At 66.8% G+C, this 114,982-nt stretch carries 100 protein-coding genes (2 of these 100 only partly in view); 39 read left to right on the plus strand and 61 right to left on the minus strand.

Going from position 1 to position 114,982, the window contains the following annotated elements:
- Window positions 1-243, minus strand: partial view of an AMP-binding protein gene (locus ACFWO8_RS16790; protein WP_378951163.1) — the 5' portion only. The gene continues 1,413 nt to the left of window position 1, outside the view; 243 of the gene's 1,656 nt are visible here — the first part of the coding sequence; it begins with the start codon at window positions 241-243; the stop codon falls past the left edge of the window.
- Between the two features lie 303 nt (window positions 244-546).
- On the opposite strand from ACFWO8_RS16790, the gene ACFWO8_RS16795 reads away from it, so the two are divergent.
- Together ACFWO8_RS16795 and ACFWO8_RS16800 are read left to right on the plus strand one after the other, a co-directional pair.
- Window positions 547-1,365, plus strand: coding sequence for an enoyl-CoA hydratase/isomerase family protein (locus ACFWO8_RS16795; RefSeq protein WP_378951166.1), 819 nt, complete (start codon window positions 547-549; stop codon window positions 1,363-1,365).
- A 50-nt stretch (window positions 1,366-1,415) separates the two neighbouring features.
- Complete coding sequence (locus tag ACFWO8_RS16800; protein ID WP_378951169.1) at window positions 1,416-2,543, plus strand: NDMA-dependent alcohol dehydrogenase; 1,128 nt, start codon at window positions 1,416-1,418, stop codon at window positions 2,541-2,543.
- Between the two features lie 65 nt (window positions 2,544-2,608).
- Here the strand turns inward: ACFWO8_RS16800 and ACFWO8_RS16805 are convergent, their stop codons facing one another.
- Window positions 2,609-4,105 carry an acyl-CoA carboxylase subunit beta gene (locus ACFWO8_RS16805; protein ID WP_378952024.1) on the minus strand — a complete coding sequence of 499 codons (1,497 nt, stop codon included), beginning with the start codon at window positions 4,103-4,105 and terminating at the stop codon, window positions 2,609-2,611.
- A 473-nt stretch (window positions 4,106-4,578) separates the two neighbouring features.
- Between ACFWO8_RS16805 and ACFWO8_RS16810 the strand changes: the two genes are divergently transcribed.
- Both ACFWO8_RS16810 and ACFWO8_RS16815 read left to right on the plus strand, forming a co-directional pair.
- The gene (locus ACFWO8_RS16810; protein WP_378951172.1) at window positions 4,579-5,799 is read left to right on the plus strand and encodes a cytochrome P450; all 1,221 of its coding nucleotides are present in this window, start codon (window positions 4,579-4,581) and stop codon (window positions 5,797-5,799) included.
- The gene (locus tag ACFWO8_RS16815; protein ID WP_378951175.1) at window positions 5,796-6,560 is read left to right on the plus strand and encodes an SDR family NAD(P)-dependent oxidoreductase; all 765 of its coding nucleotides are present in this window, start codon (window positions 5,796-5,798) and stop codon (window positions 6,558-6,560) included. The genes ACFWO8_RS16810 and ACFWO8_RS16815 overlap by 4 nt, the downstream gene beginning before the upstream one ends.
- 122 nt (window positions 6,561-6,682) lie before the next feature.
- On the opposite strand, the gene ACFWO8_RS16820 is transcribed toward ACFWO8_RS16815, so the two are convergent.
- Both ACFWO8_RS16820 and ACFWO8_RS16825 read right to left on the minus strand, forming a co-directional pair.
- Window positions 6,683-7,582, minus strand: coding sequence for an enoyl-CoA hydratase/isomerase family protein (locus ACFWO8_RS16820; protein WP_378951178.1), 900 nt, complete (start codon window positions 7,580-7,582; stop codon window positions 6,683-6,685).
- A gap of 73 nt (window positions 7,583-7,655) precedes the next feature.
- Window positions 7,656-8,906 carry a CaiB/BaiF CoA transferase family protein gene (locus ACFWO8_RS16825; RefSeq protein ID WP_378951181.1) on the minus strand — a complete coding sequence of 417 codons (1,251 nt, stop codon included), beginning with the start codon at window positions 8,904-8,906 and terminating at the stop codon, window positions 7,656-7,658.
- A 109-nt stretch (window positions 8,907-9,015) separates the two neighbouring features.
- Between ACFWO8_RS16825 and ACFWO8_RS16830 the strand changes: the two genes are divergently transcribed.
- The 4 genes from ACFWO8_RS16830 to ACFWO8_RS16845 are packed head-to-tail and all read left to right on the plus strand — an operon-like array spanning window position 9,016 to window position 12,543.
- Entirely contained in the window at window positions 9,016-9,819 is an 804-nt protein-coding gene (locus ACFWO8_RS16830) for an enoyl-CoA hydratase/isomerase family protein (protein ID WP_378951184.1), read from the plus strand.
- Window positions 9,816-10,619 carry an enoyl-CoA hydratase/isomerase family protein gene (locus tag ACFWO8_RS16835; protein ID WP_378951187.1) on the plus strand — a complete coding sequence of 268 codons (804 nt, stop codon included), beginning with the start codon at window positions 9,816-9,818 and terminating at the stop codon, window positions 10,617-10,619. The genes ACFWO8_RS16830 and ACFWO8_RS16835 overlap by 4 nt, the downstream gene beginning before the upstream one ends.
- Window positions 10,619-12,124 carry an AMP-binding protein gene (locus tag ACFWO8_RS16840; protein WP_378951190.1) on the plus strand — a complete coding sequence of 502 codons (1,506 nt, stop codon included), beginning with the start codon at window positions 10,619-10,621 and terminating at the stop codon, window positions 12,122-12,124. Before ACFWO8_RS16835 ends, ACFWO8_RS16840 begins: the two co-directional genes overlap by 1 nt.
- Entirely contained in the window at window positions 12,121-12,543 is a 423-nt protein-coding gene (locus ACFWO8_RS16845; RefSeq protein WP_378951193.1) for a PaaI family thioesterase, read from the plus strand. Before ACFWO8_RS16840 ends, ACFWO8_RS16845 begins: the two co-directional genes overlap by 4 nt.
- Before the next feature lie 205 nt (window positions 12,544-12,748).
- Here ACFWO8_RS16845 and ACFWO8_RS16850 read toward each other — a convergent pair whose 3' ends face one another.
- Window positions 12,749-13,258 (minus strand): DoxX family protein, encoded by a 510-nt coding sequence (locus ACFWO8_RS16850; protein ID WP_378951196.1) that lies wholly within the window; start codon window positions 13,256-13,258, stop codon window positions 12,749-12,751.
- Between the two features lie 198 nt (window positions 13,259-13,456).
- Between ACFWO8_RS16850 and ACFWO8_RS16855 the strand changes: the two genes are divergently transcribed.
- Entirely contained in the window at window positions 13,457-14,644 is a 1,188-nt protein-coding gene (locus ACFWO8_RS16855; protein ID WP_378951199.1) for an acyl-CoA dehydrogenase family protein, read from the plus strand.
- A gap of 54 nt (window positions 14,645-14,698) precedes the next feature.
- Here the strand turns inward: ACFWO8_RS16855 and ACFWO8_RS16860 are convergent, their stop codons facing one another.
- Window positions 14,699-15,508 (minus strand): NAD(P)-dependent oxidoreductase, encoded by an 810-nt coding sequence (locus tag ACFWO8_RS16860; protein ID WP_378951202.1) that lies wholly within the window; start codon window positions 15,506-15,508, stop codon window positions 14,699-14,701.
- Between the two features lie 285 nt (window positions 15,509-15,793).
- Here ACFWO8_RS16860 and ACFWO8_RS16865 point away from each other — a divergent pair, with 285 nt between their 5' ends.
- From ACFWO8_RS16865 to ACFWO8_RS16890, 6 genes are all read left to right on the plus strand, one after another.
- Window positions 15,794-16,615 (plus strand): mycofactocin-coupled SDR family oxidoreductase, encoded by an 822-nt coding sequence (locus ACFWO8_RS16865; protein ID WP_378951205.1) that lies wholly within the window; start codon window positions 15,794-15,796, stop codon window positions 16,613-16,615.
- A 29-nt stretch (window positions 16,616-16,644) separates the two neighbouring features.
- Window positions 16,645-17,373, plus strand: coding sequence for a 3-oxoacyl-ACP reductase FabG (gene fabG, locus ACFWO8_RS16870; RefSeq protein ID WP_378951208.1), 729 nt, complete (start codon window positions 16,645-16,647; stop codon window positions 17,371-17,373).
- A complete protein-coding gene (locus ACFWO8_RS16875; RefSeq protein ID WP_378951211.1) occupies window positions 17,370-18,263 on the plus strand; it encodes a hypothetical protein in 894 nt (297 codons plus the stop codon). The genes fabG and ACFWO8_RS16875 overlap by 4 nt, the downstream gene beginning before the upstream one ends.
- The gene (locus ACFWO8_RS16880; RefSeq protein WP_378951214.1) at window positions 18,256-19,467 is read left to right on the plus strand and encodes an acetyl-CoA C-acetyltransferase; all 1,212 of its coding nucleotides are present in this window, start codon (window positions 18,256-18,258) and stop codon (window positions 19,465-19,467) included. The genes ACFWO8_RS16875 and ACFWO8_RS16880 overlap by 8 nt, the downstream gene beginning before the upstream one ends.
- Window positions 19,468-19,469: 2 nt before the next feature.
- Window positions 19,470-19,928 (plus strand): MaoC family dehydratase, encoded by a 459-nt coding sequence (locus tag ACFWO8_RS16885; protein WP_378951217.1) that lies wholly within the window; start codon window positions 19,470-19,472, stop codon window positions 19,926-19,928.
- Window positions 19,929-19,998: 70 nt separating this feature from the next.
- Entirely contained in the window at window positions 19,999-21,189 is a 1,191-nt protein-coding gene (locus ACFWO8_RS16890; protein WP_378951220.1) for an acyl-CoA dehydrogenase family protein, read from the plus strand.
- A 59-nt stretch (window positions 21,190-21,248) separates the two neighbouring features.
- On the opposite strand, the gene ACFWO8_RS16895 is transcribed toward ACFWO8_RS16890, so the two are convergent.
- Both ACFWO8_RS16895 and ACFWO8_RS16900 read right to left on the minus strand, forming a co-directional pair.
- The gene (locus tag ACFWO8_RS16895; protein ID WP_378951224.1) at window positions 21,249-22,046 is read right to left on the minus strand and encodes an SDR family NAD(P)-dependent oxidoreductase; all 798 of its coding nucleotides are present in this window, start codon (window positions 22,044-22,046) and stop codon (window positions 21,249-21,251) included.
- Window positions 22,047-22,184: 138 nt separating this feature from the next.
- On the minus strand, window positions 22,185-23,240 hold the full coding sequence (locus ACFWO8_RS16900) for an enoyl-CoA hydratase/isomerase family protein (RefSeq protein WP_378951227.1): 1,056 nt from the start codon (window positions 23,238-23,240) through the stop codon (window positions 22,185-22,187).
- Between the two features lie 166 nt (window positions 23,241-23,406).
- Between ACFWO8_RS16900 and ACFWO8_RS16905 the strand changes: the two genes are divergently transcribed.
- Both ACFWO8_RS16905 and ACFWO8_RS16910 read left to right on the plus strand, forming a co-directional pair.
- A complete protein-coding gene (locus ACFWO8_RS16905) occupies window positions 23,407-24,555 on the plus strand; it encodes a CoA transferase (RefSeq protein WP_378952027.1) in 1,149 nt (382 codons plus the stop codon).
- Window positions 24,552-25,982: an amidohydrolase family protein gene (locus tag ACFWO8_RS16910; protein ID WP_378951230.1), complete on the plus strand. Its 1,431-nt coding sequence runs from the start codon at window positions 24,552-24,554 to the stop codon at window positions 25,980-25,982. The genes ACFWO8_RS16905 and ACFWO8_RS16910 overlap by 4 nt, the downstream gene beginning before the upstream one ends.
- A 7-nt stretch (window positions 25,983-25,989) precedes the next feature.
- On the opposite strand, the gene ACFWO8_RS16915 is transcribed toward ACFWO8_RS16910, so the two are convergent.
- Window positions 25,990-26,304: a hypothetical protein gene (locus ACFWO8_RS16915; protein WP_378951233.1), complete on the minus strand. Its 315-nt coding sequence runs from the start codon at window positions 26,302-26,304 to the stop codon at window positions 25,990-25,992.
- 133 nt (window positions 26,305-26,437) lie between these two features.
- On the opposite strand from ACFWO8_RS16915, the gene ACFWO8_RS16920 reads away from it, so the two are divergent.
- Window positions 26,438-27,289 (plus strand): acyl-CoA thioesterase, encoded by an 852-nt coding sequence (locus tag ACFWO8_RS16920; protein WP_378951236.1) that lies wholly within the window; start codon window positions 26,438-26,440, stop codon window positions 27,287-27,289.
- A 60-nt stretch (window positions 27,290-27,349) separates the two neighbouring features.
- The gene (locus ACFWO8_RS16925; protein WP_378951239.1) at window positions 27,350-28,606 is read left to right on the plus strand and encodes an amidohydrolase family protein; all 1,257 of its coding nucleotides are present in this window, start codon (window positions 27,350-27,352) and stop codon (window positions 28,604-28,606) included.
- A gap of 67 nt (window positions 28,607-28,673) precedes the next feature.
- Here ACFWO8_RS16925 and ACFWO8_RS16930 read toward each other — a convergent pair whose 3' ends face one another.
- The 11 genes from ACFWO8_RS16930 to ACFWO8_RS16980 all read right to left on the minus strand — a co-directional run bounded on the left by ACFWO8_RS16930 (window position 28,674) and on the right by ACFWO8_RS16980 (window position 39,985).
- On the minus strand, window positions 28,674-29,822 hold the full coding sequence (locus ACFWO8_RS16930; RefSeq protein ID WP_378951243.1) for a phosphotransferase: 1,149 nt from the start codon (window positions 29,820-29,822) through the stop codon (window positions 28,674-28,676).
- The gene (locus ACFWO8_RS16935) at window positions 29,822-30,247 is read right to left on the minus strand and encodes a hypothetical protein (protein ID WP_378951246.1); all 426 of its coding nucleotides are present in this window, start codon (window positions 30,245-30,247) and stop codon (window positions 29,822-29,824) included. The genes ACFWO8_RS16930 and ACFWO8_RS16935 overlap by 1 nt, the downstream gene beginning before the upstream one ends.
- 42 nt (window positions 30,248-30,289) lie before the next feature.
- Window positions 30,290-31,027 carry a hypothetical protein gene (locus ACFWO8_RS16940; protein ID WP_378951249.1) on the minus strand — a complete coding sequence of 246 codons (738 nt, stop codon included), beginning with the start codon at window positions 31,025-31,027 and terminating at the stop codon, window positions 30,290-30,292.
- A 151-nt stretch (window positions 31,028-31,178) separates the two neighbouring features.
- Window positions 31,179-31,973, minus strand: a complete 795-nt coding sequence (locus ACFWO8_RS16945; RefSeq protein WP_378951252.1) for a CbbQ/NirQ/NorQ/GpvN family protein — start codon at window positions 31,971-31,973, stop codon at window positions 31,179-31,181.
- Window positions 31,970-33,493 carry a nitric oxide reductase activation protein NorD gene (locus ACFWO8_RS16950; protein ID WP_378951255.1) on the minus strand — a complete coding sequence of 508 codons (1,524 nt, stop codon included), beginning with the start codon at window positions 33,491-33,493 and terminating at the stop codon, window positions 31,970-31,972. The genes ACFWO8_RS16945 and ACFWO8_RS16950 overlap by 4 nt, the downstream gene beginning before the upstream one ends.
- Before the next feature lie 190 nt (window positions 33,494-33,683).
- Entirely contained in the window at window positions 33,684-34,292 is a 609-nt protein-coding gene (locus tag ACFWO8_RS16955) for a TetR/AcrR family transcriptional regulator (protein WP_378951258.1), read from the minus strand.
- Between the two features lie 334 nt (window positions 34,293-34,626).
- Window positions 34,627-35,622, minus strand: a complete 996-nt coding sequence (locus tag ACFWO8_RS16960; protein ID WP_378951261.1) for a DUF3068 domain-containing protein — start codon at window positions 35,620-35,622, stop codon at window positions 34,627-34,629.
- 260 nt (window positions 35,623-35,882) lie between these two features.
- The gene (locus ACFWO8_RS16965; protein ID WP_378951264.1) at window positions 35,883-36,653 is read right to left on the minus strand and encodes an SDR family oxidoreductase; all 771 of its coding nucleotides are present in this window, start codon (window positions 36,651-36,653) and stop codon (window positions 35,883-35,885) included.
- Between the two features lie 48 nt (window positions 36,654-36,701).
- On the minus strand, window positions 36,702-37,463 hold the full coding sequence (locus ACFWO8_RS16970; RefSeq protein ID WP_378951267.1) for a crotonase/enoyl-CoA hydratase family protein: 762 nt from the start codon (window positions 37,461-37,463) through the stop codon (window positions 36,702-36,704).
- 29 nt (window positions 37,464-37,492) lie between these two features.
- Window positions 37,493-38,674 (minus strand): thiolase family protein, encoded by a 1,182-nt coding sequence (locus tag ACFWO8_RS16975; RefSeq protein ID WP_378951270.1) that lies wholly within the window; start codon window positions 38,672-38,674, stop codon window positions 37,493-37,495.
- A gap of 81 nt (window positions 38,675-38,755) precedes the next feature.
- Entirely contained in the window at window positions 38,756-39,985 is a 1,230-nt protein-coding gene (locus tag ACFWO8_RS16980; protein ID WP_378951274.1) for a cytochrome P450, read from the minus strand.
- A gap of 167 nt (window positions 39,986-40,152) precedes the next feature.
- On the opposite strand from ACFWO8_RS16980, the gene ACFWO8_RS16985 reads away from it, so the two are divergent.
- Window positions 40,153-40,938, plus strand: coding sequence for an SDR family oxidoreductase (locus tag ACFWO8_RS16985; protein WP_378951277.1), 786 nt, complete (start codon window positions 40,153-40,155; stop codon window positions 40,936-40,938).
- A gap of 125 nt (window positions 40,939-41,063) precedes the next feature.
- On the opposite strand, the gene ACFWO8_RS16990 is transcribed toward ACFWO8_RS16985, so the two are convergent.
- The 12 genes from ACFWO8_RS16990 to ACFWO8_RS17045 form a co-directional block, all read right to left on the minus strand.
- Window positions 41,064-42,734, minus strand: coding sequence for an acyl-CoA synthetase (locus ACFWO8_RS16990; RefSeq protein ID WP_378951280.1), 1,671 nt, complete (start codon window positions 42,732-42,734; stop codon window positions 41,064-41,066).
- 81 nt (window positions 42,735-42,815) lie between these two features.
- On the minus strand, window positions 42,816-44,327 hold the full coding sequence (locus ACFWO8_RS16995; RefSeq protein WP_378951283.1) for a coniferyl aldehyde dehydrogenase: 1,512 nt from the start codon (window positions 44,325-44,327) through the stop codon (window positions 42,816-42,818).
- Window positions 44,328-44,471: 144 nt separating this feature from the next.
- Window positions 44,472-45,146 carry a hypothetical protein gene (locus ACFWO8_RS17000; protein ID WP_378951286.1) on the minus strand — a complete coding sequence of 225 codons (675 nt, stop codon included), beginning with the start codon at window positions 45,144-45,146 and terminating at the stop codon, window positions 44,472-44,474.
- Window positions 45,147-45,156: 10 nt separating this feature from the next.
- Window positions 45,157-46,464, minus strand: coding sequence for an MlaD family protein (locus ACFWO8_RS17005; RefSeq protein WP_378951289.1), 1,308 nt, complete (start codon window positions 46,462-46,464; stop codon window positions 45,157-45,159).
- Entirely contained in the window at window positions 46,461-47,570 is a 1,110-nt protein-coding gene (locus ACFWO8_RS17010; RefSeq protein ID WP_378951292.1) for an MlaD family protein, read from the minus strand. Before ACFWO8_RS17010 ends, ACFWO8_RS17005 begins: the two co-directional genes overlap by 4 nt.
- Window positions 47,567-48,673: an MCE family protein gene (locus ACFWO8_RS17015; RefSeq protein WP_378951295.1), complete on the minus strand. Its 1,107-nt coding sequence runs from the start codon at window positions 48,671-48,673 to the stop codon at window positions 47,567-47,569. The genes ACFWO8_RS17010 and ACFWO8_RS17015 overlap by 4 nt, the downstream gene beginning before the upstream one ends.
- On the minus strand, window positions 48,670-49,725 hold the full coding sequence (locus tag ACFWO8_RS17020; protein WP_378951298.1) for an MCE family protein: 1,056 nt from the start codon (window positions 49,723-49,725) through the stop codon (window positions 48,670-48,672). Before ACFWO8_RS17020 ends, ACFWO8_RS17015 begins: the two co-directional genes overlap by 4 nt.
- Window positions 49,726-49,733: 8 nt before the next feature.
- Window positions 49,734-50,774: an MCE family protein gene (locus ACFWO8_RS17025; RefSeq protein WP_378951301.1), complete on the minus strand. Its 1,041-nt coding sequence runs from the start codon at window positions 50,772-50,774 to the stop codon at window positions 49,734-49,736.
- Entirely contained in the window at window positions 50,771-52,036 is a 1,266-nt protein-coding gene (locus tag ACFWO8_RS17030; RefSeq protein ID WP_378951304.1) for an MlaD family protein, read from the minus strand. The genes ACFWO8_RS17025 and ACFWO8_RS17030 overlap by 4 nt, the downstream gene beginning before the upstream one ends.
- 1 nt (window position 52,037) lies before the next feature.
- Window positions 52,038-52,892 carry an ABC transporter permease gene (locus tag ACFWO8_RS17035; protein WP_378951307.1) on the minus strand — a complete coding sequence of 285 codons (855 nt, stop codon included), beginning with the start codon at window positions 52,890-52,892 and terminating at the stop codon, window positions 52,038-52,040.
- Window positions 52,892-53,719 (minus strand): MlaE family ABC transporter permease, encoded by an 828-nt coding sequence (locus ACFWO8_RS17040; RefSeq protein ID WP_378952032.1) that lies wholly within the window; start codon window positions 53,717-53,719, stop codon window positions 52,892-52,894. The genes ACFWO8_RS17035 and ACFWO8_RS17040 overlap by 1 nt, the downstream gene beginning before the upstream one ends.
- 772 nt (window positions 53,720-54,491) lie before the next feature.
- The gene (locus ACFWO8_RS17045; RefSeq protein WP_378952035.1) at window positions 54,492-56,591 is read right to left on the minus strand and encodes an MMPL family transporter; all 2,100 of its coding nucleotides are present in this window, start codon (window positions 56,589-56,591) and stop codon (window positions 54,492-54,494) included.
- 93 nt (window positions 56,592-56,684) lie between these two features.
- Between ACFWO8_RS17045 and ACFWO8_RS17050 the strand changes: the two genes are divergently transcribed.
- Both ACFWO8_RS17050 and ACFWO8_RS17055 read left to right on the plus strand, forming a co-directional pair.
- On the plus strand, window positions 56,685-57,200 hold the full coding sequence (locus ACFWO8_RS17050) for a MarR family winged helix-turn-helix transcriptional regulator (protein ID WP_378951310.1): 516 nt from the start codon (window positions 56,685-56,687) through the stop codon (window positions 57,198-57,200).
- A 207-nt stretch (window positions 57,201-57,407) separates the two neighbouring features.
- Window positions 57,408-57,692: a GlsB/YeaQ/YmgE family stress response membrane protein gene (locus ACFWO8_RS17055; RefSeq protein ID WP_378951313.1), complete on the plus strand. Its 285-nt coding sequence runs from the start codon at window positions 57,408-57,410 to the stop codon at window positions 57,690-57,692.
- 383 nt (window positions 57,693-58,075) lie between these two features.
- Here the strand turns inward: ACFWO8_RS17055 and ACFWO8_RS17060 are convergent, their stop codons facing one another.
- Window positions 58,076-58,615 carry a hypothetical protein gene (locus tag ACFWO8_RS17060; RefSeq protein ID WP_378951316.1) on the minus strand — a complete coding sequence of 180 codons (540 nt, stop codon included), beginning with the start codon at window positions 58,613-58,615 and terminating at the stop codon, window positions 58,076-58,078.
- A 141-nt stretch (window positions 58,616-58,756) separates the two neighbouring features.
- Here ACFWO8_RS17060 and ACFWO8_RS17065 point away from each other — a divergent pair, with 141 nt between their 5' ends.
- Window positions 58,757-60,037: a cytochrome P450 gene (locus ACFWO8_RS17065; protein ID WP_378951319.1), complete on the plus strand. Its 1,281-nt coding sequence runs from the start codon at window positions 58,757-58,759 to the stop codon at window positions 60,035-60,037.
- 128 nt (window positions 60,038-60,165) lie between these two features.
- Here the strand turns inward: ACFWO8_RS17065 and ACFWO8_RS17070 are convergent, their stop codons facing one another.
- The 8 genes from ACFWO8_RS17070 to ACFWO8_RS17105 all read right to left on the minus strand — a co-directional run bounded on the left by ACFWO8_RS17070 (window position 60,166) and on the right by ACFWO8_RS17105 (window position 70,864).
- Window positions 60,166-60,528 carry a hypothetical protein gene (locus ACFWO8_RS17070; protein WP_378951322.1) on the minus strand — a complete coding sequence of 121 codons (363 nt, stop codon included), beginning with the start codon at window positions 60,526-60,528 and terminating at the stop codon, window positions 60,166-60,168.
- An 18-nt stretch (window positions 60,529-60,546) separates the two neighbouring features.
- Entirely contained in the window at window positions 60,547-62,466 is a 1,920-nt protein-coding gene (locus ACFWO8_RS17075) for a TOMM precursor leader peptide-binding protein (protein WP_378951325.1), read from the minus strand.
- Window positions 62,463-64,244 carry a YcaO-like family protein gene (locus ACFWO8_RS17080; protein WP_378951329.1) on the minus strand — a complete coding sequence of 594 codons (1,782 nt, stop codon included), beginning with the start codon at window positions 64,242-64,244 and terminating at the stop codon, window positions 62,463-62,465. Before ACFWO8_RS17080 ends, ACFWO8_RS17075 begins: the two co-directional genes overlap by 4 nt.
- A complete protein-coding gene (locus ACFWO8_RS17085) occupies window positions 64,241-65,674 on the minus strand; it encodes a SagB family peptide dehydrogenase (RefSeq protein ID WP_378951332.1) in 1,434 nt (477 codons plus the stop codon). The genes ACFWO8_RS17080 and ACFWO8_RS17085 overlap by 4 nt, the downstream gene beginning before the upstream one ends.
- Window positions 65,671-66,780: a thiopeptide maturation pyridine synthase gene (locus ACFWO8_RS17090; protein WP_378951335.1), complete on the minus strand. Its 1,110-nt coding sequence runs from the start codon at window positions 66,778-66,780 to the stop codon at window positions 65,671-65,673. Before ACFWO8_RS17090 ends, ACFWO8_RS17085 begins: the two co-directional genes overlap by 4 nt.
- Window positions 66,777-67,778, minus strand: a complete 1,002-nt coding sequence (locus ACFWO8_RS17095; RefSeq protein ID WP_378951338.1) for a thiopeptide-type bacteriocin biosynthesis protein — start codon at window positions 67,776-67,778, stop codon at window positions 66,777-66,779. Before ACFWO8_RS17095 ends, ACFWO8_RS17090 begins: the two co-directional genes overlap by 4 nt.
- Complete coding sequence (locus ACFWO8_RS17100) at window positions 67,775-70,417, minus strand: lantibiotic dehydratase (RefSeq protein ID WP_378951343.1); 2,643 nt, start codon at window positions 70,415-70,417, stop codon at window positions 67,775-67,777. The genes ACFWO8_RS17095 and ACFWO8_RS17100 overlap by 4 nt, the downstream gene beginning before the upstream one ends.
- Before the next feature lie 171 nt (window positions 70,418-70,588).
- The gene (locus ACFWO8_RS17105) at window positions 70,589-70,864 is read right to left on the minus strand and encodes a thiomuracin/GE37468 family thiazolyl RiPP peptide (RefSeq protein WP_378951346.1); all 276 of its coding nucleotides are present in this window, start codon (window positions 70,862-70,864) and stop codon (window positions 70,589-70,591) included.
- 331 nt (window positions 70,865-71,195) lie between these two features.
- Between ACFWO8_RS17105 and ACFWO8_RS17110 the strand changes: the two genes are divergently transcribed.
- Window positions 71,196-72,704 carry an FAD-dependent oxidoreductase gene (locus ACFWO8_RS17110; protein WP_378951350.1) on the plus strand — a complete coding sequence of 503 codons (1,509 nt, stop codon included), beginning with the start codon at window positions 71,196-71,198 and terminating at the stop codon, window positions 72,702-72,704.
- Between the two features lie 53 nt (window positions 72,705-72,757).
- Here the strand turns inward: ACFWO8_RS17110 and ACFWO8_RS17115 are convergent, their stop codons facing one another.
- Window positions 72,758-73,867, minus strand: coding sequence for a glutamate--cysteine ligase (locus ACFWO8_RS17115; RefSeq protein ID WP_378951354.1), 1,110 nt, complete (start codon window positions 73,865-73,867; stop codon window positions 72,758-72,760).
- A 150-nt stretch (window positions 73,868-74,017) separates the two neighbouring features.
- Between ACFWO8_RS17115 and ACFWO8_RS17120 the strand changes: the two genes are divergently transcribed.
- Window positions 74,018-74,629 carry a flavodoxin family protein gene (locus tag ACFWO8_RS17120; protein ID WP_378951359.1) on the plus strand — a complete coding sequence of 204 codons (612 nt, stop codon included), beginning with the start codon at window positions 74,018-74,020 and terminating at the stop codon, window positions 74,627-74,629.
- Between the two features lie 28 nt (window positions 74,630-74,657).
- Here ACFWO8_RS17120 and ACFWO8_RS17125 read toward each other — a convergent pair whose 3' ends face one another.
- From ACFWO8_RS17125 to ACFWO8_RS17140, 4 genes are read right to left on the minus strand one after another with little or no spacing between them, the layout of a single operon-like run.
- Window positions 74,658-75,452, minus strand: a complete 795-nt coding sequence (locus tag ACFWO8_RS17125; RefSeq protein ID WP_378951362.1) for an MBL fold metallo-hydrolase — start codon at window positions 75,450-75,452, stop codon at window positions 74,658-74,660.
- On the minus strand, window positions 75,449-77,044 hold the full coding sequence (locus tag ACFWO8_RS17130; RefSeq protein ID WP_378951365.1) for a zinc-binding dehydrogenase: 1,596 nt from the start codon (window positions 77,042-77,044) through the stop codon (window positions 75,449-75,451). Before ACFWO8_RS17130 ends, ACFWO8_RS17125 begins: the two co-directional genes overlap by 4 nt.
- Window positions 77,045-77,066: 22 nt before the next feature.
- A complete protein-coding gene (locus ACFWO8_RS17135) occupies window positions 77,067-77,627 on the minus strand; it encodes an ester cyclase (RefSeq protein WP_378951368.1) in 561 nt (186 codons plus the stop codon).
- Between the two features lie 12 nt (window positions 77,628-77,639).
- On the minus strand, window positions 77,640-78,740 hold the full coding sequence (locus tag ACFWO8_RS17140) for a hypothetical protein (RefSeq protein ID WP_378951371.1): 1,101 nt from the start codon (window positions 78,738-78,740) through the stop codon (window positions 77,640-77,642).
- A 92-nt stretch (window positions 78,741-78,832) separates the two neighbouring features.
- On the opposite strand from ACFWO8_RS17140, the gene ACFWO8_RS17145 reads away from it, so the two are divergent.
- The 3 genes from ACFWO8_RS17145 (at window position 78,833) to ACFWO8_RS17155 (ending at window position 83,353) form a co-directional block, all read left to right on the plus strand.
- Window positions 78,833-79,504 (plus strand): TetR/AcrR family transcriptional regulator, encoded by a 672-nt coding sequence (locus ACFWO8_RS17145; protein WP_378951374.1) that lies wholly within the window; start codon window positions 78,833-78,835, stop codon window positions 79,502-79,504.
- A gap of 114 nt (window positions 79,505-79,618) precedes the next feature.
- Window positions 79,619-80,362, plus strand: coding sequence for a Crp/Fnr family transcriptional regulator (locus ACFWO8_RS17150; protein ID WP_378951377.1), 744 nt, complete (start codon window positions 79,619-79,621; stop codon window positions 80,360-80,362).
- 87 nt (window positions 80,363-80,449) lie between these two features.
- On the plus strand, window positions 80,450-83,353 hold the full coding sequence (locus ACFWO8_RS17155; protein ID WP_378951380.1) for a UPF0182 family protein: 2,904 nt from the start codon (window positions 80,450-80,452) through the stop codon (window positions 83,351-83,353).
- A 77-nt stretch (window positions 83,354-83,430) separates the two neighbouring features.
- Here ACFWO8_RS17155 and ACFWO8_RS17160 read toward each other — a convergent pair whose 3' ends face one another.
- The 3 genes from ACFWO8_RS17160 to ACFWO8_RS17170 are packed head-to-tail and all read right to left on the minus strand — an operon-like array spanning window position 83,431 to window position 85,109.
- Window positions 83,431-84,042 carry a methyltransferase family protein gene (locus ACFWO8_RS17160; RefSeq protein ID WP_378951383.1) on the minus strand — a complete coding sequence of 204 codons (612 nt, stop codon included), beginning with the start codon at window positions 84,040-84,042 and terminating at the stop codon, window positions 83,431-83,433.
- A gap of 15 nt (window positions 84,043-84,057) precedes the next feature.
- Window positions 84,058-84,774: a cation transporter gene (locus ACFWO8_RS17165; protein ID WP_378951386.1), complete on the minus strand. Its 717-nt coding sequence runs from the start codon at window positions 84,772-84,774 to the stop codon at window positions 84,058-84,060.
- Window positions 84,774-85,109: an ArsR/SmtB family transcription factor gene (locus ACFWO8_RS17170; protein WP_378951389.1), complete on the minus strand. Its 336-nt coding sequence runs from the start codon at window positions 85,107-85,109 to the stop codon at window positions 84,774-84,776. The genes ACFWO8_RS17165 and ACFWO8_RS17170 overlap by 1 nt, the downstream gene beginning before the upstream one ends.
- A gap of 109 nt (window positions 85,110-85,218) precedes the next feature.
- Here ACFWO8_RS17170 and ACFWO8_RS17175 point away from each other — a divergent pair, with 109 nt between their 5' ends.
- Complete coding sequence (locus tag ACFWO8_RS17175) at window positions 85,219-85,551, plus strand: YnfA family protein (protein WP_378951392.1); 333 nt, start codon at window positions 85,219-85,221, stop codon at window positions 85,549-85,551.
- A gap of 111 nt (window positions 85,552-85,662) precedes the next feature.
- Window positions 85,663-86,700 (plus strand): crotonase/enoyl-CoA hydratase family protein, encoded by a 1,038-nt coding sequence (locus ACFWO8_RS17180; RefSeq protein ID WP_378951396.1) that lies wholly within the window; start codon window positions 85,663-85,665, stop codon window positions 86,698-86,700.
- A gap of 101 nt (window positions 86,701-86,801) precedes the next feature.
- On the opposite strand, the gene ACFWO8_RS17185 is transcribed toward ACFWO8_RS17180, so the two are convergent.
- A complete protein-coding gene (locus ACFWO8_RS17185; protein WP_378951399.1) occupies window positions 86,802-87,416 on the minus strand; it encodes a TetR/AcrR family transcriptional regulator in 615 nt (204 codons plus the stop codon).
- Window positions 87,417-87,684: 268 nt separating this feature from the next.
- Window positions 87,685-88,953 (minus strand): PucR family transcriptional regulator, encoded by a 1,269-nt coding sequence (locus ACFWO8_RS17190; protein ID WP_378951402.1) that lies wholly within the window; start codon window positions 88,951-88,953, stop codon window positions 87,685-87,687.
- A 457-nt stretch (window positions 88,954-89,410) separates the two neighbouring features.
- On the opposite strand from ACFWO8_RS17190, the gene ACFWO8_RS17195 reads away from it, so the two are divergent.
- The gene (locus ACFWO8_RS17195) at window positions 89,411-90,211 is read left to right on the plus strand and encodes an adenylate/guanylate cyclase domain-containing protein (protein WP_378952038.1); all 801 of its coding nucleotides are present in this window, start codon (window positions 89,411-89,413) and stop codon (window positions 90,209-90,211) included.
- A 5-nt stretch (window positions 90,212-90,216) separates the two neighbouring features.
- Here ACFWO8_RS17195 and ACFWO8_RS17200 read toward each other — a convergent pair whose 3' ends face one another.
- Entirely contained in the window at window positions 90,217-91,101 is an 885-nt protein-coding gene (locus ACFWO8_RS17200) for a PucR family transcriptional regulator (RefSeq protein ID WP_378951405.1), read from the minus strand.
- 274 nt (window positions 91,102-91,375) lie between these two features.
- On the opposite strand from ACFWO8_RS17200, the gene ACFWO8_RS17205 reads away from it, so the two are divergent.
- Complete coding sequence (locus tag ACFWO8_RS17205; protein WP_378951408.1) at window positions 91,376-92,293, plus strand: LLM class F420-dependent oxidoreductase; 918 nt, start codon at window positions 91,376-91,378, stop codon at window positions 92,291-92,293.
- Window positions 92,294-92,344: 51 nt separating this feature from the next.
- Here the strand turns inward: ACFWO8_RS17205 and ACFWO8_RS17210 are convergent, their stop codons facing one another.
- Together ACFWO8_RS17210 and ACFWO8_RS17215 are read right to left on the minus strand one after the other, a co-directional pair.
- Window positions 92,345-92,722, minus strand: a complete 378-nt coding sequence (locus tag ACFWO8_RS17210; RefSeq protein WP_378951413.1) for a VOC family protein — start codon at window positions 92,720-92,722, stop codon at window positions 92,345-92,347.
- A 271-nt stretch (window positions 92,723-92,993) separates the two neighbouring features.
- Window positions 92,994-94,337 carry an oxygenase MpaB family protein gene (locus ACFWO8_RS17215; RefSeq protein WP_378951416.1) on the minus strand — a complete coding sequence of 448 codons (1,344 nt, stop codon included), beginning with the start codon at window positions 94,335-94,337 and terminating at the stop codon, window positions 92,994-92,996.
- Window positions 94,338-94,464: 127 nt separating this feature from the next.
- Here ACFWO8_RS17215 and ACFWO8_RS17220 point away from each other — a divergent pair, with 127 nt between their 5' ends.
- Window positions 94,465-95,088 carry a TetR/AcrR family transcriptional regulator gene (locus tag ACFWO8_RS17220; protein ID WP_378951419.1) on the plus strand — a complete coding sequence of 208 codons (624 nt, stop codon included), beginning with the start codon at window positions 94,465-94,467 and terminating at the stop codon, window positions 95,086-95,088.
- A 16-nt stretch (window positions 95,089-95,104) separates the two neighbouring features.
- On the opposite strand, the gene ACFWO8_RS17225 is transcribed toward ACFWO8_RS17220, so the two are convergent.
- The 3 genes from ACFWO8_RS17225 to ACFWO8_RS17235 are packed head-to-tail and all read right to left on the minus strand — an operon-like array spanning window position 95,105 to window position 98,529.
- Window positions 95,105-96,754: a LuxR C-terminal-related transcriptional regulator gene (locus ACFWO8_RS17225; RefSeq protein ID WP_378951422.1), complete on the minus strand. Its 1,650-nt coding sequence runs from the start codon at window positions 96,752-96,754 to the stop codon at window positions 95,105-95,107.
- Window positions 96,755-96,799: 45 nt separating this feature from the next.
- Window positions 96,800-97,423: a hypothetical protein gene (locus ACFWO8_RS17230; RefSeq protein ID WP_378951425.1), complete on the minus strand. Its 624-nt coding sequence runs from the start codon at window positions 97,421-97,423 to the stop codon at window positions 96,800-96,802.
- Entirely contained in the window at window positions 97,420-98,529 is a 1,110-nt protein-coding gene (locus ACFWO8_RS17235) for a flavin-containing monooxygenase (RefSeq protein ID WP_378951428.1), read from the minus strand. Before ACFWO8_RS17235 ends, ACFWO8_RS17230 begins: the two co-directional genes overlap by 4 nt.
- Before the next feature lie 910 nt (window positions 98,530-99,439).
- Between ACFWO8_RS17235 and ACFWO8_RS17240 the strand changes: the two genes are divergently transcribed.
- Entirely contained in the window at window positions 99,440-100,066 is a 627-nt protein-coding gene (locus tag ACFWO8_RS17240) for a TetR/AcrR family transcriptional regulator (RefSeq protein WP_378951431.1), read from the plus strand.
- A gap of 65 nt (window positions 100,067-100,131) precedes the next feature.
- Here ACFWO8_RS17240 and ACFWO8_RS17245 read toward each other — a convergent pair whose 3' ends face one another.
- The 3 genes from ACFWO8_RS17245 to ACFWO8_RS17255 form a co-directional block, all read right to left on the minus strand.
- Window positions 100,132-101,196, minus strand: a complete 1,065-nt coding sequence (locus ACFWO8_RS17245) for a lipocalin-like domain-containing protein (protein WP_378951434.1) — start codon at window positions 101,194-101,196, stop codon at window positions 100,132-100,134.
- Between the two features lie 17 nt (window positions 101,197-101,213).
- Complete coding sequence (locus ACFWO8_RS17250) at window positions 101,214-102,503, minus strand: oxygenase MpaB family protein (RefSeq protein ID WP_378951437.1); 1,290 nt, start codon at window positions 102,501-102,503, stop codon at window positions 101,214-101,216.
- 93 nt (window positions 102,504-102,596) lie between these two features.
- Window positions 102,597-104,408, minus strand: coding sequence for a multicopper oxidase family protein (locus tag ACFWO8_RS17255; protein ID WP_378951440.1), 1,812 nt, complete (start codon window positions 104,406-104,408; stop codon window positions 102,597-102,599).
- A gap of 238 nt (window positions 104,409-104,646) precedes the next feature.
- Here ACFWO8_RS17255 and ACFWO8_RS17260 point away from each other — a divergent pair, with 238 nt between their 5' ends.
- The 5 genes from ACFWO8_RS17260 (at window position 104,647) to ACFWO8_RS17280 (ending at window position 114,286) form a co-directional block, all read left to right on the plus strand.
- Window positions 104,647-106,296: an FAD-dependent monooxygenase gene (locus tag ACFWO8_RS17260; protein WP_378951443.1), complete on the plus strand. Its 1,650-nt coding sequence runs from the start codon at window positions 104,647-104,649 to the stop codon at window positions 106,294-106,296.
- A gap of 84 nt (window positions 106,297-106,380) precedes the next feature.
- Window positions 106,381-107,091, plus strand: a complete 711-nt coding sequence (locus ACFWO8_RS17265) for a cutinase family protein (protein WP_378951446.1) — start codon at window positions 106,381-106,383, stop codon at window positions 107,089-107,091.
- 157 nt (window positions 107,092-107,248) lie between these two features.
- Entirely contained in the window at window positions 107,249-109,363 is a 2,115-nt protein-coding gene (locus ACFWO8_RS17270) for an acyltransferase family protein (RefSeq protein WP_378951449.1), read from the plus strand.
- Window positions 109,364-109,442: 79 nt separating this feature from the next.
- Window positions 109,443-110,354, plus strand: a complete 912-nt coding sequence (locus ACFWO8_RS17275; RefSeq protein WP_378951452.1) for an alpha/beta hydrolase family protein — start codon at window positions 109,443-109,445, stop codon at window positions 110,352-110,354.
- Window positions 110,355-110,488: 134 nt separating this feature from the next.
- The gene (locus tag ACFWO8_RS17280; protein WP_378951455.1) at window positions 110,489-114,286 is read left to right on the plus strand and encodes a hypothetical protein; all 3,798 of its coding nucleotides are present in this window, start codon (window positions 110,489-110,491) and stop codon (window positions 114,284-114,286) included.
- A 369-nt stretch (window positions 114,287-114,655) separates the two neighbouring features.
- Here ACFWO8_RS17280 and ACFWO8_RS17285 read toward each other — a convergent pair whose 3' ends face one another.
- Window positions 114,656-114,982, minus strand: partial view of a MerR family transcriptional regulator gene (locus ACFWO8_RS17285; RefSeq protein ID WP_378951458.1) — the 3' portion only. The gene runs 72 nt beyond the window's last position; the window shows 327 of its 399 coding nt (coding positions 73-399); its start codon lies off the right edge, out of view; its stop codon occupies window positions 114,656-114,658.

Consider the following 114,982-nt stretch of genomic DNA (forward strand, 5'->3'; position numbering starts at 1 on the left):
ATCGAGGTACTGGTCGTTGCGCATCACCAGCGCGATCCGGTCCTGACCGCATTCCCAGCGGTCGAGTTCCGCGCGCGGGGTGTGCGCACCGAATCCGCGCTCAGCGAGGAAGTTCGCGAACTTCCGCGTCCGCAGTGCCGTCTCACCGAAGGTGCGGCGGCGTTCGCCACACACCGTCACGGTCCGATCCGGTACCGCCGCCGCGACCTCGTCGAACACGGCGCTGATCGTCCATTCGGTCAACAGAGCGCTCCGATGTCAGCGCGGGGATTCGATTGTTCTGTCTGCATGGTTCGGTCCTCGATGTCCTAACGGGAGGTGGCGGGAAAGCTTGCCGCAAACCGAATAGATATGACTACTGTATACGTAACAGTAGCGGTCTGCGCAAGACATCGGGCCAGGATTACCGCCGACCCGTTGAACGAGGAACGCGAGTACGAGCCCGCCGAATCGGCCGTCGACTCAGATACCCGACGGTACTCTTTACTGTATATCTAACGGTATGAATCACCGATACCGATCGACCTGGAAGAATCGGGGACGACAGTGACCACCGAGAACCCGTCCGTCGACAGCGCCGGGACCGTGGGCGTCGAGCACGACGGACCGATTCTGCGCCTCACCATCGACCGTGCGAGCCGACGCAACGCACTGTCCCCCAGCATGATCGACACCCTCGTCGCCACGCTCACCGCCGCCGCGACCGACGCCGAGCTGCGCGTCGTGCACATCACCGGCGCCGGCGCGGATTTCTGCTCCGGTGTCGACTGGGTCGCGACCAACAGTGCGGGCGAGCGCCCACCGACCGGCGATCTGGTCCGGCGCATCCCGCACACCGCCCACCGCGTCATCGAACTGGTGCACACTCTGCATCTGCCGGTGGTGTGCACCGTCCGAGGCTGGGCCGCCGGGCTCGGGTGCAATCTCGCGATCGCCGCCGATTTCACCCTCGCCGACACCGACGCGGTGTTCTGGGAGCCGTTCCTGCCGCGCGGATTCAGTCCCGACTCCGGCTCCACCTGGCTGCTCCCTCGCTTGATCGGGCTGGCCAGGGCCAAGCGGATGCTGCTGCTCGGCGAGAAGGTCGGGGCGACCGACGCCGCCGACTGGGGGCTGATCCACGAAGCCACCGCTCCCACCGATCTCGACCGGGCCACCGAGGAACTGCTCACCCGTTTGGCCACCGCGCCGACCGTCGCCCTCGGCCTGGCCAAACAGTCCATCCACCGCAATCTCGTCACCGGACTCACCGAGTCGATGGACAACGAGCTCTACGCACTCGAACTCGCCTGCCGTACCACTGATTTCAAGGAGGGGCTGGCCGCGTTCCGGCAACGCCGCGCTCCCGAGTTCCACGGCCGGTGACACCACCGGGCCGACCGACACCACTGCCCGAGAGTATGAAGAGGTAACCGATGAAGACCAGAGGCGCGTTGATCTGGGACCGCAATCAGCCGTGGTCGATCGAGGACATCGAGATCGGCGAGCCGCGAACGGGCGAGGTCAAGGTCAGGATGGAGACGGCGGGGCTGTGCGATGCCGACCACCATCTCGTCACCGGCGATATCGCCATGGCCGGCTTCCCGATCCTCGGTGGCCACGAGGGCGCGGGGGTGGTGGTCGAAGTCGGCGCGGGCGTGCACGATCTCGCTGTCGGCGACCATGTGGTGATGTCGTTCGTGCCGTCCTGTGGCACGTGCCCGCCGTGCCGTGCCGGACTGTGCAATCTGTGCGACCTGGGCGCCGGTCTGCTCGGCGGCGCGGCTGTCGCGGACGGCACCTTCCGGGTCACCGCGCGGGGACGCGGAGTGCATCCGATGGCGCTGGTCGGCGCGTTCGCGCCCTACGCGGTCGTCCATCGGGCGTCGGTGGTGAAGATCGACCCGTCGATCCCATTCGAGATCGCCTGCCTCGTCGGCTGCGATATCACCACCGGCTACGGTTCGGCCGTGCACACCGCACGGATCCAGCCGGGCGAGGATGTCGCGATCATCGGGCTCGGCGGCGTCGGCGCGTCCACGCTCCAGGGCGCGGTGCTCTCGGGCGCGTCGCGGATCTTCGTCGTCGATCCGGTCGAGTGGCAGCGCAAGCAAGCCGAGAAACTCGGAGCCACCGACGTCTATCCCGACCTCGCCACCGCCACCGCAGGCATCGCCGCCGCGACCGGGGGACGCATGTGTCACAAGGTGATCGCCTCGATGGGGCGGCGAGACGGTGACGACCTCGAAGCGTGGATGGACCTCACGGCCAGAGCGGGCACCTGCGTACTCACCGCCATGGGCACCACGCTGGCCGCCGAGGTGCCGCTCAAACTGTCGATGCGGACACTGTTGCAGAAGAACCTGCAGGGCAGCCTGTTCGGCGGCGGGAATCCGCACGAGGACATCCTCGAGGTGCTGGCCCTGCACAAACTCGGCGACCTCGACCTGGATGGCACCCGCACCAAGGAGTACCGGCTCGACCAGATCAACGAGGGCTACGACGAGATCCACCGCACCCACGATCTGCGCGGCATCATCCGCTTCACCGACGCCGACCGTTAGCCCACACGAAAACGGGGGCCGGACGATTCGTCCGGCCCCCGTTCTGTCGGCGGTTCAGGGGTGGTTCAGGGAATGATGACGGTGCGCTGCACCGGCGCCGCGGGGGTCTGGCGCCCGTAGAGGCCCCGCTGCAGCGATCGAAGCAGGACGTTGCGTGTCTCCTCGGGCCGGATCAGTTCGTCGAAACCCATGTGCTCGGCGGAATGGTAGGACGCCTTCAGCTCCATGTCGCGCAGTTCGGCGGCCAGATCGGCTTCGGCGTGGGAGGCGTTGCTCAACGCGGCGGCGCCCATGGCGCCCATCGTGGCGCCCGGGTAGGCGAACGTGCCCGCCTGACCGTCGAATCCGATCAGCGACATCACCATCGAGCCGAATCCGTAGGCCTTGCGCAGTGTCACATGCAGTTTCAGCGTCGTCGCCGCGGTCTGTGCGACGAACATCCGCGCGCCGCTGCGCAGCACACCTTCCCGCTCGGACTCGCTGCCGGGCAACATGCCCGGGTTGTCGGCGAGGAAGATGATCGGCAGGTGGAAGGAATCGGCGACCATGATGAAGTGGGCCGCCTTGTCCGCGGCCTCGGCGTCGATCGAGCCGGCCAGGACCTGCGGCTGATTGGCCACCACCGCGACCGGGTGCCCGCCCAGATGTGCCAGCGCGCAGATGATCGGCGTACCGCGTTCGGGCTGCACCTCGAACCAATCGGTGCCGTCGAATACGACATCGAGCACGGCCCGCATGTCGTAACTCTGCACGTTGTCCCGGGAGACGATGTCGAGCAACTCCGGTGTCGCGCGCGGCCCCGTCGTCTCGTCGGCGAGGTACACCGGCGGATAGGACCACGCGCTCGGCGGGAAATAGGACAGGTAGCGGCGGATTTCGTCGAGGACGTCCTCGTCGGTCTCGGCGACGTTGTGGACCACACCGCTGGGCAGCGCGACGTCGGGCCCACCGAGGTCTTCTTTCGAGATGTCCTCGCCGGTCGAGACTTTCACGACCGGCGGTCCCGCGGTGAAGATACAGCCCTGCCTGCTCATGATGGAGAAGTCGGCGACAGGGGCGACCAGCGCGCCGTGGCCCGCCGAGGGCCCGAGCACGCCGGTGACCATCGGCACCTTGCCCGAGCATTGTGCCTGGGCGAGCAGGTCGGTGGGCGTTCGGCCGTAGTGGTCGCCGGTCGGCCGGAACCCGGCCCCCTCCAGCAGCATCACCAGCGGAACCTTGTCGCGCACCGCCAATTCGGCCAGCCGATACCGCTTGGAGTTGCTGCCGGGTGCGATCGAGCCTGCCAATGTAGTGAAGTCCTCGGCACCGACCATCACGGGGACACCGTTGATCAGGCCGGAACCGGTCACGATGGCGTCGGCGGCCACCTCGCCGCCGACGAGGGTGCCGAACTCCTGGAACGTCCCGGGGTCGAGCAGCCGTTCGATGCGCGCTCTGGCGTCCAGTTTTCCCTTCCCCCGATGTTTGGCGACCCGGTCGGGGCCGCCCATCTCCAGCACACGCGCGCGGCGACGGCCGAGATCATCGAGGGTCTCGTTCCAGGTGTTGGCAGTTGTCATGTCGGGCCTGTCTTCCGTGATCGGGTACGCCGGAAACGGCGCGGGAATTCGGGAAAGCGGGACTGTTCGCTCAGTCGACGGCTGATCCACCCGCAACGCGGTCAACGCCGCATGCAACCTCGCCTCGTCGGCATAGGCGGCCGGATCCGCCAGAACGTTCGCAGCCTCATCAACGATCGGCATCCCTATCAGCACCTTTTCGCGTTCCGAGTCGGCAACCCCGCAATCCACCACCTCGCACGCACCCGTACCGATGGCGTTGTCTCGGTCACAAGACTGATTTATAGTTGCCCTTACTGTCAAGCTTTCCATAACATCGGCGACCGGTCGCCCCACAGCGACCCCGGGCCGCCCGCTCGCGCCCCTCGCCTCGACAGTCGCATTGCCGACCCAGACGTCGCTCATATACTGTATGGCTTACAGTAAGTATTACTCCGAATAGTCGTACGGTGTGACGAAGCCAGAGGTGAGCTGTGAACAGCCCAGTTGAGGACCAATCAGAGACGATCGGGGAAGTTCCCGATCCCCACGATCCCTACCCCTTCTTCGCCGCGCGGCGGCGAGCGGGCGGCGTGTTCCACGGGACGGTGATGGACTACTCCAGAACCCCGAAGGAGCTGCGCCCCACCGACACCTACGCCGCCATGTCCTGGACCGCGGTGAACAAGGTCTTGCGCAACAACACGGTGTTCAGCACGAAGCTCTACGACACGACGATCGGCGTGTTCATGGGGCCCACCATCCTGGCGATGGACGGGTCCCCCCACCGCGCGCACCGTAACCTCGTGTCCGCGGCCTTCAAGCCGCAGTCGCTGGCCGTGTGGGAACCCGAGGTCGTGCGCCCGATCTGCGAGGAACTCATCGACGAATTCATCGACGAGGGTCGCGCGGATCTGGTCCGCGACTTCACTTTCGAGTTCCCCACCCGGGTCATCGCCCGCCTGCTCGGACTGCCCGCCGAGGACCTACCGTTCTTCCGCGACGCCGCGGTGGCCATCATCAGCTACGCGGGCAATGTGCCGAGGGCGCTGCAAGCCTCCAGGGAACTGAAGGAATACTTCCTCGGTCATATCGACAAGCGGCGGAACGCACCCAGCGACGACATCATCAGCAACCTTGTTACCGCCGACATCGACGGTGAGAAGCTCAGCGATCGCGCGATCTATTCCTTCCTGCGCCTGCTGTTGCCCGCCGGTCTCGAAACGACCTACCGCTCCTCGGGAAACCTGCTGTACCAGTTACTCAGTCACCCTGAGCAATTCGCCGCGGTCCAGCGAGATCCCAGCCTGCTCCCGCAGGCGATCGAAGAGGGTTTGCGATTCGAGACGCCGCTGACTTTGGTGCAGCGATACGTCACCGAGGACACCGAATTGGAGGGCGTCGCCATCCCCGCGGGCGCTGTCGTCGATGTCTGCCTCGGCTCGGCGAACCGCGACGAGAGCCGATGGGAACGTTCGGAGGAGTTCGACATCTTTCGTCCCCATATCCCGCACATCAGCTTCACCGCGGGCGCCCACACCTGCCTCGGCCTGCACCTCGCCCGCCTGGAGACTCGCGTCGCCATGGAGTCACTGCTCGCGCGCCTGACCGACATCACCCTGCTGCCCGACGGCGACCCGCACATCTTCGGCCAGCCGTTCCGTTCGCCGAGCGCGCTGCCGGTGACCTTCGATGCCGTCCGAGGAGCCTTGTGACCACCCGTAACATCTTCGATCTCACCGGCCGTTCGGCGCTGGTCACCGGTGCGGCGGGCGGTATCGGCGCGGCGGTCGCCGCGGCCCTGGCCGCCCAGGGCGCCGCGGTGCTCGTCACCGATATCGACGGAGCCGCCGCGGCAGTCACCACCGAGAAGATCCTCGCCGACGGTGGCCGAGCCGCCGCGGTCGCTCTCGATGTCCGCGACCGGGCCGCCGCCGACGCGGCGGCGAGTGCCGCCGCGGCGCTGGCCGGCGGGACACTGCACATCGTGGTGAATAACGCCGGAGCCACCGAGCCCGCGATGTTCGGCGCCACCACCGAGGAATCGGTGCTGCGGATGCTCGACATCCATCTACTCGGCGCGTTTCGCTGCACACAGGCCGCGTTGGCGTATCTGCCGACCGACGGCACCGGTCGCGTCATCAACGTGACCTCGTCGGCGGGGTTGGTCGGCACGCTCGGGCAGGTGAACTACTCGGCGGCCAAATCCGGCATCGTCGGCATGACCAAGTCGCTGGCGCGTGAACTGGCGCGCAAGCAGATCACCGTCAACGCGCTCGCGCCGGCGGCGGCGACACCGATGACTGAAACGATCCGTACCGATCCCAAGTTCGCCGAACAGATGCTGAATCGAATTCCCCTGCGCCGCTGGGCCGAACCGCAGGAGGTGGCGGGCGCTTTCGTCTTCCTCGCCTCCGACGCGGCATCGTTCGTCACCGGTCAGGTACTGCCGGTCGACGGTGGTCTGGTGATGTGACCGCACCGAATTCTCAGGCCCGGGCCGTTCGGCCCGGGCCTGAAGTCGTTGTATGGACGGCAGATCGCGACACGCCTTGTTGGGCCGACACGATCGTGTCGGCCCAACAAGTGGATGTCGCGCTAGCCCAGATCCGGTTCCGGCACATGGAAGTGCGCGTCCCGCAGCCGGAATGCCTCCTTGGTGCCGTGTTCGGCTCTGGTCTTCACGAAATTGAATTCCCCCGGCGAGAATTGCAGATTGGTGCCGTAGGCGTGGAACAGATAGCTGGCCACTTCCTCGCCCTGATAGGCCTGGCTCTGCTCCACCATCCGGAACGCCTCCTTCGCGATGACGACACCGTCAGCCGGCATCTTCGCCGCCTTCTCGGCCCAGTACCGCGCACGGGCGGTGACGGCGTCCGGGTCGCAGGTCTCGGTGAAGACGCCGAGATGTTCCAGCGTTGCCGCCTCGATGATGTCGCCGGTCAACAGCATTCGGCGCGCGAGAACCGGGCCGAGCCGATGGAAGAACATGTGCAGGCTACCCAGCGCCGGACCCAGGAACCGCGCCGCGGGCATGCCGATCTTCGCGTCCCGCGCGATGACCGAGATATCGGTCATCAAGGCCATCTCGAACCCGCCACCCAGCGCATAGCCGCTGATCTCGCCGACGGTGACCTTCGGGAAGCCCATGAAATTGTGGTAGAAGCCGAAAGACTTGCGATCCACCGTAAGTCGCCTGCGCTGACTCGGTCTGCTCTTGGCGGGCCGGTCACCGGTGGCCGCCGGTCGCTCGCCGTACCAGCCGTAGGCGTTGTTCATATCGGCACCGGTGCTGAACACCCGCTCGGCACCGCGCAGCAACACGACGGTGATGTCGTCGTCCTCGGCCACTTCGTCGAGGTAGCGCGCGATCCCATCGCGCATGGCCGCGTCGTAGGAATTGCGCTGCTTCGGATTGTTCAGGGTGATGGTGGCGATCCTGCGGTCCGGATCCACCTCGTAGAGCACACGGCCCTCGGCGGTGCTGGAACTGGTCATCGGATGTCTCTTCCTTCTCGTTCGAGGGGGATGTGCGCGCGCTGCCCGTAGCGCGCCGTGGTCGGTGTGGCCATCAGACGACCTGCCGCTCGCGCAGGTCGGCCACCTCGTCGGGGCTGTAACCGAGATCGGCCAGGATCTGCCCGGTGTGCTCGCCGAGCAGCGGCGCGCGCCGACGAATCCGCCCCGGCGTGCGCGACAACCGGAACGGCGTTGCGACGATCGGCACCGGCTTCGACGCTCCCGGATAGTCGATCCGCTCGAGGTAGCCCAGCTTCTCGACGTGCGGGTCCTCGAGCACGTCGTGGGTGCTGTGCATCGGCGCCGCGGGCAGTTTGAACTGCTCGAGCGCCGCGAGCACCTCGGCCTTGGTGCGACCCCGGCACCAGTCCTGCATGAGGTCGTTGAGGAAGTCGCTGTGCTGCCAGCGCAGGTCGTCACCGGCGAAGCGCGGATCGTCCATGAGGTCCTCCCGACCGATCAACCGGCACCACCGGCGGAACATCGGCTGCCCGGCCACCTGGAGCAGCACCCAGCCGTCGGTGACCTCGTAGAGATCACACGGCGCGACCGAGGTCCCCCGATTGCCCATGCGCGGTTTGTCGACGCCGAGCAGGTCGCGCTCGATCAGGAACGCGTTGCTCATCATCAGCGCGGTCGGCAGCAGCGCGCCCTCGACGTGCTGGCCCTCGCCGGTGGCGCGGTGGTGGAACAGGGCCATCATGACCCCGATGGCCAGCGTCATCGCGGTGCCGAAGTCGGTGTAGGGGACCGTGGTGCGGATCGGCTGCTCGGGCAGGCCCTGGCGGTGGGTGGCGCCCGACATGACCTGGCCCGCACCGTCGAAACCGATCCGGTCGCTGTAGGGACCGCCCTCGCCGTAGGCCGTGGCGCTGGCCAGGATGATGTCGGCCTTGACCGAGCGCAGGGTGTCGTAGTCGAGTCCGCTGGCCCGCATTCCGGCCAACGGCATGTTGGCGACGACGATGTCGGCGCCTGCCACGAGGCGCCGGGTGATCTCGGCTCCGTCGGGTGTGGTCGAGTCGAGGGTCAGCGACCGCTTGTTGCGGTTGCACTGCAGGAACGTGCCGCCCTCGCCGCCCTCGGTCACCGCCTGCACCCAACGGTCCTCACCGCCCTCGCGCTTCTCGACCCGGACGACATCGGCGCCCATGTCGGCCAGGATCGCGCTGCACCACGGGGCGGCGATGAACCGGCCGTAGTCGAGTACCCGCACACCGTCGAGAACGCCCCTGGTCGTACTCCCCCCGGCGGGCCGGTCGGCTCCCGTGCCGTCCGAAGGTGTGCTCCCGTTCTCGGCCATCGCCACTCTTTCCTCGTCGGTACTTCACGTCACCTTGGCAGAACCATAACGGTATTGTCTACTGTATATCTAACAGTATGGGCCACGCCCTGTCCCCCAGGAGGAATGCATGCCGTTCGATACCATCGGCTACGAGGTAGACGGGCACACGGCCACCATCACACTGAACCGGCCCGAGGCCCTCAACGCGCTGAGCCCGCACATGATCACCGAACTGCGCGCCGCCTACGACGAGGCCGAGAACGACGACAAGGTCTGGCTGCTCATCGTCACCGCGAACGGTCGCGCCTTCTGCACCGGCGCCGATGTCAAGGCGATCCCCGGCGACGGCAAGGTCCTCAACGAGAAGCCGTACCTGTCGACCTACGAACAGTGGGAGGCTCCGCAGGAGGGCACCCCACCCTTCCGGACCATGACCAAACCGATTCTCGTCGCGATCAACGGAATCTGTTGCGGAGCGGGTTTGGACTGGGTGACCACCGGCGACATCATCATCGCCTCGGATCGAGCGACCTTCTTCGATCCCCATGTGAGCATCGGGCTCGTCGCGGGCCGAGAGGTGGTCCGTCTGGCCCGGGTGCTCCCGCGCACCGTGGCCCTGCGGATGGCGATGATGGGCAAGCACGAGCGGATGAGCGCCCAGCGCGCCTACGAGCTGGGCATGATCACCGAGGTCGTCGAGCACGACCGCCTGCTCGAGCGGGCAAACGAGATCGCCGATATCCTCAATTCCAATGCGCCGCTGGCGGTTCGCGGCACCAGACTGGCGATCGTCAAGGGCCTTGATGTGCCGATGCACGAGGCCGAGATGCTGGCCGAGTCGTTCCGCGAGCGGGTCACCCGCACCGAGGACGCGCTCGAGGGACCGCGCGCGTTCGTCGAGAAGCGCGCCCCGGAATGGCAGTGCCGATGAGCGCCGACTACAGCACGATCACGCTCGACGTCGACGCCGACGACCGGGTCGCCACCCTCACCCTGAACCGCCCCGAACGGCTCAACGCCTTCGACCGCACCATGTGCGAGGAGGTCCGCGACGCGTGGCGCCGGATCAGGCTCGACGACTCGGTCAACGCGGTCGTCCTGCGCGCGGCGGGCACTCGCGCCTTCAGCGCGGGACTCGACATCAAGTCCGCCTACGGCCAACCCGACGGGATCTGGCATCACGAGGACCCCGGCGAGCTGTTGAGCCCCAAGTGGCAGAAGATGTGGAAACCGGTGGTGTGCGCGGTCAACGGCCTGTGCACCGCCGGCGCGTTCTACTTCGTCAACGAGTCCGACGTGGTGATCTGTTCCGACGAAGCCACCTTCTTCGACTCCCATGTGTCGGCGGGGTTGGTCTGCGCACTGGAACCGATCGGACTCATGCGCCGGGTCGGGCTCGGCGAGACCCTGCGCATCGCGTTGATGGGCAACGACGAACGAGTTTGCGCCGAGACCGCGCTGCGCATCGGCCTGGTGACGGAAATCGTGACCCGCGACCAACTTTGGGAACGCGCGCACGCCATCGCCGCCGGCATCGCGGCCAAGCCGCCGACGGCGACCCAGGGCACGGTCAAGGCGATCTGGGAATCGCTGGACAAGCCCTATCGGGCCGCACTCGATCAGGGCCTCATCTACACCCGCCTCGGCAATCCGATCGCCAAGGCGGAACTCGCCGCGGCCGCGGAAGATCAACAACGCCGCGGCATTTCGACCGAACCGAGGATTCGTTGATGACCGACACCCATGACCATCCGCTGAGCGGGCGCATCGCCGGAGTCCTAGAGCTGGCGCCGAGTTCACGGGCCCTCGAATTCGACGGGGCCTGGCACAGCTGGGGCGAACTCGCCGAGACCGCGCGGCGCGTCAGCGTGCTGATCACCACACCGTGCCAAGTCGGCATTCTGTTGCGCAACCGCCCCGAACACGTGGCCGCGTTCCTCGGCGTTCTGCTCAGCGGCGGCACCGTGGTCGTGATCAACCCCGCGCGTGGCGACGACCGCACCCGGTCCGATATCGCCGCGCTCGACCTGCCACTGGTGATCGGCGGGCAGGCGGACCTGGCCGGCCTCGTCGGGCCAGGGGCCGCGACCGTGACCATCGCCGACCTCGACAGCACGCCGATCCCCAGCGAGTCGGTCGGCGAGCACGACGCGGGCACTCCGCTGCCGGGGATCGCCGTCCGCATGCTCACCAGCGGGACCACCGGGCCGCCCAAGCGCGTCGAGATCACCTACGACATGCTCGCGCGCAGTGTCATCGGCACCGACTTCGAGCAGGCCGCCGCACCGACCGCGCCGCGCGGTGGCGTCGCGATCGTCAATGCTCCGCTGGTGCACATCGGCGGTATCTTCCGCATTCTGCAGTGCGTCGTCGATGCCAGGCCGTTCGTCTTCCTGCCGCGCTTCGATCTCGACCGCTGGACGGCGGCGGTGCGAGCGCACCGGCCGGGCGCGGTGTCACTGGTACCCGCCGCCCTGCGGATGGTGCTGCACTCGGGCCTCGGCCCCGCGGATCTGGAGGGCGTCCGGGTGGTCACCTCGGGCACCGCGCCGCTGTCGGCCGCCGACGCCGACGCCTTCCAGGACAAGTTCGGCATTCCGGTCCTGACGTCGTACGCCGCCACCGAATTCGGTGGCGGCGTCGCCGGCTGGACGCTTCCCGACCACCGGCAGTTCTGGAATACCAAGCGCGGCAGCGTCGGTCGTGCCAGTGGCGGCGCCCGCCTGCGGGTGGTCGACGAGGACGGCACCGCGCTCGGGCCGGATGTGCCCGGCCTGCTCGAGGTCGCGCCCGGCCAGCTCGGTCCCACCGCCGGCTGGGTCCGTACCACCGATATCGCCCGCATCGACGCCGATGGGTTCCTCTGGATTCTGGGACGTGCCGATCAGGCCATCATCCGAGGTGGATTCAAGATCATGCCCGATGATGTCCGCGCCGCGCTGGAGGAACATCCTGCTGTCGGTGGTGCCGCGGTCGTCGCCAGGGCCGACGACCGGCTCGGCGAGACCCCGGTCGCCATGGTCGAGCTGCGCGCGGGTCGCCACACCGAGGTCGATGAGTTGGCGGCCTACCTGAGCACTCGATTGGCCCGCTACGAGATCCCCACCGATATCGCTGTCGTCGACGCGATTCCGCGCACCCCGTCGGGCAAGGCAGACCTGTCCGCGGTCCGTGAACACTTCACCGCAACCCCCATCGGCCGACGGCCACATTCCGAAAGTGGTGATCCGACATGATGTCGACCATCCGAGAGATCAGCGGGCTACTCGACCATATCGGCTTCCGCAAGGCGACAGACGCCGACGGCTCGCTCGTCTGGGAGCTGCCCGTCGCGCCACACGTGGTCAACACCTCCGGTGGGCTACAGGGCGGTCTGATCGCGACACTCGCCGACATCGCGGCAGGCACGCTCGCTCTGGAGTCCCGTCCACCGAACACCGGCGTGGTCACCTCGGATCTCAGTGTGCGGTACTTCCGCCCGATCACCGACGGCACGGCGCGCGCGGTGAGCAAGGTCGTGCACGCGGGTAAACGGTCGATCGTCGTCCAGGTCGAGGTATTCGACGTCGTAGACGGCGCGCTGGCCGCTCTGGCGACCGTCAATTTCGCCACGGTGAGCTTCGCGACCGACCGATCAGCGGCAACGAACAGCTAGAACCGCAGCCGGTGCACGACATTCCGGCGTCGGTCACACGATGCGGAGGCCAGCAGTCGGCGGCGGCCGGTTGGTCGGCGGCGGCCGGATCGGAATTGCCCCGATCCGGCCTCATCGAATCCGGTTGGCGCAGAGATGCTCTGGTGGTCGGATACCGCTGACGTCACGCTGTGGTCCGGTACCGCCATCCGTCGTCCTCGTTCACTCAGGACTCGCTGGGCGCCGGTGGCCGGTAGAACAGCGCGAGCTGGCCGAGGCCCGCGGCCAGACCGAGGCAGACGGCGATGCCGAAACCCCACCAGCCGTCCAGCTGATCCGAGCCGAAGATCAGCTGATCGAGACTGATCCGGCCGGGGCCGATAATGGCCACGCTCACCGCGCCGACCGCGAGCACCAGGTTGTATTCCCAGCCTTCGCCGACGATGAAGAAGCCGTTGGACCGGTGCACGGTCCAGGCGGCCACGAGCATGAGCGCGACGAACCCCGCGGCGGCAGCCGGCGTGAGCAGCCCGAGGGCCAGCGCGATGCCGACGCCGACCTCGCTACCCGCGGCGAGGCGCGCGTGCACGATGCCCGGTTTCATCCCGATGCTGTCGAACCATCGGGCGGTACCGGGAATCCGGCCACCCCCGAAGAATTTGTTGTACCCGTGCGCGGCCATGGTGAGGCCGAGGCACACCCGCAGAATCAGTACACCCGCGTCGTACGCTGCCATCTCCACACCACTCCGTCAATCGAGGTCAACGCCGTGAGCGTAACGCTCGAAGCGATTCCCGTATCCCATACCGCTAGTATTACAGTAATGTTAGACATTGCGAGCGCGTGGTCAAGACGAGACATCGCCGGACACGCTCGCCCACACCACGCAACGAGCACGACGGCGCCAGGTCGCCGCGAACGAGGAGGCCCTGCCATGACGAGCGCACCCACCGGAGTCGGCGCTGTCAGCGCGGAGGACTTCCGCGAAATACTCGCGCAGACCAAGGATTTCGTGCGAAACGTGGTCATGAAGCGGGAGCGGGAGATCGCCGAGCAGAACCGGATGCCCGACGAGATCGTCCAACAGGCCAAAGCCATGGGTCTGTTCGGTTATGCCATCCCGCAGCAGTGGGGTGGGCTCGGGCTCGACCTCGCGCAGGATGTCGAGCTGGCCATGGAGCTCGGCTACACCACGCTCGCGCTGCGATCGCTGTTCGGCACCAACAACGGCATCGCCGGACAGGTCTTGGTCGGATTCGGCACCGACGAGCAGAAATCCCAGTGGCTCGAACAGATCGCCTCCGGCGCCGTCGTCGCGTCGTTCGCACTCACCGAATCCGGTGCGGGGTCCGATCCCGCCGCGCTGCGCACCACCGCGGCCCGGTCCGGGACGGACTGGATCATCAACGGCGAGAAGCGATTCATCACCAACGCACCGGTTGCCGATCTGTTCGTCGTCTTCGCGCGCACCCGCCCGGCCGACGAGCACGGCGCGGGAATCTCGGTCTTCCTGATCCCCGCCGGCACACCCGGCGTCGAGGTCGGCCCGAAGGACCGCAAGATGGGGCAGGAGGGCGCATGGACCGCGGAGGTCTACTTCCGCGATGTCCGCGTCGGCGACGAGGCACTCGTCGGCGGCAACGAGGACATCGGCTATCGGGCCGCGATGACTTCGCTGGCGCGCGGCCGCGTGCACATCGCGGCACTCGCGGTCGGCACCGCGCAGCGGGCACTCGACGAATCTGTCGCCTACGCCGCGACCGCCACGCAAGGCGGCACACCCATCGGGCGGTTCCAATTGGTCCAGGCGCACCTGGCCGACATGCAGACCGGAGTAATGGCGGGCCGCGCGCTGGTTCGCGATGCCGCGCGAGCATGGGTGGCCGAACAGGACCGCCGGATCGCGCCGTCGGTAGCCAAGCTGTACTGCACCGAAATGGCTGGGCGGGTAGCCGATTCGGCGGTGCAGGTGCACGGCGGCACGGGGTACATGCGCGATGTGGCAGTGGAACGGATCTACCGTGATGTCCGGCTGCTGCGGCTGTATGAGGGCACCAGTGAGATCCAGCGCCTGATCATCGGCGGCGGGCTGATCAGGAATGCCGAGCGAGCCGCGAAGTAGCGGACCGGCCGGGTCGGCCACCGCATGGAGAGCGGCCGACCCGGTCGCCGGACGTCAGCTCAAGTCGAGCGGACCGTCTGCGATCGCGGCCCCCAGGCCGCTCAGATCGATACCGAGGTCGGCGGTCGCGGTCAAGCACGCCGCGACGTCCTTCCGCAGGAACGGCGCGGCGCGTTTCTCGAACTTCGCCAAACCACCGGTGCGCCGAATCGAATCGGCCGCGTAGCTGTTGCCGCTGGCCACCGACAGCGCCGCCAGCAACTGCCCTTCCTCGATTCCCAGCTGTCGGCCGACGTCGGCGGCCACGGCCACCAGTTGCGCGTTGGCGGCGAACAGCGCGTTGTTGACCAGTTTCACACCGAGCGCACTACCGAGCGCACCGGTGGCCAAAACCGTACTCGCGTAGGCGGACAGCACCGACCGGACGGCCTCGACCGCGACGGACGGACCACCGAGCAATACCGTGAGACGCCCCGCGGCGATATCGTCGGCCGATCCACTGACTGGCCCGTCGAGCAGGACCGGACCGTCGGGTCGCTCGGCGGCCAGCTCGGTGATCGTCGAGACCGCGCCGGTCGTGTGCGAAACCACGACCGCGTCGGCCGGCGCCGTCGCCAGCACCCCGTCCGGACCCGACAGCACCTCGCGTAACTGGTGATCCGAGAACAGGCACGCGATGATCACCTCGCTGGATACCGCGGCCTCCCGCACCGAGTCGACGACCTCGGCTCCGGCCGCCCGCAGCCGCTCCCGTACCGCATCCTGCCGCGCATACACCACGGCCCGATGACCTGCCGCCACCAGTCGAACCACCATCGGCTCGCCCATCTGGCCTGCTCCGATGAACCCGACAACCTTCGACATCCGCCCCGCTCCTCACTCGCGATGAACCCGTTCGCTACCGAGAACGATGCGACGAGCCGCGAATCGATAATAATCCAGTAATACCAACCGTAACAGTGCCATCGGGCGCGTTGCAGCAGCTTCTTGCGCCGCGAACGACCGGGCCATAAGGTTGCCTGACACAGTACCGTTGCCTTTACGATATGACATACGATAATGACTTCTGGTGCGCTGGTCCGCCGACACGGGATCGCGATCCCTGTCCCACACGACCCAGCGATCACCCGACAGCCCCGAGGAGAGCACGTGACCGGCCGACACAGCGACAAAGTCGCCTTCATCACCGGCGCAGCGCGCGGACAGGGCCGTGCGCACGCGGTACGCCTGGCGCGCGAGGGCGCCGATATCATCGCTGTCGACCTCGCGGGCCCACTGCCTGCTGCGGTTCCCTACGATTCGGCGACGCCGCAGGACTTCGAGGAAACGGTTCAGCTGGTCGAGGCGACCGGCCGCCGGATCGTCGCCGCGACCGTCGACACCCGGGACCTGGATGGGCTGCGCAAGGCCGTCGACGACGGAGTGGCCACCCTGGGACGACTCGACATCATCGTCGCCAACGCAGGCATCTGCATCCCGCAGCGGTGGAACGAGATCACCCCCGAGTCGTTCCGCGACGTCATCGACATCAATATCACCGGCACCTGGAACACCGCGATCGCCGGGGCCGACCACATCATCGACGGTGGGCGCGGCGGCTCGATCATCCTGATCAGCTCCGCCGCCGGGCTGAAGATGCAGCCGTTCATGGTGCACTACACCGCCAGCAAGCACGCGGTGACCGGCATCGCCAGGGGGTTGGCCGCCGAACTCGGCAAACATCGGATCCGGGTCAACAGTGTGCATCCGGGCGCCGTATTGACACCCATGGGCAGCGGGGACATGGTCGCCGCGCTCGGCCGTTCGCTCGAGTCCAATCCTCAACTCGGCCACATGACGACACCGTTCCTGCCCGACTGGGTGGCCCAGCCCGAAGATGTGGCCGCCACCGTCAGCTGGCTCGCCGACGATGAATCCCGTTACATCACCGCCGCCCAGATCGCGGTCGACCTGGGCTCGACTCAGTACTGAATGCCCGTCACGCCGAAAGGATTTACACCATGTCACTTCTCGAGGGCCGCATCGCAGTTGTCACCGGCGGTGCGCAGGGCATCGGCCTCGCCATCGCGTCGACCTTCCTGCGTGCGGGCGCGCGGGTGGTCGTGGGTGACCTGAATCCCGATGCGGCCCGGGAAGCGCTGGGCCCGGACGGTGTTCGCGCGGTCCGCTGCGATGTGACCAGCGCCGAGGACGTCTCGGCGCTGCTCGCCACCGCGCACACCGAATTCGGTTCGGTCGACGTCATGGTCAACAACGCGGGCATCACCAGGGACGCCTCCATGCGCACGATGAGCGAAGACGATTTCGACCAGGTCGTGGCGGTGCATCTGAAGGGCAGCTGGCACGGCACAAGGCTCGCCTCGGCGATCATGCGGGAGCAGCGCCGCGGCAGCATCGTCAACATCTCGTCGCTGTCGGGCAAAGTGGGAATGGCGGGCCAGACCAACTATTCGGCCGCTAAGGCGGGCATCATCGGTCTGACCAAGGCCGCGGCCAAGGAGACAGCCCGCTTCGGCGTGCGGGTCAACGCGATCCAGCCCGGCCTGATCCGCTCCCCGATGACCACGGCGATGCCCACCGATATCTGGGACAAGAAGATGGCGGAGATCCCGATGTCGCGAGCGGGTGAACCGGAGGAGGTCGCCGGTGTCGCGCTGTTCCTCGCCTCGGACCTGTCCTCGTACATGACGGGGACCACGCTGGAAGTGACGGGCGGGCGGTTCATGTGACCGGCTGGCAGGCACACACCGTCGTCACCGACGAATACGTCGACCCCGCACCGGTCGCGGCGCTGAGCGCGGTCCTCGACTCGGGTGCGCCGCCGATCGGTGTCGGCGATCCCCTACCGCCGCTGTGGCATTGGGCGGCGCTGGCGCGCTGGCCCGTGTCGTCGGAGATCGGAGCCGACGGGCACCCGGCCCGTGGTTCCTTCCTGCCTCCGGTGGATCTGCCGCGCCGCATGTTCGCCGGCGGTGACGTGGTGCTGCACGAAGCGGTGACCATCGGGTCGACGGTGCGGCGCGTGACGCGGGTCGTCGCCGTGACGCCCAAGAGCGGGCGAACGGGTCCGCTGGTGGTGGTCGATGTCGAGATCCGGCTCTACACCGGCGCGGACACCCTCGCCGTGGTGGAACGTCAGAATCTGATCTACCGCGAGGCCGTGGCGCCCGGATCGATCGGTCCCGCGACGCCGTCCGCGCCCGAGCCCGCGGGCACTCCCCTGCGCCGCGTGGCCGAATGGGACTGGGAATTGCGCACTGATCCCATCGTCTTGATGCGGTTCAGCGCCGCGACGGCCAACCCCCACCGCATCCACTACGACTGGCCGTACGCGACCGGCGTCGAGGGATACCCGGCGCTGGTGGTGCACGGACCGCTCATGACCCTGGCCATGGCCGAGACCGTTCGACGGGAACGGCCCGATCCGGCACCGATCCGGTTCCGGCACCGCAACCTCGCGCCGCTGTTCTGCGCCGAACCGGCCCGCATCCAGCGTCGCGACACCGCCGACACCGACCTCGAACTCGCCGTCCGCACCGGTGGCGGCACCGACCGAACCGTCGAACACACCGTTCTGACCGCCGATTTCGACCATGACGGAGACCGAACCCATGCGTGAAGCAGTGATCTGCGAACCTGTCCGTACCCCCATCGGACGCTACGGCGGGGTGTTCTCCTCGCTCACCGCGGTCGATCTCGGTGTCACCGCCCTGCGCGGGCTGCTGGAACGGACCGGGATCGACCCCAAGGTCGTGGACGACGTAATCCTCGGTCACTGCTACCCCAGCAGCGAGGCTCCCGCCATCGGCCGGGTCGTCGCCCTCGACGCCGGACTACCGGTGACCGTCGGCGGCATGCAGATCGACCGGCGCTGCGGATCCGGATTGCAGGCGGTCATCCAGGCCGTCATGCAGGTCGCCTGCGGCGCCAGCGAAGTGGTGGTCGCCGGCGGTGTGGAGAGCATGACCAACACCCCGTTCTACTCGCTCGACATGCGCTGGGGCGGTGCGCGAGGTGGGGTCCGCGTCCACGACGCGCTGGCTCGCGGACGCGAGACCGCCGGTGGCAAGACCTATCCGGTGCCGGGCGGCATGCTCGCGACCGCCGAGAACCTGCGCCGGACCTATTCGATCCCCCGAGAGGAACAGGATCGGCTCGCGGTGACCTCCCATCAGCGTGCCGTCGAGGCCGCGCGCAGCGGTGCCAGCGCCGAGCAGATCATTCCGGTCACGGTGTCCTCGCGCCGGGGAGATTCGGTGGTCGACACCGACGAGCATCCCCGCGCCGACACCACCCTCGAATCCCTCGCCGCGCTGAAACCGATTCGGGCGCAGATCGATCCGGACTCGACGGTGACCGCGGGCAATGCCAGCGGGCAGAACGACGCGGCGTCGATGTGCCTGGTGACCACCCGGGACAACGCCGAACAGCTCGGCCTCACCCCCCTGATCACCCTGAAGTCGTGGGCCGTGGCGGGGGTGCGACCCGATGTCATGGGTATCGGACCCGTCCCCGCCACCGATGCCGCCCTCGGCCAGGCGGGGCTCGCGCTCGCCGACATCGACCTCATCGAACTCAACGAAGCGTTCGCGGCGCAGGCACTCGCGGTCATGCGGGAATGGAAGTTCGGCGAACGGGATCTCGACCGCACCAATGTGCACGGCTCCGGCATCTCCCTCGGACATCCGGTGGGCGCCACCGGCGGCCGGATGCTGGCCACTCTCGCCAGGGAACTGCACCGGCGCGAGCTGCGCTACGGGCTGGAGACGATGTGCATCGGCGGCGGCCAGGGCCTGGCCGCTGTCTTCGAGCGGGTGGTGTGAGCATGGCCGCGCGCGCCTTCACCTCACTCGATGATCTCTCGGCCGCGATCGGCGACACCGTCGGTCCCGGGCCGTGGTGCACGATCGACCAGGAACGAGTCGACGCGTTCGCCGAGTGCACCGGCGACGATCAGTGGATCCACGTGGACCCCACCCGCGCCGCCGACGGCCCCTACGGCGCCACCATCGCGCACGGCTACCTCACCCTGTCGATGCTGCCGTTCCTCGGCCGCGACCTCTACACCATCGAATTCGGCTCGGCGCGAATCAACTACGGCAGCAACAAGGTTCGGTATCCCTCCGCCGTGCGTGTCGGCACCCGGGTGCGTGCCTCGGCCACTCCTGTCGACTTGTCGGTCGAGACGTCGCGGTGCCTGCTCACCGTGCGCTGGGTCATCGAGAACGAGGGACAGGACAAACCGGTGCTGGTGGCCGAAACCCTCACGGTGGTGGTGTTGTGACCCGCACCGAGCCTCTCGCATCCGCCGACCCACGCCGCGAAGGCGCCGATTCCACCGAACGGATATCCCGATGAAACTCGGACAAACCCACGGCCTCACCGAGGTGCAGACCGAAATCCTCACCACTGTGCGCACGTTCGTGGACAAGGAGATCATCCCGGTCGCGCAGGAACTCGAACACGCCGACACCTATCCGCAAGCCATCGTCGATCGGATGGCGGAGATGGGTCTGTTCGGGCTGATGATTCCCGAGGAATACGGGGGCCTCGGCGAATCCCTGCTGACCTACGCGTTGTGTGTCGAGGAACTGGCGCGCGGTTGGATGAGCATCTCCGGTGTCATCAACACCCATTTCATCGTCGCCTACCTGCTCGCCCAGCACGGCACCGTGCACCAGCGGCGACATTTCCTGCCGCGCATGGCCACCGGTGCGGTGCGCGGGGCGTTCTCGATGTCCGAACCCGAACTCGGCTCGGATGTGGCCGCCATCCGCACCAGGGCCGTCCGCGCGGAGTCGGGCGACTACACGCTCAACGGCCGAAAGATGTGGCTGACCAACGGATCCACGGCCACAGTGGTCGCCACCCTGGTACGCACCGATGAGGGTCACGAACGCCCGCACGACAATCTCACCGCCTTCCTGCTCGAGAAGCCCGCCGGCTTCGGTGAGGTCGCACCCGGACTGACGATTCCCGGCAAGATCCACAAAATGGGTTACAAGGGCATCGACACCACCGAGATGCTCCTCGATAACCATGTCGTGCCTGCGGATGCCGTCCTCGGCGGCGAGCCCGGTCACGGCTTCAAACAGATGATGGACGGCATCGAGGTCGGCCGGGTCAATGTCGCGGCTCGCGCCTGCGGCATCGCGCTGCGCGCGTTCGAACTCGGCGCGCGCTACGCCCAACAGCGCTCAGCCTTCGGCAAACCCATCGTCGAACACCAGGCCATCGGGTTCTCGCTGGCCGAGATGGCTACCAAGGTCGAGGCGGCCCATCTCATGATGGTCAACGCGGCGCGTCTCAAGGATTCCGGTCTGCGCAACGATGTCGCGGCGGGCATGGCCAAGTATCTGGCCAGCGAGTTCTGCAACGAGGTCACCCAGGCCAGTTTCCGGATCCACGGTGGCTACGGCTATTCCACCGAGTACGAGATCGAACGTCTCATGCGCGAGGCGCCGTTCATGCTGATCGGCGAGGGCACCAGCGAGATCCAGAAACGGATCATCGGCAAGGGTGTGCTGCGCGACTATCGGCTCTGAGATCGTCGTGGGCGGGTGACGGCCGGACCAGTCGATGGTCCGGCCGAAACCATTGCGGCTCAGACGAAATCGGAGCCACCGTCGACGTTCACATTCGCACCGGTCATATAGGAATTGCGGCGCGAGGCCAGGAATGCGGCGACCGGGCCGATCTCCTCGGGCAGCCCGGCCCTCGGCATCTGCGCGGGGTGCCCGTAGTGGGTGCCGATCGCCTCCATGAGGCGGTAGGGATCGTCGTCCTCGATGCCCACCGAGCGGGCCCAGTCGGTCAGAGCAGGGGTGACGAAGGTGCCCGGAGACACCACGTTGACCAGGATCTCCTCCTTGGCCAGCAACAGCGACAGGTTCTTCGAGATGCTGGTCACCATCGCCTTCGCCGCGGTGTAGGCGACCAGGGACACGGTCTGGCGCTGGGTCGAATGCGCGGAGAAGTTCACGATCCGTCCCCACTCGGCCTGGCGCAACAACGGCAGCGCCGCGTTGACGCAGTGCACGATGGCGAGCGCCCCGTGATCGACCGCCTCGTGCCACTGCTCGTCGGACAGTTCCTCCACGGTCCCCTGGACATTCGGGCCGACGGTGGTGATCAGCGAGTTGAGTTCACCGCCCCACCGTTGCCCCAATCGGGTGAAGACCGATTCCACCTGCGCGAGGTCGCGCGCATCGGCGACGAGACCGACCGCGTCCGGACTTCCCCGATCCACCAGACTCGCGACCGCGCGCTCGACATCCTCGGCGGACCGGCCGACGACCGCGACTTTTGCCCCCTCCTCCGCCAGGCACTGCGCCGTGGCCAGTCCCATGCCACGACTTCCACCGACCACGACGGTCGCCGCGTCCCGCAATCCCAGATCCATACCGCTTTCCGCCTCACCTCGAGAGAACCGCCGTTCCGGGTCGGACCGCTGCGGACTGTCATCGGCCCACGGCACGACCGGACGGCTCGAGCCACTACTGTAATACATTCAGTATTGCTTACGGTAGTTCGGTGGGGACTACCCGACGGCGTTCTCCTCGATGCCGTCGATCAGCTTCCACCGCAACGCGGTTGCGGTGTCGACGCGATCGCCGGTCAGCATCATCCATGCCGCGCGCCAGCGCCCGATCCGGCGCGGGACGCTGACGGTACCGCCTGCCCCCGGCACCAACCCCATCTCGATTTCGGGCAGTCGGAAGTAGGTTTCCGGCGCCGCGATCAGCAGTCCCGCGAAGGCCGTCATCTCGATGCCCGCCCCGATGCACGCCCCGTGTACCCGGGCGCGGACATGGTCGCGCAGTCGGTCGATGATCCGCCACGGCGCGCGTTCGAGTCGCACCTGATACGCGGCAACCACATCGACGGCGGTGCCGAACTCGTCGAGATCGCCACCGCTACAGAACACCGGACCCGCTCCGCGCAGGAGCACCCGGGCGATGCTGTCGTCGAGTTCGGCGAGACGAAGCGCCTCCAGAAGTTGTTCGCGCAGCGGCGAACTCAGCGCGTTTCGACGCTCCGGATGGTCGAGGGTCACCGACAGCAGGTCGGCGTCGCGGTCCAGCCGCACCAGTGGCCGATCGGGAACGCTCACCGATTTCGGCCCGCCTCGTTCGGCCAGCCACCGCTCGAACTCGCGGCCCGCCAGCAGCATCGAGTAAACCGCGGCCTCCGCCGCGAGTCCCGCGGTCGTATCCGGCACCGTCGTCTGACGCAGCAGCTGCCCCAGGGCCACGCTCGCCTGTGGATTGCGCCGCACCGCCGCCGACAGGTACTCCACCGCGACATCGGGGTCGGGATGGTCGACGATCATCGGCGAGGTTCCGGCATCCTCGGCCAGCGTCAGGGTGAGCGCGCGCAGCAGCGGCACCAGGCTCGGCGAGGCCGGTCCCCGCAACACCCCGATCGACAGCCGCAGCGAACCGGCCAGCGCGTCGGCGAACCGTGCGATCCGCTCCGTCGATTCCCCCGCCCACACGTCCAGTGGGACGACCAGGATCGGGTTTCTCGGCGTGCCCTCCGGGCCGATATCCAGTTCGAGGGCATCCAGGGCCAGATCGGTAGCGTCACGGCTCACCGCGCAATAGTGACACGGTGTCGGCCCTGTAGTGACCGAGACCGCGCGGGCCCCCTCGACCTAGTATCGAGCCGTGCAACCTAGGACAGCGTCGGTTCCCGGTCCGCCCGCGGCGGACTGGGCGGCGAGCGGGGTGGTCGCCCTCTCCGGTCGCCCCGACGGACCGATGCTGGTGCCACCGGGGCGCGCGGCCACCAGGGCCCGCGAGCTGACCTCGACGCTGGCCGCCGTCTCAGGCCAAATGATCACCGTCGACGGTGCCCACCTACTGGGCGAACGCGCCGCACTCGCCGACCTGCGGCGCCGGGGAGCGGTGTCGGCGGGCGGCCGTTGCCGCTTGCTGCCCACCGCCGACGGGTGGGCCGCGATCTCCTGCGCCCGGCCCGATGATCCGCTCCTGCTCGGCGCGCTGATCGGGGACGAACTCGACGCGGTGAATCCGTGGCCCGCGCTTGCCGACTGGGTGCGCGCGCATCGCGGCGCCGAACTCCTCGAACGCGCCGAACTCCTCGGCGTGGCGGCCGGGCCGGTGCGGCATCACGAACGCGTGCACTGCCCGGCACCGATGACGCCGAGGCCGGTCGAAGGGCTGCTCGTCGTCGACTTCAGCGCCTTGTGGGCGGGTCCGCTGTGCGCCCACCTCCTCGGGCTGGCAGGTGCGCGCGTGGTCAAGGTCGAGACCCCGGGACGGCCCGACGGCGCCCGACGCGGAAACCCGGAGTTCTACGCGCTACTGCACCATGGGCACGAATCGGTGGTGCTCGATCCTGCCGACAGTGCCGGAAGGTCGGCGCTGTCGGCCCTCGTCGACGCCGCCGACATCGTCATCGAGGCGTCCAGACCCCGCGCGCTGGCCGGGTTCGGACTCGACGCCGAGGCGGCTGTCGGGCGCGGGGCGAGTTGGGTGTCCATCACCGCCGCGGGTCGCGCGTCGCACCGCATCGGTTTCGGCGACGACGTCGCCGCGGCCGCCGGACTGGTCGCCCACGAGCCCGGTTCGGGCACACCGGCTTTCGTCGGCGACGCCATCGCCGATCCACTCACCGGTTTGACCGCCGCCGTGCTCGCGATGTCCTCGCCCGCCGACGGTCGCGGAGTGCTGTGGGACATCTCGATGACCGATGTCGTCGCCGGCACGCTGACAACCGATCCGGTCCCGAGCACGTCGCAGCGCGGCGACAGCTGGTTCATCGAGTCCGACGCTGGACCGATTCCGGTCGCACAGCCACTGTCTCGCACCCCGATCGGCCCGGCCGCCGATTCCGGTGCCGATACCGCGCGAGTACTCGAATCGCTCCGGATCCCAGCGCCGTGACCGATACCCACCTGTCCGCGGTCGGCCGGGCCATCATCGTGCGCAACGCGGAAATCGACGGCATTCCAGGTCTCGATCTGCGGGTGCGGGACGGCAGGATCGACGACATCGGGCCGTCGCTGTCCACGGACGGGGCCACGGAGGTGATCGACGCGCGCGGCGGTGCCGTCATCCCCGGACTGCACGATCACCACCTGCACCTGCACGCCACGGCCGCCGACGCGGCGTCGGTGCACTGCGGCCCACCGGCAGTCCTCGACCGTCGCGCGCTGGGCACGGCCCTCGCCGAGGCACCGGGAGACGACCATGGCTGGGTCCGCGGCGTCGGCTACGTCGACACCATCGCGGGCGATCTCGACGCCGTCGCCCTCGATGCCCTGCACGCGACCCGACCGGTGCGAGTACAGCACCGCAGTGGCGCGATGTGGATCCTCAACTCCGCCGCTCTCGCCGCGGCGGGCATCACCGACGCGGCGCATCCCGGCGTCGAGTGCGCTGCCGATAGCGTCCCGACCGGCCGGATCTGGCGCGCGGACACCTGGTTACGCACCCGACTGCCACCCGCGAGGCCACCGCATCTCGGCTCGCTCGGCTCCACCCTCGCCGAGTACGGCATCACCGGTGTCACCGACGCGACCCCTGATCTGTCGACCGGGTCGCAGGCCGCGCTGGTCGCCGCCGTGACCGAGGGCGACCTGCCGCAACGGTTACACCTGCTCGGAGCCCCCTTGGGCAGCGCGCCTGCGCTGCCGGAGCGGATCGGTGTCGGACCGTACAAGATCGTCATCGCCGACTCCGGACTCCCCCTGTTCGACGCGCTGGTGGAGCAGATCAGCGCGGTCCACCGCGACGGACGGGCCGTGGCCGTCCATTGCGTCAGCCGCGAAGCACTGCTCCTGCTGCTCGCGGCCCTGGATGTGGCGGGCGATTTCCCCGGCGACCGCGTCGAACACGCGGCGTTGGTGCCCGCCGACAGCATCGGCGATCTCCACCGCCACGGCCTGCGGGTGGTGACCCAACCAGGCTTTCTGTCCCGGCGCGGCGACTACTACCTCGACCATGTCGAACCCGACGACCTCGACGATCTGTACCGCTGCCGAAGTCTGCTCGCGGGAGGTATCCCCCTCGCTATGTCCAGCGACTCCCCCTACGGCCCGCTCGACCCGTGGGCGGTGATCGCCGCGGCCAGTCGCCGATCCACCGAAACCGGCGCGACCATCAATACCGGCGAATGCCTCACGCCCGCACAGGCGCTCGCGGGATACCTCACCCCAGCCGATGACCCGGGTGGGCGCCCGCGCCGGATCCGACGTGGGGCTCGCACCGATCTCGTCCTGTTGCGCGCGCCGTTGGAGCGGGTACTGCGCGACCCGTCGGCCGATGTCGTCGCTCGCACCCTGTTCACGCGAGCGCCGGCGCATCCGTGATCGGCAGCTATGTGGCGGGTAGCGCCGAAACCGTATCGGCGACCTCGAAAGTCGAATCGTGCCAACCACACGGCAACCCACACGTGCGATACAGCCTGCGCTCGACCAACCCGCTGGAATAGGCGCGGACCGTCTCCGACGCCTGCGCCGCGTAGCCGCATCGTGGACATTTCGCGAAGTAGTCGAGCAGGTCATAGCTGGTGGTACGAACCACCTCGCCGGGGATCCGCGCACCGTGCTCGTAGGCCGTGCCGGGTGGCGCGGCCGATCGCGGGTGCGCGATTGTCGGCGCCCTGCGTCGCGGGTCCTTGTATTTCGTCATCGACCGATCACCTCGACACTCGCGGAAATCCCAGAGGGAATTACTGTTGCTACGACAGTATCCGAGAATATTCGAGCCAGAGTGCTGATCAGGGATATACTGTAAACCTTCCCGTATGGCTTATGATCGGCATGTGCCGGATACATGGAACGACCTCATGGCTTGCCTCGACCTCCGCTCGCTGCCCACCGATGCCACGTCGCCGAGTCCGGCCGATCCCCTTCTCGCCTTCGAGGGATCGAATCAACAGCTGCCCCATCGGCGCCTCTTCGGCGGGCAGCTACTCGGCCAGTTCGTGCGCACGGCGAATGCGGCGAACCCGGACAAGGCAGTCAAGTCGCTCCATGCGTCGCTCTTCCGAGAAGGCACCTCCGACACTCCCGTTCACTACATCGCCGACCCACTCCACGACGGACGCTCGTTCGGCGCGCTGACCGTGACCGCGACGCAGAGCTGCCGCCCGATCGCCACCTGCGCAGTCTCGCTGCATGCCACCGAAGCGGGCCCGACACACCAGCCGGTCCGCCCCGCCGCCGCACCGCCGGGTCCCGAGAACCGCGTCCGGTTCGACCTGCTCCCGTGGGACACCCGGTCGGTCACCGATCTCGACGCCCACGACGACGGGCGAGCCGACTACGACCTCTGGATGCGAATTCCCGACACGGAGGACGCCGGAACCGCCGCCGCGCTGCTCGCCTATTCCACGGACCTGAACGTCATCGGCACCGCGCTGCGCCCGTTCGACGGCATCGATCAGCGCGGCAACGGCACCGCGTTCACCTCGGCGACGACCTCGCACACGGTCTGGTTCCATCGCCCGTTCGCCACCGGCGACTGGCTGCTCCTGCGCCATTACGGCGCGATGGTCGCGCACGGGCGCTGCTTCGGACGTGGGGATGTCTTCACCACGGACGGCACGCTGGTCGCCTCGTTCGCCCAGGAGGCCCTGCTCAGGTTTCATGTCGACGCCATCCCGACAGCATGAACCACACCTCATACTGTATGCATTACAGTAGATAAGACTGCAGTGATGGAAGGGAACCAGATGACGAACACCGCCGACCCGGCCGCAAGCCGGACCGAGGGACAATTTCGCGATGCGCCGATCTTCGACGCCGACCAGCACATGTATGAGACCCCGGACTCGCTGACGAAGTACCTGCCGGAGAAGTACGCACGTGCGGTGCAGTTCGCGCAGATCGGGCGGCAGACCCGGATCGTGATCAACAACAAGGTCACCGACTTCATCCCCAACCCGACCTTCGAGCGGGTCGCCGCGCCCGGCGCGCACGAGAAGTTCTTCGCGGGCGAGAACTCCGACGGGCTCACACTGCGAGAGATGCAGGGACCCGCGATCGAGGCACCCGCGGCCACCCGTAATCCGGTGGACCGGATCACCGAGCTCGACCGGCAGGGTGTCGTCGAGGCACTCAACTACCCGACGCTGGCCAGCCTGGTCGAGCATTCGGCGGCCGACGATCCACAGCTCACCCTGGCGATCATCCACGCACTCAACCAGTGGATGGCCGAGCATTGGTCCTACAACTACGCCGACCGCATCTACTCGACCCCGATCATCAATCTCTCCGAGGTCGACGCCGCCCAGCGCGAACTGGAATACATCCTCGACAACGGCGCGAAGGTCGCCTTGATCAAGCCGGGCCCGGTGAACGGCCTGCACGGCTGGCGCTCGCCCGCGCTGCCCGAATTCGATCCGTTCTGGCGTGATGTCGAAGCCGCCGGCCTGCCGATCGTGCTGCACGCCAGCTACCCGCCGCTGGACGGCTACATTGCCTCCTGGGAACCGCCGCACACCGCGAACTTCATGGCGCAGAGCCCATTTCGCTGGATGGCACTGGGGCATCGCGAGATCTCCGACATGATCACCAGTCTCATCTGTCACGGCACCCTGACCCGGTTCCCGAAGCTGCGCGTGGCCAGCGTCGAGAACGGCAGTTCGTGGATCTACCCGCTGTTCCACGACTTCGAAGACCTGTATAAGAAAATGCCGCAGAACTTCCCCGAGCATCCGCACGAGGTGTTCCGCCGCAACATCTGGGTCAGCCCGTTCTGGGAAGGGTGCGTGGCCGATGTCGTCGACACGGTCGGCTGGGACAAGGTCCTCTTCGGCTCGGACTACCCGCACCCGGAGGGTCTGGCCGAGCCGAAGGGCTTCTGGAAGTACGCCGAGGGCATGGACGTCGGGCGCACCTATGACTTCATGGGCGACAACACCCGCCGCTTCCTCGGACTGCCCATCGCCAACCCTGATCCGAGCGTCGCTCCCACAACAACCGCCTGATCCAGGCGACTTCAGCCGCCGCCGAATCGGATTCGGCGGCGGCTGTTCTCCTCGGGTCGCCTGATGCTCAGACGCGCATGTCGTCGAGAAGCGCGGCCAGCAGTGCCAGGCTGTCGTGTGCCTCGACGCCCGCGACAGCCCGCGCCACGCCACAGCGGGTCACCGCCAGTGACTGCATTCGTTCGCCCGCCTCGGCTGTGCAGACGATGGCGAGCAGCAACTCGGCGATGCCGACCTTGTACAACGTCCACAGCTGCTCCGGGTCGGCCTCGATGCCCGCGGCGTCGAGCCGGGCGGCGTAGCGCTCGACGAGTCCTCGTTCGATCTCGCGCAGCAACTCCGGTTCCACCGACGAGTTCGCGAAGTAGGCGACATCGCGCATGCCGCAACCCGTTGTCGAGATCTGCCAGTCCAGGAAGCCCGGCGTCGAGCCTTCGAAGAACAAGTTTCCCAGATGCGGGTCCCCGTGGATCAGGGTCTGCGGTCGGCTCGCCCAGAAGGCATCGATCTCCCTGCCACGCTGATAGAAGATCCGGATCTGCTCCCGGACCGTCGCCGGGACCAGGTCCGCGGCGTGCCCGGTGAGTGTGCCGAGCAGCCGGCGCCGGATCAGGATCCCGAGTTGGGTTTCCACCTCCGACCGTGCGTTCCCCGCCGCGCCTGCTCGGTCCTGCCAGAAGGCGGCGTGCAGATCCGCCATGGCGTCGACGACGGCCTCCGCTTCGCTTCGGTCGAGAGGGTCGCCGACCGTGCGAAACCGCGCGGTCGGCGACAGATCCTCCAAGACCAGTACCGCGCGTCCCCGCACCGGGTCGAACCGCGTCGCGTAGCAGCGCGGCACCCGGATCGGCGGTTCATCGCCCAGAGCGCGATAGGCATCGATCTCTCGCGCCCCGAGGCTGAACAGGTTCATCAGCACATGCTGAAAGTAGTTGCGCGGCGGCATTTTCAGGAACAGGGAGGCCGGAATATCGGCATCCGAGGTCACTTCGATGCGCGCCCGCGCCGCCGTGCCGGAATGGGCGTCCACGACCCGTATGTGGTGGATCGTCTCCGGTGCCACGCCGAAGACTTCGGCGAGCCAGGCCGCGGTCACGTCCTCCACGCGCAGCGGTGCGCGCGCACCACCCGTCGGCACAGAGCGATCGAACGCGACCCGCAATGCCTGCCCGGCCACCGAACCGATGGCTCGGGCAGTGCGGACCGAAGCCCGCACTATCTCCCTCCGCCTTCTCGGGCGATCCGCTCGTCGTGGCGACGGACCAGTTCCCGGAACCCGATGGGTTCCCAGCCGGGTTTGGGTTGGACGCTCCATTCGTCACGTGCGGTGGTCTGCCCGGCCGCTTCGGCCTGCCCGCCGAGCGGTGGTGCGTTGAAGTCGGCGGGATACTGGCATTCCAGGGTGTCGTCGGAGTAGCGGACCTTTATCATCTCGTGGCAGATCTCCTGCAGTGACAAGGTCGGCCAGCCGTACCAGATCGCGAGCGCGGGTACGGTGAACGCCCCTTCGACCACCAGCGCCACCAGGCAGATCATGATCCCCCGCTTGAGCCAGCGATGCATGCGCGCGAAAGGTGGCGTGGTGCCCAACGGAAGTTCTTCCGGCGGAACCGATCCCGATTCGGACGACGGTGTACTCATCGCGAAATTCTCCTTCAGCAGATAAATCGAGTCGAACCGCGGTCAGTCGGCGAATATCTCGCGATTGACCGTATGCAGATAGGGGATTGCCAGGAATGGCGTGATGTAGAAGATGTCGTAGAGCCACCAGCCGAACACCGGCAGCACGACACCGTCGAAGCGGATATCGGCGTACACGGTCATATTCACGATGTAGCCGACCCAGATGACCACACCGAACCAGCAGGTGACCGTCAGCCACTGATGACCCCACCGCTTCATCTGCAGGAAGGCGATCGCGGCGGCGATCCGCATCGGGAAGACGACGAGCACACAGGCGATTTCCCAGCCCTTCTCGCCAGGCGCACCCGACCCGCCGATCCACAGCTCGTTGTAGTGCCACCAGTAGCCACCGTCGAAGAAATTGCCCCAGGCGGTGAAGAAGACCCGCGTGACCAAGGTGTGGCTGGCGAAAACGTCGAGCACCCAGCCGACACTGTTGAGGAAGGCGTCGAGAATGACGAGATACCCGATCAGCGTGACGATGAGCGGGCGCACGGATAATCCTTCTCGCTGCGCTCGGCGCTGCAGCCACACGCCGCGCAGAAAGACCGGCAGACCCACCAGGCCCAAGATGTAGGTGCCCATCAGTGCCGTACCCGCGGTGAGCCAGATATCGGCGCGTCGCTGACTCGCCCGGCTTTCCGCTTCGTGCTCGTCATAGCTTCCGGCGGTCCGGATATCCGCGCTCGGTGGATTCGCCGATCCGGTGCGGCGCTTGACAAATGTCGGCAAATTCACGATTTTCTCCTACCAGTCACTGTTCATCAACATCTGCACCTGGATGAGGAACATCAGCAGCAGAAACCCATAGATGGTGATTTGGAAGACGATCAGCGCACGCTTACGTCTACGGTCTTGCTCGTTCATGAGAGCGTTCTCCTCGAGGTGATCACACGGGTTCTTCGTCGGCGAGCAAGCCGGCGGTGGCGATCTGGCGCAGGCCGTCTCCGATGGCGGCGTCGGTGCTCAGCGGCGCCAGCACACAGGCCTGCACCGCGTCGATTTCGCGCGCGCCTGCGACGATGAGCCGGGCCGCCGCCACCAGCACGCGTGTCGACGGTGGCTCGAAGTGGAATATCTCGTCCGCGCCGCGAATAGTGTTCGCGCAGTGGACCAGTCGCGTCGCAACGGCCGGATCGACGCCAGATTCCGTCACCACCACCTCGGCTTCCCGATCGGGCGGCAGGTAGTCCATGGTGATGGTGACGAACCGCTGTCGAAATGACGGTTTCAGAACCTTGAGTGAACTGCGGTAGGCCGGGTTGTAGGAACAGACGAGCATGAACGATTCGGGAGCCTCCACGACTTCGCCCGCGCGGTCGAGGAACAGTGCGCGCCGATGGTCAGCGAGCGAATGCAGCACGGCCAGTGAATCGTGGCGCGCCTCGATCACCTCGTCCAGATAGCAGATGGCGCCGTCCTTCACGGCCCTGGTGAGTGGTCCGTCGTTCCAGACCACGTCACCGCCGGTGACGAGCAGCCGCCCGACCAGGTCCGAGCTGGTGATGTCGTCATGGCAGCTGATGGTGACCACCGGGCGACCGAGCAGCGAGCCCATGTGCTCGACGAATCGCGTTTTGCCACACCCGGTCGGCCCGGTGAGCATGACCGGAAGGCGCTGCTGGAACGCTCGTTCGAACAGTTCGACCTCGCCGCCGCCGGCGAAATAGGAATCAGATGTCATAGGTCGACCAACTCTCGGTGAATATGTGCGAGAACGCGGGGAAGTTCCTCCACCCGCCGAATGCGTTGCGAGCGTGTGGGTCCGAATACCTCGGGCAGTGGATCGACGCGAACCGGGCCGATGCCGATGTAGTAGACGGCGATCCCGGCCGCGACGGCCTCCTCGACGGCATGTGCCACATCGGCCCACGCGTAGCGGCCCTCGTACCCTTCGTCGGAGATTAGGCCGTCGCCGATGATGATGAGCTGGCGACGCTGCGCGGGTTGTTCGAGCAGCCGACCGGTCAGGTGCCGCAGGGGCGCGCCGAGGCGGGTGTAGCCACCGGCCATCAGCCCGAGACCGCCGACATCGACGAAGGTCCGGTCGTCGAAGTCCTTCAGGCACCGGACTTCCACGCGGTGGCGGGTATTGCCGGTGAACACGAAGATCCCGTGCCGTTCCCTGGCGACCGTCATGGCCCGGGAGAGGGCGTCGGCGCAGGCCAGTTCCAACCGGAAGGTCGCGCCGCCGTTGATGCCGAGCGAGGAGCTGCCGTCGAGCAGCACAGCGGTCGTGACATCGCGGGTGCTGGGCAGCAGTTCACGAAACACCCGCGGCTGCGGCGTCGCGCCGACCTGCGTGTCGACGTAATGACTGATGTAGCGGTCGATGTCGATGTCGGACCCGTCCACCAGGCCGCCGCGCATGGAACGGTGGGTGAGTTCCTCGAACCAGCGACGCACCTCGGGCGAGGCAGGCGCGATCGGGCTCGACGAGGTGGGTTGGCGGCGTTCCATGACCGCGACGTGGTCGCGCAGAAAACTCATCGTCCACTGGTTCCACTCCGGGTACGGAATCCCCGCGCGTTGATCGGCGCGGATCTCGATGTCCTCGTTCTCGGGTCGGCTCGGTGGTGGCATGTTCGAGGCCCGGCTGCCGCCTTCACCACCGACCGGTACCGACCAGACGCGGTAGCTGTCGCTGCGATTGGATGTCCATGGCATACGGCCGTATATCCGCCGCGCCGCCATAGCCATGCGACTGCGCGGCGGCGCGGCCAGTGGCAGACTCCCGAGCAACGGATACTCCCCCAGCGCCCGCGGCGACCGTGCGAGGGCGACGGCGCGCTCGATGATGTCGTCGCCGGGCAGGTCGGGATCGGTGAACTCGAGTGCCGGCAGCCACCGGCGCAGTTCGGGCACCAGTCCGGGAAACCGATCGGCCACCCAGGTCGCAGCGACGTCACCCTCGACGATCGAGAGCGCACCGCGCTCACGCGGTGACAACTCGTGCAGCAGATACTGCGCTATCCGGTCTTTGGAAGGCGAACACTGCAGTGCGACACCGCAGGTCATGGCGATGCGGTTCCAGTCGGCCGATGGCGGATACGGCACGTGCACGAAGTTGAGCCCAGGGCTCAGGCCGAAGCCGCGTCGCTCGCCGGTCACCAGGCGGACGCCTTGGCGGCGTCGGCCCGACAGCGCAACCGCCGTCACCGCGTAGCTGCGCTCGATCGACGCCGCGGGCCCGGTCGCGGTCATCCTGGATCTCCGCGGGTATACGCGGACGCACGAACAGCACCCATGATCAGAATGTCCCGATATTGCTCAGGATCCAGTACCAGAACGCGATGATGAGCAGCACCGCGCCCCAGGCGAGGGCAAGTCGGACGATGTCGAGCAGCATGATCGGGATTCCCTATCTGTCGGCGAATGGTGGGTTGCGTCATGGTCATCGGGGCTCCAGGCTCCGCAGGGTCGCCGTCACGTAGTCGGCCAGCGCCGCTGTGCGGACGGCTTTCGAGCCGCTCGTGGTGGTGAGCAGGGCGTAGAGACCGAGTAGGAAGAACACGGCGCTGTGGTAGGACTGGACGACGAGTTGGGCTTGCCCGCGCGCGGCGGCCTGTTCGATCTCCACGGCGACCAGTCCGATCACGGAATGTTCCCGCCAGGTCTCGTCCAATGGCCGCGTCGGCGAGAAGTGCACGGCGAGTAGATCTTTGAACAACTTGCTGCCAAGGCGCCGTTCCATCGCCGAGACCAACCGGACGACTTTCGCCAGTACGTCCGCCAGATCGTGCGGCGTACGGAGGTACCGTTCGAGCTCTCCGGCGATGCGCGCCTCCTCGCGCTGCTCGAGTTCGAGGAGCACGTGTTCCTTGGTCGGGAAGTGGAAGTAGAAGGTCCCGCGTGCCACGCCCGCGTCCTCGACGATCGTCGCGATGTCGGCCTCGGCCGCGCCGGCTCTACCGAATTCCGCAACCGCCGCATCGAGCACTCGCTTCCGTGTGAGTAGACGCTGCGCCTGTCGTCCCTGGGGCTTGTCCTGAATTTCGCTCATGCCGCGAGCTAACTCCCGTCATTGACTCGCGTCAATCAGGCGCGCAATGAGGCACGGCGAGATTCGCCAGAGCCCTTGTCCTGCTTGCTGATCGAGTCAGCTCGGGTGAATCCCGGCTGGTCATCGACCGCATGACCCAATACTGACACATGTCATTGAAATCCGTCAATAGATTTGGGGATCGCGAACCGGCGGTGCACGAACACCCGGCCACACCCACCGAAAGCACCCCAGGGCGACATACCGGAAGGCATACTGCATTCATGCGAATGCGGCTCCCCGGCGGAGACAGTGCCGGGGAGCGCATGTGCGGCAGGGATGTTGCCGGACGCGGCTATCCGGCGCGGTGACGAACCCTCGTGAGGACGGCGGTACCGACGAGCAGCAGCCCCACCACAGCCAGACCGATCGGCAGCCACACGAAGAGCCACCGGATCAGCTGACGACCGTCCTTCGCATCACCGAGCAGGGCGTCGAGGGTGGGCTGGTCGAATCGGAGCTCCCCGGCGAACGCGGTCACCTGGTGCGGATTGTCCGCGGTCTGCGCGTAGTAGATCCGCGGGCTGGTCACCAGGTCGACGGTCGCACCGGTAGTCGGCTCCACCCACATATCGCGGACATTGGCGTAGTACTGGTTCATCGTCACCATGTCCATGCCGCCCGGCAGGCCCCATTTCGCCGCGGGCAAGGTCAGTTGGGTCTGCTGCGTGATGCCCACAGTCTTGGTCATATCCACCGGCGGCAATTCGGAGCGGAAGTGATACAGCCGCATCCCGTCGATGCTGCGGTCGTCGTCGATGTAGCGCGCCGTAGTCGGCGCGTGCGCCATCAGTTCGTAGAATCGGTGATCCGATTTCTGTACATCAGGGGTGAACGAGAACAGCGTCCCGATGCGGGCAGGCTCCTCCGCCGGCGGAGCGGGCGGGCCCGTCCACGTCGGTACCGGTTCGGCCCCGACCAGATAATTCTGCCGGTCGACCTGCACGACATCGGTCGAGTTGATGAATACCGCGGAGTCTCCGGCGACGTCGCTGCGTGCCCCGAGGAGACTGCCATGGATCACGGCCGACGAATTGTCGGCCGATTCGGCCAGCGTCGTTCGCGCGGTAATGGATACCGGGACATCCCTCGATGTCCGCACCGGTGTCGCCGAGAGGAAACTCGACCGATCGATCAACTCACCCCTACCGACAACAACGGTGGTCTGGTCCAGCTCGTCCGGTAGACCGATGACCGAATCCCGTACGAATGTCGGTAGCAATGCGGCGGCAACGAGAAAGGAAACTCCCGTAACGCCTGCCGCGATCCCGGTAAATGACCTCTTTGTCATGAAATCCTCTATCCCTGGCGGAGATGTCGTGGCACCCGATTTTTTCGTTCATGGATGACCACTGTGATCCAACACACTGAAGATAGTTCAACAGTTGGCCTCACGGGATAGATTGCGATAAGTATTCCGATATCGATTCGAACGCGGCCGCGCGGGCCGTGTCCGAGTCGAAACCCACTCGAACAGCCGACGACCGCCGCCCCGTAATTCGGAGCGGCGGTCATCGACGGCTATCCGTCACGACGAGAAAAGCGCCGGAACTACTTCGGCTGAAAACGCTGCCCGCCGTCGATACGAATGACTTCACCGTTGATATACGGATTCTCGAGCAGATGCTGAGCCAGCAACGCGTATTCGGCCGGTGCGCCCAGCCGCTTCGGGAACGGCACCGCCGCAGCGAATTTCGCGAGCTTCTCCTCACCGAGGAAATCCATGATCGGGGTGTGCATCGTTCCCGGAGCGATGCTGTTCACCCGGATGCCGACAGCGCTGAGGTCGCGGGCGCCGGTCAGGGTCAACGAGATCACGCCACCCTTGGCCGCCGCGTAGGCCGACTGACCGATCTGGCCCTCGTACCCGGCGATGGAGCTGGTCATGACAATCGCGCCACGCTCGCCGCTGTCCTTCGGCTCGAGCTTCGCGATCTTCGCCGCCGCGAGCCGAAGCACGTTGTAGGTGCCCGTCAGATACAGCGCGATGGTGTCGGTGAAGCCCTTCAACGTGTGCGGTGTGCCGTCCCGGTTGACGACCTTCTCCAGCACACCGAACCCACCGTGGGCGATCACCGCGTAGCGCAGCGTGCCGAGTTCGTCGGCCGCCGCGAACGCTTCCTCGATCGTCGAATCGTCCAGCACGTCGGTGCGCACATAGACGGCCTTGTTGCCCAGCTCCTCGGCCAGTGCCTTGCCCTTGTCGTCGTTGACATCGGCGATCACCACGGCCGCGCCTTCGGCGTGCAGCCTGCGCACCGCCGCGTCACCCAGCCCACCGGCACCACCGGTCACCAGTACTACTTCACCTTCGAACGACACTGCGTCTCCTCACTTGATGGGTTGATGGTGGACGGGCAGCTCACTGCCTCACTTGCCCGTCCAGTTGGGGGTTCGCTTCTCGGCGAACGCTTTCGCGCCTTCCTGCGCGTCCTGCGTGCCGAAAACCGGGGCGATGAGCTCGAGCTGCTTGCGCCACATCTCGCCGGTGCTCCACTCGGCCGCCTTGACGATGACCTCCTTGGTCACCGCGACCGCGATCGGTCCGTTGGCCGTGATCCGTTCGGCCAGAGCCAATGCCCGGTCCAGCGCTTCCCCCGGTTCGGCTACTTCGTTGACGAAGCCCCACGCGGCGGCGTCCTCTGCCGTGAAACTGTCACCGGTCAGGGCCAATTCGAGTGCTTTCTGGTACGGAATGCGCTGCGGCAGCCGCAACAGCGCACCGCCGCCCGCCACCAGACCGCGTTTGACCTCGGGAACCCCGAACCGCGCGGTCTTGGAGGCGACGACCAGATCTGTAGCCAGGACCAGTTCGGTGCCGCCGGCCAGCGCGTAGCCTTCGACGGCGGCGATGATCGGCTTGGCCGGTGGCTTCTCGGTGAATCCGAGGCCTTTACCGGCGACATACGGGTACTCCCCTGCCGCGAAGGCCTTCAGATCCATTCCGGCGCTGAAGTTTCCGCCGCTGCCGGTCAGGACCGCGACGGACAGCTCGGGACTTTCGTCGAGCTCGTCGACGGCGTCGGCGAGTCCCTGACTGACCGCGAGATTGATCGCGTTGCGCGCGTCCGGCCGGTTGATCGTGATCACCAGCGTTCGCCCGCGCCGTTCCACTAGCACTGCGTCCGACACAGATATCTCCATTCTCTCGGTGAAAGCACTCAGACTTCGATGACGAGGGCGCCGCCCATACCGCCACCCGCGCACATCGCCGCGACGCCGATACCGCCGCCGCGACGCCGGAGCTCGTAGATCAGGGTCGCCACCTGGCGGGCACCCGAGGCCGAGATCGGATGGCCGAGGCTGCATCCGCTGCCGGAGAAGTTCACCCGCTCCTCGTCGATGCCGTGCGCGCGGCACGCGGCGATCGGCACCGAGGCGAAGGCTTCGTTGATCTCCCACAGCGCCACGTCATCGACGGTCAGTCCCGCACGGTCGAGCACCTTGCCGATCACGTTCACCGCGGCGATGCCGTTATCCGCGGGCGTCACACCCACGTTCGCCCAAGCTCGCACTGTCGCGAGAACATCCAGGCCCGCACTCGCCGCATAGTCGTCCGCGGTCACCGTCACCGCGGCGGCGGCGTCGTTGATGCCGCTGCTGTTACCCGCGGTGATCGAGAACCCCTCGATCTCGGGATGCAGAACGGGCAGCGCCGCCAACCGCTCGGCGGTCGTCTCCCGGCGCGGATGCTCGTCGACTGCGAAATCGAGCACCGAGCCGTCGGGCTGGGCGACCTTCAACGGCAGGATCTCGTCGGTGAACTTGCCCTCGTCGATCGCCGCGACAGCCCGCTGATGCGACCGCAATGCCCAGTCGTCCATTTCCTGACGGCTGATCCCGACCTTCTTGGCGGTGTTCCAGCCGACCGTGATCGCCATATCCATCGTGGGCGCGTCCGGGGTCTCCGGGTGTGACGGCGGGATCCACGGTTCCTTGAATTCGAGCTCGGGCCCGGACCCGGGCACCCGCCACTTCATCAGCGGAGCCGTCGACAGCGATTGCACACCGCCGGCCACGATCACCCGCTCCATTCCGACGCCGATGTGCGCGGCCGCGTTGGCGATGGAGGTGAGGCTGCCCGCGCAATGGCGATTCACCGCTTGGCCGGGCACATTCAGCATTCCCGCGGCCACGGCCGCGTGCCGCGCGAGGTCGCCGCCGCCGTAGTTCAGTTCGGCGAAGATGACATCGTCGACGTGGGTCGGGTCGATGCCCGAGCGGCGAACGGCCTCGGTGAGGATCTCGATGGCGAGTGTCTCCGACGCCACGTTCACGAGCGCACCCTTGAACGATCGCGCGATCGCGGTGCGGACCGCACTGACAATGACTGGTGTGGGCATGTCTCTCAACCTCTGAGTTCCGGCTGCACCCATCGATGCGGCCTGGTGTGTAGTGCGATGAATTACAGGTCGTGTATTCGGTCAGTCGATGGTGAAGCGGATCGGCAAATGCTTCAAACCACCCACGAAAGTCGTTGCCGTCAACTCCGGCTCGCCCGCCAACTCGATCGACTTCAAGCGCGGCAACAACTCTCCCAGGAACTTGCCGATCTCCATCCGAGCCAAGCCCGCACCGAGACAGAAGTGCACGCCGTAACCGAACGCCACATGCTTGTTCGGCTCACGCCCGATGTCGAAGCGGAACGGATCTTCGAAAACGTCCTCGTCACGATTCGCCGACGCGTACGACAACAACAACGAATCACCCGCCGGAATAGACACCCCGTTGACGACCGAATCCTCAGCGGCAGTTCGCATGAACGCCTTCACCGGTGTCACCCACCGAATGATCTCTTCGACTGCGCCCGGCATCAGACCCGGATCAGAACGCAAACGATCGAGCTGGTCAGGGTGCTCGATCAACGCCCGCAGACCACCCGAGATACTGCTACTCGTCGTATCGTGGCCCGCCGTGGCGATGATGGCGTAGTACGAAACAATGTCCACATCCGACAGTGGCTCACCGTCGATCTTCGCGTTCGCGATCATCGACGCCAGATCATCGGTCGGATTCGCCCGCCGCGATTCCGTCAATGCCTGGAAGAACGTGAACATCTCCACCAACGCGTTCATCGCCTCATCCGGTGGCGTCGACCGCTTCAACTCGTCATCATCAGAACCCACGAGTTCCTGGGTCAGCTTCAGCATCAGCGGAAAATCCGACTCCGGTACCCCGAGCAGCGACATGATCACGTACAGCGGGAAATTCACCGCGATCTCGGACACGAAATCGCACTCACCCCCCGTATCCCGCATCCGATCCACGTACCGCTTGGCGAGCTCCTCGATCCGGACCCCCATCGCCTTCATCGCCTTGGGCCCGAACCAATCCGCCGCGATCGCACGCACCACCCGATGCTGCGGATCATCCATGTGAATCAGCGTCCGGATCCCCACCGCGGCCTGCATCTCGTCCGACTTCGCGGTCATCAACACCGGACGCGGCCAGTTCGTGAACCGGCGATTCGCCCGCTCCACCGCCATCACATCGGCGTGCTTGGTAATCGCCCAGAACGGTTCGTAACCGGCGACTTCCGCCCGCGCGACCGGCTTCTCCGCTCGCAACGCGGCCAACGCGGCATGCAACCGCGGCTCATCGGCATAGGCGGCCGGATCCGCCAGAACGTTCGCGGCCTCATCAACGATCGGCATCCCTATCAGCACCTTTTCCCGTTCCGAGCTGGTAACCCAGCAATCCACCACACCGCACGCACCCGCGCAGATGGCGTTGTCTCGACCTCAAGACTGATTTATAGTTACCCTTACTGTCAAGCTTTCTGTAACAGATGCCGTATTGGGCATCGGAACGGTGGAAACCCATGGTCGCCCAGCAACGCAGGATCGTCGTCGTCGGAGCAGGGTCCGGCATCGGAGCGGCGACGGCGACGCACTTCCACGAGCAGGGGGACCACGTACTCGCGGTCGATCTGCACGCGAACGACACACCGGCCACCCAGCACGAACAGTGCGACCTGCGCGACGCGAGCGACATCGCGGCCCTGCTGGACCGCATCGGTGCCGACTGGGATGCGCTGGCCTACGTCGCGGGCGTGCCGGGCACCGCATCGGCGGCCGATGTCCTCGGGGTGAACTACCTCGGCATGCGGCTGTTCACCACCGGAATGCTGCCGCTGCTGCGTCAGGGCGGCGCGATCGTCACCGTGGCCTCGGTCGCCGCTCTCGGCTGGCAGCAACGGATCGACGATCTCGCGGGCTTGCTGGCCGCGACCGACGCCGATGCCGTGGCGCAGTGGCAGGCGACGCAGGACCCGGCCTATCCCGTCTACAGCACCTCGAAGCAGGCGTCGATCATCTTCGCCAAGCGCCTGGCGCCGACCGCTTGGCAGAAGTACGGCATCCGGGTCAACTCCGTGAGTCCCGGTCCCACCGAGACACCGATTCTCACCGATTTCGAAGCGTCGATGGGCAAGGAAGTCCTCGACTCGGTCAAGGCCACCGTCGGCAGGCACGCGAGGGTCGCCGACATCGTGCCGGTGATCGCGTTCCTCGCCGGCCCTGACTCCCGCTGGGTCAACGCCCAGGACATTCACGTCGATGGTGGATTCGTGGCCCCGTTGACCGTCGGCCCGGCCATCGGACTCTGAACCGTTCCCACTCGCCCGTACGGCGCCACAACTCATAGCGCCGTACGGGCGGCACGTTCGGAAACAGGCGTCATGCCGAAACCCCGGACGCCACATCGAGATCGGTGCCGCCCGAGGTCGTTCGATCAGAGTTCGGCGACAGCCTGTTCACGAGCCCAGCGATAGTCCGCTTTCCCCGCGGGACTGCGACTGATCGTGGAGCGGAAGACCACCGCCTTGGGCAGCTTGTAGCGGGCGAGCGACTGCGCGGCATGGCCGACCAGCTCATCGAAATCCACGGTCGCGTCTTCCACCAGTTCCACGACCGCCACGACCTCCTGACCCCACCGCTCGTTCGGACGCCCGACAACCAACACATCAGCGACCGCGGGATGAGAAACGATCGCCGACTCGACCTCTTCCGCGAAGATCTTCTCGCCGCCGGAGTTGATGGTGACGGCGTCGCGACCGAGCAGCTCGATCGTCCCGTTCTCGAGGTGGCGCGCACGATCACCGGGCAGCACGAAGCGCACGCCGTCGATGACGGGGAAGGTCGCCGCGGTCTTGGCCGCGTCACCCTTGTAGCCCAGCGGGGTGAACTGACGTTTCGCGAGCCAACCGAGACCGGCGTGGCCGGCTTGGAGGACAGTGCTGAGATCCTCGGCGACGACCCTGGTGTCCAGACCCGCGGAGAACGTTCCGGTCGAGACGAAGCCCGCCGCCGAGACATGGTGCAGCTGGGTTCCGGTTTCCGAAGATCCGACACCATCGAGCACCACCAAACCCGGCACCGCTTCGATCCATTGCTGCTTGACCTGCGGCGTGAGTACCGCTCCACCATTGGCGAGCGCGGCCAGCGACGACACATCGGCGATCTTCGACTCCACCGCGGCGAGCAACGGTCTGGCCATGGCGTCACCCACCACGATGGCGATCGCGACTCGTTCGCGCTCGATCGTCCGCACGATCTCGGGCCCGTCGATCCGATCCACCACCGGGGAGAACACAATGGATTGACCGGTGGTCATGGCGGTGAGCACCGCCCACTGCGCCGCGCCGTGGATCAGCGGCGGCAACAGCATGAGTTTGACGCCGGGGTTCGCGGCGGCCCGCGCACCGATCTCTTCGTAGGAGTTCACCTGCGTGCCGGTGTTGATGTCACGCCCGCCGCACGCTGCCATGTAGATGTCGTGCTGGCGCCACAGCACGCCCTTCGGCATCCCGGTGGTGCCGCCGGTGTAGAGCACATAGAGATCGTCCGGTGAGGCTGTCACCGGCAGCACCACAGGTTCCGTTGTGGCGATGATCGTTTCGTAGTCGACGGCACCGTCGAGCAGATCGTTTCCGGAGTCGTCGGCGATCTGGATGAGGACCCGCAGATGCGGCAACTCGGACCGAATCTCGGCCACCCGCGGCGCGAAGGTCGCGTGGTAGACCAGTGCTGTGGCGCCTGCGTCGGCCAGCAGATGCTGGAGTTCGCTCTTGACGTAGCGGTAGTTCACGTTGAAAGGCGCGACGCGCGCGCGAAACGCCCCGATCAAACTCTCGACATACTCGTTGCCGTTGTAGGCGTAGATGCCGAGCAGGTCCTGGCCGACCTCATGCGGTTCGAGCTCGGAACGTTCGGTGTGACAACCCAGCCCCTGCGCATGCAGGTAGGCAGCGAGCCGCCGGGACCGTTCGGCCACCTGCGCATAGGTGTGGCGGCGGTCGCCCTGGATGATGATGTCGCGATCCGGGAGCGCCGCGGCGGCGGCGTCGGCAGCGCCGACGAGAGTCAATTGCGTCGAGTCGGACCCGGTCGCGGAAGGGGACAACGTAACTCCTCAGTGATCGTTCGCAAGCGCTCACGCGCCCGAAAATTGTGGTGGAAGAAGTGGATTGAACGGCTTCTGTGGCTAGCGTCGCGGCAGGCGTCCGCGCACCCGGCGCTGAGAGCGCCAGCGCGCGGCCCGCAACGCGAGATCGATGAATTTCGCCGTCCGGAGATCGAAGGGCGGCGCCGCTATCCCGGTGATCGCGAACGGGAGATCGGTCCCCGCCACCGTGCGCAGGTGACTGAACGTGTCGAACCCGGTCTTCCCGTGATAGGCACCCATCCCGCTGTGCCCGACACCACCGAACGGCGCGTTCTCGGAGAACATGTGGATCGCGAACTCATTGCGCGCGATCCCGCCGCTGCGGGTGCCCTCGACGAACCTGCGGAAGTCCTTGCGGTCCGGGCCGAACCAGTAGGCGACCAACGGCGAAGGCCGCGCGTTGACGTAGTCGATGACATCGGCGAGGTCCGCGTAGGGCCTGATCAATAGGACCGGACCGAAGATCTCCTCGGTCGCGATACGCATGTCGTCGCCGACGTCACGGATGAGCGTGGGCGCGATCTTTCGCGCAACCGGATCGGGCAGTTCCTCACCCGCCGGTGCGAGCGATTCCACCCTGGCACCGCGAGCTCTGGCATCGGCTACGAGGGCTAGCACGCGGTCGTAGTTGGCGGCGTCGACCGAGGCCGTGTAGTCGTCGTTGTCCAGGATCGTGGGGAACATCGCGCGCAGTTCGGCACGCAGGCGGTCGACAAAGCGGTCGATCTCGGCTTCCGGAACGAATACGTAATCGGGACAGACGCAGACCTGTCCACCGTTGACCATTCTGGCGCGGGCAACCCGGTTCGCGGCACGGTCGATGTCGGCGTCGGGCGCGACCACGACGGGATTCTTTCCGCCGAGTTCGAGGGTCACCGGGACCAGGTTCTCGGCCGCGGCTCGCTGCACGAGACGCCCGACTCCGGTCGAACCGGTGAAGAAGAGGTGGTCCAGCGGCAGCCGGGTGAAGGCGGCACCGATGTCGGGTCCGCCGGTCACCACCGCGAGTTCGTCCTGGTGGAAATATCGCGCGGCCAGCGAACGGGTCAATTCGGCGGTGTGCGAGGTGATCTCCGACATCTTGATCATCACGCGGTTGCCCGCGGCGAAGGCCGACGCCGCGGGCACCACGACCAGCTGCAGCGGGAAGTTCCACGGGCCGATGATGCCGACGACCCCGAGGGGTGCGGGATGGACTTCGGTGCGGATGCCGTACAGGCGTGCGAGCCGGTTCGGGCGCACCGGTCGCATCCAGCGCTCGGTGTGTGAGCGGGTGTGCTCGAATGCGGTGAGCATCCCCATGATCTCGGCGAATAGCGTCCCGGTCCGCGAGCGGGTGCCGAAATCGCGTGACATCGCATCGACGAAGTCGTCGATATTGTCCAGGACCATGGCCAGCAGCCGGTCGATCCGATCGCGCCGGACTGCCGCCGACGCCGGACCCTCGCGCAGGAAGGCCTGCCGTTGCCGGGCCAGAATCGCGACCAGCTCGTCCGGATCTGTTGTTTCGCCGGTTCGACCGGCCTCACTGAACCCGACAACCTGTGACATCCGCGCCCTCCGCACTCACATCGAACCCGCCGCCGCCTTCGCCAGGGAGGTCAACAACCGATATCGTTCCAGTAATACCAACTGTAACAGTGTCAGCTCTGCCCGAACAGTGTTTGTGCAGCGTTCGATGTGACCCGCACAGGGTCAGGGCAGCGACACCCGACTCGCGAGCCAGCGACCATCGACGAGTTCCATCGTCATCATCACCCGGCTGCGGTCCACCCGGGGATCGGGCGAGGCTGTGTTGGTCACCGTCTGGTCGACGAACAGGATGGCCTCGACCTTCGTCGCGGTCGCCGACTTCACCGCCGCGTCGAGCACCGTGCCCTTGCCGGTCGCCTTGTTCTCCAGCAGCAGCTGACGCAACTGCCCGCTGGAGCGCGTGTAGGTGTCCTTGAACTCCCCGGTCGACCCGTCGAGCACTGCGGTGAAGTCACGATCGAGATTGCCGGAGTCGACGCTGGTCAATGTGACCGCATACGCTCTGGCCGCCTCGAGTCCGGCCGCGGCCGCGGCGTCGGTGTCGTTCTCCTGCTTCAGTTTCCATCCGAGAATCGCCGCGGTGACGACGGCCACCACGGCTACCAGCGCCAGCAGTGGAATGCGGATCTTCTTCCAGATCAACGCCGCGATCATCCGACGGATCGCCCATTTGGACGGCATCACGAATTCGGGCTCAGCCGCCGGGGTCGCCGAATCATCGACGGACGGGTCCACGGGCTCGCCCGAGCTCTTCTCCACCGAGACAGCTGCCACAGTGGCTGTTTCGACGGGCTCGTCGGTGGTCGTGGTATCGGTGGGGTCGGTCTTGGGATTCATCACAGATTCCTCATCGGGGTGGTGCGGGGACCGTCTGGCCGGAGTCGACCAACGGCAACGGCAGGGGCAATGACCAGGGCCCGATCGGGGTGGGGCCGGCCGTTCGATCGGCGGGTTCGCCCGCGGGTGGCCGACCGGGCAGGCGTTCCCCCGGCGGTCGCGGCGCATTGTCGGCGCCGCGGACCAGGACCGCCGGGTTGTCGTCCGAGCAGTGGGTATAGAGATACGGTTCGGAATAGTCACCGAGCGACGGTGGTTTCCGCGGCAGGTCGTACACGCACGTGTAGCGCGGATACATGCTGACCAGCCCCCAGAATCCGCCGTCGTGCATCACCGTCGCCAACGCGTCGAGGGCCGATCCGGCGCGCTGGGTCGGGAAGAAGAACTCCTGCATGGCCGGTACCCGGGTATTCGTCACCTGGGCGACCGTCGACAAGCTGGTCAACAGCCCGACCACCGCGGCGGAATTGTCGGCCAGCACGGTGTCCAAGGCGGTGAGGGTCCCTGGGGTCGCATCGAGGAATTCCGCGAAACCGCCGGTTTTCGCTTCGACGCCGCGCATGAAATGCGCGGTGTCGGCGGAGAACCGTTGCAGCCCTGCTGATCCCGTTCCCAGAGTCGCGAGAACTGTTTTGCTGTCGTGCACCAGCGCGACGGTCTGCGGAAGCACCGCATCCAGCGTCGACACCAGGAAGACCCCGCCGTCGAGGATGTCGATCAGCTTCTGTGGCCCCTCCGGTCCGACCCCGAGCTCGTCGACCACCGAGGCGAGTTGGGCCGGATCCACCTGCGCCAAGCTCGAATCGAGGGTGCCGAGCATCTGCCACAGCGGTGTGGGCGTGGAGGTTTTGTCCGAGGAGATCTCGGCCCCGTCGCTCAGATACGGGCCGGTCGATCGGGTCGGCCGGAAGTCCAGGAACTGCTCGCCCGCCGTGGACAGGCTGGTCACGTCGACCGTTCCGTCGTCGGGCACCCAGATTTTCGCGTCGATGCTCGCGATGGCGACCACGCCGTCCGGTGCGAACTCGACCGACCGGACTTCACCGATCGGCACACCGCGCAAGGTGACATCCTGGCCGGGCAGCAGCCCACCGGACTGGGTGAGATGCACCCGCACCGCGATGGTCGAAGCCGACGGATCGAAGCCGAGCGCACCGAACACCAGATATGTCGACCCGGCCACCGCCACCATCGCCAGCGCCACCGCCGAGAGCGCGAGCCGATACGGATGCCCGCCGCGCACTCCCCCGACCAGCAGCCGGGCGGGCAGATCCGCCACCGCCGACCCGAAGGAAGCGAGTCCACCGACGGCGCTCATCGGCCCGGTCCCAGGACCCGCTCACGCAGGGTGAGCAGGGTGTAGGTGAGCGAACCGACGAGCGCGTGCCAATCGCTCGCATCCGGTATCCGGCTGCCGGGATCCGCCTGGTGACCGGGGTCGGCGAGCGCCCCGATCGCGAAATCCTCCAGGTCGACGTTGCCGTGCGCCGAGGTACCGCTGGAGAGCCTGATGACGGTGGGCAGCATGGCATTCATCGCGGCCAGGCTCGCGTTCGGATTCAAGATGGCGTCATTGAGCCCCGCGGAGATCTGGTCGAGATTCGCGATCAGCCCGCCGATCTCACCACCACGAAGCACCGGGAACTGCGCGAGCTGAGCGCTGACATCGTCGACCTGCCTGACGAGCTCGAGCGCCTGCTGCGCATTCGCCTCGATGACCGTGGCGGCGGGACCGGCGGCGCTGATGAAATCAGCGATCACGGTGCGGTTCGCGGCCAAATCGCTGACCAGCCGATTGGTTTCGGCCAGCGCGAGCCGGATGTCATCGGACCGGGCGGCCAGGGCCGTGACCAGCTGGGTGGACTGATCCAGTAGCCCGCCGAGGTTGTCGCCGCGATCGCCGACCGCGCGCCCGAGACCGTTGACAACGGTGGTCAGATTGCGGATGGCACCGCCGTTGACCAGCAGCGAGGCCGTAGTCAGCAATTCCTCGACGGTCGCCGCCGCCGACGTCTCCGGCAACGCGATGGTGTCTCCGTCGCGCAGGGCGGCGGTCGAGGCGGTGGCGTCGACCGGCGCGTCGAGCGCTACGTAGACGTCGCCGAGCGGGGTCGCGGTGCGCAGCTGTGCCCGAGTGCCGACCGGAAGCTCGACATCGGCCCGGATACGCAGCGACACCTTGGCTTTGTAGTCCGCGACCGACATCTCGGTCACCTCACCGACGTCGGCACCCGCCAGCCGAACCTTCGCCTTCGCAGGCAGATTCAGCGCGTTCGCGAACGTCGCGTCGATCGTGTATCCGGACTCGCCCGATCCGGGTGCCGACAGCGGCAGGTCGTCGAGCCCCACGCCACATCCGGCGGTGGTCGTGAGCACGGCGACCGCCAGCGCCGCGGTCGTCAGCACGGAATTCTTGGCTCTCATCGAGGCAACCTACTCATCGCTTCCAACATGTCGGTGATACCGAAATTCGGCCCGAAATCCTGCAGCGTCCCTGTGCTGCAGCCCAGTTGGCGGAGGCCGAGGATATTGCACACCTCTTTGACCATCTGCCCGTCGAAGGCGACCCGGTCCAAAAGCGCGTGAATGCGCGCACCGCCTGCCTCCTGGTCGACCGCGTTGTAGCCGTTCGCCAGCAACATCGGCGACAGGTCGAGGAATTCGGCCAGCTGGTCGCGATAGTCGGCGAGGGCCTTGGTGACGGTTGCCGTGTCGGCGACCGCGCTGCGCAACGGCTCCCGGTTGGCCATCAGCAGGGCGTCGGCCTCCCGCATCACCGTGGTGATCTGCGCGCCGGTGGCCCCCGATCCGATCTCGAGCTGGGTCAACATGTCACCCAATTGCCCTGCAGCAGCACCGAATTCGCGGATGACCTGGTCACCGTCGGCGGCCGCGGCGACCAGCACCGACAGCTCCTGCATGATCTGGGTGACGGCGTCGCGCGTCCCCGCTCCCGCGTCGTCACCCAGGCGCAGGGCCCGCGACAACTCATCCATCGTCGCGCGCAATTCCTGCCCGTTGCCACTGGTGGCCGACGAGGCGACGGCGAGCATCCGCGCGATCGGTCCCTCACCGGGTTGTTCGCCGCCGAGCTCACCGGACATGTCATCGGCCATCGAGATCAACCGATCCACACCGACCGGCGTCCTGGTGCGTTCCAATCCGAGTGTCGTGCCGTCGCGCAAGGCGTCCCCGCCCCGGTACACGGGGGTGAACTCGACGTGCCGGTCGGTGAGCACCGACGTCGATACCGTCACCGCCGTGGCATCCGCCGGGATCTTCGCCTCGCCGTCCACCCGCATAGTCACCTCGACAAAGGCTCCCCGCGGCACGATCCCGGTGACTTTCCCGACCGGCATGCCGAGGATCGCGACCGTGTTGTCGACATACAGTCCGGCGGCACTGTCGAAATGGGCCACCACGGTGATGTCGTCCGGGCCGCGTTCCAGCGAACCGCTCGCACACCCGACGAACCCGAGGACCGCGAGCACCGTGGCGACCCGCACCAGCTTCAGCACTGTTCTCATCGACAATCTCCGAAATACTGTGGCAACTGGGCCAACTCGGCGTGTCCGCTCAGAGCGCACATCCACGAGTCGACCAGCACACCGCCGGGCGCGTTGAAGTCCACCGAGTTCCCGTTGCCCGAGGCATTGGTCAGGTTGCGGACCGCGACCGGCAAGATCTCCAAGGTGTTGCGCAGCAGGTCGTCGTGGCGGGCGAGGCTGCCGAGTAGACCGTTCAGCCCGGTGAGCAGCTGGTCGATATTCGCCCGGTCATCGACGATGATGCCGCGGACCTGCTCGACCAATCGGGTAGTCGCCGACATCAGCAACTCGATCGCCTGTCGCCGGGAAGCTATGTCGGTCAACAGGTCTCGCCCCACCCCGACGATCACCTCGACATCGGACCGCTGGCTGGTGACCACGGCGGTCAGGTCACGCACCCCGGTCAGCAATGAGCCCAGTTCGTCGCGGCGGCTACCCAGAATGCCCGACAGCGTCCTGATATTGGTCAGCACACCGGGCAGGACCGCGGGCACGCCGTCGAGTTGCGCGGCCAGGGTATCCAGGGAGCGGCTGATCTGCGCGGCGTCGACCTGCTCGAAGGTGGTGGTGGCGTTCTCCAGCGACTGCTGCAAGTCGTACGGAACGGCGGTGTGCGACAGCATGATCCGTCGATCGGGGAGCTCACCTACTCCGGCCGGGCGCAGTTCCACATAGCGGGCGCCGAGCAGTGTGGTCAGTTTGATCGCCGCCGTGGTCTCGACACCGAGCGGTACGTCGTCGGCGATACGCATCGTCACCACGACGCGGTCATCCACCAACTGCTGGCCGGTCACCGCACCGACCTGGACGCCGGCGACCGTGACGCTGTCACCGACGCGGAGCCCCGCGGCCTGGGCGAATTCGGCGTCGTAGCTGCGCTCGCCGACGCCGAGAGTGTTCCAGCCCAGCGCGGTGATCAGTAGCGCGACCAGCACGGCCAGCGCGACGATCCCCAGCATGCGCGGGTTCTGTTCTTCGATCGGCCGGGAGAGCGAGGAGCTCAGCCGCCGGATCCGGGTCGATAGTGTCATGAATTGCCTCACCTACAGATCGGCGATTGCTGAACGGTTCCGGCCGGGGTGGCCATGCTGACGATCGCCGGGATCAATTCCGAGAGCGCGGGGATCGCCGTGAAGCCGAGATTGCAGAGGTAGACATTGAGGTTCGCGCCTTCCTGGCTGACCCGGGCGATCCCCTTCAACAGCGCGGGCAGGTTGAAGCCCAGATAGGCGAACTGGTCCTTGTTCTGCTCGAAATGCCGGGTGAATCCCGGCTCTCGGCTCAGCAGCCGATCGAGTGCGGGCCGGTCCTGCGCGACCACGGTCGCCATCCGGTTCGCGACCGCCGACACGTCGGTCAGTGTTGTCATGATTTCGTCGCGGTGACGGGCCAGCCCGTCGACGATGGTCCGGGTTCGGCTCAGTAACGTGCCGAGTTCGGTCCGTCGGCCCGCCAGGTTCTGCACGACCTGGTTGAGATTGGTGATGACCGCACCGAGCACCTGGTCCGGACCGGCCAGAGACTGTGCCAGCGTGGACATCTGCTCGATCAATCTCGTCAACGAGCCCGCATCCCCCTGCAGAGCTTGAACGAGCGCGGCGGTGACATTGTCGACCTGCTGCGGATCGAGGCCACTGAACAGCGGTTCGAATCCGTTCAGCAGCGCCGAGAGATCGAAGGAAGGCTCGGTGCGCTCCACCGGGATCTCCCCATTACCAGGGAGTTCGGTGTCGGAACTGATTTCGTCACGGGACAGACCGAGATAGCGCTGTCCGATGACATTCTGATAGGTGATGGCGGCCATGGTGTCGCCGTAGAGGCGCTGGGCATCTTGCACGCGAAAGCGCACCCGGGCGCGCGTGCCGTCGAGTTCTACCGCGTCGACACGTCCGACGCGCACCCCGGCCATCCGCACGTCGTCGCCGACCCGCAAACCGGTGGCGTCGGTGAAGATCGCCGAATACGGCTTCGTCGAGCCGTCGATGCCGCGATTCAAGGTCACGAAGGTCATCGAGATGAGGGCGAACGCGACGACGAGAAAGGCGCTGAGCCCGGCCACCGAGCGATGATGCTGGGTCATCGTGGTGCACCTCCTGTTCCAGGGACTCCGGTGGTGAGTAGTTGGGCCAGAACCTGTTCGGCGCTGTTGGCGCCGCCGCCGAGTACCCGGCCGATGAGGTCTTGCATCTCCGGGGTCAGGACGGGTTTCGGAACGGAGCGCGGGTCCAGCGAGGCGGGCAGCGGCTCAGCCGAGGTCGTGAGCGGCGCCGTCGCGCAGCTCGGCCCGGCGAGGTCGCCGTATCGGGGGCAGTCCGCGCGCGTGTACGGAGTGTCGGGTGTCAGCCTGATCTGGAATTTGCCGGTCCCGTTCTGGGTCTCCTCGTTCCAGAATTCGGCGAACCACACGTCCGACAGATTCTTGATGCTGCCCACGATGGGGCCGAAACTCGAACTGCCCGCGGCGAACACGTCCAGGACCGGCGTCAGCTGATCGGTGATCGTCACCATCTCGTCGACGTGACGGTCCAATCCACCGTCGACGGTCGACAATGTCGCGGTGCCTGCCGTCAGCAGGTCGTGCAGCTCGGCTTCCTGCTCCACAACAGCTCGCATCGGGACTACCGCGGCATGCAGGACATCGAGCAGATCCGGTGCCGCCGAGGCCAAGCCCCGCACCGATTCGGTCAGCGCGGTGATCGTCGACGGCTCACCCGGCGGCGCGATCTGGGCAGCGAGTTCCCTGGTGATGTGGTCGAGCTGAGCACCGGCTCGAACGAGGTCGGCGCCGCGCCGGTCGGTGGCCTTGGCGACCGCGGCGAGCACTCCCACCGTGTCACTCGTGCTGATCCTCGCCGTCGCCGCCACGATCGTTCGCAGCTTGGTCAGGGCGGTTTGCAATTGCACCGTCGACAAACTGGTGTCCTGCTGGATCTGGGCACCTGCCCGCAGCGGTCGCCCCGGACCGTTGTCGACCAACTGCACCGACGACACCGCGAAGATGTTGCTGGGGACCACCCGAGCGGTCACCGAGGCCGGAATGCTCACCAGCAGACGCGGTTCGAGCTCGAGTCTGGCCCGATTGCGGCCGCCGTCGATCGATGGCGTCACTTCGGCGACGGTCCCCACCAGCACACCACGGAACTTCACGTCCGAGTTGGGCGGCAGGCCGTCACCCACCTGCTCGAGCAGGGCGGTGATCTCGGCCTTCTCTTCGAAGGACCCGGTCGATTTCAGGTAGACGACCGTGAGACCACCGACGATCAGCGCGAACGCGACCAGCCCTCGCAAGAGCAGTGACCATTTCGACGGTCCGCGTCCGTCTGTGTCGAACAATATCGACATCTCACCCTCCCAGCCGCGCGCTGGCCCCGATGCCCCAAATGGCAATGGTCAGCATGAGATTGACGACGATCATCACCGAGATCGCCGCACGCATGGCGCGGCCTGCCGCGATGCCGACGCCCTGTGGTCCGCCCGCGGCGTAGTAGCCGTAGTAACACTGGATCGTGGTGGTGATCAGTACGAAGACGATCGCTTTGCCCAGTGAGTAGATGATGTCGGGGCCGTTCAAGACGAGCTGGAAGTAGTGGCGATAGGTCCCGATCGACAGCCCGCCCGACATGCCGACCACCATTTCGACAGCCACGTAGTTGGCCGCCAGGCAGAGTAGATAGAGCGGAACGATCGCGACCACCGACGCCAGCAACTTGGTGCTGACCAGATAGGGAATGGACCGGATCGCCATCGACTCCATCGCGTCGATCTCCTCCGAGATCCCCATCGAGCCCAGTTGTGCGGTGAACCGGCAGCCCGCCTGCGCCGCGAAGGCCAGTGATGCCATGATCGGCGCCAGCTCGCGCGTCGAGGCCGTCGAGGCGACCAGTCCGATGGCGGGCTCCATACCGAGCAGATGCAAGGCGTTATAGCCTTCCAATCCGATAATCGCACCACCGGCCGCGCCCAGGATGATAATGACGCCCGCCGTGCCACCGCCGACGACAATAGATCCGTTTCCCCACGCGATGTCGGACAGGGTCCGCATGAACTCGACTCGATAATTGCGGAGCATCACGGGAATCGATGCGGCGGCGCGCACGAAGAAGGTGAGCATATGCCCGAGTCGCATGAATACAACGCCGAGCTTTTTCGAATACGTCGTCACCAGCCTGGTGCCGAACGGATGATAGCTGGATGCCATTACAAGCCCTGCCTGGGAAACAGCATCATGAACAGCTGGGTGAACAATACATTGACGATCATGAGCAACAGGATCGACGAGACAACGGTTGAATTCACCGAGTTCGCGACACCTGCGGATCCACCCTTGGTCGTCAACCCCTTATGGCAGGCGACCACCGCCACGATCGCGCCGTAGACCACCGCCTTCACCATGGTCAAGACCAGATCCCCGACCGTGGCGAACGAGGCGAACGTCGCCACGAAACTCCCGGGCGCACCGTCCTGAGCGAAGACATTGAAGGCATAGCCCGCCACGAAACCGACGAAGCACACCACCCCGGTCAGCGAGACACCGATGACGATCGCTGCCAGAAACCGGGGAACCACCATCCGCCGGATCACCGAGACGCCCATGATCTCCATGGCGTCCAATTCCTCCCGGATCTTCCGTGATCCCAGGTCGGCGCAGATAGCCGACCCGACCGCGGCGGCCATCAGCAGCGCCGCCACCATCGGGGCGCCTTGCCGGATGACCGCCAGGCCACTGGCGGCCCCCGCCAACGAGGTGGCACCGACCTGCCCGGCCAGCAGCCCGAACTGAATGGAGAGCGTGACCCCGATCGGCAGCGCGACAAAGATTGTCGGCAGCACTGCCGCCGAAGCCATGAAAGCCCCCTGCGCGAGGGTTTCCCGCACGGCCAACTTCCCGGTAAAGAGATCGACAATCAGATATTGCACCGTACGAACACCGAGGACGAACTGGCCACCGACCGTATCGATGGCAACACCGGGATGCCGGCCGAGATAACCGCGAAACCATGCGGCGACTTCTCTGCTCGCCGGCATCGCAGACCGCTCCGAGCCCACCGCTCGCCTTTCGCGGCGCTTGTCAGCTGCCGGATCGTTAACCATCGGTTCGCGCGTCTCCATTCAGGTAACACCGCCTATTTTCCATCCCGAGTGTGCGTGACATCACAGGGTCTAGTCAACAGAATTCTGAAACTATTTTGCGGGCCAATTCAGACCATCGATATAATTGCATGACAATATGCCCGCCCAGAAAATGGGCGAGCTTTTATTACCGCGTCGGCGCGTATTTCCGACCGGCAAATAATGTGCAGGGAATTCAGGTTTTATGGACTGCCCGATAAGTCGGACACCCCTCCGATCGCGGCGCCGCAGGGATATCCGTGTCGTGACCACCGGTGCGCGGACGGGGTCCATCCGCGATATGAACTCAGGCGAACCATCCCACTTCTCCCGACTGCCACGCTACGACCAACATTTGCCCACCGGCTCTCACAGTTGAGGCTCGACATCACCTGCCGCGCCGGCCCCGGACCGACGGGCGGCGTAGGTCGTTCGCAGCCGCCCGATGCGACGTGAGCAAGCATACTGTATTGCTTACAGTTAGTCACGCAAGAGAGTGCGGCAAGCGGTGACCTCGAGCGCCGTCGCAAGGGAGTTCGACACCGCCGTGTGGAGCGGCTCGGTCAGCACGACGGCGACGCCGTGTTTGCGCACCGGAACCCGGCCGAGCGAAGGGCGACAACCGGTCAGCGTCGGCACGTGTTCGGCCGCTGCCCTCCGAGAGGTACGTGCCGCGGCGCCGCAACGATCAATCCGTGACCGCGTTTTCGGCCGTAGCAGGCTGCGCCGCTACAGCTTTCGTGGGCGTTGCCGGCCACCACACCTTGTCGCCGAGCAGTGCGAACAGCGCGGGGACAACCAACGTCCGCACCACGAACGTATCGAGCAGGATGCCGATCCCGACCACGATGCCCAGCTGGGTCAGGGTGATCAACGGCAGCACGCCGAGAACACAGAACACCGCGGCGAGGACGACACCGGCGCTGGTGATGACGGCGCCGGTCGAGGCGACGGCACGCACCATCCCCTGGGTGGTGCCGTGCGTACCCGCCTCCTCGCGCGCCCTGGTGACCAGGAAGATCGTGTAATCCACACCCAGTGCGACCAGGAACAGGAAGCCGAACAACGGCACGTTCGTGTCCAGTGCGGGGAAGCCGAAAACCGTGCCGCTGATCCAGCTGCCCGCACCGAGCGCGGCGAGCGCGCTGAGTACCGTGACGCCGACGAGCAATACGGCGGCAGGCACCGCGCGCAGTAATGCCAGCAGCACCAGCAGCACGACGGCGAGGATCAGCGGAATGACCAGCGCCTGGTCTCGGCGAGCAGCGTCTCGGATGTCGAGCGCTTCGGCGTCGGAACCGCCTACGAGGGCCTCGGCGCCGGGGACCGCGCCGACCGCCGACCTGATCGCCGCGATGGTGGTGAACGCTTCCGGCGAGCCCGGCGCCGCGTCCAGAACGACCGACCACCGTGTCGAACCGTCCTCGGATGTGCCGGTGATGGTCGCGCGCGAAATGCCCTGCACGCCATCGAATGCCGACTGCGTCTGACCTGCGGTCGCGCTCCGCGCGATCACCACGGCCGGATCCGAAGAGCCGGACGGGAAGTGTTCGGCCATCGTCTCCAGCCCGTCGACCGACTCCGCCTCGACCCGGAACTGCTCGGTTTGCGAGAGCCCGATGTCGGTGGCCGCGAGCCCGGTCGCGAAGACGATCAGAACCGCCGAAGCCGCACCGGCGACGATGGCGGGACGTCGCACCACCCGCTTCGCGACGACCGCCCAGATGCCCTGCTCGGCCGCGTCGCGACCGTCCGCGCGGGGCACGAACGGCCAGAAGACCCGCCGCCCGCACAGCGCCAGCGCGGGCGGCAACGCGGCGAGCACGAAGACCAGCGCCACCAGGAGTCCGGCTGCGGCGAACGCGCCGAGGCTGCGGGTGTTGGGCAGCAGGGCGAGCAACAGTGTCAGCAGGGCGAGGACAACGGTGACATTGCTGGCGACGATAGCGGGCGCGGCATGACGCACCGCGGCACGCAACGCCACTCGATGGTCGGCGTGGCGATGCAGTTCGTCGCGGTAGCGCGACACCAGCAGCAGCGCGTAATTCGTGCCCGCCCCGAAGACCAGAACGCTGGTGATGCCCGAAGTCGAACCGTCGAAAGCGAGTCCGGTGAGCTCGGCCAACAGCGTGCCGACGCTGGTGGCGACACGGTCGGCGAGGCCGACCACGGTCAACGGCACCAGCCACAACACCGGCGAGCGATAGGTGACGATGAGCAAGGCCATCACCACGAGCGCGGTGACGATCAGCAACAGCGCGTTCGCGCCGGAGAAGGAGTCGGCGATGTCGGCGCCGAAAGCCGGGCCGCCGGTGATCTGTACGCGCAGCGGATCGGGTAGATCGGTGGTGACCGCCGTGCGCAGTTCGCCGATCCGGTCGGTGAGCGCGAAGCCGTTGAGCTGCGCGGACACCGGAATCTGGGCGAGCGCGGCGCGCCCGTCGGGAGCGAGGATCACCCGGGTGCCGCCGGTCGACGGCACACCGGCGCGGGTGAGCGCCGCGTCCACCGCCGTGAGATCGCCTGGTGTCAGCGTGTCGTCGTCGATGCGCGTCGCCACCATGATGGCGGCGGCCGTCTCGGCATCGGGAAACCGTGCGGCGAGCTCGGCAGCCGAGGCGGACTCCGCCGACCGCGGCAACGACACCGGCGCCTGACCCGCGCTGTCGTTGCTGCCCGCCAGCGCCATGACGGCCATGGCGGCCGCGACGACAACCAGCAGCACCGCCCACGATCGCCGACCGGTGACCAGCCCGGCGAAGCGGTCCCATCCGCTGTTCACTCGCATCACGCGGAAAACTATTTCAGAAACTTAAGCATTCGGCAATGACGGCGGCTTCGGCGGCTAAGCTCTCCGTCGGGCAAAGAGAGGAGATCGCGCGTGGGTGACGACACCGCCGACACCGAGCCAGCCGACGGCCGGTCGGAGTTGGAGACCGATATAGCTCGGGATCTGCGTGCGTTGACCGCGATCTCCGAACAGATCGGTCATGTCTTCGCGCAATCGAACGACCTGCGCCCGAACGATTTCCGGGCCCTGATGCATGTCGCGACAGCCGACGCCGAGGGCTCGCCGATGAGTTCGGGCCAGTTGAGCAAGTTGATGGGCGTCTCCGCACCCGCCATCACCTACCTGGTCGAGCGCATGATCGAATCCGGGCACCTCGAACGCGTGCCAGACCCTACGGATCGACGGCGGGTCAATCTGAGCTATACCGACCAGGGCATGTCGGTCGCCTCCGGATTCTTCGGACCGCTCAGTTCGCGCACCCGCGCCGCACTGGCCGCCCTGCCCGATGCCGACCTGACCGCCGCCCACCGCGTGCTCGTCGGCGTCACGGCCGCCCTGCGCGAGTTCTACGCCGAGCTACCTGCGTCGGGGCACTCCGCCGAATAGGTGTGTCAGGGACCGGCGCCATGATGTCGACACAGGGTACTGAGCCGGACTCACCTGCGGCGGCCATCACCGATGGATGATCTGGCGTCGGCGCGGACACGCTTCGACAACGCCGAGGACACGACACTGGTTCTCCAGGCGATTGGGGGAAATGATCGAACATAACCGGCACTCCCCGGCCATCGGCACAACGTGGAGGTTCGAGCGATGTGGAACGCGATTGTTCAGATCTGTGGATTCTTGATCATCGGCGCGGTGGTCGGCGTGCTCGCCAGAGTGCTGAAGCCGGGCAAGGAGAACCTGAGCATGGGCATGACACTCGTGCTCGGCATGGCCGCGGCTCTGATCGCAGGCGTGATCGCCAGCCTGATCGGCGTCGGCTCCATCACCGAACTCAACTTCTGGGGCTTCGTACTCGCGGTCATCGCCGCGGTGGCGCTGCTGTTCGCGGTCGAATCGATGGGCGCCCGTAAACACCCGCCTGTCGCCTGAGCCGAATACCTCATTGGTCGTTCGTCGACGTTCCGTTCAACCTATCCAACAGGCATAATGCTTGTTCGCAACAAGTCACCCGTGACCACTCCCAGCAGCAGATCGTGATCTTGCTTCACCACCGGCCTCGTCGACCGACTGACCCCACGTCGGAGGGTCCACGACGGTAGGTGGTGTATCGGTCGGCGGCCACGTCGTCCATGCGGCAGCAGTCGCTTGTTCTGCGACGGATCTTCCCCAGTTCCACATCGTTTCGCTCCTCCCCAGAGCTCATCCGCAGGTCGCACCAGGCTATCCGGCAGCGTTGATCGTGCGCGAGCGATTTTTCGGTGCACTGGGGAGAGCACGCCATGCGCGCAGCCCGCTGACCGACAGCGGCCGAATCAGTAGATGGCGCCCCAGTATTCGTTCACCGTCCAGGTCACCGCACGGAATTCGGGGTGTTTCGGATCGTCGGTGACGGTGATCGTCGCGCGCGCCAGGTCGATCTTCATACCATCGGCCACGAACTGCTGACTATTGGCGGTGAAAGTGAAGAAGGCTCCGTCGAAGGGCTCCGGCCGGAGCGCCGGCGCTACGGCCCGCATGATCCGGGTGCCAGTCTGGCCCTCGCACACCACGAATCGCTGATCGCCGCCCACTTGGCTGCCCTGAAAGGTGGTCACCGGGCGCCCGGTGGTCTGACTGACCAGCAGTACCAGCCGTTCGGTGTCCTGACATCGGGCGAACGAGTTGCGGTAGCCGTGCGTGTCGGCGCCGTCGGGCAACGTGCCATCGGTCTGCGTCGGTCTGGCCGTCGTGGTGGTGGGCGGCGCGGATGTGCGCAGCGAAGCCGCGGCGGTGTTCTCGCCGGAACACGCCACCACCGAACAGATCAACGCGGCCCCCGCCAGCGCCGGAAAGCCCTGCCGTGCTGAAATCATCTACGGAGACTAACAATTCAGACAGAATGCCATTCTGACGCGCTGCCCGCACGGCAGCGAACACGTGGATTTCCAGAGCGACGCCCGGCCTGAGCAACCGGGGCTACCGTGGAGTGCGGTGTCTACGAGAGGACCGTCGCCATGTATCCGCCCGGCCCCCGACTACCCGCGATCGCGCAGACGATTCGGTATCTGCAAGCGCGGGAGCGGTTCATGACCGCCACCGCTCGCCGTTACGGCGACACCTTCACCCTGCGCATGGTGCCGCCGTACGCCCGGCATCTGGTCGTGTTCACCCGCCCCGAACACGTCCGCGAGATCTTCGCCGCCTCCCCCACCGACCTGCACGCCGGCGAGAGCAACGGCATCCTGCGCCCGCTGCTCGGCGATCATTCGGTGCTCATCACCGACGAGGCCGAGCACGCTCGGGCCCGCCGCCTGCTGATGCCCGCCTTCACCGCGCCCGCTCTGACCGGTTATCGCAAGATGATCGAGCAGATCGCCGCCACCCACGTGGAGACCTGGCGGGCTGGGTCGACGGTCCGCAGCCTGGACGCGATGACCGGAATCACCCTCGATGTCATCGGCGAGGTGGTCCTCGGTGTCGCCGATCCGCGCCGCCGCGACCTACTCGGTCCACCCATGCGCCGCGTTACCGACATCGCCCCGCTCACCCTGCTCGGTTCCCGCTACCCGGCCCTACAAAACCGCGGACCCTGGAAGCGGTTCCACCACGACCGGGCCCGTCTGGACGCCCACCTCTACGCCGAGATCGAGCAGCGCCGCACTGGCAGCGACGCCCCGGGCGCTGATGTGCTGTCGCGACTGATGTCAGCGGGCAGCGGCGACGACACCCCGCTCACCGCTGACGAACTCCGCGATCAGTTGGTCACCCTGCTCGCCGCCGGGCACGAGACGACCTCGGCCGCACTGTCGTGGGCGCTACGCGAACTGGCCGCCGACCCCGCCGAGCAGGACCTCGCCCGCCGAGCCGCGCTCGACGGCGACACCGTTTACCTCGAAGCGGTGATGAAGGAAGCACTGCGCTACCACTGGGTCATCGGAGGGGTCGTGCGAAAGCTCACCCGCGACATGATGATCGGTGGCCACGACCTGCCCGCTGAAACCGTCGTCGCGACCTCGATCCTGCTCGCACACAAGCGGCCCGAGGCCTTCCCGGACGCGGTGTTCCGGCCCGGCCGCTTCCTCGACGGCAGCGTGGCGCCGAATACCTGGCTGCCGTTCGGCGGTGGGGTGCGCCGGTGCATCGGAGCGGGTTTCGCGCTGATGGAGGGTGCGACGGTGCTCCAAGAGATCCTGCGCCGCCACGTCCTGTCACTGCCCGCGGCCGCGACGACGCGGGGCCGGGTCCGCAATATCACGCATGTGCCGTCCGACGGGGCACCGATTCTGGTCAGCTGACACGCGCACCACCCACAACGAAACGCAAACTGGCTGTGACGACCAGAGGCGCCCCGAGTTCCGGGAGGCCTGCTCGAGCAGCGAGCTTCGGGACAGGCTCGACGCGGCGAGTTCGGCGCACGCCGTCGTCAGGTCCCGTTCGGGTCGTGCACCCGGCCGAGTAGCGGCAATTCCCAGGGATCCGCCGGGCCGAAGACGCTCGCTTCTACGTCGAACCAGTCGACTACGTGCGGGGGTGTGCCGACCGGTCCGGTGCGGCCGTCGGGCAGCCGGGGCAGTTTGTCCAGCCTCAGGTCGGACGGGGAGTCGACTAGATAGACCGCGCCCCAGATTGCCCGCCGCTCATCGGAGAACCAGGTCTTGAGCCGGACGCCGGGCAGCGCGGCGTAGTCCGCAGCTGCTTTGGTTCGCACCCATTCACGAAGCTCCGCGAAGGTCACCTCGCGGTCCGTCAGCTGACGGAGCTTCCACGCGACTATCGCCACATGCATCGGAACTCCTCGCGTGACTTACGGAAACGGATGGGGGTGCGGGTTGAGGTCGTCATAGGTCGATCGGTGACGCGTGTAGCCGAGCTTGTAGGGAACGTCGAGAAGTCGGTCGAGGCCGTCGATGCGGCGATGCGAGTACCCGAATGTCATCGGGATCGCGCCGGGCACCAGGACTTTCACGCAGGCGAGCCCGGCCGCGCGGTGTTCCAGCGTGGTCTGGTCCACGACGATGACTTCCAGTCCGGCCCGCGTGAAACGGTCGAGCACGCACCGCAGATCATCGACGAGATCATCGTGTCGAAAGGCAGGGTCGATCAGCGACGGCACCGCCCGCGTTTCGGTAGCTCCGGTCAGGAAGGCGAATCGCTCCAACGCTGCTGGATGGGCGTAGAGCAACGAATGGTCGTCCATCGTGATGACCATCGTCGGGTCGTCGACCATCCGCGCGGCCCGCTGCTCGTCCGCCGGGGGGCGGGCGAGGTGCTGTTCCACGGTCGGACCGAGTTCCCGCAGTGCGTTGAGAACGGCGCGTTGCGGATCCAGGCTCGATCCGGCGGCGCACGTCGCCGCGGGCCACACTCCGGCCGGGTTGAGCGCGAGCGCCCACACACTCGGGATTCCGGCCTCCATGGTCGTATCGAAAGCGGATACCCGGAATCCGGTCTGTGCCTCGATCGCCGCGGCGGTCAGGCGCACCTCGGTGTCGCGCGCGCTGTCGAGATCGAACCGCGCGACCGGGACGCGGGCATACCAGGTGAGCAGAAACGCGTCGCGCTCGACGACCTCGAGCACACCGTGCAGGATTGCCTCCGCCAGGCCGGAGCCGAGCGCACAGCCGTTGGAGATCTCGTAACAGAAGCCGCGGCCGGTGGGCGTTCGCTGGTCCAGACGGTAGTAGACAAGGGTCTCGGGAACCAGAACCGGCGATTCGCGGGTGAGCGAATAGCCCCACACCCAATGGCAGACCTCGCGTTCGGTGAAGCGCCGGAAGAGGAATCCCGCAGTGGCATAACTCGATTCGGGGTGTAGGCCGACGGTGCGCGGATCGAGGGCAGCTTGACCACGCAGGTCAGCCAGGCTGGCCCGCACGGTCGTCCGCTTGCCGCCGGGCCGGGCACCGCCGAGCCGCTCGAGCGCTTCCAGGATCGCCACGAGCTCGCTGGCACGATAGCTGCGGCTGCGTCCGCCGCCGATCTCGACGAGGTTGCCGTCCGGAACCCGGAACGGCGCCGACACCACGATCAATCCGCCCAGGGTGCCACGGTCGATGTGGGGGATGAACCCCATTTCGGGGTCGATGAAGGTGTCCTCCAACATATCGAGGTCGTCTTCGATCGATCGGATGCGCGCGACATCGGGGGCGAGCTTGCGCTGTGGTGTGAACACGATCCGGGCCGCCTCGGCGGTGTCGTCCGGCAGCTGCCCGCAGGCGGGACACCGTGGGTCGGGCAGATACCGGTGCCTGGAGACGGTGAGGTCGGCGAGGTCGACGAGCAGAATCGCGCCGTCGGTGCGCGGCGGCGCGCCGCGGCCGAGCCTGCGCACTTCGTCGGCCGTGATCGCGCCGACAGTCGCCGCGGCGAGCGCGGTGAGCCAGGCCGAGGGGCGGGCGGCGAGCAGGTCGCGGTTGTTCTCGACTATCTGATCGAACTGCCGCGGTGCCTGCCGCGCGTGCCCTCGGCGCCACCGCACACACTGGGCGCAGCCGGGTATACCGGGCCGCTCGTACGGTCCGATGACAACGCGGCCGAGTTCGGTGTGCACATCGATGCGTGGGCGGACCGGTGGTTCGGCCGGAACCGGCCATGCGTCCGACACCGTGATCTCCAGCTGTGTCGACCGGTCGTCGACGAGCTCCACGGACACGCGCACCGCGTCGGCCAATCGGCCCGCGCCGGTGACGGCGACACCGGTGTCGGTCGTCGACGAGGAGGTCATCGGGTCACGCTCACCTGGACGACCGGTAGCACGTCGTGCACCTGCGAGTCGTGGTCGAGCACCGCGACGACCACGGCGTACCCACCGATCATCAAGGCGTCCACCAGATTTCGGCGCTGCAGTGGATCACGATCGGCCATCGGCTCGGCGTCGCCGCGTACTCCCCCAGGCAATTCGGCGACGGTGGCGAGCGCGTACTCGGGTTGGCCGGCATGCCGACTCTGCCACGCGGCCAGAGCCGCCAGCATGCCGTCGCGCAGCGCGGCGGCATTGTCCGTGCCGCACCCGTAGGCGACCGTCGCACCGTCGAGCAGGACCGCGTAGGTGGGTACGCCGAGCGAGCCGGTCACGTCGAAGACCTCGACCCGGCAGCCGATGGCGGCGAGCATGGTGCGGCAATAGCCGACGACGTCGTCGCGGCTGTCGGCCGGATCGATGCGCGGAAAAGGGTGTGTCGCCGTCCTCGATTCCGTGACTGTTCGCCGTCGGCAGTGGTCGATCAGTCCCGCGTCGATCGCGTCGGTCAGGTCCAGTGCGGCGGCGAGACCGGTCGGCGCGCGATACCGGTCCGTGCCGTCCGCGGAGGCGAACGCGAGGGTTGCTCGCAGCAGTGTCGGGCGCTCGGTAACCAGATCGAACGCGCGGACCATCGAACCTCGGACGAGCCTGCGTGAGTCGACCACCAGGCTGCTGTAGCACCGGATCGCTTCCGTAGCGGCTGCGTACCTGGCCTGGGCCGCGTCGATACTGACACCGCAGACTCGTTGCCGTCGCCCGGGCAGCGTGACGGTCGTCTGCGCGACGCGCAGCGGGGACTGCACCAAATCGCCCTCCTCGACCTTGTCGAACACGCCGATGTACCCATCGGTCAGCACTGCCGCGGCGCGCGAAAACTGCTCGGCGGACCGAGGTTCCGCACCGATCAGCGTCCGGAAGCGCCGGTCGAACTCGCCCTCCGATTCGACCCGCGCGGGCGCGCTGAGCGGGGCGGGCACGCAACGGTGGGTGCTGAAAGCCAGGTCGGGCGCGTCGAAGCGAGTGAGCTGAACGGGGTGTCGATCGGTCCGGTCGTAGTGCAGCAGCAGCTGCGTGACGTGGTTGGCCAAGACCGTCTCGGCTGGTTCGGCCGGGTCGACAGCCGGTTGCGATCGCGCCCATATTCTCGGACGCGCCGAGCTGAACGGCAGCGCGGGCGGTGCGATCCACGCGACCGAACCGTCCAGCACAATCTGCAGCAACGGCAGACCCCGGACAGTGCAACCACTTTCGACCAGCTGGAGGGAATCGACGTCGGACGACGCCGCCACCTGCACCACCTGGCCGGTGTCCGGGATCGCCTCGGGTGCGCGCACGACATCACACATCCCGGCCCGGCCACAGGCAGTGGCGATCGCATCGGCGAGGCGCCGGCGGCCGACGACGGTGGTGCGGCGGCGCCGCCAGGTGTCGACAATGGTTGCGGCGTCGGGCCGGAAGTAGCCGATCAGACTCACCTCGGGTGTGTCGGCAAGTGGGTGCGCGTCGAGCGCCCCGACCAGACCTCGATCGATCAGCTTGCGGAGCAACCGCTCGATGAATTCCCGCGCGTCCTCGGGGGCCGAGGCGAGAAACTCGTTCATCGAATGCTGCCCGTCGAGGTAGGGGGCGAGACGCTCGAGCCATCGGTCCGCACCCGACATCGTCAGGGTGGAGAACCCGCGATGCGTCAACGCGGTGATACCGGTGTCGTCGGCGACCCAATAGGCATCCTCGCGCAGACGCAGAATGGGATCGTTCATGACGATCGGTCGACCGGGGCGGTGGGCGCGTTCGGTCTCGGATACCGGTTGGCCAGTTCGCGGCCGCGCGGTGAGCTGGAGCCGACCACGAAGTCACCCACACTGCATTCCTCCAGGTCATCGGTGCCGGTCGCTTCGGTGAAGGCCACGGAATCCCCCGCCCCGAGGGCGACCGCGCCGAGCCCCATGGCTGTCGCGACGAGATACAGGGTCTGCGTGCAGGTGCCGACGTGTTTCAGGATGAGCGAGTACGGGATCTGCTCGTACCGCCACATCAGCCTGCCGACGCGGGCTGCGATCACGATGAGTACCTGTGGTTCTTGCTCGTCGACCTGGGTGCGTGACGCGGCGAAGAGCAGGCGTTTCACCGCAGGACTGTCGACATCGGCGACCTTGCGCAGGACATGGTCGACCGTGTCGTAGTGGTACATGGCCGATTCCAGCCCGTCCACTCGACGCACCACCGGATAGAACTCGAGCTCGTACATACTCCCGCCGGACGGGTACGGTCGCGATTGGATTTCCCGGCCCTCGGCCTCGATCACCCGCCTGGTGCGCACGCAGCGGTACAGCAGCTCGGCGAGCTGATCGACGGTCATCGGCTTCGCGTCGTCGAAATACCGGCACGAGTAGCGGTCTTCGATGGCGACGGTGAGCGGAATGTCGGTCTCGCGCAGGCAGTCGAGATCGGGCACGAACAGGGCGATGGGTTCGCTGGGATACGGATCGTGCCGGGCCGGCAGCGGCGCGAAAATGCCTTTCGCCCAGTCGGTTCCGGCGTAGCCCTCCCAGGTCCAGCCGCGATCGGTCAGCCGCGTCCGGTGGTGAAACCACAGCTCGTGGGCGCTCCATTGGCGCTCGGCGAGCCGCTCGTTCTCGACCTCCGGACCGGGGATCAGGCATCCGGACCATTGCAGGTCGGCGAGTACGCGCTCGACCACGACCGGGGGATATTCCGTCGAGGACGGCGTCAGCAGCCCGCTCACCATGGCGAGTATCGGATGGGCGTGCACGCGGATGTCGCACCACGACCGCGGATTCTCCAGCACCAGATCACCGTGGTGACGGCGCATTATCGTGAACTTCGACAGCACCGGCGTGTTCGATATCGAGGTCGGTCGCTCCGGCGGCGCGCCGAATGGCGCAATCGTGTACAGCGGCCGCCCTTCCCAATACAGCGTCGTCGACAGCCAGCCGTTTCGGCCCAGTGTTCGCACCAACTCACGCACGTCGTCGTCGGCGCTCAGATCGACCAGGCGGCGCGGCTCTTCGGCGAGCAGGCGCAGCACGTCGCGCTGTGCGGGAGTGAGCGCGCCGAGGTATTCAGTGCGCGGCCACGCCATCAGCACCACGCGTCCGTCGCGGGTGGTCAGGCTGGCGACAGCCGGGCGGACCGTGCAGAATTCCTCGATGGCGGTCGACGGGCTCATCGAGATCCCCCGTTCAGTTGAAGATTTCGCGCGAGGAGTCCCGCGGCCAGATCCGCACCTTCGACGCCATATTTGTCTTCCATCGTTTTCGCCGCCAGATGGCACAGGAAGTACCTGTCGAGCAGGGTGATGCCGACTCTGGACGCGTGCGCGTAGGTGAGGGTGAGAACCACTCGGTAGGTGAGGAACTCCGGGGTGCGGCTGAACGCCGACCATTCGTCATTACCGACCAGAGCGCGATGAAACGGGCTGAGCTCGCGCTCTGACAATCGAAACCGCATGTCCGGCGCCGTCGCCTCGTCGAACCGCGCGCCCGGGAAAGTGAGGAGACCTTGGTCGACGAGCGTCCGTGCGCGCTCGCGGACGGGCCGCATGAGATCTACCCACTCGCGGGCCGAACCCGGTCGGTCGGCATCGATGGCCGCCGCCACCGCGGTTGCCCTGGAGCCGAATTCGTCCTTCTGGCCGGCGTAGCGTTCGTCCCAGCCGCGCAGCCGGCTCACCGGGTCGGGGCCGCGGTGGCGGAAGTAGTCCGCGTGCGAGCGGTAGGACAGCCAACCGTGTTCGATCTCTCCGGCCAGCGCGTGCGCGGTCGCGATCCAGATGTCGAACAGCAGGCCGAGCCTGGTCTGGCCGAGACCGACGCGCTCGACTGTGTCGAACACCAGGCTGTTGGTATCGCAATAGAATTTCTCGCTGAACGCCGCCGCGGATTCGCCCGTGAATCCGATGACCGGGCGCTCATAGAGTGCGTCGTGGATCGTGTTGTCGGCATACCAGGGCACGAGTTGTCCGGTGTCGCCATCGATTTCGGCATAGCGGCGATGCAACGGCAGAAGCTGCTGTGGCGCGAGTTGTTTGCGCGAGGGATACCGTGCCAGGTGCGCGCCGACGACCTCCCGCACACGCGGCGCGATGACGGTGGTGAAGGTGTCGGCGTCGGTGCGGAAATTCAGGCGCAGGTGCGGGCCGCGTCGCCAGTGCCGAACGAAATAGGCCGGGACGCCGATCTCGTCGAACAGCGGTGCGACGACGTCATGGAGGAGGGCGTCCGGGTTGGCCGCATAGTAGGCGACATGCATTGAGCGCCACACAGATTCCGTCATGTCACGACTCCGCCCCGGACATCGGCCCTGGCATCGGCGAGAGCGTGCGCGGCCAGGTAGCGAACGAAGGTCTCTTCGTGCATCGCCAGCCCGAGGCGGTTGCAGAACAGGTGCGCGCACAGGTCCAGCGTGGGCAGCAGCGTCGTTTGCTCGAATTCCGTCGACCCGGGCCGGTCGGCGTACGGCAGGGTGTCGGGTGCCGTTCGACTTATCCGCTCGTAGTCACCGCGCAGACGGGTGATCGAACTCCACCACGGCTCCAGCATCGGCTCGGAGACCGATGAACGGGCCTGCGCCTCGAGCCGACCCGCCAGATCGATGAACTGGGGGCGCTGCTCGGCGTAACGATCGGCGAAATGGGCCTCGGCGTGGGGGACTATCGCCGCGAGCGGACCCAGCCGATCCGGTGCGCGGTCGGTCGCCGCAGGGGCCGACAGCCAGGCCAGGACGACCGCGATGAAGCATGTCGTCAGCCGCTGTGGTTTCGTCGTGCCTGCCCGGATCACATCGACGGCGAGCCCGCTCGAATCACAGAAGTGCCGCTCGACGGCCTCGATGGCGCTGCCACGGCCGTACCGGTGGAACTCGCGCTCGTACGGGATCCATGCCACCGAGTTGTTCGGAGACAAGTGGTCGAAGTGGGACGCCATCCCCTCTTGGCGGGCGAGAAATTCCGCGGTCCGCCGATAGAACGCGTCGGTCCACGAACTGTCCGAGGGGTGTGCGCGCAGATACGATTCGGCGCGCTGCGTCACGGTCGTGCGCAGCAGGTCACCCGCTGCGTTCGATGCGGGCAGCAGGCGCAGCCGGATGTGCGGTCCACCCTCCCAATAGCGCAGGAAGAACCATCCTTCGATGGCGTGCTCGGCGGTCAGATCGTCCACCAGCGGAGCCACGAATTCGGTGAGTAGTCGATCGTGATCGCCGTGGAAGAACACGTGGACGCTGTCCCACGGCGACGATGCGACGGCCGGTGCCGACTGCTCGGGGTCCCTCACGACGCGGACATCCCCGTATTGAGTTCGATGATGTACTCGGCCACCCGCGCATCCGAGTCGGCCGTGCCGACGTCGACGGGATCGGGCAACGCCTCCTCGAACACGATCTCGGCGCCGTCGGGCAGCCGCCGGACGAAATCCGACGTCGCGAAGACGTTGCGCAGGTCGAGAAAGATCGGCTTGCGATTCTTCATCCAGATGTCCAACGCGTTCGGCCCGACCCGGACGAAAGTTCGCTCCGGGATGTCGTTGCCGGCCACCCAGTCGCGCAACCGCAGCAGAAACCCGGCCTCCGTCTCGCCCTTTCCAGGTCGAGGGATCCGGTCCCCATCCACGACCCAGCACGCCCGAAAGACGACCACCGACCCCACCACGACCCGGGAAAACTTGCGCGCGTCACCGACCCGGAGCGGGTGGCCCCGCAACGATTCGGCCGTCGACAGCGCCGACATCCGGATCATGTGGTTACCGCCGAAGACGAAGGTCAGGGTCGCCGCCGAGGGCGGCAGCATGGGTGCCGCCATCATGCCGTTGTGCACTGGCAGGACGCGCCGGTCCAACGCGGTCGAACGTAACTCGACGCGATCGTCGGCTGCGTCGTACACCACGACGAGGTCCGACAGTGGCAACCGGCCCGCGGGGCCGGGCCGCGAACCGGGACAGTGGATCACCACCGGCGCGATCATGGTTCGCCGGTTGAACGCCACCCCGAAAGTGCCGCCGAGTTCGGCGAGAACTTCCTCGTTCTCGTCCATCGTCTCGGTGACCATCTCGGCAGGGGCTCCGCCCGCTCGGGCGATCAAATGATGAATCCGTGAGCGATTGCGTCCGAATCCGGAATGCAGTTCATTGAGGACCAACTCCATCCGATCGCCGTCCTGCCGCGGCTGGACGTAACAGGCGGACGAGCGGGCAGGGCGCACGAGCGTGCTCAACTCGTCGACGAGCCCGGCGATACTCTCGGCTGCTATGCGGACGATTCCGTCGTCGCCCACCGGTGCCCCCAGTACCGCGCAGAAGCGCGCCCTGATCTCTTGCAAGCGCATGAGCCGAGGCTGACGCCATGCGGCCGACTGGCCTGCCCACTCCTGCGGGCTCCCCCGCAACGCCGCCGCGATGCGGGCGAACGCGTCGGAATCCCCGGTCGGACCCATGGCCTGGCTCACCGAGCGATGGAAGTCGAGGAACGGCACCCGGGCGTTCGGCCCGTAGTGCGCGAGAAAGGTCTCGGTGGCCGCGGCCTCCATCATGACTGTCGGGTCCAGCAGCCGAACCAGCTGGCGAATCAGCGCGAGATCGGCCAGTGGCCGCTGCCATTCGGCACCCGACGAAACGACTACCGGCTCGAGCAGAACGCCCGTTTCGTGGAAGGGGAAGTGCGCGCCCCGCGGGTCAACGGCCGGGAGGTCGAGCCGTCGCTCGAGCCGTTCGATGGTGGCCTGCAACTCGGCGTGGCGTGAGCGCTGCTGTGCGATGTCCGGCCGCGCCGCCGGTTCGTCGATCAATGCCGCCAGCTGGGCCAGATCGTCGGTGAGGCCGGGATCGACGGGCTGCCCGATCAGCCAATCGAGCAGTGCCGCCGCCGGATTGGCGGCGGTGTCGGACGCGGGGGAAACAACTGTCAGCAGGCCTGTGCCGATCAGCTTGTCGAGGTATCGGGCCACGGTTTCCCGGTCGTGACCGGTGACGCCGACCATTTCAGTGGTCAGATCTCCGATGGTCATCGCCGTTGCCGAGAGCAATCGCAGGCATGCCCGCACGGCCGGACCGGCCCGCATCGAACGGATCGACTCCGCGAAATCCTTGCGGTCGCAGCAGAGAAAGACCACCTTCGAATCCTCGATGCGTGCGCTGGGATCAGCGGTGACCACGGCGTGTTCGCGAAGCTGCGGCTGGGCCGTCAGTGCGTCGACGAATTGGTCGATGATCCGCTCGTCGAGATCGGTCACGATGCCGACTCGGGACGAATAGTGTGCTCGCGCATCGTCACACCACGCCGCCAGGCCGACCACACCGAGCGAGCTGAACAGGCTCGTCTTCGCCGCGGCGCGATCGACGTATTTGACCAGCCGGGAAATCTTCGCCCGGCGCGGGTGCCGGTCCGGCTCGGCCAGCCAGCGTTCCAGCTCCTCCGACAACGACGGGCTACTCACCGCGACACCCGAGCGGAAATCGAACTCCGCGCACACTTTTCGCAGCGCTTCGGTCTTCTGCTGGAACTCGCGGTCGAGTGTCTCGGACAATTCCCCGAATGCGCGATCGCGGTCGTTCCTGCCTTCGAGCCAGTCCACGACGGCGGCGGCCGAGCCGATCGGCACGAGTGCGCGGATTCGGTCGTTCCACTCGCGAGGACCCGGTATCCGACCATTGTGAATCGCTCGGCGCAGGCCGATCAGGGCGGGCTTGTCCGCATGCCCTTCGCCCAGCGCGCCGACGATTTCGTGCAAATCATCCGTGAGCCGTAGTGCGGTGCGACTCAGCTCATGGTCGAGGCGTCGAACCTCGTCCAGAGCGAGGTATGTGTCGTCGAAATGCAATTCGGCGAGCGCGGCCGCAGGCAGGCCGCCGAGACGCACGACAGGCGGCGATCCGACCCGTCGAAGCAGGAGTTCCGATTCCGCATCCGATGCGCAGCTCACGAATCCACCTCCTGCCTCGGCCCAAGGGTGCACGGGAGCGCGGGCCTCGCCGGTCCGCCTCGCTTTCCCGGGGTCAGCGCGTCGGAGCAATCGCACGCGGCAACCCAATGTACAGAGCATTGATTCCTCCCGATTGGAATCAATGCTCTACATTCGATTGACTGATTTCTCCTACGCCGAGCAGCAACAGCTGCCGAAGAAGAAACTACAGGAGCAGGGGGCGCAGCTGACTGGCGTTCCCTCGCTCATACCGAGACCTGCGGTCAACGACTCGACTTCGAGATCGTCGACATCGAGCTCCCGGATTTCCATCGGCAGGCCGTCAATGTTCAAACTCATTGTTCTCACCTCCTCAGCGCCTCGCAGGTATACCGCCACATAAACCCGCGTGTGCCACATCCCAATGAGTCGCCGAGCAATTCTGTTGGCAAACATGATCAGCGACATTTATTCGATGCGAACGCACGCGATTCCGAACAAGCAGAGCTTCCTCATCCCGCCGTGGACGGAACCCAACTTCTCAGCACCAGCCAAATTCTACTCGGCGCATCCGAACACTGGCAATACTGCAGCTATTACCCCTTCGTGGGGCTGACCTGCAGGTCTTTACGCTAATGCTCGTCCCGCCGCCGGATCAGCTCCACTAGGTTGCAACGCATTTGCCGCAGGAGTGTGGTTGAGGCGAAACAAGGAGCCGACTATCCTGATCGATCACGCAGAACTGCCAGAGACCGAGTCGAGAGACGAATTCGGCATGCTGCGATGAAAGGGCCACCCCATGTCCCGGCTACAACAACCCGAGAGAATCACTCCTGACGGTGCGACGAAGACATGCGACGTCTGCATCGTGGGAGCGGGCGCGGCTGGACTGAACGCGTTGAGCGTTGCCAGCCAGTACCTCGCCGGCGACCAGAAGGCTGTCTTGGTCGACAGCAGGGAACAGGTCGGGGGAATGTGGACACAGACCTATCCCTACGTGCGATTGCACCAGCCTCACCCCATGTTCACCGTAGGCAACATCCCATGGACTACCGGTCGGGATCGTTCCTACCTGGCGGCCAAATCCGAGGTGCTCGACCACTTCAGGCACTGTCTCGACACGATCGAACAGCGCGTGCAGGTCGATGAACTCCTCGGCTGGACCATGATCTCGCACGAAGAAACCGGTGGCCTCGTGCGGATCATCTGCGAGTCCGCCGACGGAAAATCAGTGGCCGTCGAGGCAAAACGACTGATCAAGGCCTACGGGCTCCGAATCGCCCCGAACGACGCGCTCGATATCTCCAGCACGCGCGTCCGATCGGTGTCGCCTGATTTCTGCGATCTGCGCGGCCACGAGATGCGAACCAGCGATGCTCCGGTGTGGGTCATCGGTGGGGGCAAAACCGCCATGGACACCGCCCACGAACTCATCACGTCCTACCCCGGCCGCGAGGTCGATCTTGTCGCCGGATCCGGGACTTTCTTCCACAGCCGCGAGCGGTTCTTCCCCACCGGTCCCCGCAGGTGGTGGGCGGGCGAGCTGCCCAGCGAACTCCTCCGGGAAGTCACCCGCCGATTCGACGGGACCAACGAGACCGACGTGTGGGACTGGCATCGCGCGACGTATGGCACCTGGGTGACCCCGGAAACCAGTAGCTTCCTGTTCGGCTTACTGTCGGAAACGGAGAATTCGGCGATTGCCGCAGGATTGCACGAAATCGTCATGGACTACCTCGTCGATGCTGTCGACGACCACGATGAGACACGCTTGGTGTTCCGCAGCGGTGCTGAGAAAACCATTCCGCGCGGTAGTTGGATAGTGAACTGCACCGGTTACGTGATGCGGCAAGAACACCCCTATGAGCCGTATGTGTCCAGCAGCGGAGCGATCTTATCGATTCAGCCGCGCTCTGCCACGTTGTACCTGACCTCGCTGATCGGCTATTTCCTGACCCACCTACTGTTTCTGGACCGAATCGTCGACACCCCGCTCTATGAACTCGACGTGCCGGACCTATTGCGCAAGTCCAAGGCCGCGCTCCCCTACACGATGTTCACCCTCACTCAATACAACGTCGGCCTCATCTACGACAGCGTTCCGAGCGCAGCGTTTCGCGATTGCGGACTCGACCTCGATCGCTGGTATCCGTTGCCACACCGCATGGTGGCGGCAACGCGGTTCGCGCTCACCCATCGGCGCGAGCGTGCGCACCTGCGTCACACCCTCGATACGGTGCACGAGCGGTTCGATGTTCGGTGTGGCCGCCTGCCACACAGCGTTCGGCCCAGTACGGCTCGCCTCTGACCAGCGGCCGGCCCGTCGCCCGCGTCCGCTGCCGGCCGAAAACCGCGCTGCCGTCAGCCGCAGCCCTCGAGCGTCGCCCGGCCCAGTTCGGCGACCACATCGGCGATCTCGCCTCGTGCGCGCAGTGCCCGCACCTGTCGCCGCGCGCCGTTCCCGCGTGCGTACAGCGCGGCGATCGCGGTGTTGACGAAGGTGTGGTCACCACACTCGCGGAGGGCAGGCTCGACGTGCTCGACAAGGCGCCCCAGCAGCTCGTGTTGCGGCACGACGAGGCCGTCGACCAGGTCGAGACCGTTGCCGTCCAGGCCCGAGTGCGCGGCGTTCCAGTACGCGGCGCGCAGCAACTCCCCCGACACCGCGGGCGCGGCTTCCTGCCGTGCGATAGACCGCAGACCGGTCCCGACGATTCCGCGGATCAGGGCAGCCAGCAGCGCCGATTCCTCGGCGGTGGCGGGAATGTCGCCGACCCGGATCTCGACCGTCGGGAACGACTCCGACGGACGGACATCCCAATACACCATCTTGTTGTCGAGGATGCTGCCGCTGGCCCGCATCATGGCCACGATCGAATCGTAGTCGCCGAGCGAGCCGAAATACGGTGGCGGTCCCGCACTGGGCCAGCGACGCCAGAGAATGCTGCGCCAGCTCGCGTACCCGGTCTCACTGCCGCGGTAGATCGCCGAGTTCGCGGTCATGGCCAGCAGGACCGGCAGCCAGGGCCGCACATGGTTGCTCACCAACACCGCGGTCTCGCGATCGGGGATGCCGACATGCACGTGGCAGCCGCACAGCCCCTGCTCGTGGGCGAGCATCCCGAAGGTGTGCGCGATCCGCTGGTAGCGCGGGGTATCGGTGACCGGATAGCCCTCTGGCACCGTCGGCGGGACGGCCACCGCGAGTAGGCGCGCATCGTGGTCGGCCGCGCATGCCGCGACCCGGCGGCGGGAAGTGAGCAGCTCGGTCAACAGCTCGCCGATATCGCGGTGCACACTGCTGCTGGTCTCCACCTGGCAGCTCGTGAGCTCCAAGTGCAGATCGATGCCGATCTGGCGCGCCGCCGCGGCGACCTGGGTGTTCTTCGGCGCCGGTGCGCCGGTACCTGGATCGGTCAACAGGAATTCCTCTTCGACGCCGACCGTGAGTACGTCGTCGTGACTGCCCACCGCCTGCCTCCTTCACGCGAGCGTGCCGGGGTAATACCCCGGCACGCACCCCGCAATCGACTCGACCGCCCGTTGATTACCTGAACCGAGTGCGGGCATTCGGCTGGCAGGTCGACATCGTCAGGTTGTTCCCTCTCGAAAGGATCTCCGATGACCGCTCCCTTACGCGCCATCGCGCTGGTCTGCACGCTCAAGCAGTCACCCGCCGCGTCGAGCAGTGCGCTCATCGCCGATCAGGTGCTGGCCGAGCTGGCCACCCACGACGTCGAGGGCGAGTCGGTGCGGATCGCCGATTTCGACGTCCGCCCCGGTATCAGCACCGACGAGGGCGACGGCGACCAATGGCCCCAGATCCGGCGCCGCGTCCTCGACGCCGACATCGTCCTGCTCGCGACCCCCACCTGGATGGGACATCTGTCCTCGATCGCGCAGCGGGTCCTCGAGCGGCTCGACGCCGAACTGTCCAGCACCGACGACGCGGGCAGACCCGCGATGTTCGGCAAGGTGGGCATCGCCGCGATCGTCGGCAACGAGGACGGTGCGCACAAGATCGCCGCCGACACCTTCCAGGCGCTCGACGACATCGGATTCACCATCCCCGCGCACGGTTGCACCTATTGGAACGGTGAGGCGATGGGCAGCGTCGACTACAACGACCTGCCCGCGACCCCGGACGCCGTGCGCGAAACCACCACAACCATGGCCCGCAATGCCGCCCACCTCGCCGGACTGCTGCGCGCGCAGAACTATCCGACGAGCTGAGCAGTCACTTCGGCACTGGGTTCGCCGGTCAGCCGCGTTTCTGGGCGAGGTGCAGCAGGCTGGGGTCGTGGGCGTTGACGAGCAGGAGGCCGGAATCCGCCTCCTGCCACAGTTCGGAGAGTCGCTGGTGGTTGGCCTGAACCCGTTTCCAATCGTGGGCGATGAAGCGTTCCATTGCGGTGAGAGCAGTGGGTACTTCGCCGGTTCCGTCGAGCTGGCCGGGATGGTAGAAGGCGTCACCGACGTGCAGGACCCAGTGGTCGTCGGCATCGACCGCGACCGCGGCGTGGCCGCGCGAGTGGCCGGGCAGGCTGATCAGGACGATGCCGGGGGAAATGTCGGTGAGCTCCTCGGCCCCGGGGAAACCGCGCCAGGTCTCGCTTCGGGCCGGGGTGTGTTCGACGATGCTCGGGCCGTGCACGCGATGCGACGACAGGTACCGTCCGCGCTCGACAACTCCCCTGGGGTGGACGGCGGCCGCGTTCTCAGCGGCGGTGAGATGCACCGTGGCCCACGGGAAATCCGACAGCCCTCCGGTGTGATCGGCGTCGAAATGGGTGAGCACGACGTGGCGCACATCGTGCGGGTCGAAGCCGAGTCGCGTCATCTGGGTGATGGCCGTTTCCGTCGCGTCGAAAGCCGGCCGGACATAGAACCGGGCCGGGCCGAATCGCGCGGCCGGGTCGGCGACATCGCTGCGGCCGAACCCGGTGTCGACCAGGACGAGGCCGTTGGGGGTTTCGACGAGCAGGACGTGGCAGACCAGTCCGGCAGGGGTTGCCCAGGGCCGCATGGTGCCGCAGTTGAGATGGTGGATCTTCATCCGAGCGCCTCGAGCATCGCGGCCTGTGCGGCGGGGTCCCCGCCGATGAGGGCGGCATCGATCTCCTGGATCGGGTTGCTGCCGTCCCAGTTCGCGGCGGCCAGTTTGATCAGGTCGAAGATGAACTTCTTGGAGCCGCCGAGGTCGGAGATCTCGATGACCGTGCCCGGATGGTGCTCGGTCTGCAGATAGGCGAACCGTCCGTCCGCACCACCGATCTGGCCTTCTTGGCCGACGGTGAAGCCGGCGGCGAGTGCGCGGTCGTAGAGCTGTTGGTAGTTTTCCGACCAGTAGGCGACATGCTGGACGCCCTCGTGCCCGGCATCGAGGAAGTCGCGATACATCGACGGGGCGTCGTTGACCGGGGTGATGAGCTCGATCTGGATGTCTCCGCTGTTGGCGACTGCCACATCCATCGCCATGTCGGCGGGCTCACCGCGATAGCGGAAGTCCGTCGGCTCAACCCCCTTCAAGTAGAACCACGGACCTATTCCGCAGGCGACGAAATGCTGCATCGAGGCTTCGATATCGCGGACGACATAACCGATCTGGGCGATGCTGCCCCACATGTTCGCGGTGCCGCTCGGCGCGGGTGGGGTGCCGGTGTGGACGTCGGCAAAGGACAGGACGACTTTTCCGGTGGCCGCGTTCGCCCGGAGTCGGTCCGCCGCGGTCGTCGCCTCAGCGGCAGCATGGACACTGTCGAGATGCGGGGTGATCCGACCATCCTGGACCGCCGGGAGCACTTCCGGGATGAGTGCCTGAACCACGTCGCCGAGCTCCGTCCTGGTGCGGATGCTGAAGGTGGTGCCGATGAGTTTCTGCCGCCGGAAGGCGATGGTGTCCAGATTCAGCTCGGTCGCCGCGCCGGCGAGACGGCCGATGCTCACGATCCGTCCGCCGATGGCGGTTGCCATCGGCAGCTGGGCGAACAGGTCGCCACCGACATGGTCGAGGGTGATGTCGGCGCCTCGGCCGTCCGTCGCCGCGAGAACGGATTCGACGAGGTTGCCGGTCGCGGTATCGACGGTGACGTCCGCCCCGGCGGCCACCAAAGCGCCGCGCTTGTCCTCGGTGGTGGTCGTGGCGATCACCGTTCCCGCGCCGAGAGCCTTGGCGAGCTGGATTCCGACGAGTCCGATCGAGCTGGTGCCGCCCACGATCAGAACGGAGTCGCCCGGCCTGAATCCGGCCTGGGTGACCAGGGCGTCGTGCTCGGTGATGAGCCCGACCGGCAAGGTCGCGGCCTCCTCGAAGCTGAGGTGCGCAGGGATCGGGACCAGCATCCGCGGATGACACAGGGCGTAGTCGGCGAACGCGCCTGCGGTGATGCCCATGACCCGGGTCCCCACCGGAAGACCGGGGGCGAGCAGGCTGGACCGTTCGACGATGCCGGCAACCTCCATGCCCGCGGTGAAGGTGCCTTCGGTCTGACCGGCAGCGGTGTAGGTGCCATCGAGAGCGTACAGATCCGCCCGATTGAGCCCGGCGGCCATCACCTGAACTCGGACCGCCCCCAATCGGTCCGGACGTTCGATCTCCTCGACAGTCCACTCGGGGCCGTTGCCGCTGATCAGCGCACGCATAGTCATGGTTGTGTTCTCCTCGGGTCGGTCAGTTGTCGAGATCGGGGGCGACGGTGTCGGTCAGCCGCGGATCCGGCTCGGCGCCTGCCATGGCGAGCGCCCCCGCCACCACGCGGGCGAGGGTGAGCAGGTCGGCCGGGTTCTTCTTGTCCAAACCGGCGACGAGTTGTTTGAGAATGGTCAGCTGGTCGAAGTAGATGCGTTCGACGACGAGGCGCTCCTCGGCATCGAAGAGGAAGTACGCGGTCATCCGGGTGCGGTGCCGGGAGCCGGTCGGTGGGATCTTGCCCAGCGGGCCCAGATGTGTTCCCAGCAACCAGAATTCGACGATCACCGCGTCGTGGGCGTGCCGGAAGGCGATGATCTCGTGGTCCTGGTCGGGGAAGGCGACGCGGGTGTCCTGGTAGTACTCACGCACGTCCGCGTCGCCGTCGTGGACGGTCATCTGGGCGATGAGTTCGTAGTGCGGATGCGGAAACGTCGACAGAGTCGCGTCCCAGTCCTGGCGGACCTCATCGTGGAAGTGATCGAGCACGAGCTTCTCGCGTGCGCGCAGAACGTCTTCGGGCGGCAGGGTGAAGCGGGACAAGGCGGAACTCCTTCAGCCGTGGGTGAGTTGGCGGTGCGCGAACGTCGGTGCCGTGCCCGGATTGGTCCAGGAGGCCGTGAGTTCGCTGGAGGGGAAGAACTGCAGGAACCGCGAATCCCGCTGACTGCGGTCGACGAGGGTCTTCTCCAGGACGATCGAGTTGTATTGATCGGCAGTGGTTTCGATGGTGTTGGCATTGAGCACGACCTCGTGCTGCCAGGACCTCGCCCACGACGCCAGCCCGGGAAGCCCGGAATGTTCGGGGGTGAGCGCCTCGGCGGCGATGACGTTCTCGCTGCTCGCCCAGACACCGGTCGAGGTGTTCAGCAGCAGACTCTGATTGCCGAACACATGACCGGGTGTCTTGACCACGGCGACGCCGGGCCCGAGCAGCACCGAACCGTCGATGGGCAGGAACGCTTCCGGTGGGACATCGCGGTAGGTGGCGGGTTGGTACCAGGGCCGCTGCAGCGGATGGAGTTCGGCCATGCCGGCGAGCTCGTCGCGCTGCACGATCACCTTCGCGTTCGGAAAACTCGGCTTCGGGTGCGCGCCCAGGTCGTCCTGGTACGCGGTGGTTCCGACCCAGCGCCGCAGGTCCTGGGTGTGCAGGTGATCGAACATCAGGTAGTCGACGTCGTCGCGCGCGATGCCGAGACGGGCCAGATGGTCTGCGACCGTGCCGTGTGCACGGACCATCTGCCGTTGGACGAGCTTCGGTGTGCGCCGGGTGAGGCTGTCGAAATACGGGGTGTAGCGGCCGAGTTCGTGATCGGACGGCTCGAAGAGCAGCACTCGCGGCGTGCCGTCGGATTCGGTCCACCGGATCACCAACATCCGGTTGGTGATCGAGAGGAACGGTGCCAGTGCCCGCGATGCCCGGAACAACCCGAACCTGGTCGGGTACGGGAGCGTGATCAGGTCGCAGGTCCGCACGCTGTCCGGCATGCCGGTCGAGGGGAATTCGCGCCGGAATGCCGAGCCCTGCTCCCTGAGCAGGCGTAGCCGTGTGCCCGGCCCGCCGTCCGCATCGGTCGGGAGGGTCAACGTATCGATCGGGGTGCCGATGCCCGGCAGATCCACCACGTCGGCCGAACTCCACGGAAATCGCATCGTCAGCTCCTTTATCCACAGTGTGGGTTTATTGCGGATCAGGCTATACCCACGGTGTGGATTTTCGCAATGGGTTCGGGCATGATGAGTCCATGACCGCGCCACGCCGAGGACGTCCGCCCAAGAACGAGCAGCAGCTCTCCCGCGCGGCGATCGTCGAGGCGACGCTGAAGGTGATCGACGCCGAGGGCGTCGCGGCGGTGAGCATGCGCGCAGTCGGGCGGGTGCTCGGAGTCGACGCCAAGAGCCTTTACCATCACGTCGACGGCAAAGACGGGCTACTCGATTCCGTCGCCGAGCATCTGCTGGGATCCATCGCCTTACCGGATGCGACCGGCGACGTGCGAGCCGATCTCTGGGCGATCGCCATGGCGTTTCGCGAACGCGCATTGGATCACCCGCAAGCAGCCTCGCTCGTCCTCACTCGCCAGCTCGCGTCGTTCGAGGGCCTGGCCCCCGTCGAGGCGGTTCTGAGTGTTCTCCACAACGCGGGGTGCACTCCCCGCGAATCCGTCCACCTACTCCGAACGTTCGTCGCCACCCTCATCGGAACCCTGCTCCGAGAGGTCGATGCCGGGCCCACCTACGGCACCACCGATACCACCGCTATCGCCCGACGCCAGGCAACCCTCGAGGTCAGCGAGCTCCCCGCGGTAGCGGCCGCCGCCCAGCACCTCGCCCGATTCGACGGCACCGAAGAGTACGAATTCGCCATGAACCTCGCACTGGACGCACTCCTGTCACGACTGGCCACTCAGCACTGACGACGAGGAGGTCGGAGTGGCCGGATTATCCGGCGATCGCGTTGGGTTGCCATGGCGAGGATAATTGTCAGCGGGGATGACAGGTTCGCCAGAATCACCCACCTGGAGCCAGCGATGATCCACAGCCACCGGATGTTCTCCCACTTGGTTCGCACGATCGGTGAGGAGTCGTTCTACGACGACCAGCTACGGCACGCGGCCTGGGTCGCGCAATGCGTGGGCCGCGGCCCCACCGCTCCCCTGCACCCCGGCGACCTCACCGCACTCGCCGATCGGATCGAGCGCAAATCCTTGCCCGCCGGATCGCTGCTGTTCTCGGCGGGCGCGCCACCGGACGGCGTGTGGATCGTGCGGCACGGGCAGGTCGAACTATCCGTTGGTTCGGGCAGCCGACGCGCGGTCGTCGGCGTGCTCGGCCCGGGCGATGTCGATGGTGACATCGCACTGCTGCTGGAAATGCCGCCGACCTACACCGCGCGCACACTCACCGAGTCGGAATGCCTGTTCCTGGCCGACACCGACTTCGAAGCCCTGCTCGCCGGCCATCCCGTGATCGCGCGTCGCTGGCTTTCCAGTGTGGCGCACCGCGTTTCGCTGAGTCAGGCACGGCTGATCAACGTTCTCGGCCGCCCACTGCCCAACCAGGTGTCCCAGTTGCTGCTCGACGAAGCGGTCGACGGGTCGGTCCGACTGGCCGAACACACCCTCGCCGCCATGCTCGGTGTCCAGCACCAATCGCTGAACAAGATCCTCAAAGAATTCGAACGACACAGCCTGATCAACATCGGCGACGGGGCGATCGACATCGTAAATGCCGATGGGCTGCGCCACCTCTGCCTTCCTGCCGAACCGCGCTGACTGCGCTGCTCAGCGGCCCGGCGAGTAGAATTGCCACCAGATGGCCGCCGTCGGTCAGGTGATCGGACGTGGTCACAGGAGCGGCAGATGAGCGCACGAGACGACTCCGCTTCGGGACGAGTTCCCCGAAGACTCCGACTGATGCTGACGGCCGCCACGGTGTTCTTCGTGTTATTGCTGATCGTGCCGCGCCTGATCGGCGCATACGTCAATTGGTTGTGGTTCGGCGAGGTCGGCTATCGCGGTGTCTGGTTCACCGTGCTCCTCACCAAGCTGGCGATGTTCGCCGTGATCGCGGTGTGCCTCGGTGGCGCGATGTTCCTCGCCATGTGGTTGGCATACCGCTCACGTTCGGTCTTCTTCCCCACCGCACGCACCGACGACCCGCTCAGCGAGTACCGCCGCGTGGTCGGCCGGTGGCCGCTGCGCTTCGGGTTGGGGATCGCCGCCGGATTCGGGCTGATCTGTGGTCTGATCGGGCACTCGAGGTGGGAGACGGTGCAGCTGTTCCTGCACGGCGGGTCGTTCGGCGAGCAGGACCCCGAATTCGGGATCGATATCGGCTTCTTCGTCTTCGATCTGCCGTTCTACCGACTCATCCTGAGCTGGCTGTTCGTCGCCGTGTTCTTCGCGTTTCTGGCTTGTCTGGCAACGCATTACCTGTTCGGCGGACTCCGACCGGCGGGCAGATCGATCGGCCTCAGTCACGCGGCCCGCGTACAGCTCGCGGTGCTCGTCGGGCTGTTCTTCGTGTTCAAGGCCTGCGCGTACTGGCTCGACCGTTATGCGTTGTTGTCGAGCCATCGGCGGGAACCGACATTCGCCGGGGCCGGATACACCGATATCAATGCCGTCTTGCCTGCCCGGTTCATTCTCCTCGCGATTGCCCTGATCTGTGCCGCCGCGGTCTTCTCAGCGGTCGTGATCCGCGATCTCCGGGTCCCGGCGATGGCCGCGGTCCTGCTGTTGCTGTCGTCGATCGTGGCCGGGGGCATCTGGCCGCTGGCGGTGGAACAGTTCTCGGTGCGGCCCAACGCTGCCGACCGGGAGAGCGCCTATATAGAACGCAATATCGCGGCAACGAGACAGGCTTACGGGATCGGCAGCGAGATGGTCGACTACCGGCCCTATCCTGGTGTCGGTTCCAGACCGCCGCCCGAGGTCGCCGCCGACGCGACCACGATCGCCAATCTCCGGCTGCTCGACCCGCATGTTCTCTCCCGGACCTTCACCCAGCAGCAGCAGCTCAAGAACTTCTACAGCTTCCCGGAGAACCTGGACCTCGACCGCTACCGCATCGACGGCCAATTGCGCGACTATGTCGTCGCGGCGCGAGAGTTGACCCCGAGCGCACTCAGCGGCAATCAATCGCATTGGGTCAATCGGCACACCGTATACACCCACGGTGACGGGTTCGTCGCAGCGCCGGCGAACCGGGTCAACGCGGCGGTCCGGGAAGCGTCGGGCGATAGTTCGGCCAGCAACAGCGGGTACCCGATCTACGCGGTCAGCGACATCGCCTCCCAACGAGCCGGCCACCAAGTGATCCCGGTCCAACAACCACGCATCTACTTCGGTGAGGTGATCGCGCAAGCCGATCCCGACTACGCCATCGTCGGCGGCGGCACCGAGCCTCGCGAGTACGACACCGACACGACCCAGTACACCTACACGGGCGCGGGCGGTGTACCGATCGGGAACTGGTTCAACCGACTCGCCTTCGCCGCGACCTACACCGAACGAAACATTCTCTTCGCCACGGCGATCGGGCCCGATTCGAAGATCATCTTCCATCGCGACCCGAGCGAGCGTGTCGAACTGGTCGCACCGTGGCTCACCGCCGACAACAACCCGTATCCGGCGGTCGTCGACGGCCGGATCGTCTGGATCGTCGACGCGTACACCGCGATCGACGGCTACCCCTACGCTGCGCGGAGTTCGCTGGAAGCGCTCGCCCGCGACGACGGCAGGCCGTTGCGCAATCCGGCCGAGATCTCCTACGTGCGGAACTCGGTCAAAGCCACCGTCGACGCCTACGACGGCACCGTGACGCTGTACCAGGTCGACACCGACGACCCGGTGCTATCGGCCTGGATGCGGGCCTTCCCCGGCACTGTGGAACCCGCGGAGACGATCAGTGACGACCTGCGCGCGCATTTCCGATACCCGGAGGATCTGTTCGTCATCCAGCGCGAGATGCTCGCCCGCTACCACGTGGACGAACCACGGGAGTTCTTCACCAACAACGCCTTCTGGTCGGTTCCCAGCGATCCGACCGTCGACGCCAATCCCCAGCAGCCGCCCTTCTACGTGCTGCTCGGCGACCCGGACAGCGCCGCGCCCTCGTTCCGGTTGACCAGTGCGATGGTCGGGTTCAAACGGGAGTTCTTGTCCGCCTACATCTCCGTGCACTCCGACCCTGAGAACTACGGCAAATTCAGTATTTTGCAGTTGCCCACCGACACGCTCACCCAAGGACCACAACAGATACAGAACTCGATGATCTCCGACACGCGAGTGGCTTCCGAGCGAACCCTGCTGGAGCGCTCCAACCGAATTCAGTACGGCAACCTGCTCACCCTGCCGATCGCCGACGGCGGCGTGCTCTACGTCGAACCACTGTTCACCGAGCGGATATCGACGGCCCCGAACGGCTCGACTTTCCCGCAGCTGGCACGCGTATTGGTCAGCTACCGGGAACCCGGCACCGGCGGAGTCAGAGTCGGCTACGCACCGACCCTGGCCGAGGCACTCGATCAGGTATTCGGCCCCGCCACCGGCAATCTCGCCACCCCACCCGGCGGCAGCGCGGCCGCACCGCCACCCCCGGGCCGGGCTGCGCTGCCACCGGGTGAACCACAGCCCTCAACTACCCCACCGCTGATGGACGAGGCCACGATCGCCCGGCTGGAAGCCGAGCTAGAGGCAGCCCGTGCGGCGCTCGATCGACTGGAGCAGCAACTCGACGACATTCTTCGCCCGAACAAATGAGGACCGTGACCTGGAAGAACAACGCCATCGTCAACCACAAACGTGTTCTCCCGTGCCCCAGCCGCAGCTCTGCCCGACTACACACTCCCCCTGCCGATGCCGGGAACGAACCTGCCCGTTGTCGCCAGATACGACTGATACCCCGGGCCGTGCACGCGGGCCAGATACGGCTCCTCGACGACCCGGACTTGCAGTTCGATAGTTACCAGAAGCACCACGAACCCCGCGATCGCGACGACGTTCGGGATCAGCAACGTGACACCGGCGGCGAAGACGAGCATTGCCGTGAAAATCGGGTTCCGCACGATCCCGAACACTCCGGTGTGCACCAAAGTTGTTGTCTCGGTGGCGTCGACGCCGATTCGCCAGGACTCGCCCATCTGGTTCTGCGCGTACAGCGTCGCGGCGATCCCGGCGAGCGCGAGCACCGTCCCGGCGGCTTGGATCTGGGCCGAGGACAGCCACGGGATCGGCGCGACGACATCGACCAGCTGGAGCACCGGGGCGGCGAGTCCGACTGCGATCGCGGCGATGAATCCGCCACCGGCGAACCATTCCAAGGAGCCGGGTCGTCCGCTGATGCCCCGGAATCCGGTGGAACCGGTGGCGCGGTGCTGTCGCCAGCTGCGCCATCCGAATCCCAAGGCGCCGAACAGCAGATACAGCACTGATGCCAGCCAAGCGGCCATTGTTCTTCCTCGATTTCAGTCGTCGCAGCAGGCGCAGGAATCGGCCTGGACGGTGGGTTTCGCGGCGGCACCGATCGGTGGTGTCGCACAGCACGTATCGCCTTTCCAGGCGTTGAGACCTTCCTTCACCGCGATCACCGCGATCACCAGCGCCGCGATCGGATCGGCCAACGACCAGCCAAGCAGGCTGTTGAGCAGCAATCCGACCAGCAGCACCGCCGAGAGATAGGTGCACAGCAGGGTTTGTTCGGAATCGGCCACGGCAGAGGCGGATCCGAGTTCACGTCCGGCGCGGCGTTGCGCGGCCGAGAGGACCGGCATGATGACCAGACTGGCCGCGGCCAGCGCGATCCCGACCGTGGAGTGCCTGGCCTCGCCGATACCGAACAGGGCGCGCAGCGAGTCGATGGTGACGTAGGCGGCCAGGGCGAAGAAGGAGAACGCGATGATGCGCAGCGCGACCTTCTCCCGCTTCTCGGGGTCGCGTCCGGCGAACTGCCACGCGACCGCGGCGGCGGAGGACACCTCGATCACCGAGTCCAGACCGAACCCGATCAGCGCGGTGGAGGACACCCGAACACCCTCGGTGAGAGCGATGATCGCCTCGATCACGTTGTAGGTGATCGTCGCGGCGACAAACCAGCGAATCCGCTTCGACAACAACGCTTTACGCGCCGGATCAGGCCCTACCCGCACAGCGGATGGCAACGAGAGCATACCGAGTGCGGCCATCAGCAGCACCCATCGGTGTCCGCATCCGGGCAGCACGCCGGATCTACGGCAAGGACCAGTCCGAGCAGGTCATCGAGAGCGGCGCCGATGCGAGCGTCGGCGAGCTCGTAACGACTGCGCCGCCCTTCGGGAACTGCGACGACCAGACCGCATCCACGCAGACAGGCCAGGTGATTGGACAAGATCTGGCGCGTTACCCCGATGCGCTCGGCGAGCTGCGACGGGTACCCCGGCGACTGCCGCAGATTCAGCAGGATCTGGGTGCGAGTCGGGTCCGACAGCGCATGCCCGAATCGGGCAAGCGCGTCGGTGTGCAGCACCGGCAATGTCTCCATAGCCAAACAGTACATCTGAATCTGTATTCAGAAAAGGGTGGATCGTCTCCGTTTCGGGTCGAGGGTGGGGCACCACGGTGACCAGGCAGCCGACTTCTAGGCTCTGCGCATGACTGTGGCGCGCTCGATCCTGCTGTTCGTCCTGGCCGCCATCGCCGAGATCGGCGGGGCCTGGCTGGTCTGGCAGGGCGTGCGCGAGCACCGCGGCTGGGCCTGGATCGGGGCGGGCATCATCGCACTCGGCGTATACGGGTTCGTCGCGACATTGCAGCCCGACGCGAACTTCGGACGCATCCTCGCCGCCTACGGCGGGGTATTCGTCGCCGGATCACTGCTCTGGGGTATGGCGCTCGACGGTTTCCGGCCCGACCGCTGGGACGTCACCGGCGCAGCGATCTGCCTGGTCGGCGTCGCGGTCATCATGTACGCACCACGCGGCTGACCACAGCCCAGACGCTTTCACAGTCACTCTTGACTGTCAATGCTCGATCGGCCATGCTGCACAACACCTGGCGAGCAGTCCGCGCCGGACCAGCGATCGAAAGGACTATCTATGTCGGAGACTCCTCCGCACGCAGGCAACCGCCCCGCGGGCTGGTACGACAACTGGACAGAAGTCCCCGACTCGCCGTGGCAGGATCGCCCCGAGCCCGACTATGACTACGACTACTCGACCCTCACCTACGAGCGCGACGGACGTATTGCCCGCATCACGTTCAACCGCCCAGAGAAGGGCAACTCGATCACCCCGGACACCCCACGCGACCTCGCTCACGCCGTCGAGCGAGCCGACCTGGACCCACGCGTGCACGTGATCCTGGTCAGTGGCCGCGGTAAGGGCTTCTGCGGCGGCTACGACCTGGACATGTTCGCGGAGAAGGGCTTCCGAACCGCCGAAGGCCCCGACGAGATCACCGGCACCGTACTCGACCCGGTAGTGAACGCGGTCAATCACAACCCGTGGGGCACCTGGGATCCGATGATCGACTACGCGATGATGAGCCGCTGCAACAAGGGCTTCGCCAGCCTGCTGCACGCCAACAAGCCCACCGTCGCGAAACTGCACGGCTTCGCCATCGCAGGCGGCACCGACATCGCCCTGTACAGCGACCAGATCATCTGCGCCGACGACACCAAGATCGGCTACCCACCGGCCCGCACCTGGGGCATTCCCGCGGCCGGGATGTGGGCCCACCGTATCGGCGACGCCCGCGCCAAGCGGTTGCTCTTCACCGGCGACAGCATCAGCGGCAAGCAAGCCGAGGAATGGGGGCTGGCGGTGGAATCGTGCCCGGCGGAGGAGCTCGACGAACGCACCGAAGAGCTGGTCGGCCGGATCGCCCGCATGCCGGTCAACCAGCTGATGATGGCCAAACTCGCGCTCAATTCGGCGCTGCTGTCCCAAGGCGTGGCCAACTCCGGCATGATCAGCACCGTCTTCGACGGCATCTCCCGCCACACCAGGGAAGGCTACGCATTCCAATTGCGTGCCGCCACAGTCGGTTTCCGGGAGGCAGTCCGCGAACGCGACGAACCCTACGGCGACTACAAACGGGCCGAGTTCGACCGTCGACTCCCCGACCAGGATTGACATCCACGGCTCGCCAGGTTGTCGACGACCGACGCGCAAGAAGTGGGCACCCGTCTCGCCTTCGCCGATCCTCCGCGACCGCTCGTCGGCGTCGACGAGCTCTATCCGTCGGCCTCGCTGATGTGACCGGGCGCCAACAAGATCCGAATCGCGTCGGCCCACTGCGCGAGGACGACTCGGTTCGCCTGATCCGAGGACTGCAGCGCGCGCGTGCCCGCGAGCCCCCGCAAGACGGCGATGGTCAGATCACGAACGGCCGGGTAGCGCGGATGCGCCACGATCGGCGCCCCGAACAACCCATCGACCACCCGGTGCAGATCGCGCCCCGCCTTGCGCTCGGCCACCCGCAGCGCGGCGGCGAGATCGGGATCGGTGCCTGCCGCGGCCCACAGCGCGAACTCGGCCCGCGCGGGCGGTTGCGTCAACGCCGAGTACAGGGCCGACAGCGCACGCTCTACCGGGTCGACGGCGTCACCCAAGGTCGCCGCCGCCGCCTGCGTCGCCGCTTCGTTGAGCACGACCAGATCGGCGACAAGCGCCTCCGACAGATCGCGCGCGGTCGGGAAATGATGCAGGAGCGCACCGCGACTCAGACCCGCCCGCTGCTGCACGGCCACGGTGGTCAAAGCTGAATAGCCACGTTCGATCAGTAGCTCGGTCGCCACCTCCAAGATGCGCGCGCGTGTCGCGTCTCGCTGTTCAGCACGTGTCACCACCGGTGGTCCTTTCTGCTCCGATGGCAACGTTACAGTCACATCTGACTGCCGAATCGTCAGCTCGATGCGCGGGCGGATCAGGTCCGGACCCAGTTGGGACCCGAACGCGTTGTCCGTCACGCGTCCCCTCGGGACGGTCACCAGGCTGACGCCGCCCGCACCCTGATCGGCACATCACGCGGAATGCTCGACGACTTTCCCGGACGGGAGCAACTGTGAACCACGTCGATCGCGACAGTGCGCCGGGGGGCTGTCGGGGCCGCGCCGATCAGCAAGCCTGTGCGGCGGGCGCAGTCTGTTCCGGGTCGCCCCGGTTGGCCGACTCCTGATCGGCGACACCGATCATGCGGGCCACGAGCGCAGAACGCAGGCGCCAGACCCCGTCCGAGTGCATCGGGTCCAATCCGGTGATCTCGGCGATCTTGTTCAGCCGATAGTCGACGGTGTTGGGATGTATGTGCAGTACATGCGCCGTGCGCACGCGGGTGGAGCGGGTCGCGAGATGGGCCTTCAACGTCTCCAGCAGAACCGGATGCTTGTCGAGCGAGTCCAACGCCGCGGCCAAGTGTCGGCCGACCGCGCCCGGCCTCGACAGCTGATATTCCAGCGACAGATCCTCGAAACGCTCCAGCCCGTCTCGGCGCAGGCGACGCATGATGTCGAGCACCGCGCGCACGCGCTCGATCTCTTCGGAGATTCCGTCTGCTCTTGCCGACACGAACGTGGCGCGAATCCTCGTCTGCGCCGCGACGGCAAGGTGCTCGACGAGCCGTTCTGCCCCTGCGGGATCGAAGTGGTCTTGCGGAATCAGCAGAGTCGCCGAGTCGGCACCGATCTGCATCAACGCATGGTCAGCCCACTGGTGCGACACCTCGGCTCTGACTCGGCGAATTGTTCGGCGGGAGATGATCTGTCGATCCAGGAGCGGCTGCTCTTCGTTGTGCGCCACGAACGCCACAGCGAAGACGACGTAGCTTTCGGCCAGCCGCACCCCGCGGGCACGGGCCATGGCCGGTGTTGCGTTTCCGGCGATCAGAGCCGCGGCCACAGCGTCGGCGGCATCACTCCCCGCAGCGCGCATCTCACTCGTGTACGCCTGTGAAATCACGGTGGCGAGCCGGCTGGTGAGCTCGACGAACACCTGCGTCACCCGGGCCACGGCCCGGTGATCCGCTGCGGGCTCGGCCTGCGCGGTGAGATGGTCGAACACCATCCGCGTGGCGGTGTGCACTGCCGTATGCATCGAGTCGATGAGCACGCCCTGGTGTGCCCATTCCATGACGCCGAAGCGCACCTCGGCCAGTGGTTTCGCAGCGTCCTCACCAGCGAGGAGCCTGGCGGCCAGCTCGAGGCATGCCTTCACCGTCGCGGTGACATCGCGACGCAAGGTCGCTAGTGGCACTCTGCCGGACAGTGCGCTATCGACGAGGTATCGGCTCATGATCTTGCCCGAAATCGTTGACGCCGCCGGGAGACAGTCGACCAACGGCCGACCTGCCATCGTCACGATCGGGGCCGACAGGGCGCTGTTCGGCATGCGCACATTTCCTCCTTTCGGGTGTTTGCGCTCCATCGTGCGTTCTCACCGTCTCGCGTTCCAATGGCGTTTCGCACCCGAATGAGATTCTCATAGTGCACCATGCACCACCGGAGGCCTTCCAAGTATGTCACCCGTACACCGAAACACGGTACGGACGGTGCTGCGGTTCCGGCGCACGCGGACGCATGACCTTCTCCGCGACCTTCCGCTCAGCTCTCGGCCGCGTCACGTCGAGGCTCGAATGTTGGGCCATTTCAGCTGTACATCGACCTCGGTACGACGAAAGAAGGGGACGGGGCCGGGTCGGCTACGAGGGACCGACGGCCGTCGGCATGCACCGAACATGCCGGTCGAAATTCCAGTGAACGCCTGTGTACTATTTTGGCGTGAACAGCTCGGGCGCGCAGCCGCTACAGGGTTCGGCCAGCGACGCGACTCGGCCAGGGTTTATCCGATGAACACAGTCGTGATCGTCGTGCTCGCGATCGTCGCCGCCGGTGAAGCCGTCGGCCTGATCACCCTGTCGATCCTGCTTGCCCGAAGTCGGCGCAAACGGCCGGCACCGCGTCGGGCCACGACGACGCAGCGGTTGGTGGTCGGCGGTCGCGAGGCGGTGCGAACAGCCTGGCAGACCGCGGACCTGGTGCGTACCAAAGGTTTTCGTGCTGCCGTGCTGACCTCCATCGAAGACCTCGCGGGCTGGGCGCGGGTCGAGCGTCCCGACCTGGCCAGGCTGGCGCCGGACGGCAACGTCGTTATCATGTTCTCCGACATCGAGCAATCGACCGCCCTCAACGAACAACTGGGCGACCATGCTTGGGTCAAGCTACTGGACCGCCACAACCGCCTCGTCACGCGATGTGTGCAGGACCGCGGTGGCCATGTGGTCAAGAACCAGGGCGACGGCTACATGATCGCCTTCGCCGCTCCCGAGCAGGCGGTCGGCTGCGGCCTCGCGATCCAGGCCGCGCTACACAAGGACGCCGGATCATCACGGGCCGCAACCGATTTCAGGGTCCGGATCGGTATCCACATGGGGACCTCCGTCCGCCGGGGTGATGATCTGTTCGGACGCAACGTCGCCATGGCCGCGCGCGTCACCGCGCAGGCCGAGGGCGGGGAAGTGCTGATCAGCGAGCCGGTGCTGGAGGCGATCGGTCGCAGTACGAAACTCACCATCGGGACCGGTCGCGACGCGACCCTCAAGGGCCTGCGAGGCACGCACCGCCTCACCCCGGTCGGCGCTGCGAGGTAAGCCGCTCACGTGGACTGAGGCATGCCCTGCCGCCAGTCCAGCGCATCCAGCGCGACAGCGATGTGCACACTGTTCTCCGCCAGCGGGCGAGGCAGTAACTCGTCGGCGCGGGCCAGCCTGCGCAATATCGTATTCCGGTGGGTGAACAGGCGCGCCGCAGCGCGCGTGGCGTTGCATTGCTCGTTGATGTAGATGAGCACCGATTCCCGCAGTTCGCTGTCGGCATGTTCCAGATCACCGAGGGTGTACTTGATGAAACGGTCTGCCTGAGCACCGTTTTCGGTGATCAGCGAGGTCAATTGCACCTCGCTGACGGTGACCGTGCGCCGGGTGCTGTGCGGGCGGGCGAGGATTCGGTGCGCGGCCTGTGCGTCGAGGTGACTCGTCCGGAAGCCCGCGAGGTTTCGACCGGTCGAGCCGATGGCGATACGCACGCCGGGGATATGGTCCAGCGCTTCGGTCAGTGCCGCGGTGTCGGGCGCCGTGGGGCCGGGCACCCACACCCACAGGGTGGCCGCGCTGGCGAGCAGGCTCAGCGCCGTCGCCGCACCGGCGGCTTGTGCGAGGGCTCTGGTCACCCGATGCGGTTCCTCGAGTTCGGCACCGGGGATGTCACTCCAGGCGATAGCAGCGGTATGGGTGGTGTCGAGCCGGTATCCGAGGCGGGTCGCCGCGCGTTCGATATTGATCGGCTCGCCCTCGAGAATCAGCGAAATCGTTTCCCGGCGTTCGGCATACGAGCCGCGGGCGAGCTCGTCGCGCACCTCACCGATGACCTCGGTGATCGCCTCGACAGTGCCGTCGACGAATCCGGCGATCGATGCGGCGGTGACCTCGAAGACCTCTTGCAGCTCGAACGGGTCGGGCGTCAGGATGAAGACGATGGTCATCCACCGCCGCCATGCGACATCTCGACCGACCCGATAGGCCTAGTTCGTCGAGCCACTCCTCCGGCGCGTTCATCGCGATCTCGGCACCTCGGCGGATCACCTCACGCGCGCGGTCGGACAGGCGCCGATCGAACAGACCATCACCAGAGTGCACCACCTGATTATGCAACCTTCGATCTGCGTCCACTCACGCATGCCGAGTTGCCTGGCCGGCCGTCGTGAGCTTGCTCGCTGCGACCTGCGTACCCGGTACGCATCGGGCACGATGGTGATCATGGACCTCCGCATCTTCACCGAGCCCCAGCAGGGCGCCGACTACGACACCTTGCTGTCGGTGGCGCGCGCCACCGAGGAGCTCGACTTCGACGCGTTCTTCCGTTCCGACCACTACCTCGCCATGGGCGATGCCTCGGGCCTGCCCGGCCCGACCGACGCCTGGATCACCCTGGCCGGGCTGGCCAGGGACACCTCCCGGATCCGGCTGGGCACCCTGGTCACCGCCGCCACCTTCCGGATGCCGGGACCACTGGCCATCCAGGTCGCCCAGGTGGATCAGATGTCGGGCGGGCGGGTCGAACTCGGCCTCGGCAGCGGCTGGTTCGCCGCCGAACACGCGGCGTACGGAATCCCGTTCCCGGACAACCGTTTCGGTCTGCTCGAGGAGCAGCTGGCCATCGTCACCGGGCTGTGGGAGACCAAGCCGGGAGCCACGTTCAGCTTCGACGGCGCCCACTATCAGCTCACCGACTCCCCCGCCCTGCCCAAGCCGGTGCAGGATCCGGTGCCGGTGATCATCGGCGGCAACGGCAAGGTCCGCACCCCGCGCCTGGCGGCCCGCTATGCCACCGAGTTCAACATGCCGTTCGCCTCGGTCGCCGACAGCGCCGCCCAGTTCGACCGGGTGCGCGCCGCGGTGCGCACGGCCGGGCGCACCGATGAACTGGTGTACTCCAACGCCCTGGTCGCCTGCGTCGGGCGCACCGACGCCGAGGTGGCGCGCCGGGCCGCCGCGATCGGCCGCGAGGTCGACGAGCTGAAGACCAACGGCCTGGCCGGTTCACCCGCCGAGGTCGTCGACAAGATCGCCCACTATCGCGAGATCGGTGCCAGCCGGATCTACCTACAGATCCTCGATCTCGCCGACCTCGACCACCTGGAACTCATCGCCGCCGAGGTGCAATCGCAGCTCTGAGATCAAGGGGCCGGGGTGGGTTCGAGCCGGATCGCCACCGCACCAACGGCTTCACTCACCGCCGGCAGATGGCACCGTAAGGCAGAAAGGGTGCCCCGAGGGGTCCAGAAGCACCCGCCACCTATCCGGAGCGGGCTGAAAGGCAGCCTTGACCGCGCCCAGGTCGATCGCCGCCACCTCCGCGCTATCGAGGTCTGTCACAAACAGATCGAGATGCATCTGCTTGGGCACCTGATTCCCCGGCCAGTCCGGCGGTATATGGTCCGCTACCTGCTCGATCGTCAGTGTCACTCCCGCGCCGCGAAGCACCACCAGCTCATCGGATTCGTACCGAATCTCGAAATCGAGCAACGCTCTATAGAACTGCCCGAGATGCCGCGGATCCCGGCTGTCGAGCGAAACCGCCCCGAATCTGGCAATCGCAGGCATAGCTCCCCCGAACTCACGGCCTCGACCCTGCGCCGAGCGGCCCCAGTTACCCACCACATTTACCACGACCGGTTCCAGTGCGCCTCACGTCCACGGGAAGCCAGCGGCCCTCAGCCAGCGTGCAGGACGAAGAACAGGAAGCAAAGGAACCTCATGCCGGTGCTCTCGTCGAATACGTTCGAGCAGGTGGGCGCCGATCCCCTTGTGGTGTAGGACGCTTCGCACGGCACTGCGTAGACCGCCGGCTCGCAAGGTGGCTCTCTGAGGGCGGCTATGACGTGGTGTCGTGATGGTCGTAGGGAGTCGTCAGGATTCCCTTGCGTTTCGCGGCCGCACGCGAAGTCAGCACATTGAGACGCCAGAAGCGGTCGCCTTTGGCGGCACGCCTTCGCAATCGCGCACTGCGGAACGGAAGTTTGTCGAACAGCCTGTTCACCCGAACGTTGGCGACGACCAGCAGGCCGATGAGCCGTACCCACCCGGCGATCGGGATGTCCCGCGCGGGCGTCGTCGCGACGAGGGCACGCACGGCGGGTTCACCGCCGAAGTAGGCCATCATGGCGAGTAGCGGGCCGGTGACGGCGCGGCCTTTCAGCGTGAGGTTCCCGTCCTCATCGGACAGGCTCGCCGCGGCGGCCTCCGACATCGCGGCGGTCGCCTCGGTGGGGCCGCCGGTGTAGGGCAGGTAGTAGTTCAGCAGTTCGATGCCGTCGGCCGCGGTGGTCGGAATGACTTCCTCGGCGACGCCGAACACGTAGGCGATATGTGCCCAATAGACCATCGCGTCATCGAGATCGGCCTGTGCGTGCTCGCGGCCGTGGGCCAGGTCGACGAGCATCGGCAGGATGCCGAACGAGATGGCGCCCATCAGCATCGCGGTGCACGAGATCGGGCAGCCGTCGCGCTCGAAACTCTCCTCGCCCCAGGTTCGGCGCAGTCCAGCGCGAACCTGCGAGTGCATCAGCCGAACCTTGACGGTGTCGGTGAAGAACGGCGAGTGCCGGTCCATCGCGCTCTCGCGGGTGACATTCCAGAACCAGGTGTAGCTCTCGAACATCCGTCGCTGATAGTCGTTGATGAACCGTCGCGTCGCACCGGTCGCGGTCGAGACGTCATTGCCGACGAAGGTGGCCAGCGCGTCCATCACCGCCATGCCCGCCTTACCGGCGAACGAGGCGTTGATCCAGACCTGACGTCCCCGTTCCCAGCGTTGCGGATCGTGCCAGGCCGGCGGATTGTCGAGGCTCGCGAACAGGCGAACGAGCTCCGCCGGTGCGTCGGGCACCGTCTCGATCCCGTGATCCAACGCGTGCTCGAGCATTCGCCTGCCCTCGGCCATGCCGATCCGGCGAAAAGCGAGCACCACCTCGTCCATGAGTTCGTCGCCCTGCCATTGATGATCGGCGACCACGCCGACCAACGGTCCCGGTGCCGACAGTCGCGCAGGCGCGACCATCGGCTCGACGAAACCGCGCCGCGCGCAATCCCACAGCTCACGATTGCCGGTTGAACGTTGCGGCCACGGCCGTAGTGCCATCCCCGGCCGGTAGTAGTAGTCGAACGCGTGGGACGCGCCGCCGGTGTCACCGGCCGACTTCGACGTTGAAGCTGACATGGCTCGACTCCACTCACCGGCGCTGCGCATCCGCCGACGCAGCAATGCCTTTCGAGGCTATAGCCGAAAATTGCTCCGCTTCAACTCGGTTATTGACATCGACTGCGAGCGGTGATGCACTGCCTACATGGCCAGGTCAGCACGTTATCGTCCAGTTCAGCGGCGCTCTCGAGCCACGATCGACAACATTCTGGACGCGACTGCTCGGCTTTTGGTCCGTCATGGGTACCAAGGATTGACGACGAATCACATCGCAGCGGAAGCCGATATCGGCATCGGTACCGTTTACCGCTACTTCGCCGACAAGAACGAATTGCTGGCCGCGCTCCGCGACCGCGCCAGCGCCGAGATGACCCAGGAATTGATCAAGGCGATCGGTGCCTCGTTGTCGTTCGAACCGGCAGTCGCGGTCCGGCAACTCTTCGTCTGCCTGGTGGATGCGCTCGAACGCGATCGGGCCATCATCAGCGCGCTCGCCAGCGAAGTGCCGATGGGCCTGCAGAGCAACATCCTGCCCGCGGTGGAAGGACAGATCGCCCAGTTCTGCCGACTCTTCATCGCCCATCGCCGCCCCGATCTGCCGGACACCGAGGTGGAGGAATACGTGTATATCGGTATGACACTGGCATTTTCGGCCGCGCTGCGCATCGCGGTGGAACGAGAACCGCAGATGGACCGGCAACGCCTCATCGACCGCGCAGCGGACGTGTTGACGGTGTGGATCGAATCGACGGCCGCGGCTACCGCGTAGGGCGTACTCGGCCAGGTCAGTGCTGGTCGGCCAGCTGGTGCTCGTAGGCGAAGGCGGCGGCCGCGGTTCGCGAGGTCACCTCGATCTTGACGAAGATGTTGGACAGGTGCCGGGCGATCGTCTTCTCGCTGAGGAACAGCGCGGTCGCGATCTCGTGGTTGGTCTTGCCGACGGCGACCAGGCGCAGAACCTCGACTTCCCTGGCACTCAGGCCGCGGGGTAGCGGAGTCGGCGCCAGTGCGGCGATCTCCCGGCACGCGGGGCGAGCACCGAGAGTCGTCAACGTGCGACGCGCTGTGTCCAGTTCGCCTGCGGCCGAGTCATTGTCGCCCAGCACCCGCAACGCACGGCCGATCAGTGCCGCGCAGCGCGCGCCCTCGTACGGCGCGTCGAGGGTGTGCCACAGTCGGGCCGCTCGGCGCAGTTCGGGAATAGCCTCGGCGGGGCGATCACCCACGAGGGCGACGTGGCCCGCGGCGTAATCGGCCATAGCGAGCAGGGCTTCGCAACCGAATGCGGCAGCAAGGGTGGATAATTCGGCGTCGAGCTCGACCGCGCGATCGAAGTTCTCGGCGGCCACCATGATTTCCACGGCCGCGGGCAGCAGCTGGCTGCGGTGCACCGGATCGCGAGGCTCGGCCAGCAGTCGGTCCATGGCGGCGACGGCCGCCGAGGTCCGTCCCCTGGCCAGCCACAGCAGCGCCAGCTCCGGTTGCGGTTCGTACCCGTAGCCGATCGCCGCGTCGTAGGCGGACTGCGCGGCGTCGAAGTCGCCGCGAAGGTGGAGCACCTTGCCCCGCTCGGCCGACGCGAAGCCCGCCGCCGACGTGGTTCCCGCGGCGACGTATCGGCGGATGGCTCGGGTGAATTCCTCGATGGCCTCGTCGAACGCGCCGTGCAGTCGCATGATCTGGCCGCGGTGTACCGCGCATTGGCCGGTGAACGGAACCAGTCCGGGTTGGGCATCACACCAGTTCGTCAGCGCGATCGTCCATTCCGCGGCCCGGCCCAAGTCCGAGGCCTCCTGACAGCCCTCGATCATCGTGCAATAGACCTGACCGGCGAAGATCGGCGACACGGCACCGACCGCGATACCGACCATCGCTTCGTCGAACAGTGCGAGCCCCTGCCGGACATCACCGGTGTACAGCGAGATCCGGCCCTGCGCCGCCAGTCCCATCGCGATCAGGTCCGGATCATCGTATCGATGTCCGTAGCCGACGATCTCGACGGCTCGCTGGGACGCCGACGAGAACTCGGCGGCCATCACGTGCCTCATCATCTCGTGGATCAGCAGGTAGCCACGCTCCACCACGTCCTCGGGAATATCGGCGAGCAGGCGTTGGCCCCTGGCCACCCAGCCGCCGCCCACCGCGGTTTCCCCGTTGCTGATGAGAACCAAGGCCAGCCAGAACGAGCACCGAACAGCAGCCGGGGTGTCACCCGCGGTCACGTTCAGCTGAAAGGCCCGCTGCAATGCTTGGATGCAATCGTTGTCGCGGCCGGTCAGGTACGCGGCGGTGGCGAGGCGGGCGAAGTCGTCGGCTTCCAGGGCCGCGTCGTCGAGCTCAGCCGGCGCGAGGCCCGACAGACTCTCGTACGCCGCCACCCATTCACGACGTTCGTAGGCTTTGCGGGCCCGAAGCAAGATGTCGACCACACCCATGCAGATCACCTATCAGTGAGCCTACGCGTCTGCCGGGCGCGGTCATCACATCCGTGCTGTCCACATCGCCCACGCGATCGGCACAAGGGCCATCAGCGCCGCCGCCGACTGCACACCGAATTGCACGACACCGATCGGCACCGATCGCGAGACAGCCAGCACAACGAAAGCGACAACCACGACCGCGGTCAGCCGGGAGCCCAGTACGGCGGTGCGTCTGATCGCCGCCGCGAAACCGAGCATGCCCAGCGCGAACGACAGTCCGCCGGTCATCAGAACGGCGACGAACCAGGGGTTGATCACGGACTGAGCGGCCGAGGGGTCCGCACCGATCTCGTGTGCCGCCAGAGCCGCGAACTCCATCCCCGCCAGCATGGCGTAGGCCGTGCCTGCGACCACGACGAGGCCGAGGCCGGCGGCGCTGAGCCGCTGATCGCCTGCTTCCCGCAGGCGCGCCCGGATCGCCACGAATGCGAGGATGAGCACCGCCGACGCGACGGCGGCAGCCACGTGCGCCAGACCCCATCGCGTCGGATCGTGCGCGACGTGGTCGGCGATCGCGGCGGTGTCGGGCAACCGGCCCGGTATGGGCGGATGCCACAGCAATGCCGCGGTCATCAGCACCGGGGCCGAGCCGACAACTACTGCCAGCGTTCTTTCGGTTTTCATGGCGCCACCGCTTCTTTCGCTCTCGTATTCGTCCGCGCCGCGATCCTGCGTGCCACGTACTGGGCATCTCGGCCGACGCCGGGCCACAGCATGGAGCTGAACGCGTATTGGAAGCTGAGCCCGCAGAAGAACAGGCCGGGCGCCTCGTCGACCACGCCGCGGTACTCCCGCGGCCAGCCGTCCTCACCGATCACCGGAACCTGGATCCAGTCGAAGACCTGCTCGAAGCCGGTGCACCAGACGATGTTGCGCACGTCGAGCACGGTGCCGTCGGCCAGCACCGGCAACCCGTCGACCACCCCGGTGACCCGGGAGGTCTCGCGCCGAACCTGCCGTGCGGCCAGGTCCGCGCGTTTGACCCGGAGCATCGGACCGCCGTGGAACCGGATCTCACGCATCGCCTGTCGCCCGATCGGCGTTCGCCGGGTGATCACATGCCTGGCCAGGAAGACCAACACCGGCATGACGAAGCGCGTAGCGCGGGACTCGAGCCGGATCGGCAGCTGGCCGCAGTCACGACCACTGAGGATCGTCGGCTGGACCGCGGCCACCTCGTAGGCGATGTCGGTGCCCGAGTGCGAGGCACCTACCACCAGCACCGTTCCCGATTGCAGCTGACTCGGGCGCCGGTATCGGCTCGAGTGCAGTTGCCGGATACCCGGGTCGAGGTCGGCCGCGAAATCCGGCACGAACGGGGTGCGCCCGAAGGTCCCGGTGGCGACGACGACGTTGTCACAGGTGATGGTGTCGTCGCCGACGCGCGCCGCGTATCCCCCGCCCGCGCGCGCGGTCAATCGATCGACCCGCGTACTCATCCGCACCGGCAGGTCCCACTGCAAGGCGTAGGTTTCGAGATACTCGGCTACCTCGTCCTTGCCCGGATAACTCCACCGGTCCTCGGCGGGAAACGGCAATCCGGGTAGCGAATCGTATTTCGCCGGTGTGTAGAGGCGCAGCGTGTCCCATTGCCGGCGCCAGTTGTCGCCGACTCGTTCGTTCCCGTCGACGATCAGGACGGGTCGTCCGCTCCGCCGCAGCTGAAATCCGCAGGAAAGACCGGCCTGACCGGCCCCGATGATCAGCGTTTCGATGTGTTGAGTAGTCATGAACCAACGCTAGGAGGCCCCCGTCCACGCCCGCGTCGGTCGAATCACCCATTTACCTCAACGGTGCGTGGGTAGCCTGGCGTACTCGGTGATCACCTCGGCGGTGGGGCACCGGGCTCGCCGTCCGGCTTCGTGTCGGCAGACCCGATTCTGCGGGGCATCGCCCTCGGCCGGGCACGCCTGGGCGAACCATCCGCACCGGCGCGTTTCCGGCGTGACGCACCGAGGTCGATGACATTGCGTTCATGTTCGGCGTCCCCGTCGGGCTGCGCCGCGGTATGCATCAGCCACGCACCCGTTTCACCCTGCAATTCCGCTCGGGTCACTGGGCGGGTCGGCGCCGGATCATCGACCTGCTCCGGCAACCAAGGGTTATGCCGAGCTTCGCCTACCTCCTCGCGACCTCGCCGCGGCGGCCTCGGCAGCCGAACGATGTTGGACGCCCCACCCTGCGCCGCACCGGAATCACCCTCGGCGGCCTTTGTCGCTTCCCACTTCCGACGCAGCCGTTCCACCGCGTCGTAATGACCTCCACCAGGCCCCATCCCGGCTTCCTGATCCGACATCGAACTAACCGCGGACAGGGGTCGCGGCACGCATCAGTCCCACAGCAGCCAACACCCCACACTTCGTCTCAGGTCTCTCGCTCACCTTCACATTCTGCATCAAGCCCCCATCAGCCGTCTTCGGCCCCGTCCCCAAGGTCTCGACAGTGCCCCGCTCAGCGGTCGAGTCACGACGATTTCTCCCAGTCGGACATCCAGCTCGAGTTGTCGCGGCGCGCCATTGCAGCCGACCACCGACGCGTGCGGCGATGTCGGCCAGAGCATCACCTGGCCATACCTTTTGGTAGGTTCAACTATACGGCTGAGTATGGCTTTGCCGCCCGCGAGCCCGAGAGGAGACGACCATGACCGAAGAGCCAGGGAGCACCCGGCCGACGGCACCGGTGTCCAAGCGCAAAGCGGCGGCCGCGCGCGGTTCGGCGCGCAGGCTCGGCGTCGAGGACTGGACCGACGCGGCGCTGGGGGTGCTGCTGCGCGAGGGCGTCGCCGCCATCACCATCGCCAAGGTATGCGATGAGCTCGGCGTTACCAAAGGCAGCTTCTACTGGCATTTCGACGGTATCGACCAGCTGCTCGAGACCACCGCGCAGTTCTGGTGCGCCGATCACAACGACGCGGCCCGCGGGTTCCAGGACCTCGACGAACTGCCGGTGCAGGAGCGCTTGGCCCGGATGGGCGCCTTGCTCACCGGGGAGCGGGTCTGGCAGGTCGAGCTCGCGGTCCGCGACTGGGCGCGCACGAATGCCAAGGTGGCCGAGGCGGTGAAGGCACTGGATCAGCGGATCTTCCACACCCTGTCGAAGACTCTGATCGATCGGGGATTCTCCGCGGAGCAGGCGGAGATGCGTGCCGGCCTGATGTGTTTCGCCGGGATCGGCTTCGTGCACGGGAACCAGAATCTGCCCGTGCCGACCGAGGATCAGCGCCGCGAGTTCTTCCGATTCATCACCAGCACCGAGCCGCCCACGTGATCCGCGTACCGACCTGCGGTGCATCGCAGGTCGGTACGCCGAGCGCAGTTCCCCGACCTCAGTGGTCAGGTCAGCGCGACCAGTTCGTGCAGCGTTGTCCCGCTGCGCCGCTCCGTAGCGCCGTCGGTGTGCACGGTCAGGTCGAAGGTCGACTCGAAACGGAAGTAGCCCGGGTGGCCGACCAGCCGGTGCACCAGGGGTTTGACCAGGCGGGAACGCACGACCGGTAGATCGTCGAGCAGGTCGTGGGCGTGGATGACCCGGTCGACGTCCAGGCGCAGTTCGAGTTTGCTCGGCACCTGCAGTTCGATCCATTCGGGGTAGGTCCGGCCCGCGGTGGTGTCGAAGCGCGCGGGCCCCTCGGTGATGACCGTCTCGCCGGTGGACAGCACGATATCGGAGTGGTGAGCGAGCATCAGGGGGCTGATCTCGTGTCCGCCCCGGCGCTGCTGGGTCAGTACCGAGGCGAACAGCAGCGAGTAGTCCTCCACGTACAGCCTGCCCCAGTGCCAGCGCTCGATGATCTTCTTCATGTCGCCGACGCCCCAGTTGTGGTCGTGATACCCACGTCCGGTGACTTCGTGTCGCACCCCGTCGAGCTCGATCGCACCGGTCACCCCGGCACGCGGCGCGGCGACCATCCAGCCGAAGGAATCCTTACTGCCGAAACGGGTTTCGCCCTTGCCTGGCATCCAGCTGGGGACCTCGTTGTGGAACTGCAGGTCGAAGACCAGGCCGTCCTCGGCCATCCGCAGGTGGTGGGTCGGCAGGCCGTCCTCGCGGAACTCGGTGCGCGCGGTGTTGGCACCGACGCGCACATCACAGGCCTCGGTCGAGAACGAGGTCGCCGAGTGCGGATAACGCCGCGACACCTGGCGGCGGGTGCCGTCGGGGGCGTAGACCATCATCTCCACCCAGGGCCGGGCCAACGGCAGGTCCTCCGGTCGACGTTTGGTCAGGAAGCCGATCACCACGTGGCCGGTGTCGAGGTGCGCGTCGAAGTACCAGTGCTCGAAGGCGAGTTTGCTCGGCGAGGGGTGTAATCCGTTGTGGCGCGGCAAGACCGGCGTCAGGTCGCCGTCGCGACGTCCCGGCCCGTTCCATACTTCGACGATGTCTGCGGTAGTCATGGCTGCTTTCGGTGGGTTCATCGGCGCAGGGCACCGCTGGCGTCGAAGGCCGCTTCGCGACCTTGCATCTGGGCGCGATACCAGTTCTCGCGATGCACGAGCATCAGCTTCTCGTGCGCCCGCGCGAACGGCGGGCAGATCCGGCGCACGATCTCCATCGCGGTGATCAGTGGAAAGCGCAGGATCGGAATGAGGATCCACGGGAACGCGGGCGGCATGGTGTAGCGACGGCGGGTGCCGGGGGCCATGTACATCGCGGAGTACACGGAATTGATCCGGTAGTTGTATTTCTCGCGCCACCGGGCCAGGCCACGGTGGCCGTCGCGCGGAGCGAAGGCCGCCGGATAGGACTCGATCAGTTCCGTACCGTGCTGCCCGGCGTCGTAAGACCGCGAGGCGATGGTCATCGCCAGCACCCGCAGTCCGTCGAGGACCGTCTCCGGATACCAGCGCAGCCGCACGCCGAGCAGGTGGCCCATGTACTTCTGAAAGTGCAGCAGCGCACGGATTTCCGATGGCGTCGTCTGATAACCCAGCGCCCAGAGGCCGAGGCCGGGCGTCACGCTGCCTGCCAACAGAGTCAGCATCTGGTAGGTCTGGCTGATCGGCAGCCCCCAGCGTTCGTTGTCCCATTCGGGGTGGCCCGCGACCTTCGCGCGCACCGAGACATGCATGACCCGCACCTTCAGCGCGGTGGCCCGGCCCGCCGAACCGGGGGTGAGCAGCGCGTCACGGGCGGAGACATCGATCCAGAAGCGGGTGGTCTCCAGGAACCGGCGCAGGGCGCTGTCGCCCGCGTAGCCGCCCGCCAGTGACAGCGGCGTCGCGACCGCGGCCTCGGTGTACATCTCGAGCGTTTCGGCGCCGGCGAAGCTGAACAGCATGGTGCCCCAGCGCCGCCAGATGGCCGCGCCCTGCTCGACCAGTTCGGGCACCACCCAGTCGGGCACTGTCTCGAACTCGGCGAACAACGCGCGCATGGATTCCGGGGCGTCCGGCACCGCATCGATGCCCTCGGCCAGTGCCGTGTCCAGCATCTTGCGCCCGGCTTTCGCCCCGATCTCGCCGTGCATCACCTCGGCGACGAACCGTTCGGCTACCGGGTCACCGGTGAACAGGTCCTCGCACAGCGCGCTCGCCTGCTCGTCGCTGGGAAACAGCCGCTGCCTGGTCACGGTCGTAAAGACGCGCTCGAGCCGGCGCACCAGCGGGGTGTCGCGCGCTTCCCAATAGCGAAAGGCGGTGGGGCACTTCACCGGCGGCCCGGAGCGGAGGTGCTCGAGCTGACGTTCGACGGCATCGACCACTGTCGGCCTCCTGATGTGACATCCACTCGCTGACTGCGATCACAGCGACCATACTATTCCAAACAGTGTTCCGTACCTGAAAGTATGGAACTGTCACGGCACGATGCGATATTTCAGCATCATGTCGTGGTCCTCGTGGTCGAGCAGGTGGCAGTGCCATACGTATCCGCGCAGGTCATCGTGCTGATCACCGGCATGGTCGAGCACGCGGTGACCGGTATGGGTTTCCGCGCCCGCGCGTTCGGTCGCGACCCGGCGCGGGAACGGTGCGTCCGGGTCGAAGCCGAGTTCCGCCGCGGTCGGGAACCGCACGATGATGCTGGTGACGGTGCCGCCGTCGACGCGCACGATGTCCTTGTGGCCTGCTTCCCACGCCTGCGGCGGCACCATCGGACCCGCCAGGAATCCCTCTGCCGACGGAACCCATTTCTGCCCGACGGGCGGCTGCGGATGGGCCAGCTGATAGTCGACGGTGCGCAGCGGCGTCCGGCCGAGAATGCGAAAGGTGACCAGGTGCAGGTGGATCGGGTGCGGATCGGGCGTGATGTTGATGATGTTCCACTGCTCGACGGTGCCCTGGCGCGGCATCTCGATATCGGGACTGCTGAAGGTGAGATTGTTCAGCGACATGATCGCGGGTGGCACGCGCAGCTCGTAGGGCTGGCTGACGGTGACATTGCGGATCACCGTCGGTGTTTCGATCGGCGGCAGCAGCGGCGGCAGCCCGGCCTCGCCGCGCAACCGGGCAGGCACGCCACCCGCGAAGCCCGGCCGGTCCTTGACCCGGAACTGACAGAACCGCGGCATCGCGACCTCGCCGAGGATCGCGGCCTGGAAGACCGGCGCCTCGTCGTTGCACAGTTCGACGGTCTCGCCCGGGGCCAGTTCGGCGAAGTCCACCAGCAGATCCACCCGTTCACCCGGCGACAACCGCAGCTCGTGGGCGGCGACCGGCGCATCGAGCAGGCCGTGATCGTTGCCGATCACCCAGAACCGCATCCGGTTGCCGAAGAACAGATTCCACACACTGAACGACGCCGCGTTGAGCACACGGAAGCGGTAGAGGCCACGCGCGACCGGTAGATACGGCCAGATCTTGCCGTTGACCACGCCGATATCGCCGACGGCTCCACCTTCCCAGCCGCCTTCGGGTACCACCGGCGTCGACCGGACCGACTGGTGCCCGTCGGCGGTGAACAGCTTCTCCTGCAGGACCAGCGGCACCTCGAACTCGCCGGCGGGCAGACCCAGCGGGTTACCGGGTGCGCCGGTGTCGAAATCGTCGCGGAGCAGCAGCATTCCGGCCAGTCCGGCGTAGACGTTCACGCGGGTGATGCCCATGGCGTGGTCGTGATACCAGAGGTGGCCGGTGTCCTGAGCCAGCGGGAAGTCATGGTCGATGTCACCGCCGGGATACACGAGTTGCTCCGGGTGCCCGTCGCTGCCGGGTGGCGTCACCCCGCCGTGCAGATGCAGCGACGACGGCGGTGCGGTGCGGAAGCTCTCGGCGACGCCGTGCAGGGTGGTGTCCATGTCGGCGGCGAGCGGGTGGGTGGTCATCCTGTTCGCGAAGCGCAGGCGCAGTGGGGTACCCGCCGGATGCTCGATGGTCGGGCCCAGGTAGCTCATCCCGTTGTAGCCCAGTGAGGGCGATTCCGGCAGATCACGGTGGAACCGGTGGGTGGTGGTCTCGGCGAGGAGTTCGAGCCGGTCACCTCGCACCACCGGCAGGCGCGGCAGCTCGTCGACGAACGGCTCGACCGCCGGGGAGTGGAACAGCAGCGGACTTCGCACTCCCGGTGGCGTGGTGGGGGCCGCCGCGGCTTGCGATTCCCACAGCATCGCGCCGAGCAGACCCGCTCCGGCCGCACGCAGGAACTGGCGGCGTTCGATCGGATGTTCCATGTTCGAGCCCTTCCCGGGCTGCATCGTCGCAGGCACCGCGGCAGCGACCATACCACCGAGTACAGTACCCAGTACTTCGCTGGATGGCACCGGGTGCAACCTTGCGGGACATGCCGATATCCACTGCGCGCGAGGAGGACCCAGCGACCCGTTCGTCCGAGGGATTCCGCGGGTCGGCGCCGGGCGTACGATCAGCGGACAACATGAGGCGGGGGCTTCCAGCGCGAGGTGATGTCGCATGTTCGATACCGATGTTCTGATCGTCGGCGCAGGTCCGGTGGGGTCGGCGGCCGCCGTGGGCGTGGTCCGGCGCGGCGTGCGGTGCCGGATCATCGACGCGCTGTCGGATCCGCCGCAGTACGCGAAAGCGGTCGGCATCCAGCCCCGCACGCTGGAATTGTTCGAGGCGATGGGCATCCTGCGGGAGGTTCTCGACGCCGGGATCCTGTTGCGTGGTCAGATCGTGTACATCAACGGCGTCGAGGCCGGCCGAATGGATCTGAAGCTGCCACCCGAGATTCCTTTCGGGTTCCTCGGACTCCCCCAGTACGAGACCGAGCGGATCCTGCACCAGCATCTGGAGTCGCTGAGCACGCGCGTCGAGCGCGGGGTCCGGCTCGTCGGGTTCACCCAGGACGAGAACGGCGTCGATGCGGTGCTCGCCGGACCCGAGGGTGAGCACACGGTGCGGGCACGGTATCTGGTGGGCTGCGACGGCGCGCACAGCACCGTCCGCAAGACGCTGGGCCTGACGTTCGAGGGGGCGGCCTTCGCGGAGCAATACATGCTCGCCGATGTCGAACTCGACTGGTCACAGCCGCACGGCTACAACGTGCGGTCGATGCACCAGACGAACGGCGTCACCGACGACGTGCTCGTGTGCGTCCCGCTGCCCGGCCACCACCGCTACCGGGTGTCGATGCGGGTTCCCCCGGAACTCGAGACCGACACCTCCGTCGGCGGCGACAAGGTCGAACACGGGCTCGGCACCGGGCCCGGCCCGCGACTGGCCGATATCCAGGCGGTGCTCGACCGGCTGGCGCCCGAACCGGTGACCGCTTCGCATGTGCGCTGGTCCTCGGTCTTCCGGATCAGCCATCGCATCGTCGACTCCTACGGGCGGGGACGGGTTTTCGTCGCGGGCGATGCCGCCCACATCCACCCGCCCACCGGTGCCCAGGGCATGAATACCGGCATCCAGGACGCCGACAACCTCGCGTGGAAGCTCGCGCTGGCCGTCGCGGAGGTGGCCGCGCCGTCGTTGCTGGCCAGCTACGACGCCGAACGCAGGCCGGTCGGCGAGGACGTGGTCGGTCGCACCGTCCGCGATGCCCGCGAGGGGATCGGCGCAGGCGAATCTGACCCCGAACGCGTCCTGCTCCGCGAGGCCCAGCTCCTGATCGACTACCGCGACAGCCCCATCGTCACCGAATCCCCCACCGGCGCACCGTCTCCCACGGCCGGCAGCCGCGCTCCCGACGCGATCAGGCTGACCAGGGACGGCGTGAGGTCCCCTTTCCGCCTCTTCCCTCTCCTCGCCGGCCCCGGCCACACTCTGCTCTGCTACGTCGACAACACCTGTGACACAGCCACTCTCGCCGACCTGGAACGCCACGTCGGCCTGCTCCGGAAACTGACCGACGACCACCTCGACAGCTACCTCGTCGCGAGCCCGGAGGCCACCGTCGGCCCGACGACCCTCCCGGTCATCCGCGACAGCGACGGTGACTTCGCCCGGCGATACCACTGCGCCCCCGGCGCGGCCTACCTCGTCCGTCCCGACGGCTACCTCGGCTATGCCGCCTCCCCTGCCTCCCCTGACGACCTCATCCGTCATGTCGAGTCGACCTTCGCCCCGGCACCCGAAAGCGTCCTGGGGACAGCCTGACCCGCGCCTCGACGCCACCACAACGTCGCGCCCGAACGGTTCGAAATCACCGGGTGCGGGTTGCGGGCGCAATACAGTGGCCGGATGCGTGGACGATATCGAATCCTGCTGCAGGCGACCGCAACAGCCGCCGCAGCGCTGGTGCTGCCCGCCGTCCCGACTGCGGCCGCCGACCCGATCCCTCACCCCGACGGCTGCGCGGAGGTCCGGGTCGTCACCGTTCGTGGCACCCTCGAACCGCAGTCCGGCAGCCTGCTGCTCACTCCGCTGGGCGGGCGGATCGCCCAGGAATTCGGTCGCCGCACCACGGTGACCGAACTCGAATATCCGGCCTCGATGAACCCGGACAGCGCCGTGCGCGGTGTGGAGAACCTGACCGCGCTGCTGAACGCGTCCGCCGCCGCTTGCCCTGACCAGCGGCTGGTGCTCCTCGGCTACTCGCAAGGCGCGCGCGTGATCGGCAACACCCTCGATGCGCGAACAGCGTTGACCGAACAGGCGGCCGCGCGCATCGACGCCATCGCCCTGTTCGGCAGCCCGCTGTTCAACGGCGCGGAACCCTACAACCGCGGCAGCTTCGATCCCGCCCTGTCCGGCACCGGTCCACTGCGCCTCGGCGCGCTCACGGAATTCGCCGACCGCCTGCGCGACTACTGCCACGCCGGTGACCGCGTCTGCCAGGGCGGCGACCCGGCCGCCGGGTTCCGAAATGCGCTGAGCTACGGCCATATCGCGTACTTCTTCAACGACAGTCGTGACCAAGCCACGGCATTCGTCCGCGAACAGCTCGGCTGATTCCCGCCGGAGTCACCGGCTCGGCGGCGACGACGACGAATGGACCTGATCGAGCCGACCGTGATAGGAGAGTTGTCATGTCGTCGTCATCGTCCGTTCTCCGGGATTCCGGCTCGCCTATGCCTCAGCGGAGCATGCCGATGGGGAGTTCGGGGCTGTGACCGGTGTGAACGCCGATTCGACGCACTCGACCGAGCAGCCGCGCCTCACCACCGCCACGCGAGCCGGTCGCGGGTCGCAGTACCGCGTCGATCTGGACGGCTTGCGGGGGCTCGCGATCGCGTTGGTCGTGGTCTTTCACGTGTGGTTCGGTCGTGTTTCCGGCGGTGTGGACGTCTTCCTGGTGCTGTCGGGGTTCTTCTTCACGGGCTTGCTGCTGCGCCGGGCAGAGTCCCCGGAACCGTTCTGGGCGTGGTCGGTCGTGCGCCGCACTGCCCGACGCCTCGTCCCCGCCATGGCGGTCGTGCTGGCCGCCGTCGTCGCCTCGACGGTGTTGTTACTGCCGTACACGCAATGGTCGACAGCGGCAGCGCAGGTTCTGGCGTCGCTGTTCTACTACCAGAACTGGCAGCTCGCCCTGACGTGGTCGGACTACCTGGCCGCCGATCCTTCGGTCAGCCCACTGCAACATCTGTGGTCGATGTCGGTGCAGGGGCAGTTCTACCTGGCCGCATTGCTGGCGGTCGCCGTTACCGCCTGGTTGTGCGCTTGGCTCTCGCGACCGGGTCGGGTTCGCCCGGCCATCGGCGGGGTCGTGGTCGCGGTGTCGGTGGCCTCGTTCTGCTACGCCGCCTACGGCACCGCGACGAATCAGGGATGGAACTACTACGACAGCTTCGCCCGCGGGTGGGAGTTGCTGATCGGCGCCGGGCTCGCGGTCGTCGCACCGTCTCTGGTGCCGTGGCGCCAACTGCGCGTCGCGCTGTCGGTGTTCGGTGTGCTCGGCGTGGTGCTGTGCGGGTGGCTCATCATCGACGGCGCCAACCGGTTCCCCGGGCCCGCGGCCCTGCTGCCTGTCTTCGCGACAGCGGCTGTCATCCTTTCGGCGACGCACCTGCTGTTCGACGACTGGCCGCTGCCCAACCGGCTACTGGCTCATCCGGCCATGCGGTGGCTCGGCGATATCGCCTACCCCCTGTACCTGTGGCATTGGCCCATCCTGATCTTCTTTCTCGCCGAACGCGGAAACACCAACGCCGGGCTGGTGGGCGGCATCGCGGTGATCGGGCTGTCGGTTGTGCTGGCCTGGCTGACGCACCGCTGGATCGAAGAGCCACTGCGCCAGCGCACTACGCGCGCCGACGATCTCGGTCACCCACGATCTCGTCACCTGGCCGCGTCCGCGGTCGGGGTGTTGCTGGTGGCGACCGTCACCGTCACCACCGGCTGGCAGTTCGCTGTTGTCAGCGTCAATCCACCGGTCGCCGTCGGCGAACTCGACCCGGCGAAGTACCCGGGTGCCGAAGCGTTGGCCTCCGGCGCTGTGACACCGGACGAGCCGATGCGACCCTCCGTCTTCGAAGCACCCACCGAAGTCCCCCCGCCCACGGCGGACGGGTGTATCGCGGACTGGGACACCAGCGACATCGTCACCTGCACCTATGGTGACCCGGATGCCGATCGGACACTGGCGCTGGTCGGCAGCTCCCATGCCGAGCATTGGCTGCCCGCGCTCCAGGTGCTGGCCGCCGAAAACCCGTTCCGCATCCAGGTGTATCTGAAGATGGGTTGCCCGCTCACACTTGCCGAGGACGCCATGTACAAGGGCGAGCCCATCCCGGATTGCCGGGACTGGTCGGCCGACGTGATCGACCGCCTCGACGCCGACCGCCCCGACTGGGTGTTCACCACCGGTACCCGTCCCCGCGACGAGGGTGGCGACGAGACGCCCGCCGACTATCTCGACGTATGGGCAGCGCTGTCCGACCGCGGTCTCAATGTGGTCGCCATCCGTGACACGCCATGGCTGCGCCGCGGAACCGTCCGATACAAGGCCACCGACTGTTTGGCGGGCGGCGGGAACCGCAGCAGCTGCGGCATGCGCCGCGAGGACGCGCTCGACCCGATCAACCCAGGACTGGAACCGGCCTCCGCGTTTCCCAGCGTCTTCCCGATCGACCTGACGGACGCGGTCTGCGAACCCACGCTGTGCGCGGTGGCGGAGGGCAACATCCTGATCTATCACGACGAACACCACCTCACCGCGAGCTACTCCCGATCCCTGGCCGGAGCACTCGGGCGGGAGCTGCAACCGATACTCGGGTGGTGGTGAGGCTGCTTCGCGTCACCTTCGGCAGACGGTTGGCGCGGTACGGTGCAGGTCCGAGAGGCGATCACGAGGAGGTCTGCCGGTGGCACGTGGCCGAATGCGTCGCTGTGTCACTCTCGTGATGCTTGCGGTACTCACCCTCGGTCTCGGTTATCGCGCCGCTGAGCTGTCCGTACCGGCAGAGACGATCGCCGCGGAGGCCGCGGCGATGCCACCGACCCCGATGCGCATCACCTACGGGGATTCACCGGAGACTTTCGGCGACCTCTATCTGCCACCGACATCGAATACCCGTCTGCCCGTGGTGGTTGTGATCCACGGCGGCGGATGGGCGCAGAACCGGACCCTCGCGCAGTTCGACGCCCATGCCCGTGCGCTGACCGGCGACGGCGTCGCGGTGTGGAACATCGAATACCGCCGAGTGAACGGCGGCGGTGGGTGGCCGGTCACGCTCACCGATGTCGCCGCTGCCGTCGACGCGCTGGCCGAAATCGTCGCACCACGCCTCGGTAACCTTCTCGACCTACAGCGGGTGCACCTTGCCGGGCACTCGGCCGGTGGTCACCTCGCCGCCTGGGCCGCCGGACACCGATCGGCCGAAGCACCGAAGCATCCCGCCATTCGCATCCGCAGCCTCACCCTCATGGCCGCGGTACTCGACCTGGATCTGGCTGTCACCGAAGGCCGTGACTCGTTCGTCCCGAAACTCCTCGGCGGTACACCCACGGAGGTACCCGACCGGTATCGGTACGCCTCCCCCATCCACCACCTCCCGCCGGACGGCACCCACATCACCGCGATACACGGCGAAAACGACCGAGTCGTGGCACCGATCCAGAGCCACCGCTACGTCGAAGCCGTCACGCGCGCGGGCGGCATCGCCGACGTACAAATCCTGCGCGGTACCGGGCACGGTGAATTCGCCGACGCCGCGTCTGCGGCCTGGAACTCGGCGCGCAGCACCATCATCGGCTACGTCGGCACCATCAGCTGAGGCTCGCCACTGTCTCCGCTGGTGTGGATCCGATTCCTCTGTGACGGTCACCGCATACCGCAGCATCCAGCAAATCCGTAGCATCGACCTGGAGGCAACAGACACAGTCGCGTTTCAAATGGGAGTGAGCAGCGGTGAGCACCACCCGCGCCGACCTGGCGCATCGTTTGGACCTGCTCTACTCCGCTGCCGGGGCACCGCCGTTGAAGGCGGTCAGCGCCCGGGCAACCCGGGAGATCCGGGCGCGCAATCCGCGTGGTCGCGAGGTCAGCGTGCAGCGGATTTCGGACTGGCGGCTCGGCAAGAGCGTGCCCGCGAAGTTCGACGGCCTCTCGGCGGTGCTGAGTGTGCTCATTCCCCCGGCGCGACTGCACCGGCCCGAACCCGAGCTGCCCGGTTTGTACTCGATGACCGCGTGGCGGAAGCTGTGGTCACGCGCGCAGCAGGAACCTTCCGGCAACCGGCCGACGATATCGACGATCTGTCCGTATCCGGGGCTGGCCGCGCTGACCATCAGCGACGCGGAGTACTTCGCGGGCCGCGACAGCCAGGTCGAGGCGATGCAGACGTGGTTCGCCGAGAACCTCGGCACCGGTGATCCACTGGTGCTCGTCGGCGACTCGGGTGTCGGGAAGTCGTCGCTGCTGCAGGCTGGGTTCGCCGCCCGAATCCGCGACGAGTTCGACGTACTGCTGGTGACACCGTCCTCGGTACCCGGCGACGACCTCGAATCCTGGGCGCACGAGCGAGCCGCCGAGAAACCCTATGTGCTGGCCGTTGACCAGTGCGAGGAACTGTTCCTGCCGCCCTTCGACGACCAGGCCGCCGACCGGTACCTGGACGTTCTCCGCGACATGTCCGTCCCCGGACCCGTGCGGCCAGGCCGATGCGCCGGTGTGATCATGGCACTGCGCGCCGACTTCTACACACACGCTTCTCGGCACCCGGCGTTGGCGACGCTGCTCGAGACCAACCAGATGGTGCTCGGCCCGCCGACCGCGCAGGCCTTGACCGCGGCCATCGTGGAACCGGCGAAGACACAGGGACTCAGCATCGGCGACGGGCTCGTGGAGTTGATGCTGGCCGACCTCGGCATCCGCGGCAGCACCACCGTGATCCGGGCGGGGACGTTCCCCCTGCTCGCCCACGCCCTGCGCAGTACCTGGCAGTTCCGCGACGCCGAGGTGATGTCGGTGCGGGCCTACGAACAGGCGGGCGGAGTGCGTGGTGCGATCGCCGCCAGCGCCGAGCAGCAGTGGGAGTCGTTCGGTCCCCAGGAACGCGACACCACACGAACTATCCTGTTGCACTTGGTCACCCCGGTGGCGGACGGGACGTCGGTGGGTCGACACGTCGATCGCGACACCCTCGTGCGTCGCTGCGGCGATCCGGAATCGGCCGCCCTGGTCCTGAACGCACTGGCCGAGGCCAGGATCATCACCCAGGACGCCTACGGCACCTCGCTGGCCCACGACGCGGTGATCGGGGCCTGGCCACGGCTGGCCGAATGGGTCGACGAAGACCGCGAGGACGCGATCATCAGGCATCGGCTCCAGACCGATGTCGAGGAATGGGCGGACGCGGGCAAAGACCCGGCCCTGCTCTACCAGGGCGGTCGCCTGACGGTGGCGAGCGAGTTGCGCACCCGCACACCCCATGCCCTGTCGGCACAGGGCAACGAATTCCTCGACGCGTCCGCGGCCGGGCGGCGACGGCAAGTGCTGGCCAAACGGGTGCTGGCACTCGTGCTGGTGATCGCGGCGCTGGTGACCTCGGTGCTCGCGGTGGTGTCGACGCGCCAGAGCCAACGTGCCGAACGCGAACGCGCCGACGCGCAGTACGCGGCGCTCGTCGCGGCGTCCCAGCGCGACCGGGCCGTGGATTCGACCGAATCGGCCCAGCTCGCGGTGGTCTCGGAGGCGGAGCGGCCGGGCGATGCGCACGCACGCGGCCTGCTGCTCGCCTCCCAGTCGTCGCCGCTGGCAGCGACCGTCCCCGCGCACGAGGGCGCGATCTACACGTCCGCGCAGTCGGGCACCGGCATCGTGGCCTCGGCCGGCTACGACAACACGGTCCGGCTGTGGCGCCGCAGCGCCGAACACGGGCTCGTTCCCCTCGGTGCGCCTTTGCGTACCGCGTCGTGGGTCGCCTCGGTGGCCTTCGCGCCCGACGATCGCACGGTGTACGCGACCGGGGCCGCCGGCCTGGTGCACCGCTGGAACCTCACCGATGTCGAACATCCGGTCGCGCTGCCCGATCTCGACCTCGGTCACCGCGGCACCGCCTACGCGGTGGCGATCCGGCCGGACGGCCGGTGGCTGGCAACGGCAGGTGACGACCGCACGGTCCGCCTCCACGATCTGTCGACCGGAACCACCCGAGTACTGACCGGACACGGCGGCTCGGTCCGCACCGTGGCCTTCACACCGGACGGCAACACGCTGATCAGCGGGAGCGACGACCGCACCGCACGGATATGGGAGACCACCGATCCGGACCGCGCGCACCAACTCGGCGACCCACTGACCGGGCAAGCGCTGGCCATCCACGCTGTCGCCGTCAGCCCGGATGGGACGATGCTGGCCACCGGCAGCGACGATCAGACCTTTCGGCTGTGGTCGCTGCGCGAGCGCGACCACGTCGTAGCGACGAGCGCGCCGATCGAGGCGCACACCGCCGCGGTGTGGTCGCTGGCCTTCTCCCCCGACAGCCGCACGCTGGCCACCGCGGCCCGCGACGGCACCGCCGAACTGTGGAGCGTCACCGACGTCGGCAACCCCGTGGGGGTCGGACAGTCGCTGAACGGCAGCCGTGGACCGCTGGCGACAGTGACCTTCCTCGACGATTCCGCGGTCCTCACCGGCGGGCAGGCAGGCAATCTGCAGGTCTGGACCCTGTCTGCGGCCGTGGTCACCGGCCACACCAGACTGGTGCAGGCGCCGAGCTACGACGCGTCCGGCCTGTTGATGGCCACCGGATCCTGGGACGGGCAGGTGCTGCTCTGGGACACCACCGGATCGACGCCACAGCTGCTGTCGACGGTGCTGCCGCTCGACGACGATGTACGGGTGGAGAACGTCGCCCTCGCCCCGGACGGGCGGACGCTGGCCGTGACCTTCCTCGACACCGGTGATGTGGTCCTGTTCGACACCACGCGCCCCACCGCTCCCACCGCGCTGACCACCTTGTCGATCCCCCGGGCCAGATACGCCCACGCACTGGCGTTCGCGCCGGATTCCAGACGCCTGGTCACCGCCTACGACGACACCAGCATGCAGGTCTGGGACCTCACCGATCGCGCACGCCCGGTGGCAGGCCCCACGCCGTTGACCGGACCGACAGGCTGGGTGAACGCCGCCCTGTTCAGCCCTGACGGATCCACGTTGTTCGCGGCATCGGCCGATAGGCGGGTACACCGCTGGGCGCTCAACGGTGGTGCCGGTACCTCCACGGCGGTCGCCGAGAGCGGCGGACCGGTGAACGCCTTGTCGATCAGCGCCGATGGCACGTTGCTCGCCACCGCCGGGGACGACCAGATCGTGCGCGTCCTGCACATCGCCGGAGATCGGGTCGACACCATCGCCGAGTTGAGCGGACACACGAGCACGATCCGCTCGGTGAGCTTCGACCCGACCTCGCAGCTGCTGGCCAGCGGTGCCGACGATCAGACGGTCCGGCTCTGGTCGGTGGCCGATCCGACAGCACCGAACCCCATCGGTGGTTCCCTCGCCCCGACCGGCATCGTCCGATGGCGGGTGGCCTTCAATCCACGCGGCATGCTCGGCGCCGGCGGGGAGAACGCGGTGCTGCGCTGGTGGAGCACCGACGCGGTGGCGGCGGCGCGGCGAGTCTGCACGGCAAGTCGCGGCACCGTCCTCGACGCGGAACTGCCGCAGTGGAGCAACGAGTTCAGCGACGCCTGCGCGCCCTGATTCCGAGCCCGATCGTCCGCCTGAACACCGGTGTTCCATCCGGAACGGAATGCTTGTTTACCGCCTCCTACCTGCGAAAACACCGTGCCCATCTGGTCATCGGACCGACTCGGGATGCCACTGTGGTGTTGCGCCGATCCACGGTGCATCTCCACCAGAAACACGAAGCAAAGGATCAACCATCATGCTTTCCGGACTCACTCAGTTCTTCAACGACATCTACGCATTCGGCGGCGACTTCTTCAGCATCGCCATCAACCTGGGCCTCTGAGGAATCCGGTTCGTCCGAGCCCGCATGTCGAGTTTCATCCTCGGCATGCGGGCTCGTCTCATGCCCGCACTCCGCGACGCTCGGCGACCCCCGCGCGGTCAGAGGATGGGGATGTCCGGAGGAATCTGGAGCGCGATGTAGATGAGGGTGTGCACGCGAGTCGCGATGACCCCGAGCAGGCCCTGCATCGCTTCCGGGGCAGACTCGGCCACAGCCTGGAAGGACTTCAGGTCGTCGTCGATGCGCTCGAGGATCGGCCCCACGTCCGCGGTACGCGAGGCGAAAGCGGTCGCGATCTCCTCCAGCGGGATGCCCTGGGCTTCCAAACTTTTGATGAGCTGGATCCGCTCGGTGTCTGCCGGATCGTAGAGCCTGAAATTCCCGGTGGTGCGTTCGGCCGGGTTCAGCAGGCCGAGGCTGGTGTA

The organism is Nocardia sp. NPDC058480 (genome assembly GCF_042720495.1).
Lineage (GTDB): Bacteria > Actinomycetota > Actinomycetes > Mycobacteriales > Mycobacteriaceae > Nocardia.

What these genes read in the sequence shown, in the direction of transcription:
- ACFWO8_RS16890 (WP_378951220.1), top strand. Translation starts at nt 19,999, where the DNA reads ATGAAACTCGGACAAACCCACGGCCTCACCGAGGTGCAGACCGAAATC.
- ACFWO8_RS16800 (WP_378951169.1), top strand. Translation starts at nt 1,416, where the DNA reads ATGAAGACCAGAGGCGCGTTGATCTGGGACCGCAATCAGCCGTGGTCG.
- fabG (WP_378951208.1), top strand. Translation starts at nt 16,645, where the DNA reads ATGTCACTTCTCGAGGGCCGCATCGCAGTTGTCACCGGCGGTGCGCAG.
- ACFWO8_RS16845 (WP_378951193.1), top strand. Translation starts at nt 12,121, where the DNA reads ATGATGTCGACCATCCGAGAGATCAGCGGGCTACTCGACCATATCGGC.
- ACFWO8_RS17015 (WP_378951295.1), bottom strand. Translation starts at nt 48,673, where the DNA reads ATGAGAACAGTGCTGAAGCTGGTGCGGGTCGCCACGGTGCTCGCGGTC.
- ACFWO8_RS17125 (WP_378951362.1), bottom strand. Translation starts at nt 75,452, where the DNA reads ATGAAGATCCACCATCTCAACTGCGGCACCATGCGGCCCTGGGCAACC.
- ACFWO8_RS16915 (WP_378951233.1), bottom strand. Translation starts at nt 26,304, where the DNA reads ATGACGAAATACAAGGACCCGCGACGCAGGGCGCCGACAATCGCGCAC.
- ACFWO8_RS17175 (WP_378951392.1), top strand. Translation starts at nt 85,219, where the DNA reads ATGACTGTGGCGCGCTCGATCCTGCTGTTCGTCCTGGCCGCCATCGCC.
- ACFWO8_RS17140 (WP_378951371.1), bottom strand. Translation starts at nt 78,740, where the DNA reads ATGCGATTTCCGTGGAGTTCGGCCGACGTGGTGGATCTGCCGGGCATC.
- ACFWO8_RS16935 (WP_378951246.1), bottom strand. Translation starts at nt 30,247, where the DNA reads ATGAGTACACCGTCGTCCGAATCGGGATCGGTTCCGCCGGAAGAACTT.
- ACFWO8_RS17055 (WP_378951313.1), top strand. Translation starts at nt 57,408, where the DNA reads ATGTGGAACGCGATTGTTCAGATCTGTGGATTCTTGATCATCGGCGCG.
- ACFWO8_RS16945 (WP_378951252.1), bottom strand. Translation starts at nt 31,973, where the DNA reads ATGACATCTGATTCCTATTTCGCCGGCGGCGGCGAGGTCGAACTGTTC.
- ACFWO8_RS17240 (WP_378951431.1), top strand. Translation starts at nt 99,440, where the DNA reads ATGACCGAAGAGCCAGGGAGCACCCGGCCGACGGCACCGGTGTCCAAG.
- ACFWO8_RS17160 (WP_378951383.1), bottom strand. Translation starts at nt 84,042, where the DNA reads ATGGCCGCTTGGCTGGCATCAGTGCTGTATCTGCTGTTCGGCGCCTTG.
- ACFWO8_RS17035 (WP_378951307.1), bottom strand. Translation starts at nt 52,892, where the DNA reads ATGGCATCCAGCTATCATCCGTTCGGCACCAGGCTGGTGACGACGTAT.
- ACFWO8_RS17255 (WP_378951440.1), bottom strand. Translation starts at nt 104,408, where the DNA reads ATGGAACATCCGATCGAACGCCGCCAGTTCCTGCGTGCGGCCGGAGCG.
- ACFWO8_RS17040 (WP_378952032.1), bottom strand. Translation starts at nt 53,719, where the DNA reads ATGCCGGCGAGCAGAGAAGTCGCCGCATGGTTTCGCGGTTATCTCGGC.
- ACFWO8_RS17110 (WP_378951350.1), top strand. Translation starts at nt 71,196, where the DNA reads ATGTCCCGGCTACAACAACCCGAGAGAATCACTCCTGACGGTGCGACG.
- ACFWO8_RS16950 (WP_378951255.1), bottom strand. Translation starts at nt 33,493, where the DNA reads ATGACCGCGACCGGGCCCGCGGCGTCGATCGAGCGCAGCTACGCGGTG.
- ACFWO8_RS17070 (WP_378951322.1), bottom strand. Translation starts at nt 60,528, where the DNA reads ATGCATGTGGCGATAGTCGCGTGGAAGCTCCGTCAGCTGACGGACCGC.
- ACFWO8_RS17080 (WP_378951329.1), bottom strand. Translation starts at nt 64,244, where the DNA reads ATGAACGATCCCATTCTGCGTCTGCGCGAGGATGCCTATTGGGTCGCC.
- ACFWO8_RS17190 (WP_378951402.1), bottom strand. Translation starts at nt 88,953, where the DNA reads ATGCCGAACAGCGCCCTGTCGGCCCCGATCGTGACGATGGCAGGTCGG.
- ACFWO8_RS16985 (WP_378951277.1), top strand. Translation starts at nt 40,153, where the DNA reads ATGGTCGCCCAGCAACGCAGGATCGTCGTCGTCGGAGCAGGGTCCGGC.
- ACFWO8_RS16855 (WP_378951199.1), top strand. Translation starts at nt 13,457, where the DNA reads ATGACGAGCGCACCCACCGGAGTCGGCGCTGTCAGCGCGGAGGACTTC.
- ACFWO8_RS17030 (WP_378951304.1), bottom strand. Translation starts at nt 52,036, where the DNA reads ATGTCGATATTGTTCGACACAGACGGACGCGGACCGTCGAAATGGTCA.
- ACFWO8_RS17265 (WP_378951446.1), top strand. Translation starts at nt 106,381, where the DNA reads ATGCGTGGACGATATCGAATCCTGCTGCAGGCGACCGCAACAGCCGCC.
- ACFWO8_RS17235 (WP_378951428.1), bottom strand. Translation starts at nt 98,529, where the DNA reads ATGACTACTCAACACATCGAAACGCTGATCATCGGGGCCGGTCAGGCC.
- ACFWO8_RS16905 (WP_378952027.1), top strand. Translation starts at nt 23,407, where the DNA reads ATGCTGGTGCCACCGGGGCGCGCGGCCACCAGGGCCCGCGAGCTGACC.
- ACFWO8_RS16980 (WP_378951274.1), bottom strand. Translation starts at nt 39,985, where the DNA reads ATGCCGATCGTTGATGAGGCCGCGAACGTTCTGGCGGATCCGGCCGCC.
- ACFWO8_RS17180 (WP_378951396.1), top strand. Translation starts at nt 85,663, where the DNA reads ATGTCGGAGACTCCTCCGCACGCAGGCAACCGCCCCGCGGGCTGGTAC.
- ACFWO8_RS17090 (WP_378951335.1), bottom strand. Translation starts at nt 66,780, where the DNA reads ATGACGGAATCTGTGTGGCGCTCAATGCATGTCGCCTACTATGCGGCC.
- ACFWO8_RS17260 (WP_378951443.1), top strand. Translation starts at nt 104,647, where the DNA reads ATGTTCGATACCGATGTTCTGATCGTCGGCGCAGGTCCGGTGGGGTCG.
- ACFWO8_RS16925 (WP_378951239.1), top strand. Translation starts at nt 27,350, where the DNA reads ATGACGAACACCGCCGACCCGGCCGCAAGCCGGACCGAGGGACAATTT.
- ACFWO8_RS17245 (WP_378951434.1), bottom strand. Translation starts at nt 101,196, where the DNA reads ATGACTACCGCAGACATCGTCGAAGTATGGAACGGGCCGGGACGTCGC.
- ACFWO8_RS17025 (WP_378951301.1), bottom strand. Translation starts at nt 50,774, where the DNA reads ATGACCCAGCATCATCGCTCGGTGGCCGGGCTCAGCGCCTTTCTCGTC.
- ACFWO8_RS16830 (WP_378951184.1), top strand. Translation starts at nt 9,016, where the DNA reads ATGCCGTTCGATACCATCGGCTACGAGGTAGACGGGCACACGGCCACC.
- ACFWO8_RS17045 (WP_378952035.1), bottom strand. Translation starts at nt 56,591, where the DNA reads ATGCGAGTGAACAGCGGATGGGACCGCTTCGCCGGGCTGGTCACCGGT.
- ACFWO8_RS17145 (WP_378951374.1), top strand. Translation starts at nt 78,833, where the DNA reads ATGACCGCGCCACGCCGAGGACGTCCGCCCAAGAACGAGCAGCAGCTC.
- ACFWO8_RS17195 (WP_378952038.1), top strand. Translation starts at nt 89,411, where the DNA reads ATGAACACAGTCGTGATCGTCGTGCTCGCGATCGTCGCCGCCGGTGAA.
- ACFWO8_RS16825 (WP_378951181.1), bottom strand. Translation starts at nt 8,906, where the DNA reads ATGGCCGAGAACGGGAGCACACCTTCGGACGGCACGGGAGCCGACCGG.
- ACFWO8_RS17165 (WP_378951386.1), bottom strand. Translation starts at nt 84,774, where the DNA reads ATGGCCGCACTCGGTATGCTCTCGTTGCCATCCGCTGTGCGGGTAGGG.
- ACFWO8_RS17130 (WP_378951365.1), bottom strand. Translation starts at nt 77,044, where the DNA reads ATGACTATGCGTGCGCTGATCAGCGGCAACGGCCCCGAGTGGACTGTC.
- ACFWO8_RS17155 (WP_378951380.1), top strand. Translation starts at nt 80,450, where the DNA reads ATGAGCGCACGAGACGACTCCGCTTCGGGACGAGTTCCCCGAAGACTC.
- ACFWO8_RS17220 (WP_378951419.1), top strand. Translation starts at nt 94,465, where the DNA reads ATGGCCAGGTCAGCACGTTATCGTCCAGTTCAGCGGCGCTCTCGAGCC.
- ACFWO8_RS17225 (WP_378951422.1), bottom strand. Translation starts at nt 96,754, where the DNA reads ATGGGTGTGGTCGACATCTTGCTTCGGGCCCGCAAAGCCTACGAACGT.
- ACFWO8_RS17060 (WP_378951316.1), bottom strand. Translation starts at nt 58,615, where the DNA reads ATGATTTCAGCACGGCAGGGCTTTCCGGCGCTGGCGGGGGCCGCGTTG.
- ACFWO8_RS16850 (WP_378951196.1), bottom strand. Translation starts at nt 13,258, where the DNA reads ATGGCAGCGTACGACGCGGGTGTACTGATTCTGCGGGTGTGCCTCGGC.
- ACFWO8_RS16955 (WP_378951258.1), bottom strand. Translation starts at nt 34,292, where the DNA reads ATGAGCGAAATTCAGGACAAGCCCCAGGGACGACAGGCGCAGCGTCTA.
- ACFWO8_RS16835 (WP_378951187.1), top strand. Translation starts at nt 9,816, where the DNA reads ATGAGCGCCGACTACAGCACGATCACGCTCGACGTCGACGCCGACGAC.
- ACFWO8_RS16895 (WP_378951224.1), bottom strand. Translation starts at nt 22,046, where the DNA reads ATGGATCTGGGATTGCGGGACGCGGCGACCGTCGTGGTCGGTGGAAGT.
- ACFWO8_RS16820 (WP_378951178.1), bottom strand. Translation starts at nt 7,582, where the DNA reads ATGACCAGTTCCAGCACCGCCGAGGGCCGTGTGCTCTACGAGGTGGAT.
- ACFWO8_RS17150 (WP_378951377.1), top strand. Translation starts at nt 79,619, where the DNA reads ATGATCCACAGCCACCGGATGTTCTCCCACTTGGTTCGCACGATCGGT.
- ACFWO8_RS17010 (WP_378951292.1), bottom strand. Translation starts at nt 47,570, where the DNA reads ATGAGAGCCAAGAATTCCGTGCTGACGACCGCGGCGCTGGCGGTCGCC.
- ACFWO8_RS17085 (WP_378951332.1), bottom strand. Translation starts at nt 65,674, where the DNA reads ATGAGCCCGTCGACCGCCATCGAGGAATTCTGCACGGTCCGCCCGGCT.
- ACFWO8_RS16805 (WP_378952024.1), bottom strand. Translation starts at nt 4,105, where the DNA reads ATGACAACTGCCAACACCTGGAACGAGACCCTCGATGATCTCGGCCGT.
- ACFWO8_RS16880 (WP_378951214.1), top strand. Translation starts at nt 18,256, where the DNA reads ATGCGTGAAGCAGTGATCTGCGAACCTGTCCGTACCCCCATCGGACGC.
- ACFWO8_RS17230 (WP_378951425.1), bottom strand. Translation starts at nt 97,423, where the DNA reads ATGAAAACCGAAAGAACGCTGGCAGTAGTTGTCGGCTCGGCCCCGGTG.
- ACFWO8_RS16840 (WP_378951190.1), top strand. Translation starts at nt 10,619, where the DNA reads ATGACCGACACCCATGACCATCCGCTGAGCGGGCGCATCGCCGGAGTC.
- ACFWO8_RS16995 (WP_378951283.1), bottom strand. Translation starts at nt 44,327, where the DNA reads ATGTCACAGGTTGTCGGGTTCAGTGAGGCCGGTCGAACCGGCGAAACA.
- ACFWO8_RS17065 (WP_378951319.1), top strand. Translation starts at nt 58,757, where the DNA reads ATGTATCCGCCCGGCCCCCGACTACCCGCGATCGCGCAGACGATTCGG.
- ACFWO8_RS17205 (WP_378951408.1), top strand. Translation starts at nt 91,376, where the DNA reads ATGGACCTCCGCATCTTCACCGAGCCCCAGCAGGGCGCCGACTACGAC.
- ACFWO8_RS17170 (WP_378951389.1), bottom strand. Translation starts at nt 85,109, where the DNA reads ATGGAGACATTGCCGGTGCTGCACACCGACGCGCTTGCCCGATTCGGG.
- ACFWO8_RS17020 (WP_378951298.1), bottom strand. Translation starts at nt 49,725, where the DNA reads ATGACACTATCGACCCGGATCCGGCGGCTGAGCTCCTCGCTCTCCCGG.
- ACFWO8_RS17075 (WP_378951325.1), bottom strand. Translation starts at nt 62,466, where the DNA reads ATGACCTCCTCGTCGACGACCGACACCGGTGTCGCCGTCACCGGCGCG.
- ACFWO8_RS17000 (WP_378951286.1), bottom strand. Translation starts at nt 45,146, where the DNA reads ATGAATCCCAAGACCGACCCCACCGATACCACGACCACCGACGAGCCC.
- ACFWO8_RS17210 (WP_378951413.1), bottom strand. Translation starts at nt 92,722, where the DNA reads ATGCCTGCGATTGCCAGATTCGGGGCGGTTTCGCTCGACAGCCGGGAT.
- ACFWO8_RS16885 (WP_378951217.1), top strand. Translation starts at nt 19,470, where the DNA reads ATGGCCGCGCGCGCCTTCACCTCACTCGATGATCTCTCGGCCGCGATC.
- ACFWO8_RS17005 (WP_378951289.1), bottom strand. Translation starts at nt 46,464, where the DNA reads ATGAGCGCCGTCGGTGGACTCGCTTCCTTCGGGTCGGCGGTGGCGGAT.
- ACFWO8_RS17200 (WP_378951405.1), bottom strand. Translation starts at nt 91,101, where the DNA reads ATGACCATCGTCTTCATCCTGACGCCCGACCCGTTCGAGCTGCAAGAG.
- ACFWO8_RS16960 (WP_378951261.1), bottom strand. Translation starts at nt 35,622, where the DNA reads ATGACAAAGAGGTCATTTACCGGGATCGCGGCAGGCGTTACGGGAGTT.
- ACFWO8_RS17215 (WP_378951416.1), bottom strand. Translation starts at nt 94,337, where the DNA reads ATGTCAGCTTCAACGTCGAAGTCGGCCGGTGACACCGGCGGCGCGTCC.
- ACFWO8_RS16860 (WP_378951202.1), bottom strand. Translation starts at nt 15,508, where the DNA reads ATGTCGAAGGTTGTCGGGTTCATCGGAGCAGGCCAGATGGGCGAGCCG.
- ACFWO8_RS17105 (WP_378951346.1), bottom strand. Translation starts at nt 70,864, where the DNA reads ATGTCGCTGATCATGTTTGCCAACAGAATTGCTCGGCGACTCATTGGG.
- ACFWO8_RS17120 (WP_378951359.1), top strand. Translation starts at nt 74,018, where the DNA reads ATGACCGCTCCCTTACGCGCCATCGCGCTGGTCTGCACGCTCAAGCAG.
- ACFWO8_RS16975 (WP_378951270.1), bottom strand. Translation starts at nt 38,674, where the DNA reads ATGCCCACACCAGTCATTGTCAGTGCGGTCCGCACCGCGATCGCGCGA.